This window comes from Geodermatophilus sp. URMC 62 (assembly GCF_052931475.1).
In genome coordinates this window covers 4859618-4974960 of the sequence record NZ_JBRFHY010000001.1, presented here as the reverse complement: position 1 = coordinate 4974960, position 115343 = coordinate 4859618, and the positions used below count along the sequence as shown (strand labels likewise).

The 115343-nt window shown below is 72.6% G+C and carries 110 protein-coding genes and 1 pseudogene (1 of these 111 cut by a window edge); 75 read left to right on the top strand and 36 right to left on the bottom strand.

What is annotated here, in order from left to right:
- The 3 genes in view from ACU616_RS23870 to ACU616_RS23860 are tightly spaced (at most 30 nt apart) and all read left to right on the top strand, a layout consistent with a single transcriptional unit that may run on beyond the window.
- Positions 1–511, top strand: partial view of a fumarylacetoacetate hydrolase family protein gene (locus ACU616_RS23870; protein WP_446760892.1) — the 3' portion only. It extends 464 nt beyond the left edge of the window; the window shows 511 of its 975 coding nt (coding positions 465–975); its start codon lies beyond the left edge, outside the window; it ends in the stop codon at positions 509–511.
- 14 nt (positions 512–525) lie between these two features.
- Entirely contained in the window at positions 526–1464 is a 939-nt protein-coding gene (locus tag ACU616_RS23865) for a VOC family protein (protein WP_446760891.1), read from the top strand.
- Between the two features lie 30 nt (positions 1465–1494).
- Positions 1495–2625, top strand: coding sequence for an FAD-dependent monooxygenase (locus ACU616_RS23860; protein ID WP_446760890.1), 1131 nt, complete (start codon positions 1495–1497; stop codon positions 2623–2625).
- Between the two features lie 75 nt (positions 2626–2700).
- Here ACU616_RS23860 and ACU616_RS23855 read toward each other — a convergent pair whose 3' ends face one another.
- The 6 genes from ACU616_RS23855 to ACU616_RS23830 form a co-directional block, all read right to left on the bottom strand.
- Entirely contained in the window at positions 2701–3876 is a 1176-nt protein-coding gene (locus ACU616_RS23855; RefSeq protein ID WP_446760889.1) for an FAD-dependent monooxygenase, read from the bottom strand.
- A 138-nt stretch (positions 3877–4014) separates the two neighbouring features.
- Positions 4015–5244 (bottom strand): ABC transporter substrate-binding protein, encoded by a 1230-nt coding sequence (locus tag ACU616_RS23850; protein ID WP_446760888.1) that lies wholly within the window; start codon positions 5242–5244, stop codon positions 4015–4017.
- Between the two features lie 89 nt (positions 5245–5333).
- A complete protein-coding gene (locus ACU616_RS23845; RefSeq protein WP_446760887.1) occupies positions 5334–6407 on the bottom strand; it encodes a branched-chain amino acid ABC transporter permease in 1074 nt (357 codons plus the stop codon).
- Positions 6407–7288 carry a branched-chain amino acid ABC transporter permease gene (locus ACU616_RS23840; RefSeq protein ID WP_446760886.1) on the bottom strand — a complete coding sequence of 294 codons (882 nt, stop codon included), beginning with the start codon at positions 7286–7288 and terminating at the stop codon, positions 6407–6409. The genes ACU616_RS23845 and ACU616_RS23840 overlap by 1 nt, the downstream gene beginning before the upstream one ends.
- A complete protein-coding gene (locus ACU616_RS23835; protein WP_446760885.1) occupies positions 7285–8034 on the bottom strand; it encodes an ABC transporter ATP-binding protein in 750 nt (249 codons plus the stop codon). Before ACU616_RS23835 ends, ACU616_RS23840 begins: the two co-directional genes overlap by 4 nt.
- Entirely contained in the window at positions 8031–8894 is an 864-nt protein-coding gene (locus tag ACU616_RS23830) for an ABC transporter ATP-binding protein (RefSeq protein WP_446760884.1), read from the bottom strand. Before ACU616_RS23830 ends, ACU616_RS23835 begins: the two co-directional genes overlap by 4 nt.
- 137 nt (positions 8895–9031) lie before the next feature.
- On the opposite strand from ACU616_RS23830, the gene ACU616_RS23825 reads away from it, so the two are divergent.
- The 5 genes from ACU616_RS23825 (at position 9032) to ACU616_RS23805 (ending at position 13189) form a co-directional block, all read left to right on the top strand.
- The gene (locus tag ACU616_RS23825; RefSeq protein WP_446760883.1) at positions 9032–9949 is read left to right on the top strand and encodes a LysR family transcriptional regulator; all 918 of its coding nucleotides are present in this window, start codon (positions 9032–9034) and stop codon (positions 9947–9949) included.
- Between the two features lie 61 nt (positions 9950–10010).
- Positions 10011–11024, top strand: a complete 1014-nt coding sequence (locus ACU616_RS23820; RefSeq protein WP_446760882.1) for an amidohydrolase family protein — start codon at positions 10011–10013, stop codon at positions 11022–11024.
- Positions 11021–12019: a cyclase family protein gene (locus ACU616_RS23815; RefSeq protein ID WP_446760881.1), complete on the top strand. Its 999-nt coding sequence runs from the start codon at positions 11021–11023 to the stop codon at positions 12017–12019. Before ACU616_RS23820 ends, ACU616_RS23815 begins: the two co-directional genes overlap by 4 nt.
- Position 12020: 1 nt before the next feature.
- A complete protein-coding gene (locus ACU616_RS23810) occupies positions 12021–12974 on the top strand; it encodes a fumarylacetoacetate hydrolase family protein (RefSeq protein WP_446760880.1) in 954 nt (317 codons plus the stop codon).
- Between the two features lie 2 nt (positions 12975–12976).
- Positions 12977–13189: a hypothetical protein gene (locus ACU616_RS23805; protein WP_446760879.1), complete on the top strand. Its 213-nt coding sequence runs from the start codon at positions 12977–12979 to the stop codon at positions 13187–13189.
- On the opposite strand, the gene ACU616_RS23800 is transcribed toward ACU616_RS23805, so the two are convergent.
- The 8 genes and pseudogenes from ACU616_RS23800 to ACU616_RS23765 all read right to left on the bottom strand — a co-directional run bounded on the left by ACU616_RS23800 (position 13179) and on the right by ACU616_RS23765 (position 18305).
- The gene (locus ACU616_RS23800) at positions 13179–13868 is read right to left on the bottom strand and encodes an alpha/beta fold hydrolase (protein WP_446760878.1); all 690 of its coding nucleotides are present in this window, start codon (positions 13866–13868) and stop codon (positions 13179–13181) included. The two genes, ACU616_RS23805 and ACU616_RS23800, sit on opposite strands and share 11 nt — an antisense overlap.
- Positions 13865–14629 (bottom strand): enoyl-CoA hydratase/isomerase family protein, encoded by a 765-nt coding sequence (locus ACU616_RS23795; RefSeq protein ID WP_446760877.1) that lies wholly within the window; start codon positions 14627–14629, stop codon positions 13865–13867. The genes ACU616_RS23800 and ACU616_RS23795 overlap by 4 nt, the downstream gene beginning before the upstream one ends.
- On the bottom strand, positions 14626–15117 hold the full coding sequence (locus ACU616_RS23790; protein WP_446760876.1) for a nuclear transport factor 2 family protein: 492 nt from the start codon (positions 15115–15117) through the stop codon (positions 14626–14628). The genes ACU616_RS23795 and ACU616_RS23790 overlap by 4 nt, the downstream gene beginning before the upstream one ends.
- Before the next feature lie 10 nt (positions 15118–15127).
- On the bottom strand, positions 15128–16249 hold the full coding sequence (locus tag ACU616_RS23785) for a 3-hydroxyacyl-CoA dehydrogenase NAD-binding domain-containing protein (RefSeq protein ID WP_446760875.1): 1122 nt from the start codon (positions 16247–16249) through the stop codon (positions 15128–15130).
- Positions 16250–16388: 139 nt separating this feature from the next.
- Positions 16389–16514, bottom strand: a complete 126-nt coding sequence (locus tag ACU616_RS23780; protein ID WP_446760874.1) for a hypothetical protein — start codon at positions 16512–16514, stop codon at positions 16389–16391.
- Between the two features lie 56 nt (positions 16515–16570).
- Positions 16571–16702, bottom strand: a pseudogene (locus ACU616_RS23775) (alpha/beta hydrolase fold domain-containing protein); the annotation flags it as partial.
- A 259-nt stretch (positions 16703–16961) separates the two neighbouring features.
- Entirely contained in the window at positions 16962–17531 is a 570-nt protein-coding gene (locus tag ACU616_RS23770; protein ID WP_446760873.1) for a MarR family winged helix-turn-helix transcriptional regulator, read from the bottom strand.
- A gap of 390 nt (positions 17532–17921) precedes the next feature.
- Positions 17922–18305 (bottom strand): TetR/AcrR family transcriptional regulator, encoded by a 384-nt coding sequence (locus tag ACU616_RS23765; protein WP_446760872.1) that lies wholly within the window; start codon positions 18303–18305, stop codon positions 17922–17924.
- A gap of 207 nt (positions 18306–18512) precedes the next feature.
- Here ACU616_RS23765 and ACU616_RS23760 point away from each other — a divergent pair, with 207 nt between their 5' ends.
- The 4 genes from ACU616_RS23760 to ACU616_RS23745 all read left to right on the top strand — a co-directional run bounded on the left by ACU616_RS23760 (position 18513) and on the right by ACU616_RS23745 (position 21784).
- Positions 18513–18755: a hypothetical protein gene (locus ACU616_RS23760; protein ID WP_446760871.1), complete on the top strand. Its 243-nt coding sequence runs from the start codon at positions 18513–18515 to the stop codon at positions 18753–18755.
- Positions 18756–19150: 395 nt separating this feature from the next.
- Complete coding sequence (locus ACU616_RS23755; protein ID WP_446760870.1) at positions 19151–20275, top strand: cytochrome P450; 1125 nt, start codon at positions 19151–19153, stop codon at positions 20273–20275.
- Positions 20276–20786: 511 nt separating this feature from the next.
- The gene (locus ACU616_RS23750; RefSeq protein WP_446759286.1) at positions 20787–21194 is read left to right on the top strand and encodes an IS630 transposase-related protein; all 408 of its coding nucleotides are present in this window, start codon (positions 20787–20789) and stop codon (positions 21192–21194) included.
- A complete protein-coding gene (locus ACU616_RS23745) occupies positions 21170–21784 on the top strand; it encodes an IS630 family transposase (protein WP_446761522.1) in 615 nt (204 codons plus the stop codon). The genes ACU616_RS23750 and ACU616_RS23745 overlap by 25 nt, the downstream gene beginning before the upstream one ends.
- 402 nt (positions 21785–22186) lie before the next feature.
- Here ACU616_RS23745 and ACU616_RS23740 read toward each other — a convergent pair whose 3' ends face one another.
- The 5 genes from ACU616_RS23740 to ACU616_RS23720 all read right to left on the bottom strand — a co-directional run bounded on the left by ACU616_RS23740 (position 22187) and on the right by ACU616_RS23720 (position 33378).
- Positions 22187–27043: an NAD-glutamate dehydrogenase gene (locus tag ACU616_RS23740; protein ID WP_446760869.1), complete on the bottom strand. Its 4857-nt coding sequence runs from the start codon at positions 27041–27043 to the stop codon at positions 22187–22189.
- 435 nt (positions 27044–27478) lie between these two features.
- Positions 27479–28684 carry an acetyl-CoA C-acetyltransferase gene (locus tag ACU616_RS23735; protein ID WP_446760868.1) on the bottom strand — a complete coding sequence of 402 codons (1206 nt, stop codon included), beginning with the start codon at positions 28682–28684 and terminating at the stop codon, positions 27479–27481.
- 72 nt (positions 28685–28756) lie between these two features.
- Positions 28757–30538, bottom strand: coding sequence for a 3-hydroxyacyl-CoA dehydrogenase family protein (locus ACU616_RS23730; protein ID WP_446760867.1), 1782 nt, complete (start codon positions 30536–30538; stop codon positions 28757–28759).
- A gap of 193 nt (positions 30539–30731) precedes the next feature.
- A complete protein-coding gene (locus ACU616_RS23725; protein WP_446760866.1) occupies positions 30732–31190 on the bottom strand; it encodes a YbhB/YbcL family Raf kinase inhibitor-like protein in 459 nt (152 codons plus the stop codon).
- Between the two features lie 55 nt (positions 31191–31245).
- On the bottom strand, positions 31246–33378 hold the full coding sequence (locus ACU616_RS23720) for an acetate--CoA ligase family protein (RefSeq protein WP_446760865.1): 2133 nt from the start codon (positions 33376–33378) through the stop codon (positions 31246–31248).
- A 203-nt stretch (positions 33379–33581) separates the two neighbouring features.
- On the opposite strand from ACU616_RS23720, the gene ACU616_RS23715 reads away from it, so the two are divergent.
- From ACU616_RS23715 to ACU616_RS23630, 18 genes are all read left to right on the top strand, one after another.
- Positions 33582–35111 carry an acyl-CoA synthetase gene (locus ACU616_RS23715; RefSeq protein WP_446760864.1) on the top strand — a complete coding sequence of 510 codons (1530 nt, stop codon included), beginning with the start codon at positions 33582–33584 and terminating at the stop codon, positions 35109–35111.
- On the top strand, positions 35108–35878 hold the full coding sequence (locus ACU616_RS23710; RefSeq protein ID WP_446760863.1) for an SDR family NAD(P)-dependent oxidoreductase: 771 nt from the start codon (positions 35108–35110) through the stop codon (positions 35876–35878). The genes ACU616_RS23715 and ACU616_RS23710 overlap by 4 nt, the downstream gene beginning before the upstream one ends.
- Positions 35875–37875, top strand: coding sequence for an alpha-ketoacid dehydrogenase subunit alpha/beta (locus ACU616_RS23705; RefSeq protein ID WP_446760862.1), 2001 nt, complete (start codon positions 35875–35877; stop codon positions 37873–37875). Before ACU616_RS23710 ends, ACU616_RS23705 begins: the two co-directional genes overlap by 4 nt.
- Entirely contained in the window at positions 37875–38642 is a 768-nt protein-coding gene (locus ACU616_RS23700) for an enoyl-CoA hydratase/isomerase family protein (protein WP_446760861.1), read from the top strand. The genes ACU616_RS23705 and ACU616_RS23700 overlap by 1 nt, the downstream gene beginning before the upstream one ends.
- 50 nt (positions 38643–38692) lie before the next feature.
- The gene (locus tag ACU616_RS23695; RefSeq protein ID WP_446760860.1) at positions 38693–39367 is read left to right on the top strand and encodes a TetR/AcrR family transcriptional regulator; all 675 of its coding nucleotides are present in this window, start codon (positions 38693–38695) and stop codon (positions 39365–39367) included.
- 313 nt (positions 39368–39680) lie between these two features.
- The gene (locus ACU616_RS23690) at positions 39681–40739 is read left to right on the top strand and encodes an alcohol dehydrogenase catalytic domain-containing protein (RefSeq protein WP_446760859.1); all 1059 of its coding nucleotides are present in this window, start codon (positions 39681–39683) and stop codon (positions 40737–40739) included.
- 1 nt (position 40740) lies between these two features.
- Positions 40741–41901: an acyl-CoA dehydrogenase family protein gene (locus tag ACU616_RS23685; RefSeq protein ID WP_446760858.1), complete on the top strand. Its 1161-nt coding sequence runs from the start codon at positions 40741–40743 to the stop codon at positions 41899–41901.
- Between the two features lie 22 nt (positions 41902–41923).
- Positions 41924–43081, top strand: a complete 1158-nt coding sequence (locus tag ACU616_RS23680; RefSeq protein WP_446760857.1) for a thiolase C-terminal domain-containing protein — start codon at positions 41924–41926, stop codon at positions 43079–43081.
- 13 nt (positions 43082–43094) lie between these two features.
- Complete coding sequence (locus ACU616_RS23675) at positions 43095–43496, top strand: Zn-ribbon domain-containing OB-fold protein (protein WP_446760856.1); 402 nt, start codon at positions 43095–43097, stop codon at positions 43494–43496.
- Positions 43493–43987 (top strand): FAS1-like dehydratase domain-containing protein, encoded by a 495-nt coding sequence (locus tag ACU616_RS23670; RefSeq protein ID WP_446760855.1) that lies wholly within the window; start codon positions 43493–43495, stop codon positions 43985–43987. Before ACU616_RS23675 ends, ACU616_RS23670 begins: the two co-directional genes overlap by 4 nt.
- Positions 43984–44463: a hypothetical protein gene (locus tag ACU616_RS23665; protein WP_446760854.1), complete on the top strand. Its 480-nt coding sequence runs from the start codon at positions 43984–43986 to the stop codon at positions 44461–44463. Before ACU616_RS23670 ends, ACU616_RS23665 begins: the two co-directional genes overlap by 4 nt.
- A complete protein-coding gene (locus tag ACU616_RS23660; protein WP_446760853.1) occupies positions 44460–45581 on the top strand; it encodes a nitronate monooxygenase in 1122 nt (373 codons plus the stop codon). Before ACU616_RS23665 ends, ACU616_RS23660 begins: the two co-directional genes overlap by 4 nt.
- Positions 45582–45834: 253 nt before the next feature.
- The gene (locus ACU616_RS23655) at positions 45835–46236 is read left to right on the top strand and encodes a hypothetical protein (RefSeq protein WP_446760852.1); all 402 of its coding nucleotides are present in this window, start codon (positions 45835–45837) and stop codon (positions 46234–46236) included.
- Positions 46157–47278 carry an alpha/beta fold hydrolase gene (locus tag ACU616_RS23650; RefSeq protein WP_446760851.1) on the top strand — a complete coding sequence of 374 codons (1122 nt, stop codon included), beginning with the start codon at positions 46157–46159 and terminating at the stop codon, positions 47276–47278. Before ACU616_RS23655 ends, ACU616_RS23650 begins: the two co-directional genes overlap by 80 nt.
- Positions 47275–47820: an N-acetyltransferase family protein gene (locus tag ACU616_RS23645; RefSeq protein WP_446760850.1), complete on the top strand. Its 546-nt coding sequence runs from the start codon at positions 47275–47277 to the stop codon at positions 47818–47820. The genes ACU616_RS23650 and ACU616_RS23645 overlap by 4 nt, the downstream gene beginning before the upstream one ends.
- A gap of 248 nt (positions 47821–48068) precedes the next feature.
- Positions 48069–49625, top strand: coding sequence for an AMP-binding protein (locus ACU616_RS23640; RefSeq protein WP_446760849.1), 1557 nt, complete (start codon positions 48069–48071; stop codon positions 49623–49625).
- Positions 49622–50695, top strand: a complete 1074-nt coding sequence (locus tag ACU616_RS23635; RefSeq protein ID WP_446760848.1) for an alpha/beta fold hydrolase — start codon at positions 49622–49624, stop codon at positions 50693–50695. The genes ACU616_RS23640 and ACU616_RS23635 overlap by 4 nt, the downstream gene beginning before the upstream one ends.
- Before the next feature lie 1336 nt (positions 50696–52031).
- Positions 52032–53651, top strand: a complete 1620-nt coding sequence (locus ACU616_RS23630; RefSeq protein ID WP_446760847.1) for a thiamine pyrophosphate-binding protein — start codon at positions 52032–52034, stop codon at positions 53649–53651.
- 146 nt (positions 53652–53797) lie between these two features.
- Here the strand turns inward: ACU616_RS23630 and ACU616_RS23625 are convergent, their stop codons facing one another.
- Positions 53798–54457, bottom strand: a complete 660-nt coding sequence (locus tag ACU616_RS23625) for a TetR/AcrR family transcriptional regulator (protein ID WP_446760846.1) — start codon at positions 54455–54457, stop codon at positions 53798–53800.
- 700 nt (positions 54458–55157) lie between these two features.
- Here ACU616_RS23625 and ACU616_RS23620 point away from each other — a divergent pair.
- The 14 genes from ACU616_RS23620 to ACU616_RS23555 all read left to right on the top strand — a co-directional run bounded on the left by ACU616_RS23620 (position 55158) and on the right by ACU616_RS23555 (position 67886).
- The gene (locus ACU616_RS23620) at positions 55158–55940 is read left to right on the top strand and encodes a hypothetical protein (RefSeq protein WP_446760845.1); all 783 of its coding nucleotides are present in this window, start codon (positions 55158–55160) and stop codon (positions 55938–55940) included.
- The gene (locus ACU616_RS23615; protein ID WP_446760844.1) at positions 55933–56742 is read left to right on the top strand and encodes an alpha/beta fold hydrolase; all 810 of its coding nucleotides are present in this window, start codon (positions 55933–55935) and stop codon (positions 56740–56742) included. The genes ACU616_RS23620 and ACU616_RS23615 overlap by 8 nt, the downstream gene beginning before the upstream one ends.
- Positions 56742–57896 (top strand): CaiB/BaiF CoA transferase family protein, encoded by a 1155-nt coding sequence (locus ACU616_RS23610; protein ID WP_446760843.1) that lies wholly within the window; start codon positions 56742–56744, stop codon positions 57894–57896. The genes ACU616_RS23615 and ACU616_RS23610 overlap by 1 nt, the downstream gene beginning before the upstream one ends.
- Complete coding sequence (locus ACU616_RS23605; protein ID WP_446760842.1) at positions 57889–58653, top strand: enoyl-CoA hydratase/isomerase family protein; 765 nt, start codon at positions 57889–57891, stop codon at positions 58651–58653. Before ACU616_RS23610 ends, ACU616_RS23605 begins: the two co-directional genes overlap by 8 nt.
- Positions 58650–59810 carry a thiolase domain-containing protein gene (locus ACU616_RS23600; RefSeq protein WP_446760841.1) on the top strand — a complete coding sequence of 387 codons (1161 nt, stop codon included), beginning with the start codon at positions 58650–58652 and terminating at the stop codon, positions 59808–59810. Before ACU616_RS23605 ends, ACU616_RS23600 begins: the two co-directional genes overlap by 4 nt.
- Positions 59807–60232: a Zn-ribbon domain-containing OB-fold protein gene (locus ACU616_RS23595; RefSeq protein WP_446760840.1), complete on the top strand. Its 426-nt coding sequence runs from the start codon at positions 59807–59809 to the stop codon at positions 60230–60232. Before ACU616_RS23600 ends, ACU616_RS23595 begins: the two co-directional genes overlap by 4 nt.
- Before the next feature lie 381 nt (positions 60233–60613).
- Positions 60614–61852: an acyl-CoA dehydrogenase family protein gene (locus ACU616_RS23590; protein WP_446760839.1), complete on the top strand. Its 1239-nt coding sequence runs from the start codon at positions 60614–60616 to the stop codon at positions 61850–61852.
- A 4-nt stretch (positions 61853–61856) separates the two neighbouring features.
- Positions 61857–62384 carry an FAS1-like dehydratase domain-containing protein gene (locus ACU616_RS23585; protein ID WP_446760838.1) on the top strand — a complete coding sequence of 176 codons (528 nt, stop codon included), beginning with the start codon at positions 61857–61859 and terminating at the stop codon, positions 62382–62384.
- An 11-nt stretch (positions 62385–62395) separates the two neighbouring features.
- Positions 62396–62872 carry a hypothetical protein gene (locus ACU616_RS23580; protein WP_446760837.1) on the top strand — a complete coding sequence of 159 codons (477 nt, stop codon included), beginning with the start codon at positions 62396–62398 and terminating at the stop codon, positions 62870–62872.
- On the top strand, positions 62869–64041 hold the full coding sequence (locus tag ACU616_RS23575; RefSeq protein ID WP_446760836.1) for a CaiB/BaiF CoA transferase family protein: 1173 nt from the start codon (positions 62869–62871) through the stop codon (positions 64039–64041). The genes ACU616_RS23580 and ACU616_RS23575 overlap by 4 nt, the downstream gene beginning before the upstream one ends.
- A complete protein-coding gene (locus ACU616_RS23570) occupies positions 64038–65390 on the top strand; it encodes a CaiB/BaiF CoA transferase family protein (protein WP_446760835.1) in 1353 nt (450 codons plus the stop codon). Before ACU616_RS23575 ends, ACU616_RS23570 begins: the two co-directional genes overlap by 4 nt.
- Positions 65391–65422: 32 nt before the next feature.
- Positions 65423–66526, top strand: a complete 1104-nt coding sequence (locus ACU616_RS23565) for a hypothetical protein (protein ID WP_446760834.1) — start codon at positions 65423–65425, stop codon at positions 66524–66526.
- A complete protein-coding gene (locus ACU616_RS23560) occupies positions 66523–67065 on the top strand; it encodes a nuclear transport factor 2 family protein (RefSeq protein WP_446760833.1) in 543 nt (180 codons plus the stop codon). The genes ACU616_RS23565 and ACU616_RS23560 overlap by 4 nt, the downstream gene beginning before the upstream one ends.
- Before the next feature lie 50 nt (positions 67066–67115).
- Positions 67116–67886 carry an alpha/beta fold hydrolase gene (locus ACU616_RS23555; protein ID WP_446760832.1) on the top strand — a complete coding sequence of 257 codons (771 nt, stop codon included), beginning with the start codon at positions 67116–67118 and terminating at the stop codon, positions 67884–67886.
- A gap of 35 nt (positions 67887–67921) precedes the next feature.
- Here ACU616_RS23555 and ACU616_RS23550 read toward each other — a convergent pair whose 3' ends face one another.
- Genes ACU616_RS23550 through ACU616_RS23540 form a run of 3 tightly spaced genes read right to left on the bottom strand, consistent with a single transcriptional unit; the run spans position 67922 to position 70714 of the window.
- Positions 67922–69133: a cytochrome P450 gene (locus tag ACU616_RS23550; RefSeq protein ID WP_446760831.1), complete on the bottom strand. Its 1212-nt coding sequence runs from the start codon at positions 69131–69133 to the stop codon at positions 67922–67924.
- 13 nt (positions 69134–69146) lie between these two features.
- Positions 69147–70394, bottom strand: a complete 1248-nt coding sequence (locus tag ACU616_RS23545) for an NAD(P)/FAD-dependent oxidoreductase (RefSeq protein WP_446760830.1) — start codon at positions 70392–70394, stop codon at positions 69147–69149.
- A complete protein-coding gene (locus ACU616_RS23540; RefSeq protein WP_446760829.1) occupies positions 70391–70714 on the bottom strand; it encodes a 2Fe-2S iron-sulfur cluster-binding protein in 324 nt (107 codons plus the stop codon). Before ACU616_RS23540 ends, ACU616_RS23545 begins: the two co-directional genes overlap by 4 nt.
- A 116-nt stretch (positions 70715–70830) precedes the next feature.
- On the opposite strand from ACU616_RS23540, the gene ACU616_RS23535 reads away from it, so the two are divergent.
- Positions 70831–71748: a LysR family transcriptional regulator gene (locus ACU616_RS23535; protein ID WP_446760828.1), complete on the top strand. Its 918-nt coding sequence runs from the start codon at positions 70831–70833 to the stop codon at positions 71746–71748.
- Positions 71749–71820: 72 nt separating this feature from the next.
- On the opposite strand, the gene ACU616_RS23530 is transcribed toward ACU616_RS23535, so the two are convergent.
- Positions 71821–73464 carry a class I adenylate-forming enzyme family protein gene (locus tag ACU616_RS23530; protein WP_446760827.1) on the bottom strand — a complete coding sequence of 548 codons (1644 nt, stop codon included), beginning with the start codon at positions 73462–73464 and terminating at the stop codon, positions 71821–71823.
- Positions 73464–74258 carry a citryl-CoA lyase gene (locus tag ACU616_RS23525; RefSeq protein ID WP_446760826.1) on the bottom strand — a complete coding sequence of 265 codons (795 nt, stop codon included), beginning with the start codon at positions 74256–74258 and terminating at the stop codon, positions 73464–73466. The genes ACU616_RS23530 and ACU616_RS23525 overlap by 1 nt, the downstream gene beginning before the upstream one ends.
- A 394-nt stretch (positions 74259–74652) precedes the next feature.
- On the opposite strand from ACU616_RS23525, the gene ACU616_RS23520 reads away from it, so the two are divergent.
- From ACU616_RS23520 to ACU616_RS23495, 6 genes are all read left to right on the top strand, one after another.
- On the top strand, positions 74653–75594 hold the full coding sequence (locus tag ACU616_RS23520; RefSeq protein WP_446760825.1) for a dioxygenase family protein: 942 nt from the start codon (positions 74653–74655) through the stop codon (positions 75592–75594).
- A gap of 135 nt (positions 75595–75729) precedes the next feature.
- Positions 75730–76122, top strand: coding sequence for a DoxX family protein (locus tag ACU616_RS23515; protein WP_446760824.1), 393 nt, complete (start codon positions 75730–75732; stop codon positions 76120–76122).
- A 553-nt stretch (positions 76123–76675) separates the two neighbouring features.
- Positions 76676–78190 carry an ABC transporter substrate-binding protein gene (locus ACU616_RS23510; RefSeq protein WP_446760823.1) on the top strand — a complete coding sequence of 505 codons (1515 nt, stop codon included), beginning with the start codon at positions 76676–76678 and terminating at the stop codon, positions 78188–78190.
- 114 nt (positions 78191–78304) lie between these two features.
- Positions 78305–79246: an ABC transporter permease gene (locus ACU616_RS23505; protein WP_446760822.1), complete on the top strand. Its 942-nt coding sequence runs from the start codon at positions 78305–78307 to the stop codon at positions 79244–79246.
- Positions 79243–81039 (top strand): dipeptide/oligopeptide/nickel ABC transporter permease/ATP-binding protein, encoded by a 1797-nt coding sequence (locus ACU616_RS23500; protein WP_446760821.1) that lies wholly within the window; start codon positions 79243–79245, stop codon positions 81037–81039. Before ACU616_RS23505 ends, ACU616_RS23500 begins: the two co-directional genes overlap by 4 nt.
- Positions 81036–81923: an ATP-binding cassette domain-containing protein gene (locus ACU616_RS23495; RefSeq protein ID WP_446760820.1), complete on the top strand. Its 888-nt coding sequence runs from the start codon at positions 81036–81038 to the stop codon at positions 81921–81923. Before ACU616_RS23500 ends, ACU616_RS23495 begins: the two co-directional genes overlap by 4 nt.
- Here ACU616_RS23495 and ACU616_RS23490 read toward each other — a convergent pair.
- The 3 genes from ACU616_RS23490 to ACU616_RS23480 all read right to left on the bottom strand — a co-directional run bounded on the left by ACU616_RS23490 (position 81915) and on the right by ACU616_RS23480 (position 83925).
- Entirely contained in the window at positions 81915–82583 is a 669-nt protein-coding gene (locus ACU616_RS23490; RefSeq protein WP_446761521.1) for an alpha/beta fold hydrolase, read from the bottom strand. The genes ACU616_RS23495 and ACU616_RS23490 overlap by 9 nt on opposite strands.
- A gap of 99 nt (positions 82584–82682) precedes the next feature.
- Entirely contained in the window at positions 82683–83228 is a 546-nt protein-coding gene (locus tag ACU616_RS23485) for a hypothetical protein (protein WP_446760819.1), read from the bottom strand.
- A gap of 1 nt (position 83229) precedes the next feature.
- The gene (locus ACU616_RS23480) at positions 83230–83925 is read right to left on the bottom strand and encodes a dioxygenase family protein (RefSeq protein ID WP_446760818.1); all 696 of its coding nucleotides are present in this window, start codon (positions 83923–83925) and stop codon (positions 83230–83232) included.
- Between the two features lie 648 nt (positions 83926–84573).
- Between ACU616_RS23480 and ccrA the strand changes: the two genes are divergently transcribed.
- From ccrA to ACU616_RS23435, 9 genes are all read left to right on the top strand, one after another.
- Positions 84574–85905, top strand: a complete 1332-nt coding sequence (gene ccrA, locus ACU616_RS23475) for a crotonyl-CoA carboxylase/reductase (protein WP_446760817.1) — start codon at positions 84574–84576, stop codon at positions 85903–85905.
- Complete coding sequence (locus ACU616_RS23470; RefSeq protein WP_446760816.1) at positions 85902–87083, top strand: helix-turn-helix domain-containing protein; 1182 nt, start codon at positions 85902–85904, stop codon at positions 87081–87083. The genes ccrA and ACU616_RS23470 overlap by 4 nt, the downstream gene beginning before the upstream one ends.
- A gap of 1059 nt (positions 87084–88142) precedes the next feature.
- A complete protein-coding gene (locus ACU616_RS23465; RefSeq protein WP_446760815.1) occupies positions 88143–88922 on the top strand; it encodes a GtrA family protein in 780 nt (259 codons plus the stop codon).
- On the top strand, positions 88919–89293 hold the full coding sequence (locus ACU616_RS23460; protein WP_446760799.1) for a DoxX family protein: 375 nt from the start codon (positions 88919–88921) through the stop codon (positions 89291–89293). The genes ACU616_RS23465 and ACU616_RS23460 overlap by 4 nt, the downstream gene beginning before the upstream one ends.
- 142 nt (positions 89294–89435) lie before the next feature.
- A complete protein-coding gene (locus ACU616_RS23455) occupies positions 89436–90386 on the top strand; it encodes an NADP-dependent oxidoreductase (RefSeq protein WP_446760798.1) in 951 nt (316 codons plus the stop codon).
- A gap of 118 nt (positions 90387–90504) precedes the next feature.
- Positions 90505–90897, top strand: a complete 393-nt coding sequence (locus tag ACU616_RS23450; protein ID WP_446760814.1) for a nuclear transport factor 2 family protein — start codon at positions 90505–90507, stop codon at positions 90895–90897.
- A 165-nt stretch (positions 90898–91062) separates the two neighbouring features.
- Positions 91063–91941 carry a DODA-type extradiol aromatic ring-opening family dioxygenase gene (locus ACU616_RS23445; RefSeq protein ID WP_446760813.1) on the top strand — a complete coding sequence of 293 codons (879 nt, stop codon included), beginning with the start codon at positions 91063–91065 and terminating at the stop codon, positions 91939–91941.
- Positions 91942–92140: 199 nt separating this feature from the next.
- On the top strand, positions 92141–92290 hold the full coding sequence (locus ACU616_RS23440; RefSeq protein ID WP_446761520.1) for a DUF2218 domain-containing protein: 150 nt from the start codon (positions 92141–92143) through the stop codon (positions 92288–92290).
- A gap of 93 nt (positions 92291–92383) precedes the next feature.
- Positions 92384–92764: a VOC family protein gene (locus ACU616_RS23435; RefSeq protein WP_446760812.1), complete on the top strand. Its 381-nt coding sequence runs from the start codon at positions 92384–92386 to the stop codon at positions 92762–92764.
- Positions 92765–92832: 68 nt separating this feature from the next.
- Here ACU616_RS23435 and ACU616_RS23430 read toward each other — a convergent pair whose 3' ends face one another.
- Positions 92833–94674: a glycoside hydrolase family 15 protein gene (locus ACU616_RS23430; protein WP_446760811.1), complete on the bottom strand. Its 1842-nt coding sequence runs from the start codon at positions 94672–94674 to the stop codon at positions 92833–92835.
- Positions 94675–94878: 204 nt separating this feature from the next.
- Between ACU616_RS23430 and ACU616_RS23425 the strand changes: the two genes are divergently transcribed.
- Both ACU616_RS23425 and ACU616_RS23420 read left to right on the top strand, forming a co-directional pair.
- Positions 94879–95781: a dioxygenase family protein gene (locus ACU616_RS23425; protein WP_446760797.1), complete on the top strand. Its 903-nt coding sequence runs from the start codon at positions 94879–94881 to the stop codon at positions 95779–95781.
- Between the two features lie 84 nt (positions 95782–95865).
- On the top strand, positions 95866–96729 hold the full coding sequence (locus ACU616_RS23420) for an SDR family oxidoreductase (RefSeq protein ID WP_446760810.1): 864 nt from the start codon (positions 95866–95868) through the stop codon (positions 96727–96729).
- A 150-nt stretch (positions 96730–96879) separates the two neighbouring features.
- Here the strand turns inward: ACU616_RS23420 and ACU616_RS23415 are convergent, their stop codons facing one another.
- A complete protein-coding gene (locus tag ACU616_RS23415; RefSeq protein ID WP_446760809.1) occupies positions 96880–97275 on the bottom strand; it encodes a nuclear transport factor 2 family protein in 396 nt (131 codons plus the stop codon).
- Between ACU616_RS23415 and ACU616_RS23410 the strand changes: the two genes are divergently transcribed.
- From ACU616_RS23410 to ACU616_RS23375, 8 genes are all read left to right on the top strand, one after another.
- Positions 97244–98728, top strand: a complete 1485-nt coding sequence (locus ACU616_RS23410) for a sensor histidine kinase (RefSeq protein WP_446760808.1) — start codon at positions 97244–97246, stop codon at positions 98726–98728. The two genes, ACU616_RS23415 and ACU616_RS23410, sit on opposite strands and share 32 nt — an antisense overlap.
- Positions 98725–99408, top strand: a complete 684-nt coding sequence (locus ACU616_RS23405) for a response regulator (RefSeq protein WP_446760807.1) — start codon at positions 98725–98727, stop codon at positions 99406–99408. Before ACU616_RS23410 ends, ACU616_RS23405 begins: the two co-directional genes overlap by 4 nt.
- Before the next feature lie 131 nt (positions 99409–99539).
- Entirely contained in the window at positions 99540–100481 is a 942-nt protein-coding gene (locus ACU616_RS23400; RefSeq protein ID WP_446760806.1) for an ABC transporter ATP-binding protein, read from the top strand.
- Positions 100482–100540: 59 nt separating this feature from the next.
- Complete coding sequence (locus ACU616_RS23395) at positions 100541–101407, top strand: ABC transporter permease subunit (RefSeq protein WP_446760805.1); 867 nt, start codon at positions 100541–100543, stop codon at positions 101405–101407.
- Positions 101408–101650: 243 nt separating this feature from the next.
- On the top strand, positions 101651–102082 hold the full coding sequence (locus tag ACU616_RS23390; protein ID WP_446760804.1) for a DUF6069 family protein: 432 nt from the start codon (positions 101651–101653) through the stop codon (positions 102080–102082).
- Positions 102083–102780: 698 nt separating this feature from the next.
- On the top strand, positions 102781–103884 hold the full coding sequence (locus tag ACU616_RS23385; RefSeq protein ID WP_446760803.1) for a diacylglycerol/lipid kinase family protein: 1104 nt from the start codon (positions 102781–102783) through the stop codon (positions 103882–103884).
- A 334-nt stretch (positions 103885–104218) separates the two neighbouring features.
- Positions 104219–104794, top strand: coding sequence for a DoxX family protein (locus tag ACU616_RS23380; RefSeq protein WP_446760802.1), 576 nt, complete (start codon positions 104219–104221; stop codon positions 104792–104794).
- Positions 104795–104858: 64 nt separating this feature from the next.
- Positions 104859–105398: a hypothetical protein gene (locus ACU616_RS23375; protein ID WP_446760801.1), complete on the top strand. Its 540-nt coding sequence runs from the start codon at positions 104859–104861 to the stop codon at positions 105396–105398.
- Between the two features lie 91 nt (positions 105399–105489).
- On the opposite strand, the gene ACU616_RS23370 is transcribed toward ACU616_RS23375, so the two are convergent.
- Positions 105490–105993 carry a MarR family winged helix-turn-helix transcriptional regulator gene (locus ACU616_RS23370; RefSeq protein ID WP_446760800.1) on the bottom strand — a complete coding sequence of 168 codons (504 nt, stop codon included), beginning with the start codon at positions 105991–105993 and terminating at the stop codon, positions 105490–105492.
- 115 nt (positions 105994–106108) lie between these two features.
- Here ACU616_RS23370 and ACU616_RS23365 point away from each other — a divergent pair, with 115 nt between their 5' ends.
- From ACU616_RS23365 to ACU616_RS23345, 5 genes are all read left to right on the top strand, one after another.
- Positions 106109–106483 (top strand): DoxX family protein, encoded by a 375-nt coding sequence (locus tag ACU616_RS23365; RefSeq protein ID WP_446760799.1) that lies wholly within the window; start codon positions 106109–106111, stop codon positions 106481–106483.
- Between the two features lie 142 nt (positions 106484–106625).
- The gene (locus tag ACU616_RS23360) at positions 106626–107576 is read left to right on the top strand and encodes an NADP-dependent oxidoreductase (protein WP_446760798.1); all 951 of its coding nucleotides are present in this window, start codon (positions 106626–106628) and stop codon (positions 107574–107576) included.
- Positions 107577–108207: 631 nt separating this feature from the next.
- Entirely contained in the window at positions 108208–109110 is a 903-nt protein-coding gene (locus tag ACU616_RS23355) for a dioxygenase family protein (RefSeq protein ID WP_446760797.1), read from the top strand.
- 24 nt (positions 109111–109134) lie between these two features.
- On the top strand, positions 109135–109434 hold the full coding sequence (locus ACU616_RS23350) for a DUF2218 domain-containing protein (protein ID WP_446760796.1): 300 nt from the start codon (positions 109135–109137) through the stop codon (positions 109432–109434).
- A 671-nt stretch (positions 109435–110105) separates the two neighbouring features.
- Positions 110106–110663 (top strand): hypothetical protein, encoded by a 558-nt coding sequence (locus tag ACU616_RS23345; protein WP_446760795.1) that lies wholly within the window; start codon positions 110106–110108, stop codon positions 110661–110663.
- A gap of 66 nt (positions 110664–110729) precedes the next feature.
- Here ACU616_RS23345 and ACU616_RS23340 read toward each other — a convergent pair whose 3' ends face one another.
- From ACU616_RS23340 to ACU616_RS23320, 5 genes are all read right to left on the bottom strand, one after another.
- Positions 110730–111125: a VOC family protein gene (locus tag ACU616_RS23340; protein WP_446761519.1), complete on the bottom strand. Its 396-nt coding sequence runs from the start codon at positions 111123–111125 to the stop codon at positions 110730–110732.
- A gap of 2 nt (positions 111126–111127) precedes the next feature.
- On the bottom strand, positions 111128–112330 hold the full coding sequence (locus ACU616_RS23335; protein WP_446760794.1) for an alpha/beta hydrolase family protein: 1203 nt from the start codon (positions 112328–112330) through the stop codon (positions 111128–111130).
- A gap of 15 nt (positions 112331–112345) precedes the next feature.
- Entirely contained in the window at positions 112346–113329 is a 984-nt protein-coding gene (locus ACU616_RS23330; protein WP_446760793.1) for a fumarylacetoacetate hydrolase family protein, read from the bottom strand.
- A complete protein-coding gene (locus ACU616_RS23325; RefSeq protein ID WP_446760792.1) occupies positions 113329–114267 on the bottom strand; it encodes a VOC family protein in 939 nt (312 codons plus the stop codon). The genes ACU616_RS23330 and ACU616_RS23325 overlap by 1 nt, the downstream gene beginning before the upstream one ends.
- Before the next feature lie 86 nt (positions 114268–114353).
- Complete coding sequence (locus ACU616_RS23320) at positions 114354–115328, bottom strand: FAD-dependent monooxygenase (protein WP_446761518.1); 975 nt, start codon at positions 115326–115328, stop codon at positions 114354–114356.
- Positions 115329–115343 lie beyond the last annotated feature (15 nt).

The following is a 115343-nucleotide window of genomic DNA, read 5'->3' as shown; positions in this document are numbered from 1 at the left end:
CGACGGGCAGCAGCCGGACTGGGAGCTCGAGCTCGCCGCCGTCGTCGGCCGCCGCGCCCGCCGGGTGACGCCGGCCGACGCGCTCGACGTCGTCGCCGGCTGGACCATCGTCAACGACCTGACGCTGCGCGAGCGGATCTTCCGCCGGGACGCCCCGGCCCTGGGTGCCGACTGGCTGGCGGCCAAGAACTCGCCGACCTTCCTGCCCACCGGCCCGGTCCTCGTCCCGCGCGCCGCCGTGCCCGACCCGTCCGACCTGCGCCTGACGCTGCGGCTCAACGGCGAGGTCATGCAGGACGAGTCGACGAAGGACATGCTCTTCGACGTCGCCCGGGTCGTGGCCCACTGCTCGACCGTGGCGACCCTCCTGCCCGGCGACCTCGTGCTCACCGGGAGCCCGGCCGGCAACGGCCTCCCGCGCGGCCGGCTGCTGCGTGCCGGCGACCGCATGGACTCGACCATCACCGGCCTGGGCGCCCAGGCCAACCACTGCATCCCCGAGCAGGACTGACAGGAGCACCCACGATGACCGACCGGCTGATCACCCACCTGCGGCACGTCGACCTGGCGGTGCCGGACTTCGACACGCAGCGCGAGTTCTACACGACGCTGTGGGGCCTGACCCCGGTCGCGGAGGAGAACGGGATCGTCTTCCTCGCCGCCGAGGGCTCGCCCGAGCAGTACGTCGTCCGGCTGCGCAAGGACACCGAGAAGCGCCTCGACCTCATCTCCTACGGCGCCGGCTCCGCGGCCGACGTCGACGCCCTGGCCCAGCGCCTCGGCACCGCCGGCGTGCAGCTGGTCAGCGAGCCCGACGTCCTGCAGACCGCCGGCGGCGGCTACGGCTTCCGCTTCTTCGACGTCGACGGCCGCACCATCGAGGTCTCCGCCGACGTCGCCACCCGGCAGCACCGGAAGATCGAGGAGCGCGAGTCCATCCCGGTCCGCCTCTCGCACGTGGTCATCAACTCCCCGGACCCCAACCGCACCCAGGCCTTCTACGAGCAGCACCTGGACTTCGCGCTCTCGGACTCGCTCATCCACCCCTACGCCGGCGAGCTGATGAAGTTCATGCGCTGCAACCCGCAGCACCACAGCATGGCCATCGCCAAGGGCCCGCACGTCTCGCTGCACCACGTCTCCTTCGAGATGCGCGGCCTCGACGAGTACATGCGCGGCACCGGCCGGCTGCTGCGCGCCGGCACGCGGATGGTGTGGGGCCCCGGCCGGCACATGGCCGGGGACAACACCTTCAGCTACTTCCTCGACCCGCACGGCAACACCATCGAGTACACGACCGAGCTGGAGAAGCTCGACGAGGACGCCTGGCACCCCAGCGTCTACGACGTCTCGAAGCCCGAGAACCAGGACCAGTGGGGGACGGCGAACCCGTTCGAGGAGCTCGTCGCCAAGGAGAGCTTCAACGACGTCGACCGCGGCCTGTTCGTCGCGCCGCCCGTCTGACCCCCGCCGCACCGGACGAAGGAGTCCCCCATGTCAGCCGTGCAGAACGTCCTCGTGGTCGGCGGCGGTGTCGCCGGCGCCGCCACCGCCACCCTGCTCGCCGACGCGGGCGTGGGCGTCGACCTAGTCGAGATCACGCCCGACGTCACGGCGCTGGGCTCGGGGATCACGCTGCAGGGCAACGCCCTGCGGGTGCTCCGGCAGCTCGGCGTGCTCGACGAGTGCCTCGCGCTGGGCTACGCCGCCGACCAGCTGGTGATCCGGGCGCCGGACCCGGCGGCCACGGTGGTGGCCCGTGTCGCCGAGCACCGCTCCGGCGGCCCCGACCTGCCGGCCAGCATGGGCATGTACCGCCCCGACCTCGCGCGCGTCCTCGTGGGCCGGGCCGAGCGGGCCGGCGTCAAGGTCCGCTTCTCCACGACGCTGCAGGAGCTGGCGCAGGACGAGTCCGGCGTCGACGTCCGGTTCACCGACGGCTCCACCGGCCGCTACGACCTCGTGGTCGGCGCCGACGGGCTGCGCTCGTGGACCCGCCGCCTGCTCGGCGTGCCGCTGGAGACGCGCTCGGTCGGCATGGGCATCTGGCGGGTGTTCGCCCCGCGGCCGGCCGAGGTGGTCAGCTCCGAGGCGGTCTACGGCGGCCCCTGCTACATCGCCGGCTACACGCCGACCTCGGAGACGTCGCTCTACGCCTTCCTCGTGGAGGACGCGCAGGACCGCACCACCGTCACCGACGAGGAGAAGCTGGCCGTCGTGCGCGGGCTGGCCGGCGCCTACGGCGGCCCGTGGCGGGAGATCCTCGCCTCGATCGACGACCCCTCGGCGATCCACTACACGTGGTTCGAGGAGCACCTGCTCGACACCCCGTGGCACCGCGGCCGGGTCGTGCTGGTCGGCGACGCCGTGCACACCTGCCCGCCGACCCTGGCCCAGGGCGCGGCGCTCGGCCTCGAGGACGCCTCGGTCCTCGCCGAGGTCCTCACCGGCGCGGACGCCCTCGACGACGACCTGCTGGCAGGCTTCGCCGCGCGCCGGCTGCCGCGGGTGCGCGAGGTCGTCGAGGCATCGCTGCAGCTCGCCCGCTGGCAGCTGGCCCGCGAGCAGGGCGACGTGCCGGCACTCATGGGGCGGATCGCGCAGCTCACCAGCGCACCCGCCTGATCCCGCACGGCGAGGAGCCCCGTCCCGGCACCCGCCGGGACGGGGCTCCTCGCCGTCGGGTCCAGGACGGCCGCGTCAGTAGGCCTCCTGGGCGATCCGGGCCTGTGCACCGGGGATGCCCAGCTGCACCAGCGCCGCCTCCTGGTCGGTCAGCTCGGCGCCGGACTCCTGCTTGAGCAGGGCCAGCGACATGTCGGCGACGAACAGCGCGCGGTCGCGACGCCGGCGGTACCAGGCGTCGAGCGCCTCCGGCAGCGACGGGTGCTCGTCGAGGGCGGCGGCGAGGGTGACGGCGTCCTCGACGGCCATCGCCGCGCCCTGGGCCAGGTGCGGCGTGCTGGTGTGGGCCGCGTCGCCGGCGATCGCGATCCGCCCGCGGAACCAGGGCTCGCGGACGACGACCTGCTCCAGCGGCGTGTAGGTGATGGCGGCGTCGTCGGTGACGGCGTCGCGCAGCTCGCCCAGCCGCCCGGAGAACCCCGCCATCCGCTCCCGCACCAGCCGGGGGAAGTCCGCCCGGTCGTGGCGCGGGTTGCCCGGCTCGGGCGTGACGAGCGCGATGTACATCTGCTCGGGACTGATCGGGGTGAGCACGGCCTTGACCGGGCCGGCGAGGGCGAAGGCGATGGCGGTCAGGTCGTCGGGGCGCGGCAGGGTGATCCGCCAGTTGGCCGACCCGGTGAACTCCGGCACGTACCGGTCGCCGAAGAGGTGCCCGCGGATCCGCGACCGGACGCCGTCGAACCCGACGACGAGGTCGTAGCGTGCGCGGCTGGCCGCCTCGTCCCGCACGGGCGGCGTCCGCTTGCCGGTCCAGGTGGCCAGTTGCACCTCGACGCCGTCGGCGTCCTCGGCCATCTCCCAGACGGTGGCACCGGTCCGGATGCGGACACCGGCCTCCTCGGCGGCGGCGCGCAGGATGCCGTTGTACAGGGGCCGGCTGATCGCGTTGTTCGACGGTCTGCCGTAGCGGCCCTCCGGCGGCGGGATCGCCGCCACCTGCACGCCGGCCGGGTTCCAGATGACCAGCGGCTCGAAGGGGAAGCCGACGGCCAGGCACTGCTCCCGCACGCCGATCTCGTCGAGCGCGGCCAGGGCGTTGTTGGGCTGGTTGAGGCCCACGCCGAGCACGGCGTCGGGGCCGGAGGCCTCGACGACGTCGACCTCGACGCCGCGCCGGCCGAGGGCGGCGGCGAGGGTCAGGCCGCCGACCCCGCCGCCCTGCACGAGGACCCTGCGGACGACGGGCATCAGGGGACGGTCCCGGGCACGGGCGGGCGGGCGTCGGTCACGGGGCGCTCCTCGGGGTGGGTCGGGAGCGCCCGCCCACCCGGCCGGGGTCGGGTGGGCGGGCGCCGGGGGAGTGGGCGCCGGGGGAGTGGGCCGGGGTCAGCCCTGCTCGAGGTCGTCCGCGTCGACGACGTCACCGGCGTCCTGCCAGCTGGTGCCGTCGAACTCGAGCACCCGGTACTGGTGGACCAGCCGGCTGCCGGGGCCGGCGGACAGCTCCATGTCGGGCAGGACGGCGGGGTTGTCGGCGCCGTCGACGGCGTCCCACGCGTCGGTGAAGGCGGTGCCGCCCTCGCCACCGGACTCCTCGAGCACCGACACGACGGCGGCCGCCGCCCCGTAGCCCTCGATGGCCAGGTAGGAGTCGGCGTTGGCGGCGTCGCCGTACTCCTCGACGTCGGCACGGAAGGCCTGCACGCCCTCGTCGTCGGCCCAGCGCGGGTCGGCGGGGTCCTTGAAGTACTGCGCCGTCCGGGCGCCGGTCACGTTCTCCAGGCCGGCCGGGCCGATGCTGGTCGCGAAGTCGGCCGCGGCGCTGTAGAGGTAGGTGGTCGGCCGGTAGCCGATCTCGGCCATGGTGCGCAGCGTCGCCGACTGGGCGGGACCGACGACGGCGAGGAACAGCGTGTCCACGCCGGCACCGCGCAGCTGGTTGAGCTGGCTGGTCAGGTCCACGACACCGGGGGCGACGGTGAGCACCTGGTCCGGCGTGACCCCGGCCGCGGTCAGGCCGTCGACCTGGCTGGTGGTGAGGTCGTTGTTGATGCCGAGGACGCCGACCGTGGCGTCGGGGTTCTCCGCCTGGATGTCCTGGGCCACGACCTGGCCCTCCCAGTTGCCGTCGGGGAACCAGGCCCGGGTGAACGGGGTGGCGTCGGTGTCGGAGAAGGTCGCCTGGGTGCCGAAGGCGATCTGCGGCACCTCCTGGGCGTTGAGGTACGGCGCGGTGGCGGCGGCGATGCCACCGAAGGTCATGACCACGTCGGCGTCGTCCTGCTCGACGAGCTGCCGGGCGTTGTCGGCCTGGCGGGCCGGGTCGTAGGCGTCGTCGAGGAGTTCGTACTGGATCTCGCGGCCGTCGATGCCGCCGTCGGCGTTGACCCGCTCGAAGTAGGCGGCCGCGCCGTCGGCCACGGCGCTGGCGCCGGCCAGCGGACCGCTGAGCGGGAAGCTCATGCCGACGACGATCGGGCTGTCGTCGGCACCGGAGGAGGAGGCGGAGCCGGCGGAGTCCTCGCCGCGGCCGCTGCAGGCGGCGGTCAACAGCACGCTGCCGACGGCCAGGGCCGCCAGCCCGCGGCGGGACACCCGGGCAGGGGTGGGGGACATGGCTGACCTCGTTTCCCACTGCGACGGCGCAGTGCGGGGCGGGGGGACCGGCGGTCGCCGGTCCCTGGTCTGGGGAAGCGGTGCGGGGGTCAGGGAGCGGGGTGCCGGCGGGCGCGGGCGGTCAACCGCGCCAGGAGCCGGCCGGCACCGCCGGCCACCCCCGAGGGGAGGAAGAACAGGACCAGCAGCAGGGCCGCCGCGTAGGCCAGCTGCGACCACTGGCCGGCCACGGTGGCACCGATCTGCTGGCTGATCAGGTCGGGCAGGTAGACGATGAACGCCGCCCCGATCAGCGAGCCGGCCCAGGTCCGCGACCCGCCGACGACGCAGGCCGACAGCAGCGTGAGCGAGAAGAACATCGAGTAGCTGTCGGGCACGGTCGAGGCGAGGACGAGTCCGCCCAGTGCGCCGCCGAGGCCGGCGACGGCGCTGCTGATGCCGAAGACGGTGAGCGTCAGCCGGTTGACGTCCACGCCCTCCGACCGCGCCATCAGCGGGTTGACGCGGAGGGCCTCGATGGCCCGGCCCAGCGGCCCGGTGGTCAGGTTGCGCAGCAGCACCAGGACGACGGCGAGCACGAGGAGCGCCACCAGGAACTGGAACTGCTCCGGCGTCAGGGCCAGACCGCCGGGTGCGGTGATCGGCGACCCGGGGAGCTGCAGGCCGATGGTGCCGCCGGTGAGCTCGTCGAAGCGAGCGAGCAGCAGCGGGAAGATCGCGGCGATCGCGATGGTGAGCAGGCCGAGGTTCATCCCGCGCACCCGCAGCGCGGGCAGGCCGATCAGCCAGCCGGCGACGCCGGAGACGACGACGGCGGCCAGCACGGCGAGGGGCCAGGCCCAGCCGGCCTCCTTCACCAGGATCATCGCGGTGTACGCGCCGAGGCCGTAGAGCGCGCCGTGGCCGGCGCTGATCTGCCCGGCCCGGCCGATGAGCAGGTTGAGGCTGGCCACGGCGATCGCCACGGTCAGCACCCGGGTGGCCTTGAACAGGTCGTAGTCGCTGACCAGGAACGGGACGACCAGGCCGACGGCGAGCACCGCGGTCCAGGCCCAGGTCGCCGGACGCCGCCACATCGGGCGGAGCTCGGGCAACGACGCGGCGGGGGCGGCCGGCCCGGCCGGTGCGCTGGAGCGCGGCGACCCGGAGACGACGGTGGCCATCAGGCGCGCACCGTCGAGGCCCGGCCGAACAGACCCTGCGGACGGACCAGCAGGACCACGAAGATCACGGCGAAGGGCACCACGAGCTGCAGGTCACCTCCGATGCCGGGGACGTACCGGCTGGCGAGGTTGGACAGGACGCCGATCAGCAGGCCGCCGACGACGGCACCGATCCGGCTGGAGAAGCCGCCGAGTGTCGCCGCGGCGAGGGCGAGCAGCAGCGGGCTGGTCATGAGCTCGGGCGACAGGCCCAGCGTGGGGGCGGCGACCAGCCCGGCGACGGCGCCGACCGCCGCGGCCATGCCCCAGCCGACGGCGAGCATCAGCCCGGTGGAGATCCCCAGGAGCTGGGCGGAGCCGGGGTTGTCGGCCACGGCGCGCAGCCGCAGGCCCAGCGGCGTGGCCCGGAACACCAGGCCGCACACCAGCATGGCGACGAGCACCAGGGCCCCGCCGCCGAGGGCCTGGGCGGTGAAGGTGAGCGGGCCGAGGTGGTACACCGCGCCGCCGAAGGGGCTGGGCGCCGCCCGCACGTCGGTACCCCAGACCAGCGCCACCACGGCGTTGGTGCCCAGCAGCAGGGCCGCCGTCACCGTGAGGAGCGCCAGCGGGCTGCTGCCCTCGACCGGGCGGACGAGCAGCCGCTCGACGCCCGCTCCGAAGAGGAAGGCCAGGACGACGAGCAGCGGCACGACCAGCCACCAGGACAGGCCGGCGCTCGACAGCGCGAAGGCCACGAAGGCGGCCAGGGTGGCGAACTCGCCCTGGGCGAAGTTCAGCGTGCCGGTGCCCTGGAACACCAGGGCGATCGCCAGCGCCAGGGCGGCGTACACCAGGCCGGTGGTCAGGCCGGAGACGGTCTGCTGCAGGAACTCGGTCACGAGGCGATCCCCTCGATGCCCTCGGGCGACTCGCCGAGGTAGGCGGCACGGAGGCCGGCGTCGGCCGCCAGGTCCGCCGCCGGTGCGGAGGCGACGACCCTGCCCCGGGCGAGCACGACGCCGCGGTCGGCGACCTTGAGCGAGGCCCGCGCGTTCTGCTCGGCCAGCAGCACCGACAGCGACCACTCCTCGCGGAGCGAGCCGAGGACGGCGAACATGTCCGCCGACGTCAGCGGGGCCAGGCCGAGGGACGGCTCGTCGATGAGCAGCAGCCGGGGCCGGGCCAGCAGTGCCCGGGCGAGCGCCAGCATCTGCTGCTGGCCGCCGGACAGGGCGCCCGCGGGCCGGCGGCGCATCTCGCGCAGCACCGGGAAGGTCGCGTAGATGCGCTCGAGGTCGTCGGCCGTGCGGTCCCTGGTCGCGGCGGCCCGGGAGACGACGCCGAGGCGGATGTTCTCCTCCACCGTCAGCCCGCTGAAGGTGCCCCGGCCCTGGGGGACGTGGCCGAGGCCGGCCCGCGCGATCCGCGCGGCGCCCGTGCGGGTGAGGTCCTGGCCCCCGAGCGTGACGCGGCCGGTGGCCTTCACGGTGCCGGACAGCGCCCGCAGCAGCGTCGTCTTCCCGGCGCCGTTGGCTCCGAGGACGGCGACGATCTCGTTGTCGCCGACGGTCAGGTCGATGCCGTGCAGCACCCGGACCCCGCCGTAGCCGGCGGTCAGCCCGCTCACCTCGAGCAGCGCGCTCATGCCGGATCCCCGGTGGTGGCGTGCAGCCGCTCCGGTGCGGGGGTGTCGTCGACGTGTTCCGCGCCGAGGTAGGCCTCGACCACGCGCGGGTCGGCGCGGACCTCGTCGGGGGTGCCGACGGCGAGCAGCCGGCCCGAGTCGAGGACGACGACGCGGCGGGCGACCGACATGACGAGTGCGACGTCGTGCTCGACCAGCAGCACGGTGGCGTCCGGGCCGGCGTGCGCCTCGACCTCGGCGAGCAGGTCCCGCGCCTCCCCGTCGCCCAGTCCGGCGGCGGGCTCGTCGAGCATCAGCAGGCGCGGTGAGCCCATGAGCGCGCGGGCCACCTCGACCCGGCGCCGGTCGCCGTGCGCCAGGCCCGCCACCGCACGCCCGGCCAGCGACGCGATGCCGAAGCGCTGCAGCAGGTCGAAGGCCAGCCCGAGCGCCTCGCGCTCCTCGCGGCGGCGACGCGGCGTCACCAGCATGGCGTCGAGGACGCCGACCCGGCTGTGCGCGACGGCGCCGAGCGCCACGTTCTGCAGGGCGGACTCCGTGTCGAGCAGCGCCGGCGTCTGGAAGGTGCGGGCGATGCCCAGACGTGCCCGCTGGTGCGGACGCAGGCGGCCGAGGGAGCGCCCGTGGAGAGACAGCTCGCCCTCGTACCGGTACAGCCCACTGACGCAGTTGAACAGCGTGGTCTTGCCGGCGCCGTTGGGCCCGATCACCGCCGACGTGCCGCCGGCGGGGACCTCGAAGTCGACGGCGTCCAGGGCCCGCAGGCCGGCGAAGGACAGCCCGACCCCGCGCGCCGCGAGGGCCGGTGGGGCGGTGGACGGGCCCGTGACGGGCGGTCCGGCCGACATGGCAGAGGTCACAGTGCGGCAAGCTATGCGGTGGCCCAGGCCATACGGAAATGATTCTCCCTGATGTGGTCCATCCGGGGGATGGATGACTCGCGCTAGGGTCGATCGGCTGCCCGCGACGGGGCCGGCGGTCGGAGGAGGCGCGCGTCGTGAACCTCGCCGGGGTGGACCTGAACCTCCTGGTCGCGCTGCGTGCGCTGCTGCAGGAGCAGAACGTCACGCGTGCCGCGCAGGTCGTGGGCCTGAGCCAGCCGGCGATGAGCAACGCGCTCGCCCGGCTGCGCCGCCAGTTCGGCGACGAGCTGCTGGTGCGCGAGGGCCGGCGGCTGACCCTGACCCCGGTCGCCCGCGAGCTGCAGCACGCGGTCGAGCCCGCACTCGGCATGGTCGAGCGGGTGCTGCGCCTGCAGGCGTCCTTCGACCCGGCCACCGCCGCGCAGACGTTCCGGATCGCGGCGAGCGACTACGGGATGACGTTGCTGGGCGGGCCGTTGCGCGATCTGGACCGGGTCGCCCCCGGCGTCGTCGTGGACCTGGTGCAGGTCGACCACGGCTTCGTGCGCGACACGGAGACGGTCATGCGCCGCACCGACCTGCTCCTCGCCCCGCGGGCGTTCCTCAGCGGCCACCCCGCCGAGCCGCTGTCGAGCGAGCCGTGGGTGGCGGTCGTGGACGCGCACGCCGGCCCTCGGGGGGACGTCCTCGAGGAGACCGACCTCGCCGGGCGGTCCCTCGTCGGGCTCTTCCACGACCTCGGCTCGGGGGCGCACATCGAGCGGCTGCTCACCGTCCGGGGGATCAGCGCCACCGGCACCGTGAACGCCGAGTCCTTCTCCGTCGTGCCGGCCCTCGTCGAGGGGACCGACCGGATCGGGTTCCTGCCGGAGGGGCTGGCGCGCCGGCTGCAGCGGGGGTTCGGGGTGCGCGTCCTGACGGTGCCCTTCCTGCCGGAGCCGCTCGTGGAGTGCCTCTACTGGCACCGCTCGGCGCAGCGGGACCCCGCCCACTCGTGGTTGCGCCGGTTCCTCCTCGACGCCCGGCGTCCGGGAGATCCATCCGTGGGGTGAATGGCCGGGCATGCGGAATCCGCGGTTCCGGTCAGCCCGTCGAGGACCGATGCTGACTGCCGTGCCACCGCCGTCACACGTGCCCGCCATCGACGTCCACGCGCACGTCGCCGTCCCCGCCGTCGACGCCCTGCTGGAGGGCCGGCCCGGCCTGGCCCAGCAGCGCGCGGTCGACGCCGCCACGCTGGGGCCGGAGTCGCTGGCCCACAACCTGCGGCACATCGCCGACCTGGCTCCCCGGCTGACCGATCCGGACCTGCGGCTGGCCGCGATGGGCGCCGCCCGGGTGGACCTGCAGGCCGTGTCCGCCACCCCGCTACCGCACGCCTGGGCCGACCGTGACCTCGCCGAGCGGATCGTGGCCGCCACCAACGAGGGCGTGGCCGAGGCCTGCGCGAAGGCACCGGACAGGCTGCTGCCGATCGGGACGGTGTCGCTGCAGCACCCCGACCTCGCCGTGGCGCAGCTGCAGACGGCGGTGCGCGACCTCGGCGTGCGCGGGGTGCAGATCTCCACCGCGGCCGGTCCGGGGCGCGAGCTCGACGATCCCTCGCTGGCCGACTTCTGGGCCGCCGCCGAGGAGCTCGACACCGCCGTGCTCATCCACCCCTGGGGCTGCACGCTGGGCGAGCGCCTGAACGCCTACTACCTGTTCAACTCCGTGGGCAACCCGACCGAGACGGCGCTGGCGCTGTCGCGGGTCGTCTTCTCCGGCCTGCTCGAGCGGCACCCGGGCCTGCGGATCTGGTCGGCGCACGGCGGCGGCTACCTGCCCAGCTACGTGACCCGCGCCGACCACGCCTGGGCCGCCCGCGCCGACGCGCGCACGACCGAGGCGCCGCCGTCGGCGCTGCTGCGCCGCACCTGGGTGGACTCCCTCGTCTACACCCGCGAGCAGCTGCGCCACCTGGTCTCGGTCATGGGCGCGGGCCAGGTGACCCTCGGCAGCGACTACCCCTTCGACATGGGCGTCGAGGACCCCGTCGACCGCCTCGAGGCGGCCGGCTTCGACGCCGCCACCACCGACGCCATCCGCGGCGGCAACGCCGCCCGACTCCTGGGACTGGACACGTGAACGGCTACGACATCACCGCCGAGTTCGGCGAGGACCCGGAGGCCGCGATCGCCGACTCGGCGAAGCGCTTCGGCAACTGGAACCGGTGGGGTGCCGACGACGCGCTCGGCACGGTCAACCACCTCGACGCCGCCACCCGTGCCGCCGCCGCCGCGCTGGTCCGTCGTGGCGACTCCTTCAGCCTCTCGCTGCCCTTCGACACCGACGGTCCCCAGTTCGGCTGGAAGCGCCGGGTCAACCCGGTGCACACGATGACCTCCACCGGCATGGAGACCGCCGCGCAGATGGGGCTGCCGCACGGCCTCTCCGTCGCCGACGACGTCGTCTTCATGCCGCTGCAGTGCTCGACGCAGTGGGACGGCCTCGGGCACGTCTTCGACCACGGCGTGGCGTGGAACGGCCGGGTCGCCCGCGAGGTGGTGACGGGTGAGGGCGACCAGGTCACCGGCATCGAGAACCTGGCCGCTCCGGTCGTCGGCCGCGGCGTGCTGCTCGACGTCGGCCGGGCCCTCGGCGAGGACGGCGAGCTGCCCGACGGCTGCCCCATCACCAGCGCCGACCTGCAGGACACGATCCGCCGGCAGGGCGAGAGCTCGCAGGTCCGCCGCGGCGACATCGTCCTCGTGCGCACCGGTCAGCTCACCCGCGTCCGCCGACGGCTGGCCGCCGGCGAGGGCTGGGGCGGCTACGCCGGCGGGCCGGCGCCCGGCCTGTCGTTCGAGACGGCCGGCTGGCTGCACGCCACCGAGATCGCCGCCGTCGCCACCGACACCTGGGGCGTGGAGGTCCGGCCCAACGAGTGGCCCGGCGCCATGCAGCCGCTGCACCAGGTCGCCCTGCCGCACATCGGCCTGCTGCTCGGGGAGATGTGGGACCTCGACGCCCTGGCCGCCGACTGCGCCACCGACGGGGTCTACGAGTTCTTCCTCTCCGCGCAGCCGCTGCCCTTCACCCACGCCGTGGGCTCCCCGGTCAACCCCGTGGCGGTGAAGTGACGTGCGGCTGACCACCCTGCTCACCGCGGACGGGCCGCGCGTCGGCGTGCTGGACGGCGCCATGACCGACGGCGTCGTCCGGCTGCTCGACGCCGGCCCGACGCTGCTCGACGTCGTCCGCGGCGGCGAGGAGGCGCTGGCCGCCGCCGCCCGGCAGGCCGCCCGCTCCGCCGAGGCCGTCGAGGTCGGGCGGGCCTCCTTCGGCCCGCTCCTCGACCCGCCGAGCGTGCGCGACTTCCTCACCTACGAGGCCCACCTCGCCGAGCTCACCGGGGCGCCGCCGCCCGACGAGTGGTACGAGATGCCGCTGTTCTACTTCTCCAACCCGGCCTCGATCGTCGCCCCCTACGGTGACGTGCGGATGCCGCCGTACGTCACCCAGTACGACTACGAGCTCGAGGTGGGCGTCGTCGTCGGGCGGGCCGGGTCGGACCTGACGCCGGAGCAGGCCGCCGGGCACATCCTGGGCTACACGCTGTTCAACGACTGGTCGGCCCGCGACCTGCAGGTGCACGAGTTCCGGTTCCCGATGGGCCCGTCGAAGTCCAAGGACGCCGCCACCACCCTCGGGCCCTGGCTGGTGACCGCCGACGAGGTCGCCGACCGCGTCGAGGACGGCCGGCTGGCGCTGCGCACCGAGGTCCGGCTCAACGGCGAGCGCGTCGGCGGCGACGTCACCTCCCACATGGCCTGGTCCTTCGCCGAGCTCGTCGCGCACGCCTCCCGGGGCACCGTCGTGCGGCCCGGCGACGTCCTTGGGTCGGGCACCTGCGGCACCGGCTGCCTCGCCGAGATCAGGCGGACGCGACCGGACACCGCCCCGGACTGGTTGCGGGTCGGCGACGTCGTCCGCATGGAGGTCGAGGAGCTCGGGGTCATCGAGAACCGCATCGTCCCGGGCCCCGACCCGCTGCCGGTCCCGCGCGGCCGGCGCCGGATCGGGGCAGGGACCTGAGCGTGCAGCTCCAGGACGCCGTCACCGTGGTCACCGGTGGCGGCATCGGCGCTGCGCTCGCCGCGCAGCGGGTCGCTGACGAGATCGGCGGCACCACTGCCGTCGTCCACGAGGCCGCCGTCGCTGCCCTCGTGGACCGGATGCTGACCGAGCCGGTGCTCCCGATCGCGGGAGACCTCCGGGAGATCCCGGTGCCGGAGGCGGTCAGCCCGTAGCCAGGGCGCGCACCCGGCCGACGACGAGGTCCGCGACCTCGGCCGGCCGGGTGGCCTGCGGGCTGTGGCCGCACGGCCACTCCACCACCCGGGTCGCGCGGGCGGCCATCGCCCGCTGCCGGTCGGGGTGCACGACCTCGTCCTCGGTGCAGACGGCGTACGTCGAGGGCACCGTCCGCCAGGCGATCGCGTCCGGCACGCCGCGCAGGACAGCCCGGTGGACAGGCCGCAGCCGGGCGGTCGCCGCGACGGCGACGTCCACCGGCGCGTCGCCGTAGAGCAGGCGCGGACCGAGCACCGGGTCGAGGTCCACCGCGTCCCCGGACACCAGCAGGGCCTCACCCAGCCGGGTGTCGGGCAGGTCGCCGACCCGCGTCCGGCTCACCGACTCGCCCTCCTCCAGTTGGAACGCGGCGATGTACAGCAGCTCGCGGACCAGCGGATGGATGCCGGCGGCCGTGATCACGGCGCCGCCGTAGGAGTGTGCGACCAGCACGGCCGGCCGGCCGAGGGCGTCCAGGGCGTCGCGCGTCGCCGCGACGTCGGCGGCGAGGTCGGTGAGCGGCAGCTCGACGGCGACGCTGTCCACGCCGCGCCCGGTGAGTTCCCCGCGCACGGCGTCCCAGCACCACGCGCCGTGCCAGAGGCCGTGCACGAGCACGACCGCCGGGGCGGTCACCTCCACCGGGGCGCGCGCTTCTCGGCGAACGCCGTCCGTCCCTCGACGTGGTCGGGGTGTGCGGCCGCCTCGCCCTGGTGGCGGGCCTCGATCGCCAGCGCCGCCTCGAAGGACACCTCACCCACCGCCCGGAACTGGCGCTTGGTGAGCGCGAGCGCGAGGGCGGGGCCGGAGGCGAGCTCGCGGGCGAGCTCGTGCGCCCGGTCGGCGAGCGCGTCGGCCGGGAGGACCTCGTCGAGCAGCCCGAGTTCCAGCGCCTCGGCCGCGCGGACCGTGCGGCCGGTGGCCGCCAGCCGGAACGCCCGGGTGTAGCCCAGCTCGCGGACGAGGTACCAGGAGGCGGCGGTGTCGGGCACGAGACCGACCTTCGAGAACGCGCACGAGAAGGACGCGGTGTCCGACGCCAGCCGCTGGTCGCAGGCCAGCCCGAGCCCGAACCCGGCGCCGACGGCGAGACCGTTGACCGCCGCGACGACCGGCTTCGGCATGCCGGCGATCGCCTGCGCGATCGGGTTGTAGGAGCCGGCGACGGTCTCGTCGGCGTGCTCGAGCTCCTCGACGGCGGCGAGGTCCTGCCCCACGCAGAAGGCCCGCCCGGTGCCGGTGAGCACCACGGCGCGGACACCCGTGTCGGCGGCGACCTCGCGCAGCGCGCCGACCAGCTCCCAGCGGGTGGCCCAGTCCAGGGCGTTCAGCTTGTCCGGCCGGGCGAGCGTGACGGTCGCGACCGCGCCGTCCCGGGTGGTCTCGACGGCGCTCACGCGGTGCCTCCTGGTCCGTGCTGCTCGGCGTCGGGGTGGATCGTGCTGCGCTCGGCGCCGGGCAGCGAGTAGCCGCGGTCGGCGTAGGGGAAGCCGTCGAGCTCCGTGGTCTCCGGGCGCAACTGGTAGTAGCTGCGGATCTCCCGGATCAGCCCGTCCTGGCCGGTGAACCACTCGGCGCCGCGGGTGGCGACGCGCTCGGTCGCGCCCTCGGGCAGCCACCACATCGTCCACTCGATGACCGCCTGCTCCGGGGTGGCGCAGATGCTGTCGACCACCCAGCGCGCCTGCAGCATGCGCGCCACCTTCCGCCAGTAGCGGGCCAGGTGCTCGGCGCCCTCGACCGGCGCCGACCCCGTGTTGGGGGCGAGGAACCAGTGCACCACCTCGGGGTGCAGCGTCTGCAGCATCAGGTCGACGTCGCCGGCGCTGCAGCCGTCGTAGTAGCGGCTGATCAGTGCGGTCCAGGTCGCGGTGGGGTCGCTCACGCCCGTCCTCTCAGTAGCTGTGGAAGCCGGCGCCGGTCTTGCGGCCGAGCCGCCCGGCGGCGAGCAGGTCGGTCAGGGCGGCGGCGGGGCGGATGCGCGGGTCGTCCTCGACGGCGGCCATCGACGCCAGCGCGGCCACCGTGACGTCGACGCCGATGAGGTCGACCAGCGCCAGCGGCCCCATGGGGTGCCCGGCGCCGGTGCGCAGGAGCTCGTCGACCTCCTCGGCGGGCGTGCCCTGCTCGTGCAGCCGCACCGCGTCGTTGAGGAACGGGATCAGCAGCCGGTTGACGACGAACCCACGGGAGTCCGCGCACGTGACCGGCGTCTTGCCGAGGTCGCGGACCCAGGCGCTCGCCGTGGTCCACAGCCCTGCGGCGTCCGGCACGTCGTCGGGGACGACGACCTCCACGAGCCTCATCACCTGGGCGGGGTTGAAGAAGTGCAGGGCCAGCAACGGCCGGCCGGAGGTCACCGACGGGCGCAGGTCGCCGACGCGGAAGGACGAGGTGTTGGTCGCCAGCGGCAGCGACGGCGGCAGGGCGGCGTCGACCGCCCCGAGGACGGCGGCCTTGACGGCGAGGTCCTCGGCGACCGCCTCGACGACGACGTCGGAGCCGGCCAGGCCGGCCGCGTCGTGCGTCACCGACACCCGGCCGAACACCTCGGCGCGGGCGGCCTCGTCGAGCCGGCCGCGGGAGACGGCGCGGTCGAGGCTCCTCCCCAGCGCGCCGAGCAGCCGGGCGCCCGACGCCTCCGAGCGGGACAGCACCCGGACCGGCCGGCCGCTGCGGGCGACCGCCTCGACGATGCCGCCCGCCATGTGCCCGGTGCCCAGGACACCGACCGGGCCGGTCCAGCCGCCGCCGGCAGGCGCGGCCGTCGGGTCGGACGCCGGCGCCTCCGGGAACAGCTCCGGCAGGCCGAGGCTGCTGCGCCGGCCGGGACCGAGGGACGCCAGGACCTCGAACGGGCCGGCGGGGTGCCCGGCGCCCAGGCGCATCGCGGTGTCGATGTCGGCCGGTGAGGCGGTTCCCCGCCCCGCGAGCAGGACGGCGTCCCGCAGGAGGCCGGAGAGCACCTCGAGCGCGGCCGCGGACGGGGGAGCGGCCACGGCGGCGGGCGACGTCACGCAGGACCTCCGGAGAACGGCGCGCCGGGTCCCTGGTGACCGGCGCCACTGCGGTGCCGAGTCTGGTCAGGACGCGGGAGGAGCGGAAATGGCTCCTGCCCATGCGCAGCCATCCGTGACGCCGATGACCGCGGGCCCCTCACGCGAGGTGCTCGGTCAGGTGACCGTGCACGAGTTCCGCGGGCTCCCGCACCGCGGCCTCGTCCTGCTCCTTCGAGCTCTGGGGGAAGCCGTGGTCGACCCCGGCGGTGCAGTGGTAGGACACCGGGACGCCCTGCTCCGCGCCTTCTCGACGAAGCGCTCGTCCTGGGGGCGGATGGAGTCCTGCTCGGCGGTCACCACGAGCAGGGGCGGGAGGGCTGCAATCTCCTCCTCGCCCAGCAGCGGGGACGCCAGCGGTTCCGCGCGGCGCGCGGCGTCGGTGACGTAGTGCCCGTGGAGGAGCCGGACCAGGCGGGGACGGGTCGGGACCAGGACGGCCTCCGCTGCGGCGACGTCCCGGCCGGGAGCGACAGGGACGGCGGCCTGACCAGGCGGGTGGCGACCGTGGAGGGGAACCGGGCGAACAGGGCGTCGGCGAGCCGGGTCGGGACGGAGGTCGTGGCGGTGTGCCTCTCTGCGGGAGTCGTGGCGGGTCGCTTCGGTGGACGCGCCGTCGGGGGCGTCCCCGTGGAGCCTCGACGGCTCCCACGCAGGACCTGGAGGTCCCCCCTCACATCACGGTCGACCGCTCGTCTCGCGGTGCACCAGCCTGTCCGGGCAGTACGACCAGCGGGTCTGCGGGTGCGGACTCCTCGTCGTAGCGGTTGTAGGTCGCGGCCATGACCCCCGAGGGGTCCAGCCTGGCCAGGAGGGCGTCCCCGATCGCCGCGAGCTGGTCGAGCTGTTCGTCGGTGAGGGCGTCGACGACGTGGTGGCGCACCGTGGCGACGTGGCCGGGCGCCGCCTGCTGCACCTTCGCCCATCCCGCCTCGGTGAGCCGGGCGTTGGTGGCCCGACGGTCCTCGGGACAGGCGGAGCGCTCCACGAGGCCGCGGCCCTCGAGGCGGGTCACCACGTGCGAGAGCCGCGGGAGCGTGGCGGCGGTCCGCCGTGCCACCTCGGTCATGCGGAGGGTTCGACCGGGTGTCTCGGACAGCATCGCCAGGACGTGGTACTCGAACTCGTTGACGTCGGCGTCGCGACGGATCTGCGCGTCCAACGTGGTGGGGAGCAGCTCGAGCACCGCCCGGAGGCGGGTCCAGGCACGCAGCTGCCGCCGGTCCAGCCAGGGAGCGTCCACGGCCACCTCCTCGGGCGAGGAACGTGCGACAGCGACCACTCTGACACAGAAGTGGTTGTCGCTACAACGTCCTCGCGGGCGCTGGCCCGGCCGCCGGGTACCCCGACGCCGAGGGTGACGACCTGGAGGAGATCGTCGAGCGGGCCTGCTGTCGCTGACGGACACCGTCGCCCCGGCCCACGCCCCGCCGCACGGCTGACATCCCGTTACGCCGCGTCCCGTGGCGGAAGCGGCCGGCCGGTCCCGCCCTGTGCCCCTCGCCCCCCTCCCGCCGGAGGCGGGGGCCGTGCTCGGGTCACGTGGCCCTCGGTGCGCACCACCGCCGTGGGGTGCACCGGTGGCGCTGCAGCAGCTCGGCGGGCCCCAGCCCGATGCGACGCCGGGGGAGTGTCATCGTGAGGGCTGCCCCGGGCGGTCGTCGGGCGCGGCGATGCAGGCCAGGTCCTGTGCGGTCGGCGCCGGCGCCGGCATCGGCGTGGGGGAGTCCCGGTGCGCGGACAGTCCGTCCCGGAGGAGCGTCGCGTGGCGCTCGCGGGCCCCGGGGTTGCCGGGTGCACCGATCCGGCTGGTCAGGGCGTGGCCCGCTGCGGTGAGGACCTGGGTCGGGCCGCGGTCGTTCGCCATCCGGTGGACGCTCCACAGGACGAGGTCGCACAGGCCCGTCCAGGGGTCGGGAACGGCGAGCGCCTCCTCCAGGCGTGCGCCGACCAGGGCGATCCCCTCCTCGAAGAGGGCGTCGACCAGGTCCGACCGCTCGGGGAACCGGCGGTACACCCGTGGCCACGCCGACGCCGGCCACCCGGGCGATCTCCTCAGAAGCCGGCGCTGCCTTCGTCGCCGTCGAGCTCCGGGTCGCCCACCCGCTGCTGCCGATGCGGGTGGTCACCGACCGCACCCGCGGTAGGGGCCTCCCTCGCGATCGGTCCGGTCGGTGCCGGCCTCTTCGGCGTCTTCCTCTTCCTGACCTACTCCACGTCCACCGTGCTCGGCTTCGAGCCGCTGCCCACCGGCCTGGCGTTCCTGCTGACGATCTTCTCGCTGACGGTGTCCGCGCAGGTCGCGCCGAGCGTCGTCGGCCGGATCGGCGTGGAGGTGCCCGTCACCCTCGGCTTCGCCGTGGCGGCGGCCGGACTGCTGCTGTTCACCCGGCTCGACGTCGACAGCGGCTGCTGGACGGGGTGGTGCCGGGTCTGGTGGTCGTCGGCCTCGGGATCGGCTTCGTGATGGCGCCGGCGTATTCCGCCGCCACGCTCGGCGTCCGCGCCGAGGATGCCGGCGTCGCCTCGGCCTCGCGCACTGACGCGGCCGCGGACGGGGGCGCTCACCGGCCGGTGGGCGCCCGTCGTCGTCGCGGCGATCGGGAGCGTCGGGACACGGTGCGGAACGGAACGGCGTCCGCGTGTCAGAAGCCGGCCGCACCGCGCCGGACTCCGTCAGCGGGCCTGCAGCGGCTCGGCCACCTCGACGGGCGGTCCAGGGGACGGGGTCCGGCACCGTAAACAAACGGTTGCCTTTTCCGTCATCCTGGCTAGCCTCGCGACATGACGGAGCACGCGGATCCCAGCGCTCGAAGCCGGCCCACCGACTGGAGCCCGAAGGAAGCCGGTGGAGGCCGCTCCGTGCGGCGTCTCGCCGAGTACCAGCGCCTGCGCGAGGAGTGTCCGGTCGCCTGGTCCGACGAGCACGGCGGCTACTGGTCGCTGACCCGCTATGCCGACGTCCGCGAGGCGGCCCGCCAGCCGCGCACCTTCGCCTCCGGGGCGCCGATCATCGCGTGGCCCGACTTCGACAACCAGATCCCCATCTCGCTCAACCCGCCCGAGCACGCCACGTACCGTCGGCTGCTCAACCGGTACGTCTCGAAGGACGCCATGGCGCGCCTGGAGCCGACGATCCGGGGATTCGTCGTCGAGGACCTCGGTCCCCTGCTCGAAGCGGGCGAGGGCGACATCGTCACCGGTCTGTGCCAGCCGTTGCCGGCACGGGCCCTCGCCGCCCTGCTCAACCTGCCCGACTCCACCCACGTCGAGTTCGTCGAGCAGTTCCGCGGCTTCGAGCGCGTGGGCTGGGACCCGGAGAAGATCAACGCCGTGATCGGGCAGATGTTCGAGTCCGCCGTGTCGGAGGTCGTCGCGGAGCGGCGGGCCCGGCCACTGGACCCGGAGACCGACATGCTCAGCGGTGTCCTGGCGGCGGAGATCGACGGTCAGCCGCTGAGCGAGGAGAAGGTCGTCCACATCGGCGTCCAGATGTTCGTGGCGGGACACGCCACAACCGCCGACGCCCTCGCCACGACGATGTACCGGCTGGCGACCAACCCGGACATCCAGGCGGAGCTACGTCGACACCCGGAGAAGATCCCGACCGCGGTCGAGGAGTTCCTCCGCATCGAGACCCCGCTGCAGTCGATCGCCCGCACGGCCGTGCACGACGTCGAACTGCACGATCGCACGATCCGGGCCGGCGACCGCGTGGCGCTCCACTACGCGGCGGCCGACCTCGATCCCGAGGCCTTCGAGCACCCGAGCGCCTGCATCATCGACAGGTCACCGAACCCCCACATGGCGTTCGGCGCCGGCGCCCACCTGTGCTACGGAGCACCCCTGGCCCGCCTGGAGATGCGGCTGGCGATGGAGGAGATCCTGGCCCGGACCTCGGAGATCCGCCTCGCGGGAGCGGGCACGGAGACCTCCGGGCTCATGCGCGGGTTCACCAGTCTGCCCCTGCGGTTCTCGGCGCCCTGAGTCACTCGCCGGGCTGTCGGCGGCCCGAGACGGGAGTCGTTCCGGATCTGGCACGCGGGACGCCCCTCCTGCGGAGTCGGACGGAGTCGGGTCAACGCGTCCCTCGGGTGCAACGCCGACAGGGCAGGTCGCCGTGATCTGGGGAGGACTGCGCACGCCAGTGTCGGCGTCCTGTAGGCGCGGGCTCGACGATGGAGTCCCGCTTGCTGACCCTGCGGAGCTCGAGGTCGGTGACGTGACCGTTTCGACAGGCGGTGAAGCGGCGGATCTGGGCGGCTGCCGGCGGTGGCAGGCATGGTCCGTGCGTCGAGGATCAGACAGCGCAGCTCGGCGAACAGGGGCTCGATCCGATTGAGCCAGCAGCCGCGGTGGGGGAGATCGATCTCGACGTGGTACGCCGCTACCCGTGCGCCGACCGCGAGTGGGTACGGAGGCCAGGGGCGGGCGTCCTTCTCACAGCGGTGTGCTGATTGGTTGACGGTGCGTCGGCAAGGGAGTAGCCCGGATCGGCATGCGGGCGTACTCGATGGATCTGCGTGAGCGGGTGGTAGCCGCGGTTGACGGCGGGATGACGCAGGAACAGGCCGCGGTGGTGTTCGGGCTGTCGGTGCGCAGCGTGGAGCGGTATCTGGCCCGCCGGCGGGCCACTGGCAGCCTGGCGCCGGATCAGCAGCGGCATGGACCGGTGCCGGAGAAGAAGGCGCGGCTGCAGGCGTGGCTACCCGATCGCCTGCAGGTCGTGGCCGATGCCACGCTGGCCGAGCACGCCGCGGCATTCAACGCCGCCACCGGGATGACCGTGTCGCTGGCGACGATGTCGCGGGCCATCGCCGACCTGCCCGCTGACGATCCGGCGCAGGCAGTGACCCCCTCGGGGCGTCGGCGGCGGCCGGGCTGGCCGCTGAAGTCAAAAGTCTGAGCGCCACCGAGCGCGACGAGACCGCGCGCACCCGGTGGCGCACCGACCTGGCCACGATCGACCCGACCCAGTTGGTGTTCGTCGATGAGTGCGGCACGCACACCTCGATGACCCGCCGTCGCGCCCGCGCGCCCCGCGGCAGCCGCGTCCGCGGCGCAGTGCCTCGCAACCGCGGGTCGGTGACCACGCTGATCGCTGGGCTGTCATGGGCCGGGATGACTGCGGCGATGACGGTGGAGGGCGGCACCGACACCGCGGTGTTCGCCACCTACCTGCAGCACTTCCTGCTGCCCGCGCTGCACCCGGGCCAGGTCGTGGTGGTGGACAACGTCGGGGCGCACAAGCCCGACCGGATCCGCGCGCTGGTCGAGGCCGCCGGCTGCCGGCTGGTGTTCCTACCCGCCTACTCACCGGACCTGTCCCCGGTTGAGGAAGCGTTCAGCAAACTCAAAATCCTCATCCGGGCGGCCGCCGCCCGCACCCGGGCGGCGCTGGACGCCGCGATCGCCACCGCGCTGGAGGCGATCACGGCCGCCGATGCCGCCGGCTGGTTCGCCCACGCCGGCTACCCCATCCGACAAGCCACCTGAAAACCGCTGTCACGCGTGATCGCGATCCGCACCTCGGCGTGGTGGCGCGAGGCCGGGTAGCGGCAGGAGGCCGGGAACCGGGTGCGGCCCTTGCGGCGGGTGACGTGGGCACGGAAGTTCTCCAGGTACGGCGCCCAGAGACGTTGTTGACGCCCGGCGCGGCGGCTTGATCACGTCCGCAGCGGCAGTCTGCGAACCGTGCGGACGGCCGATGCGTCTCGACGGTGGTGTTCGCGAGCCCCATCCCTCGGCACACCCGTGACCGGCTCCCGATCGTCCGCGAGGAGTCCGCCAGGAGGATGGGTGTCGACCTCCTCGAGGTCGTGGAGTCCGACCGATCCTCGCCCATCCGCGGATACCCGAGGTCTCTGACGCAGCATGTCCGGGCCGGCAGCGGGACGCTCAGGGCTCAGCCGCTTCGGACCGACCCGACACCAGTCCGCGTACCTCGCGCAGCGCCACGCAGAGCGTGGCGAGGTCCGCGCGGTCGTCGGCGGCGATGTCACGGAGGATCCCGAGAAAGCGGCCGACCGCCGGTTGATGGTGGAGGAACCCCGACTGGATCAGTTCGTCGCAGTTCCGCCCTGGGCTACCGGCCCGCAACACCTCGGCGGTCAGCGAGGCACGGACGGCGTCGAGATCGTCGCGCAGCCCGAGACGAGCCAGCGCCTGCCAGCGGTCATCTCGCGGCAGCTTCATGATCCGCTCGCGCAGCCAGTCGAGTCGCAGGTGGTACCCGAGAGCGAGGTGGACAGTGGCCACCTGCTCCCAGTCGTGACCGGTCGCGTGCGCCAGGTCGATGACGTCCAGAGCGGAGAAGAGCGCCGGCAGCGCCGCCACGCGCGCGGCGAGCGCCTCCGGAACCCCGTCCGCGGCGAACCGTGTGACCGCGCGGCTGTACGCCTCGTTCGCCTCCGCCGAGGCGGCGAGCAGACGCGGCATCTCACCGACCAGCAGCGGGACCGCCGGCCCGAAATGGTCGACGGCGCCCCGGACGTCCAACGGTTGACGACGACTGCGCAGCAGCCAGCGACTCGCGCGTTCGGCGAGCGTCTGCACCTCGAGTGTGAGCCGGGTCCGGACGTCCATGGAGACGTCGGCCAGTGACTCGATCCGGGCCTGGAGCTCCGTCAGCCCGAAGATCTCCCAGGCGGCGATGTGCGCGCGGGCGATGTGAGGGACCAGGAGCCCGCCCCCCTCGGCCAGGCGGAACGCATACGTACTACCGGCGCGGTTGACCAGCGCGTTCGTCACGCAGGTCGCGATGATCTCACGACGCAGGGGGTGCGTCGGCAGCCGGTCGGCGTACCGCTGCCGGATGGCGCTCGGGAAGTAGTTCACCAGCTCGGCGGACAGGAAGGGGTCGTCCGGGAGATCGGAGGCGAGCACCTCGTCATAGATCCAGAGCTTCGAATAGGCCTGCAGGACCGCTAGCTCGGGCAGGACCAAGCCGCCGCTTGCCGAGGTGCGCTCGGCCAGTTCTTCGTCCGTCGGCAGGAATTCGAGCGCCCGGTTGAGCCGCCCACCCCGCTCGAGCGCGCCCAGGTAGCGGACGTGCACGTCGAGCATGGCGTTCGCCTGCGCTCGGGCGTGGTCCAGCGCGCGCGTCTGTGCGGCGTTGTCGGAGAGCACGAGCTCGGCCACCTCGTCGGTCATCTCCACGAGGAGGGCGTCGCGCTGTTTGCCCGTGAGGTCGCCGTCGGCGGACACGCGGTCGAGGAGGACCTTGATGTTGACCTCGTGGTCGGAGCAGTCCACGCCGGCGGAGTTGTCGATGGCGTCGGTGTTGATCCGGCCGCCCCTGAGTGCGAACTCGACCCGGCCCCGCTGCGTGAAGCCGAGGTTGCCGCCCTCACCGACGACCCGGCAGCGCAGCTGGCCGGCGTCGATGCGGACTGGGTCGTTCCCCTTGTCCCCCACCTCGGCGTGGGTCTCCGCCGTCGCCTTGACGTAGGTGCCGACGCCGCCGTTCCACAGCAGGTCGACCGGGGCCCTGAGGACGGCGCGGATCAGCTCGTCCGGGGTGAGGATCTCCTCCGGGACGTCCAGCCGGGCCCGGATCTCCGGGGTGAGCGTGATCGTCTTCGCCGTGCGTGGGAACACCCCGCCCCCGGCCGAGACGAGCGAGGCGTCGTAGTCAGCCCAGCTGGAACCAGGGAGGCCGAACAGCCGGGTGCGCTCGGCGTAGCTCGCTGCCGGGTCCGGATCGGGGTCGAGGAAGACGTGCCGGTGGTCGAAAGCGGCCACCAGGCGGATGTGCTCGGAGAGCAGCATCCCGTTGCCGAAGACGTCGCCCGACATGTCCCCGATGCCGGCGACCGTGATGTCCTCGTCCTGCACGTCGACGCCGAGGTCGCGGAAGTGGCGCTGGACGGAGATCCAGGCTCCGCGCGCCGTAATGCCCATGGCCTTGTGGTCATATCCGGCCGAGCCGCCCGACGCGAAGGCGTCGCCCAGCCAGAACCCGTACTCGTGGGAGATGGCGTTGGCGATGTCGGAGAACGTCGCGGTGCCCTTGTCGGCAGCTACGACCAGGTAGGCGTCGTCCCCGTCGTGACGCACGACGCGCTCAGGTGGGACGACCCGGCTGCCCGCGAGGTTGTCGGTCACGTCGAGGAGTCCCCGGATGAACGCCGAGTAGCAGGCGACCACCTCGGCCGGCAGCGCGCCCCGGTCCGTGGGCGGGTTCTTCACGACGAAGCCCCCCTTGGCGCCGACCGGCACGATGACGGCGTTCTTCACCATCTGGGCCTTCATCAGCCCGAGCACCTCGGTCCGGAAGTCCTCCGGCCGGTCAGACCAGCGGAGGCCGCCGCGGGCGACCGAGCCGCCGCGCAGGTGGACGCCCTCGACGCGGGGCGAGTAGACGAAGACCTCGAACGCCGGCCGCGGCAGGGGCAGGTCGGGGATCTGCCCCGAGGCGAGCTTGATCGCGAGCCACGGTTTGGCCTCCCCGTCCGGCGCCAGCTGGAAGTAGTTGGTCCGCAGCGTCGCCTGCACGACCCGCAGCAGGGCGCGCAGGATCCGGTCCTCGTTGAGGCTGGTGACGGCATCGAGCCCGGCCTCGAAGTCCTTGAGGACCTGCTGGGCCCCCAGATCGCGGTCCTCTGCCAGATCGGGGTCCAGCCGGACGCGGAAGAGCTCGTAGAGGCGGTGGGCCAGCTCAGGATTGTTGGCGAGCGTCGCCACGGTGTAGTCCAGGGCGAACGCGGCTCCGACCTGCCTGAGGTACTTCGCGTAGGCGCGTACGACGGCCACCTCGCGCCCCCGCAGCCCGGCGCGGAGCACCAGCCGGTTGAGCCCGTCGTCTTCCAGTTCGCCGTGCCACACCATGGCGAACGCCTCCTGGAAGCGCTCGCGCATCCCGTCGGCGTCGAGGTCGGGAAGGTGCTCGTGGCGCAGCCCGAAGTCGTAGATCCATACCGGGTCGGTACCGGTCGGCCGCACCTCGTACGGATGCTCGTCGACGACGTGGACACCCATGTTCTCCAGGAGCGGCAGGACATCGGAGAGCGTGACGGACTGGCCGTGGCGGAAGAGCTTGAACCGCAGCGTGCCCGGCGCGGCCTCCAGCGGCCGGTGCAGGTGCATCACGAGGTCGTCGCCACCCCCCAGCCCCTCGATCCGCCCGATGTCGACGACGGCCGCGGCAGCGGAGGTGTCGTGCTGATAGGCCAAGGGGAACGCGTCGGCGTAGCGGTCGCGTAGGGCGACCCCACGTTCCTCGCCGACCTGGTCGACCAGTGCGTCGTACAGGTCGTCGGTCCACGAGCGCATCGCCGCCACGAGGCGGGCTTCGATCTCACCGACGTCGTACTCCGGCACCGCGCCGGGCCTGGTCTGGACGGTGATGTGCAGCCGCGCCAGGACCGATTCGCTCACCTGTATCGCGTACTGCGTGCTCTCCCCGTGGAAGGCCCCCCGCAGGATGCCTTCGATACGGGTGCGGAGCGCGGTGGTGAGCCGGTCGCGTGGCAGGTACACGAGACAGGAGATGAAGCGGCCGAACACGTCACGCCGGACGAGGAGACGCAGCCGCTGACGGTCCTGGATGTCGAGGATGGCCGTAGCCGCCTCGTACAGCTCCTCGGCGTCGACCTGGAACAACTCCTCGCGGGGGTGGTTCTCGAGGATGTTGAGCAGCATGCGCGCGTCGTAACGGTCGAGCGGGTGTCCGGCACGTTCGAGGACCGCCTGCACCTTGCGGCGGAGGACGGGAATGTCCCGTGGTGACTGCCGGTAGACCGAGCTCGCCATGAGGCCGAGGAACCGCCGTTCACCGACGACGTCACCTTCTGGCCCGAGCGACTTGACGCCGATGTAGTCCAGGTGGTCGGGCTTGTGGACGGTCGACCGCGAGTTCGCCTTGGTGAGGTTGAGCAACCGAGGCTCGCGTGCCTTCTGCCGGACCTCGGGCGGCAGCTTCGCGAAGCTGTGCGAGACCGATCGGCTCCGGCTGTCGCGCAGCAGCCCGAGCCCCGTCTCCGGGACGGCGTGCAGCGCGTCCTCGTCGCCCTCTCGACCCAGCTCGTACTCCCGGTAACCGAGGAATGTGAAGTGGTCGTCGGCGAGCCACCGCAGCAAAGCGGCCGCCTCCTTCCGGTCCTGCTCGTGGAAGATCGACGCTCCGCTCTCCACGGCCTCGGCCACGGCCAGCGCCTGCGCCCGCATGGCCGACCAGTCCTCGACCGCGGCACGCACGTCGCCGAGGACACGGAGGAGGTCCCGGCCCAGTTCGTCCAGCACTCTGGCGTCGGTCTGCCGGTCGACCTCCAGGTGTACGAACGCCTCGGCCGTCGCCACCGACGCCACCGACCCCGCATCGTGTCGGTCGAGGATGTCGACGAGCCGCCCGTCGTCGTGGCGCACCCAGAGGACGGGGCGCACGGTGAGATGCAGGCCGAGGCCGCGCCGGAGGACCTCCGCCGTCACCGAGTCGACGACGAAGGGCATGTCGTCGGTCACGATGTCGACGACAGTGTGCGGCGAGCCGAATCCGTGCTCCTCGAGATCCGGCGAGTACACCCGCACCGCGGGCACACCGGGCGACCGGTCCAGGGCGATGGCCAGGTGCGACATCGCGACGCCGTACAGGTCGTGCACGCGCCGGGCCGCGAGATCGTCGCGGGAGACGTGCCGGTAGTACTGCTCGACGAACGTCCGGAACAGCCGCTCCTGCTCCGGGGTCAGCCGCTCCTGGGCGTACCGCCGGATCTCGTCGATGCTCTCGGCCGGGTCGCGGGACGGGATGGTGGGCAAGGCAACCCCCTCGTGGCCACGCCCCAGCTTGCTCTTCCCGGAGGCGCGCGCCAAGGCGAACGGAGCCCGCCGACCTCGGCGAACCTGCCCGGATCACGGGGACGCGCACCACGGACGGTGCGAGTCGAGCTCGTCGGAGGCCGAGGGCACCACCAGGTGCACGCTGCCGCGATGGGCCGGCCCCCGCTGTGTCCGTCGGCCGTTCCGCCGCGGAGCCGGCCGGCTGGTGAGCTCCACGCCACCGGGATGCTGGGCGGGTGACGACCTCGAGATCGCCTCATGGAGCGCATGAACGGTGAGGCCGAGGACGGTTGCCGGGTCCGGTGACAGCCCACGCAGGGGCGGACACCGAGCGGTCCCGGCACACTGCCCCACCCGACGGCGGACGGGGCAGTGCCAGGGACCCGTGAGGATGAGCCAGCTGGATCGGACGAGTCACGCACTCGCGGGGACGTGCAGGACCAGCGCGTCGCCCTGCCCGCCGCCGCCGCACAGCGCGGCGGCACCGACGCCGCCGCCGCGACGGCGGAGCTCCAGGGCGACGTCGAGCACGACGCGGGCGCCGCTCATGCCGATCGGGTGGCCCAGGGCGATGGCGCCGCCGTTGGGGTTGACCTTCTCCGGGTCGATGCCGAGCTCGCGGGTGGAGACGATCGCGACGGCGGCGAAGGCCTCGTTGAACTCGACCACGTCGAGCTCGGCCGGGTCGATGCCCTCCCGCTCGCACGCCCGCTGGACCGCCCGTGACGGCTGGGTCTGCAGGGTCGCGTCCGGTCCGGCGACCACGCCGTGGGCGCCGATCTCGGCGATCGGGGTGATGCCCAGCTCGGCGGCCTTCTCCGCGGACATGACCACGACCGCGCAGGCGCCGTCGGAGATCTGCGAGGCGGTGCCGGCGGTGATCGTCCCGTCCTTCGCGAAGGCGGGCTTGAGCCGGGCCAGGGTCTCGGCCGTGGTGTCGGGGCGGACGCCCTCGTCGTCGCGGAACTCGATGGGGTCGCCCTTGCGCTGCGGGATGAGGACGGGGGTGATCGCCTCGTCGAAGACGCCGTTCTTCCCCGCGCGGGCGGCCTTCTGGTGGCTCTCCGCGGCGAAGGCGTCCTGCTCCTCGCGGGTCAGGTCGTAGCGGCTGTTGGCCTGCTCGGTCAGCGCGCCCATGGCGACCTGGTCGAAGGTGTCCGACAGCCCGTCGTGCGCCATCGCGTCGACCAGCGTCGTGTCGCCGTACTTGGTGCCGGTGCGCGACCCGGGCAGCAGGTGCGGCGCCTGTGTCATGGACTCCTGACCGCCGGCCACGACGACGTCGAACTCACCGGCGCGGATGAGCTGGTCGGCCATCGCGATGGCGCTGAGGCCGGACAGGCACACCTTGTTCACGGTGATGGCCGGCACCGTCATGGGGATGCCGGCGGCGACGGCCGCGGGACGGGCCGGGTTCTGACCGGCGCCGGCCTGCAGCACCTGCCCCATGATCACGTACTCGACCTGGTCGCCGGAGATCCCGGCGCGCTCGAGCGCGGCCCTGATCGCGACGGCGCCGAGGTCGGCGGCGGAGAAGTCCTTCAGCGAGCCGAGCAGCCGGCCCATGGGGGTCCGGGCGCCGCTGACGATGACCGAGCGGGACGTGGGGCTGGGACTCATCGCGATCTCCTGGGAGTGGTGGGTCGGTGGACGTCTTCGGGGGGCTCTGGGAACGGGTGGCTGGAGCGGCAGTCAGAGGGCCCCGTAGTCGCGGAACCCGTGGCCGGTCTTGCGGCCGAGGTAGCCGGCGGTGACCAGGTGCTCCAGCAGCGGCGCCGGCGCGAAGCCCGGCTCGCGGAACTCGGTGTAGAGCTCCCGCTCGATCGCCAGCGACACGTCCAGGCCCACGACGTCGAGCAGCTCGAAGGGGCCCATCGGATAGCCGCAGCCGACCTTCATCGCCGCGTCGATGTCATCGGCGGTGGCGTAGTGCGCCTCCAGCATCTTCACCGCGTCGTTGAGATAGGGAAACAGCAGCGCGTTGACGATGAACCCGGCCCGGTCGGTGCAGGACACCGCGTGCTTGCCCAGCCGCGCGCACACCGCGTGCGCGGTGGCCGCGACCTCGGGCGCGGTGGCGATCGTGCTGACCACCTCCACCAGCTTCATCACCGGCGCGGGGTTGAAGAAGTGCAGGCCCACGACGTCGCCGGGCCGCTCGCTGGCCTGGGCGCACTCGATCACCGGCAGGCTCGACGTCGTCGTCGCCAGCACCGCACCGGGCCGGGCGATCTCCCCGAGGGCGGCGAACAGCGCCTGCTTGACCGCCAACGACTCCACCACGGCCTCGATCACCAGGTCTGAGTCGGCGAACTCCTCCAGCGACGTGGTCCCGCGCACCCGGCCCAGCACCTCATCGCGGCCGGCCTCCGCCAGCCGGCCGCGGGCGACCTGCTTGTCCAGCGACTTGCGCAGCGCGGTCTGCACCGCGGCGACCTTCTCCGCCGAGCGGGCCTGGAACAGCACGTCGTAGCCGCCCTTGGCGACCACCTCGATGATGCCGGTGGCCATCGTCCCCGACCCCACCACCCCGACGGCCGACACCGGGCGGGCCCCGGCGGCGGCACCGCCGGGCACCGGCGTGCTCTCATCGGCCACGACCTCGGCGGAGTCGCGGCCGGCGTAGGTGTAGAAGCCGCGGCCGGACTTCCGGCCCAGCAGCCCGGCGGTCATCATCTGCTTGATGATCGGGCTGGGCGCGTGCAGCCGGTCACGCGACTGCTTGTACATCGTGTCGAGGATCTCATAGGCGGTGTCGATGCCGATGAGGTCCATCAGCGCCAGCGGCCCCATCGGCAGGCCGCAGCCCCACCGCATGGCCGCGTCGATGTCCTCGCGGCTGGCGTAGCGGTTCTCATACATCGACACCGCGTGGTTGAGATAGCCGAACAGCAGGGCGTTGGCGATGAACCCGGCCTTGTCCCCGATGGTCACATCGACCTTGCCCAGCCGCGCGGCCAGCGCCTCGACGTCGGCGACGACCGCAGGCTCGGTGACCACGGTGCGCACCACCTCGACCAGCTTCATCACCGGCGCCGGGTTGAAGAAGTGCATCCCGATGACCTTGCTCGGCCGCCCGGTGGCCACCGACAACTCGGTCACCGACAGGCTGGAGGTGTTCGTCGCCAGGATCGTGTCCGGCGGGCAGACCTTGTCCAGCTGGGCGAACAGCTCGGTCTTGAGCTCCATCCGCTCCGGAACGGCCTCGATGACCAACTCGGCGGCGGCCAGGTCCTCCAGGCAGGTCGAGTACCGGATCCGCCCCAGGATCTCGTCCCGCTCGGCGGTCTCCAGCTTCCCGCGGGCCACCGCGCGCTCGGTGGACTGCTCGACGTGCGCCCGGCCGCGGGCCAGCGCCTCCTCACCGATCTCCACCGCGGTCACCGACAGGCCCGCCCGGGCCATGACCTCGGTGATGCCCGCACCCATGGTGCCCAGCCCCACCACCCCGACCTCGGTCAGGTCCCTGGACATGTCCACTCTCCTGTCCGCCGTGTGCTGCCACGGCCTGGTCACGCACTGGATGGCTGGACGGCGTGCCCGAGCCACGGTCCGACCGCCCACCGGTCAGGCCGGAGACCTGCTCCGGGAGCACTCCCGGACACGCCCGGCCGACCGTTCCCGCGTCCGTGCCGGACCTCGACCGCGCACGGCGAGGAGGACGCTGCTACCGGGAGTAGAGCCCCACCGTGCGTGCCTGCTCGATGACGTCCTTCCCGTACCGGTCGATGAACTCCCGACGGGTCAGCGCCTCGTCGACCGGGACGGACAGGGCGTAGACCCAGAAGTAGTACCGGTGGTCGCCGTGCCCGGGCGGAGGCATGGGACCGCGGTAGCCCGTGCCGCCCCACCCGTTGCTGCCCTGGTGGTACTCGCTCCCGCCCCCCTCGGGGATCCCCGTGACATCGGCGGGTATGCCGGTGAGGACCCAGTGCACGAAGCCGTCCGGGAGCGGCGCGTCCGGATCGTGGCAGATGACCGCGATCGACCTCGTGCCCTCGGGAACGCCCGACCACCTCAGCTCGGGCGACGTGTCCTCACCCTCCCCGGTGTGGCGCTCGGGGATGCGGCCCCCGTCGGGGAACGCCGGGCTCTCGATCTTCAGGTCCTTGAGGCTGAGTGCCATGGATACCGTTCCTGTCGGTCAGTGGTCGGTCGGGGGGATCGTCTCGTCGGCCAGGTCACCGCAGGACGACGAGTGCGTCGACCGCGGTCACGCCGGACTCCCGGGCGAGCAGCGGGTTGATGTCGATCTCGGCGATCTCCTCGGCCAGGTCCGCGATCAGCCAGGACAGACGCTCCGCAGCCTGCGCGGCGGCGGCCACGTCGAGCGGCGGGCGCCCGCGCACACCGTGGAGCAGCGCGGCTCCCTGGAGCGAGTCGAAGAGGTGCCGTGCGTGTTCGACGTCGGTGGGGGCCGAGGCGATGCGGGTGTCGGCGAGCACCTCCACGAAGATCCCGCCGAGGCCGACCACGACCACCGGCCCGAAGGAGGGGTCCACCCGGGCGCCGAGCATGAGCTCGGCGTCTCCGGAGACCATCTGCTGGACGAGCACCCGGGGGGACTCCTCGCCGTGCCGGCGGCCGATGTCGAGGATCTCGGCGGCTGCCTCGGCCACCTGCTCCGGGGACGTCAGGCCGAGCCGGACGCCCCCCACGTCGCTCTTGTGCGTGATGGTGCTGCTCAGCAGCTTCACCACGACACGGTCGCCGGGAGCGACGCCGGCCGATGCCTCCTCCGGGCTGGTGGCGACGACCGCGCGCGCCGTGGGGATCCCGTAGGCGCTGACCAGCGCGGTCGCCTCGGCCTCGTCGAGCGTGGTGCGGCCCGCCGCGCGGGTGGCGGCGATCACCGCGCGCGCACCGTCGACGTCGACGTCGGCCGGCCGCTCGGGCCGGGGGAGCGGGCGGCGCAGGGCGAAGTCCGCGAGCGCCCCCAGGGCGGCCACCGCCCGGGTGGGGTCGGTGTAGCAGGGGACGCCCAGCTCGCGCAGTCGCCGGCGCGGCTGCCCGGTGCCTCCGGTCCAGGAGACGGCGATCGGCCGGTCGGTCGTGGTGTAGAGCTCGGAGACCGCCTCGATGAGCGGGTCGGCGAAGCTGTCGGCGTTGCCGACGACGATGACCACCATGTCGGTGCCGGGGTTCTCGAGCGCCGTCGCCAGGGCGCTGCGCATGAGGGAGGGGTCGGTGATCATCGACCCGGTGAGGTCGACCGGGTTGCGCGGTGAGGCGAACGCCGGGATGACCGCGGCCAGTCGCTCCTGCCACTCGGGCTGCCACGGTGCCACCTCGAGTCCGGAGTCGCTGGCGGTGTCGGCGGCCATGACCGCACCGCCGCCGGACATGGAGAGCACCGTCAGCCGGCGGCCGCGGGGCCGCCGTCGCGCGTCGAAGACCTGCGCCGCGTCCACCAGCGCCTCCTGGCTGAAGACCCGGGTGACGCCCACCTCGCGCATGAGCTGGTCGAAGACCGTGTCGTCGCCCGTGAGGGACGCGGTGTGCGAGGCGGCCGCCCGCGCGCCGGCCTCGGAGCGTCCGCTCTTGACCGCCACGATCGGCTTGTCCTCCCGGTGCGCCTCACGCGCGGCCTGGAGCAGGCGCCGGCCGCCGGAGACGCCCTCGAAGTAGGCCAGCAGCACGTGGATGTCGTCCTCGCGGACCAGACCCTCGAGCACCTCGGCCACGGTGACGTCGAGTTCGTTCCCGGTGTTGATGTAGTGCGACATCCCCACGGCCAGGGCATCGAGGTCGCCCAGCAGGAAGGTCCCGAAGGCCCCGCTCTGGCTGACGAAGGCGACGTTGCCGGTCCGCAGGGGCTCGCCGCTCTCGAACACCCCGGCGAAGGTCGCGACCGCGGCGTCGCGCAGGCCGACCAGGCCGAGGCAGTTGGGACCGATCACCCGCAGCGGACTCCCGGCGATGATCTCCCGGAGCTCCTGCTCGAGTGCGGCTCCGTCCGCACCCGCCTCCGCGAAGCCGGACGCGGTGATCAGGGCGAACCTCACGCCCTTCTCCGCACAGCTCCGGACCGCCCCCGGCACGAGGGCGGCCGGGGCGACGACGACGGCCACGTCCACGTCGCCCTCGATGTCCCGGACGTCGCGGTAGGCCGGGAGGCCCTGCACCGTGCTCCGGGTCGGGTTCACCGGGTAGATCCGGCCGGCGTAGCCGTACTTCTTCATGTTGCCGATCGGCCGGCCCGACAGCTTGGCCGGGTCGTCGGAGGCCCCGATCACCGCGATGGAGCGCGGGGTGATCAGTGGTCTGAAGTCCGTGTCCACGTCGTGGACCGACATCGGGGCCTCCGCGGTCATGTGGCTCCTCGAGGACGCGCGCGCCGCGCCGGCGGGCGGGCGTTCTTTCATGGACTGACCGTTACACCGGATACCCGGGGGAGCGTCGTTGTCAAGCGCGGGTTCCACACACGTGGTTGGCACGGGTTCGCCACTACCGTAGGGTTTCCGTGACCGGTCGGTCCACGGAACCCGGCGTCGACCAGAGGTGGCGGCAACCGCAGATGGAGAACTTCGCGAGCACGCTCGACCACCAGGCGGAGCGGCGGCCGGACAAGGTCGTCCTCACCTGCGGCGACCGGAGCCTGACCAACGTCCAGCTCCACGAGCGGGTCAACGCCCTGGCTCAGTCGCTCCGGGACCTGGGCGTGGAGCGCGGCGACATCGTGGCGATCCTGCTCTACAACTGCACGGAGTTCCTCGAGCTCGTGTACGCCGTGAACCGGCTGGGCGCGGCGTTCCTGCCGCTCAACTACCGCCTCGCGCCGGCCGAGTGGCAGTACATCCTCGGACACGCCGAGGCGAAGGTGGTCGTCGCGGACCCCGAGTTCACGCCGGCCGTCACCGAGGTCGCCGCGGAGCTGCCGGCCCTCGAGCACACGGTGGTGCTGGGCGAGGCGGAGGGCTGGACCTCCTACGAGGAGCTCGTCGGCCGCAACACGGGCGCGCGGGTCCCGGTCGTCGACGTCGACGGCGGAGAGCTGTCGCGCCTGATGTACACGTCGGGCACCACCGCGCGGCCGAAGGGTGTCTGCATCAGCCACCGCAACGTCGTGTGGAAGAACCTCGGCTACCTGATCCAGTTCGGGTTCACCGACACCGAGGTCACGGCGGTCACGGGCCCGCTCTACCACGTGGGTGCCATGGACATGGGCGGAGTGGCCACGCTGCACGCGGGCGGCAGCCTCGTGATCCAGCGCAAGTTCGAGCCGCTCGGTCTCATCGACCTCATCGCCCGGCACCGCGCGACCAGCGTCTGGATGGCGCCGGCCATGGTGAACGGCGTGCTCCAGCAGCAGGACGCCCTGGCCGCGGCCGACCTGAGCTCGCTGCGGCTGATCATGTCCGGCGGCGAGAAGATGCCGGAGTCCCGGCTCGCCACCGTGCTGGACCTCTTCCCGGGCCTGTGGTTCGCCGACGCCTACGGGCTGACCGAGACCACCTCGAGCGACACGTTCATGCCCTACGACCGGATGCGCGAGAAGCTGGGCTCGGTCGGTCGGCCCCTGCCGCACAACCAGGTGCGGGTCGGCGACGACGACGGGCACTCGGTGCCGGCGGGGCAGGTGGGCGAGGTGCTCGTCCGCGGCCCGAAGGTCTTCTCCGCCTACTGGCGGGACCCGGGCGCGACCGAGCGGTCCTTCGTCGACGGGTGGTTCCGCACCGGCGACGTGGGCCGCATGGACGAGGACGGCTTCCTCTACATCGAGGACCGGAAGAAGGACATGATCGTGTCCGGCGGCGAGAACATCGCCACCCCGGAGGTGGAGCGCGTCCTCTGGGAGCACCCCGACGTCGTCGAGGCCGCGGTCATCGGCCACCCGGACGAGCGGTGGGGCGAGGTGCCGCACGCCTGCGTGGTGCTGCGGGACGGCGCCACGGTGACCGACGAGGAGCTGCGCGCGTTCTGCCAGGAGCGGCTCGCCAAGTTCAAGGTGCCCCGGTACTACACCAGGGTGTCGACGCTGCCCCGCAACCCCTCCGGCAAGGTCCTCAAGAAGGACCTGCGCACGAGCGTCACGGCCGAGGCGTGACCGTGGGGCAGGGACTCCTCGACCTGGCCGGCAAGGTGGTCTGGGTCACCGGTGCGGGCAAGGGGCTGGGCCGGGCGATGGCGCAGGCGCTGAGCGGCGCCGGCGCCACCGTCGTGCTGTCCGCGCGCAGCGGCAGCGACCTCGACGAGCTCGCCGGCACGCTGCGCGCGGAGGGCCGGGAGGCCCACGTGCAGCCGCTGGACGTCACCGACGCCGCGGCGGTGCGCGCCGCGACGGAGCGCGTGGCCGAGGCGGCCGGACGCATCGACGGGCTGGTCAACTGTGCCGGGATCAGCCCGTCGTTCACCCGGAGCGAGGACCTCGACGACGCCTCGTGGACGCAGGTCATCGGGGTCAACCTCACCGGCACCTTCCACTGCTGCCGGGAGGTGGGCCGGCTCATGCTGCAGGCGGGCGGGGGCAGCATCGCCAACGTCAGTTCCGTGCACGCGCGGTCCGGTGCCGCCCGGATCGCGGCGTACACCGCCAGCAAGGGCGGCGTCGAAGCCCTGACGCGGACGCTCGCCGTCGAATGGGCGGCTCGTGGCGTGCGGGTGAACACGATCGCCCCGGGCTACTTCGAGACCGACCTGAGCGCGCCGCTGCTGGGCAGTCGGCACGCGGAGGGCATCCTCTCGAAGATCCCACTCGGCCGGGTGGGCGATGCCGCGGAGCTGGGCGGCGCCGCGGTGTTCCTGATGAGTGACGCGTCCCGGTACACGACCGGTTCCACGCTGACGGTCGACGGAGGGTGGACGGCATGGTGAGCCCGACGACGGAGCTGGACGGTCCCGCCGCCCTGTTCCCGGCGGAGGACCTGCGCGAGATGTACCGCCGCATGGCGCGCATCCGCCAGTTCGAGCAGGCGGCCTCGATGCTCTACAAGGCCACCGAGATCCCCGGCTTCCTGCACCTCTCGATCGGCCAGGAGGCCTCCGCCGTGGGGGCGTGCTGGCCGCTGCGCGCGGACGACGTCATCACCTCGACCCACCGCGGCCACGGCCACTGCCTGGCCAAGGGGCTCGAGCTCGCGCCGATGTTCGCCGAGCTGATGGGACGCGATGCGGGCGCCTGCCGGGGCCGGGGCGGGTCGATGCACATCGCGGACCCCCGCCTGGGCATCTTCGGCGCCAACGGCATCGTCGGCGCCGGTCTGCCGATCGCCGCCGGTGCGGCCACCGCGGCCAAGCTCCGCGGGAACGGCTCCGTCGTCGTCGCCTTCTTCGGTGACGGCGCGGTCGCGACGGGCGCGTTCCACGAGGCGGTCAACCTCGCCGCGGTGTGGGACCTGCCGGTGGTCTTCCTGTGCGAGAACAACCACTACTCGGAGTTCTCCCCGGAGGCCGAGCAGCACCGCGCCAAGCTCGACGCCCGGGCCGCCGGGTACGGGATCGCCTACGAGTGGGTCGACGGCAACGACGTCGTGGCGGTCGCCGACACGGTCGCGCGCATCACGGCGGACCTGCGGGCCGGTGCGGGCCCCGTCCTGCTGGAGGCGGAGACCTACCGGTGGCACGGTCACTACGAGGGGGACCCGGAGCGCTACCGCCTCGTCGAGGAGGTGGAGTCGTGGAAGCAGCGCGACCCGCTGCTCGCCCTCCGGGAGCGGATGCGTGCGGCCGGCCTGGACGACGACGTCGCGGACGGGATCGACCGCGAGGTCGCCGCCGACGTCGAGGCCGCCGTCGACAGTGCCCGCTCGGCGCCCTTCCCGGCCGAGGAGAGCCTGCGCGACTTCGTCGGGAGCCCCCGCGCCGACCGCCCGGAGCCACCCGCAGCGCAGGGCGAGGTGTTCCGGATGATGGACGCCGTCAGCGAGGCCGTCGAGCACGAGATGACCGAGGACCCCTCGGTCTTCGTCGCCGGTATCGACGTGGCGGCGGGCGGCAACGTCTACGGCCTCTTCCGGGGGCTGGCCGACCGGTTCCCCGGGCGCGTGCGCAACACGCCGATCTCCGAGTCGGCGATCGTCGGGTGCGGGGTGGGTGCGGCGATGGCGGGCATGCGACCGATCGTCGAGATCATGTACATGGACTTCATCGGCACCTGCCTCGACCAGCTGATGAACCAGGCCGCGAAGCTCCGGTTCATGACGGGCGGCGCGGTCGCGATGCCGCTGGTCGTCCGCACCCAGTTCGGAGCGGGGCGCTCGTCCGGCAGCCAGCACTCGCAGAGCCTCGAGGCGCTGCTGGCGCACATCCCCGGCCTGACCGTGGTGATGCCGTCCTCCCCGGCCGAGGCCTACGGGCTACTGCGGGCCGCGATCCGCGACGACAACCCGGTGGTGTTCGTCGAGCACCGGCTCCAGTACGGGCTCAAGGGCCCGCGGCCCGAGCGCGGGCACGTCATCCCCCTCGGCAAGGCGCGGATCGTCCGACCGGGCAGCGACCTGACCGTCGTGACCTACTCCCGGATGGTGCAGGAGGCGGCGGCTGCCGCCGAGGTGCTCGCCGCCGAGGGCGTCGACGCCGAGGTGATCGACCTGCGCACGATCTCCCCGCTCGACCGGGCCACCGTGCTGGACTCGCTCCGGCGCACGAACCGGCTGCTCATCGCCCACGAGGCGGTCCAGGACTTCGGGGTCGGCGCCGAGCTCGCCGCGCTGGCCGTGGACGAGGGCTTCTGGCACCTGGATGCCCCGGTGGTGCGGGTCGCCCCACCGGCCATGCCGGTTCCCTACAGCCCCGGCCTCGAGCAGGCCTGGCTGCCCGGACGGGACGAGATCGCCGCCGCGGCCCGGCGCCTGGTCTCCGAGCAGCCCTGATGGGACAGCTCGTCTCCGTCGACCGCCAGGGAGCCGTCGCCACGCTCCTGCTGGACGCCCCGCCGCTCAACGCCTTCGACACCGCGATGCGCGACGCGCTCGCGGCGGCGGTCCGGGACCTCGACGCGGACCCGGAGGTCCGCGCGGTCGTGCTCACCGGCGGGGAGGAGGTCTTCGCCGCCGGTGCCGACATCGGAGCGCTGCTGGCGATGGACTTCGTCGACATCGTGGACTGGAACGCCCGTCTGCAGCGGACCTTCACCGCGGTGGCCGAGTTGCCGGTGCCCGTCGTCGCCGCGATCAACGGCTTCGCGCTGGGCGGCGGACTGGAACTGGCGCTGTGCGCGGACTACCGCGTCGCAGGGGAGCGGGCCGCGCTGGGGCTGCCCGAGGTGACGCTCGGCATCATGCCGGGGTCGGGAGGCACCCAGCGGCTGACCGAGATCGTCGGGCGCAGCCGTGCGAAGGAACTGATCATGACCGGTCGCCGGGTGCGGGCGGCGGAGGCCCACGGTCTCGGCATCGTCGACGAGGTCGTGTCCGGCAGCTCCACCGAACGGGCCCACGAGCTGGCGGCCCGGCTCGCCGCCGGTCCCCGGCTCGCGATCCGCGCGATCAAGCAGGCGGTCGACCAGGCGGCAGGTGCGCGTGACGCCGGGCTCGCACTGGAGAGGTCGCTCATCGCCGGCCTCTTCGCCACGCCCGACCGCACGACGGGGATGCGGTCGTTCCTGGCGGACGGTCCGGGGCGCGCGCGCTTCGAGTGACGGTCAGTAGGCTGGATGCGTCCCGGCGCACGTACCCCAGAGGAGCACCCGTGGCACGACCTCCCGGCCACGGCCCCGGCTACGAGACCCGGCGTCAGGAGATCATCGACGCAGCGGCGACCCTGTTCGCGGAGAAGGGATACGCCGCGACGGGCATCACCGAGCTCTGCGAGGCGGTGGGGTTGGGCAAGGGTGCCCTCTACCACTACATCGGTTCCAAGGAGAACCTCCTCGTCGAGATCCAGGACCGGGTCCTGGTCCCGCTGCTCGCCAGAGCGCGCTGCATCGCGGCCCTGTCGGACGAGGAGCCACTGGTCCGGCTGCGCCTGCTCTCCCAGGCGCTGCTCGAGATCATCTTCGCCCGCCTCGACCACATCTGGGTCTACGAGCACGACTACCGTCACGTCACGGGCCTCAACCGCAAACGGTTGGTCGGACAGCGGCGCGAGTTCGAGGACCTCGTGCGTGACCTCGTCAGCGAGGCGATGGACGACGGCGTCCTCCGGACCGTGGACCTGAGGCTCGCCGTGCTGCAGTTCCTCAACCTGCACAACCACACCTACCAGTGGGCGCACACCGCCGCGGCGGGATGGACGCCCGCGCGGCTCGCCGCCGAGTACTGCGCGACGATGTTCCGAGGCCTCGCGTCGCACCCGTTCTCCACGGCCGACCTGGAGGAGAAGGTCCGGCGCGCCCACGAGCGGGTGGACGCGCTCGCGAGCTGAGCACCCCGCGTGTCCGGCCCGTCCCGGTGCTGGTCCCGGGCACCACTTCCTCCCGGTCCCGGGACCGGTGGCGCAGCGGCGTCACGGTCGACCTGTGGCGGGCCGGTCGGTCCCCGCGAGGGCCGCGGCGTCCTGCGTGGCCTCACGGGGCCGCAGCCAGGGCTCGTCCCGGCCGCGGGTGAGCCGGGGCGCGAGGACGCCTGCTGCCGTCTGCCCAGCGCCGCTCCGCACGTCGGCACGCCGCGCTTGACAGGGCGCGGGATGTGCGATTTCTTTGGACCGACCGGTTCACCAAACCTCGGAGGTGGGTGTCTTGCTCGCCTTGCGCTGGCACGGTCGGGAGGACGTCCGGCTCGACGACGTGGACGCACCGGGGACGCCCCCGGACGGCTCGGCCATCGTCGAGGTGGCCTTCAACGGCCTGTGCGGAACCGATCTGCACGAGTACGGGCACGGGCCGAACATGATCCGGCTCGACCCGCACCCGCTCACCGGAGCCCGCCCGCCGATCACCATGGGGCACGAGTTCTCCGGCAGGGTGGTGGCGATGTCCCGGCCGTGGCTGGGCGTGTCCGAGGGGTCGCGGGTCGCGATCGACCCATGCCTGACCTGTGGCGAGTGCGCCTGGTGCCTGCGCGGCGACTACCACATCTGCGCCCGCGGCGGATCGCTCGGGCTGGCGGCCGACGGCGCACTGGCCCGGTTCGTCACCGTTCCGCTCCGCTCGCTGTGTCCGGTCCCGGACGCGGTCTCCGACGAGATGGCGGCGCTGGCCGAGCCGCTCGCGGTGGGGCTGCACGCGGCCACCCGTGCCGGGGTGCGACCGGGCGACAGCGTCCTGGTGCTGGGGGCCGGTCCCATCGGCCTGGCCGCCGTCCTGGGCGCGCGGGCAGCGGGGGCTGCCGCGGTGTACGTGAGCGAGCCGGTCCGCGCCCGGCACGCCGCCGCGTCCGTGGCCGGTGCCACCGAGGTGTTCGACCCGACGGGCGTCGACGTGCGCCGCGAGGTGTTCCTCCGCACGAGCCGGCTGGGTCCGCGGGTGGCGATCGACGCGACCGGGCGACCCGAGGTCGTGGACCTCGGCATCCGGAGCCTGCAGCGGGGCGGGACGATCGCGATCGCCGGCATCACCGACAGCGTCCTGACGACCGATCTGCGCCAGGTCGTCCTCTACGAGCGCACGGTGTGCGGGTCGCTCGGCTACAACTTCGACATCCCCCGCGTGCTCGGGTTGATCGCTGCGGGGCAGCTGGACCCCTCGTGCCTGCTCACCGACGTCCGACCGCTCACCGACGCGGTCGACACCTTCGCCGAGCTGGCCGCCGGCGGCCATCACCACCTCAAGATCCTGCTCCGACCTGAGGAGAACTGACATGGACTTCGACCTCGGTGAGGACGCCCTCACGCTGAAGAAGCTGGCCAGGGACTTCGCCACCCGCGAGATCACCCCGCACGCGGCGGAGTGGTCCGAGCGCGAGGAGTTCCCTGCTCCGGTGTTCCGCAAGCTCGGCGAGCTGGGCCTGATGGGCATGCTGGTCGAGGAGCAGTACGGCGGCATCGACGTCGGGTTGGTCTCCTACGTCGCCGTCATGGAGGAGCTCGGGCGGGCCGACCAGTCCGTGGCCGCCGCCTGGAACGCCCACAGCACCATCGCCTCCCTGCCGCTGGCCCGCTTCGGGACGCCCGAGCAGAAGGAGCGCTGGCTGCGGCCGCTGGCCGAGGGCACCCACATCGGCGCCTTCGCGCTCACCGAGCCGGGCGCCGGCTCGGACGCCGCCTCCATCCGGACCCGGGCCGAGCGACGCGACGGCGGCTGGTCGATCAGCGGCAACAAGATCTTCATCAGCAACCCCGGCACGGAGATGAGCCTCGGCGTCACCCTCCTGGCCGCGACGGGCCAGAACGACGACGGCTCCAAGCGGTTCGGCGTCTTCTTCCTGCCCAAGGACACCGACGGTTTCACCCAGGGCCGGCCCATGCGCAAGCTCGGATGGCACGCGATGGACACCCGCGAGCTGTCCTTCGACGACTGTTGGGTGCCGGAGGGGAACCTGATCGGCGAGGAGGGCGCCGGCCTGCACCAGTTCCTCTCCGTCCTGGACCCGGGGCGGATCAGCGTCGCCGCCCTCGCGCTCTCCCTCGCCGACGCCGCGCTCGGCCTCGCCCTCGACTACGTCGTCGAGCGCCGCCAGTTCGGCCGCAGGATCAGTGAGTTCCAGGTCACCCAGCACCGCCTCGCGGAGATGGCCACCGAGGTCGAGACGGCCCGGTGGCTGGTCTACCGCGCTGCCTGGCTCGCCGACAGCGGCCAGGACTTCTCGCAGGCCGCGGCGATGGCGAAGCTGCACGCCTCGGAGGTCGCCAACCGGGTGGCCAGCGCCAGCCTCCAGCTCCACGGCGGATACGGTTACGTCCGGGAGACGCCGATCTCGCGGTTCTACGCCGACGCCAAGATCCTGGAGATCGGCGAGGGCACGAGCGAGATCCAGAAGAACGTGATCGCGCGGCGGCTGCTGCGCGACGCGGGCCGCTGAACCGGATCCGAGGACGGACGTGATGGGCGCCGACGGAGGCAAGGCCTGCATCGTCGGGATCGGGCAGACCGAGCTGTCCCGCAACAGCGGCCGGAGCATCACGCGGCTGGCGCTGGAGGCGCTGCTGGCCGCCGCTGACGACGCCGGCATCGATCCGGTGGCGATCGACGGCGTCGTCCCCTATCCCGACTCCGTGTCCGCCGAGGACGTCATCCCGGTCCTCGGCAGCCCCGACGTCCGGTTCACCGCGGTCGCGCACATGGGCGGAGCCAGCAGCCTGGCCGGTCTCCGGCTGGCTGCGCTCGCCGTCGAGAGCGGGCAGGCCGACCACGTCGCGGTCTTCCTCGCCCGCAACGCGAGTTCGGTCGCCCGCGTGGACACGCGCGTCCGGCAGCTCGCCGGCCAGGCCTACCGGCGTGAGCTCGAGTACCCGCACGGGATGAACACGCCGGCCCAGTGGTACGCCCTGGCGTGCCGTCGGCACATGCACGAGTTCGGCACCACGCGTGAGGCGCTCGGCACCGTCGCCCTGACCATGCGGGCCAACGCCCAGCGCAATCCGGGCGCTCAGATGTACGGCCGCGAGCTCACCATGGAGCAGTACCTGAGCGCGCCGGTGATCGCCGACCCGTACCTGAAGTTCGACTGCTGCCTGGAGACCGACGGTGCCGCGGCGGTCATCGTCGCCCGCGAGGACCGGGCGCGCGACGCATCCGGTCCCGTCGTGCGGATCGAGGGGATCGCCGAGGGGCATCCCGACTCCGCCGACGACATGGCCAGCCGGTGGGACATCTTCAACACCGGACTCACCAAGGCGGCGCCACGGGCCTTCGGCCAGGCCGGCATCGCGCCGTCCGACGTCGACATCGCCTTCATCTACGACTGCTTCACCTTCGAGGTGATCCAGCAGCTGGAGGAGGCCGGGTTCTGCGGTCGCGGCGAGGGCGGCCCGTTCGTGCTCGACGGGAACATCGCCCCGGACGGCAGCCTGCCGGTGAACCCGCACGGCGGTCTTCTGTCGGAGGGGCATCTCACCGGGATGAACCACGTCGTGGAAGCCGTCCGGCAGCTGCGACGCCAGGTCCCCGACGACCGACAGGTGCCCGGGGCCGAGACGGCAGCGATCACCGGCTGGGGCGACATGGGCGACGGCGCGCTCGCGCTGCTGGCCCGGGCCTGAGGAGGGCCGTGGGGTGACACAGATCGAGGACCTCCAGGGTTACCGCGACGGGCTCGCCCGTGGCGAGCTGTGCTGCCAGCTGTGCGAGGCGTGCGGGGAGCACCAGTGGCCGCCGAGGCCGGCCTGCGTGCACTGCCGCTCGTTCGACCTGCGGTGGGTGCCTCTGCCGGACTCGGCCGACCTCTTCACCTGGACCGTCGTGGCGCGCACGCGACTCGCGGGGTACGAGGAGAGAGTGCCCTACGCGGTCGGCGTGCTCGAGTACCCGGAGCGGAGGCTGCGCCTGGTCGGGCGGCTCGACGCCGATCCTGACCAGCTCGAGGTCGGCGACCGCTTCAGCTGGACGGTGGAGCCCTCGGTCGACGGCAGCCCCCAGCCGGTGTGGCGCCCGACAGCGGCAGGAGGAGCGGCGTGACGAGCCTGTTGACCGACGAGGCGCGCGGCTGGCTCGGGGCCGAGCAGACGTTCGAGCCGTGGCTCGTCACGCGCATGCAGATCGCGCAGTACGCCCACACCGTGGGCATCACCGACCGCGTCCACCTCGACGTCGGGGAGGCGCGCCGGGCGGGACACCGGGACGTCGTCGCGCCGCTCGGCTTCCATCTCGTCATCCGCCACGCGGCCCCCAACCTGATCCCCATCACCGAACTCGCCGAGGACGGTGGCAGCGACGACATGACGCCGCCGACCGCGGCCCAGCGCCGGATGGCGGGGGAGACGACCACGACCTTCCACCAGCCGATCGTCGCCGGCGACGAGATCCGCCTGACGAAGCGGATCGGCTCCATGGAGGAGAAGCAGGGCAGGTCGGGTCCACTGGTGTTCGTCGGGTACGACCTGGAGTACCGGCGCGAGGGGTCGGGGGACCTGGTCATCGCCGAGCGCTACGTGAGGATCCTGCGATGAGTGCGTCGACCGCCGGGACGACGACGATCAGCGCCGGGGACGAGCTCCCGGCCTTCGACGTCCACCCCGATCCCGTCCAGCTCTTCTGCTACTCCGCGATCACCTGGAACCCCCACCGGATCCACTACGACGCGCCCTACGCCCGCGACGTCGAGGGCTACGAGGACGTCCTCGTCCACGGCCCCCTGATGGGCAGCTGGCTGATGCGGCTGTGCGAGACCTGGGTCAGGCCCTGGGGCCGCGTGACCTCGATGACCTACCGCACGACCACGTCCGTCCACCCCGGGACTCCGCTCACCGTCGGTGGAGTGGTCACCCGCGGCGGGGACGCGCCCGAGGCGGAGATCTGGGTGGCGCTGCCCGACGGCACCCGGGCGACCCAGGGCAGTGTCAGCGCCGTCCGCACGGGTGGCGCGGACGTGGCAGGACACACCGATGTGACCGACGACCGACCGGATGGTGGACAGCAGAGATGAAGACAGCGATCACCGAACTCGTGGGGGCCGAGCTCCCGATCTTCGCGTTCAGCCACACCCGCGACGTCGTCGCCGCGGTGACCAACGCCGGAGGCGTCGGGGTGTTCGGCGGGACCCGCTTCTCGCCGGAGGAGCTCGAGAAGGAGCTCGCCTGGATCGACCAGCAGGTCGGGGGCAAGCCCTACGGCGTCGACCTGCTCATGCCGTACAAGCAGTCGGGCCTGGAGCACTCGCCGGAGGAGCTCCGTGCACAGATCCCGGAGACCCACGTCGGGTTCGTCGACGACATGCTGCACCGCTACGAGGTGATCGGCGAGGGGTCCTCCGGCTACGACCTCACCGACTGGCGGGGTACCGCCACCCGTCCGGAGAAGGTGGCCGCCCTCATCGACGTCGCGCTCCAGCACCCGATCCGGCTGCTCGTCAGCGCGCTGGGACCGCCGGCCCCCGACGTGGTCGAGCGCTGCCGCGCCCAGGGCATCGTCATCGGTGCCCTCGCCGGGACGGTGCGGCACGCCCAGCGCAACATCGCGGGCGGCGCGGACTTCGTCGTGGCCACGGGCTACGAGGCCGGCGGCCACACCGGCGAGGTCGGCACCATGGTGCTCACCGCGGAGGTGGCCAAGGCCGTGGCGCCGGTTCCGGTGCTCGCGGCAGGTGGCATCGCGACGGGACGGCAGATCGTGGCGGCGCTCGCGCTCGGTGCTGCCGGTGTCTGGATGGGATCGGTCTGGCTCAGCACCGTGGAGAGCGAGGTCGACGAGACCGTGAAGGCGAAGATGGCCCAGGCCAGCTCGTCCGACACCGTCCGCTCGAAGACCCGCACCGGCAAGCCCGCGCGCCAGCTGCGGAGCGCATGGCACGACGAGTGGGACGCGCACCCCGAGGTCGCGCCGCTGCCGATGCCGTTCCAGGGGATGCTCAGCGAGAACGCCTTCGAGCAGATCTCCCGTGCCGCCGACGCCGGGAACCCCCGGGCCAAGGAGCTCGACTCCTACTACGTGGGGCAGGCCGTCGGTCTGATGCCCGGGGTGCACCGGGTCGCCGACGTCATGAACGACCTGCTGTCGGACATGGTCGACGCGTTCGAGACCGTCAACGAGGTCGTCGGCGACTGAGGCACCCGGCGGGTCGGCACCACCGACCCGCCGGGCCCGGCCGGGCGGGGAGCCCCCCGACGGGTGGTGGACGAGCCGGCGCGGGTTGTCCGTAGTGACTGGTCGGTCTAACGTTCGCCGCGTCGTACGCCGGCCACCGTCCTCGCCCTCGGGCGAGGATCCGCACGCGTCACGGGGCCCGGGTCCCGGGAAGGGGCGAGATGTCCTCCGGAGAACTGCTCGGGTCGAGGACCCGGCGCGGGAGCGGGACGCCGTGAGCGGCAGTCCCCGGTGGCGGCAGGCGTACGACGCCGTCGAGGCGGCCGTCAGTCCGCGGGCGGAGTCCGTCGTCCGCAGCGAGGGGTTCGCGACCGGCGTCCTCCTGGTGCAGCGGGCCCAGGGGCTGGCGCGGTCCAGCGCGCGCGGGCTCAGCGCCCGTGCCTGGCACCTGCTCAACCTGCCCGCCGGCAGCGACGTCAGGCGACTGCGCACGCAGATCGGTGCGCTGGACCGGGAGGTCCGCCGGCTGACGCTGCAGCTCGAGGGTGAACGGCGCCGGACCACCGACGCCGTCCCGAGGACCGAGGAGGAGACCCGTGCCGACGGTGCCGACGCCGCAGACCATCCTCGAGCGCGTTCGGCGGGACGTCGAGCGCAACGCGCTGCGGGCTCGTAACGGGATCAAGATGGCGGCCGGCGTGGACCGGCCGCGTGTGGGGTGCACCGCCAAGGACGTCGTCTGGCAGCACGGCCGCTGTCAGCTGTGGCGCTACCGCAACGACCCCGAGGTCCACGGCGGCGTCCGGTACGGGCCGCCGTTGCTCCTCGTCTTCAGCCTGGTCAGCCGCAGCTACATCCTCGACCTCACCCCCGGAAACAGCTTCGTCGAGCAGCTGCTCGAGGCCGGCTTCGACGTGTACCTGGTCGACTGGGGGGAGCCCGACCAGAGCGATGCGTACAACCGGATCGAGGACTACGTCGACGACTACCTCCCCGCCGCCGTCGACCGGGTGCTCGAGCTCTCCGGCAGCACCGAGCTCAACCTGTTGGGCTACTGCTTCGGCGGGGACCTGACGCTCCTCTACGCGGCGCACCATCCCGACGCGCCGCTGCGCAGCCTCACCGTGCTGGCCACCCCGGTCGACTTCCGGCACATGGGGCCGCTGGCCGACCTGTTCGGACCGGGCAAGATGGAGGTCGACGAGGTGCTCGACGACGACGGCAACGTGCCACCGTCGGTGCTCGCCCAGGCCTTCCGCGCGCTCACCCCGACCTACGAGGTCACGCGCTACGTCACCCTCTGGGAACGCCTGTGGAGCGACGAGTACGTCGCGTCGTACCAGGCGCTCACGGGCTGGTCCGACGACCACGTGCCCTTCCCCGGGGCCACGGCACGGCAGCTGGTGCAGATGCTGATCCGGGACAACGGACTGGCCACCGACCGCCTGACCCTCGGCGGCGACCGGGTGCACCTGCGCGACATCACCGCACCGTTCCTGAGCGTCCGGGCCAACCGCGACCACATCGTCCCGCCCGAGGCGACCGCCCCGCTCATCGACCTGGTGGGCTCGGAGGACAAGCGCGAGCTGCGCCTCGATGCCGGCCACATGGGGCTGGTCGTCGGGCGGACGGCCGCGAAGACGACGGTGCCGGCCATCATCGACTTCATCCGGGCGCACAGCGAGCCGGTGGACGCAGCGATCGGAGCAGTCCCGTGACCACCGTCGTCCCCCTGCAGTCGGAGCACACCGACGCCGTGCTGCAGTTCTTCCGCGAGCTCCCCCAGGGCGACCTGACCTTCATCAAGGAGGACGTCACCGAAGCCGAGGTCATCCGTGCGTGGACCGCCGGCAGCGACCGCGGCGAACGCTGGATCGTCCTGGACGGCGCGCAGGTCCTCGCGTATGCGGCGGTGCTCCGGCTGCCCGGCTGGTCGGACCACGTGGGTGAGGTGCGCCTCGTCGTCGCGCCGGCCGCACGCGGCAGCGGCCTCGGGCGCGACCTCGCCCGGCACGCCCTCGTGCGCGCCGTGGAGGCCGGCATGACCAAGCTGGTGGTCGAGGTCGTGGCCGAGCAGGGCTCCGCCCTGGGGCTGTTCACCGCGCTCGGCTTCAGCGGCGAGGCGCTGTTGCGCGACCAGATCCGCGACCGGGACGGCCGGCTCCGTGACCTCATGGTGCTCGCCCACCACGTGGGGGACGTCGCCACGGCCATGGACACCGTCGGTCTCCCGGAGGCGCTCGGACCTCCGCCCGGCTGAGCGGGAGCGACACGGCGGTACGCCCCGGGGAGACCGCGCTCGGTGCCCCCCGGATGCGTTGGACCGACCAGTCGGTATATTGACGTCGTGGCAGCGACGACGCTGTTCCCCGAACGGTGCCGGCCCGGGCCGTGCGGCCCTGGTCGGGGACGGTCCGTCGTCGTCCGCGAGCAGTGCGCCCTCCCCGGCGCCCCACTCCCCACCGTTCCGCACCGGGAACGGCGACGACCTCCTCAAGGGAGCGACAGGTGTCCATCCCCTCCCGGCTGCGAGCCAGCGCGATCCTGACGCGGGCGAACATCGGTCTCCACCATCCCGAGCAGGTACCGCTGGCGCTGACCGCGGTGGCGGTGTGGGGCCCGGGTATCGCCGGCGCGGTCGCGTCCTCGGCGGCGCGCCATCCCTGGGCCCCCGCCGTCATCGACCCCCACGGTGTCCTGACCTACGGCGACCTGTGGCGCCGGTCCGGTCACCTGGCGCGCGGCCTCGCCTCCGAGGGGGTCGGCCGCGGCACGCGGATCGGGATCCTCGCCCGCAACTCCCGGGCCTTCGTGCAGGTCCTGGTGGGCGCCGCGCGGACCGGAGCCGACCTGGTCTTCCTCAACACCGAGTTCGCCGCTCCCCAGCTCGCCGACGTCGTCGCCGCGGAGGGGATCGACGTCCTGCTCCACGACGACGAGTTCGCCGGCATCGTGTCCGGCTGCGGTGTCCGCCGCGCGTTCGGGGAGGCCGCGCAGTCGGCGATGGCGCTGGGCCGGGGCACGCTGGCGCCGCGCCGGCAGGGCCGGCTGGTCGTGCTCACCTCCGGGACGACCGGACGGCCGAAGGGAGCGGCGCGGGAGTCCGACGCCGACCCCTCCGAGGGCCTGGCGGGGATCCTGAGCCGGATCCCCTACCGGCCGCGGGACACCCAGGTCGTCGCCGCTCCGCTGTTCCACGGCTGGGGCCTGACGAACCTCCTGATGGGTCTGGCCCGGGCCTCGACGACGGTGCTCGACCGCCACTTCGACCCGAGCGACACGCTCCGGTCCCTCGCGGGCCACCGCGCGCACGTCCTGGTGGTCGTGCCGGTCATGCTCCAGCGGATCCTGGCGCTGGGGCCGTCCGCCCTGCTGGCCGCCGACACGACCCGCCTCCGGGCGATCGCGGCGAGCGGATCCGCCCTCGGACCCGCCCTGGCGACGGAGACCCTGGACCGGTTCGGTCCCGTCCTCTACAACGTGTACGGCTCCACGGAGGTCGCCCTCGCGACGATCGCCACGCCCGGCGAGCTCCGGCGACACCCCGGGACGGCCGGCCGCCGTGTGCTCGGCGCGCGTGTCGAGATCCTCGACGACCAGGGGCAGCCGGTTCCCGACGGTTCCACGGGGCGCGTCTTCGTCGGCAACTCGATGCGGTTCGAGGGGTACACGACCGGCGGTGGCAAGGAGCAGCAGCGGGGCCTGCTCTCCACGGGGGACATCGGCCACTTCACCGGAGAGCTGCTGTTCGTCGAGGGCCGAGAGGACGACATGATCGTCTCGGGCGGTGAGAACGTCTACCCGCAGGAGGTGGAGGAACTCCTCGCCGAGCACCCGGAGGTCGCCGAGGTCGCCGTGGTCGGCAGGCCCGACCCGCAGTTCGGTCAGGCCCTGTGCGCGTTCGTGGTGACGACGCCGGGGTCGGCCCTGGACGAGGACGCCGTGCGGCTGCACGTGCGCGAGCGGCTCGCCCGCTTCAAGGTGCCGCGGAGTGTGCGGTTCCTCGACCAACTACCCCGCAACGCCACGGGCAAGGTCCTCCGGCGGGAGCTGATGTCGGCATGAGCAACCCCATCACGCGACTGGTCCCGGCCGAGGCCATGGAGGTCGTCGCGCGCCGGTCGCGCCGGTACATGGAGCCGCTGGCCCGCAACGAGGCCTTCGCCGCGTGGGTGGAGATGGCGACGCGCACCCAGGCGGTGCTCGGAGCCACCACCGACGGGCCGCAGCGGCTGGCGGCACGGCTGGTGGGCCGCCGCACCGCCGCCCAGCGCCGCGAGTGGCGCGAGCAGCAGGAGAGGGAGCGCCGGTCCGCCGGTACGCCGGGACGTCGGAGCGCCGAGGGCCCCTCGCACGCCGATCGACGGGACCCCGTCTACTGGGAGCAGCGGGGTGAGGGCAGCCCGCTGCTGCTGCTCAACGGGTGGACCGCCGGCGGGAGCGTGTGGCCCTCGGCATGGCTCCGGGAGCTCGAACGCAGCTTCCGCGTGATCCGCATGGACACCCGCGGCAGCGGGTTGTCCCGGACGGCGCCTGCCCCGTTCACGATCGCCGACCTGGCCGACGACGCCGCCCGTGTCCTGCGCGCCGCCGGTGCGGAGCGGGCCCGCGTGCTCGGCCTCTCGATGGGCGGGATGATCGCGCAGGAGCTCGGTCTCCGGCATCCCGAGCTCGTCGAGGAGCTGTTCCTCGTCGCGACCCGACCCCCGACGCCGGCCCAGGTCGCCGGCGCCCCGGAGATCGCCGAACGGGCCTTCGACCGGCCGCAGCCGGGGGAGTCCCCCGAGGACTTCCTCAGGTCGCTGTGGGCCGGATACGCCGCTCCCGGCTTCGCCCGACGCGAGCCGGCGTTGCTCGACGAGCTGGTCGAGCAGTTGCGCGAGCGACGGACGCCGCGTGTCGGGGTGACGAACCAGGCGCTGGCCGTCCTCGGCTGGCACGGTCCCCGGCGGCTGGCGGCCCTGACCGTTCCCACGACCGTGGTGCACGGTGCCGTCGACCGGCTCACGCCGGTGGGCAACGGCATGCGCCTGGCCGGACTCATCCCGGGGGCCCGGTACGTCGAGCTCCCCGACGTGGGGCACCTGGTGCCCCTCGAGGCCGGTGACGTCCTCGTCGACCTGGTCCGCGGCTGACCCGAGTCCCGACGAGCGGACTCCCGCCGTCGGGGGCACCGGCCGGGCGCGCAGGTCGCCGCGGGAAGGGCGCCGACCGCGGAGGCCCGACGCGGAGGCCTGGTGCGGAGGGCGCCGCGACCAGGGCACGCGCCCCGTGACCGGGGGGCGTGGCGCGGGACGTCCACGGCGCGTCGATCCGAGCGGTTGTCTGTACCGACCAGTCGAACTATCGTCCGGGAGGGCGCCGGTGACGCGATCGGACGGCGAGTGGAGGGGTCGGGGCCAGGATCCGTGGTCCCCCCTGGCCGGTCCCGCCGGAGGAGATCCCCCGGAGCAGGCGTCCGTGAGGAGCGACGGCAGGAGGGACGATGAGCGCCGACATCCTCGACGCGGTCCGTCAGGCCCTCGGCCACGACCCCGGCAGGGTCCTGAGCGTCCGGATGGACCCCCGTCTCGCGGTGGTCACGACCATCGACCCGGCGGAGCACCGGTGCACCGTCACCTGCGCACCGTCCGACGCGGGCTCGTGCGCGCCGCCCGCCGGAGACGGCGCACCCTCCCCGGACGCCGGGAGCGGGTCCTCCGGCGCCGGGGTGCGTCCGGGGCCGACGTGACCGGCCGGGCCGCCGGTGTCATCGAGAGGAGGCACGACAGATGTCGACCGCCAGCGCGAGCACGAGGACCCGCAGGACGTACGCGGCGCGGCTGTGTTGCGGCACGGTCCTGACGTACGAGGCGGCGAACTTCGTCCCGGACGTCGGAGAGTCGGTCCCGTGCCGTCGTCATGGCTTCTGCACCGTCCACTCCCGGGACGAGAGCGACGGCCGAGGCGTCGGCGGCGCTCACCGGGCAGGGCACCGACGGTCCCAGGGGGAACTCGTGGCCTTCCTCAGGACACGGCCGGTCACCTCGATCCACACACTGCGGCAACACCGGTTCACGTTGCGGGTCGTCGCCGCGGCCCACCAGGAGGGCCTCGTGCACCTCGACCTCGTGGCCGGCCGGGTCGTCCTCGGTGGTCAGGACCCGCAGGTGGCACCCGTCGTCGACCGGGACCGGTGAGACCCGTGCCCCGTGAGGTCATCGCCGCGGCGCCCGAGGCCGGCGATGCTGCCTGTGGGTGGGACCCGGTCGTCCCCGCGACGGGGCTCGACCACGTCGGTGACCGGACGGCGTTGCGGAGCGGCGCGGGAGGCCACCGCAGCCAGGCGGGGGCCCCGGGCAGTGCGGTCTGCCGGCGGCTGCCGGCTGTCCGTGGCCGTCGCAGACGGCTCCTTGCCAGGGGTCAACCATCCGGTTACCGTCGGGTGCCAGCGGAGTTGCGGCGATCACATCCATGCAGAGGAGCTGTCGGGTGAAGACCTATCAGGCACTGGCTCGGCGGTTGTCCCAGCGCGGCGCGGAGCCTCTCTTCGGGCTCATGGGCGACGCCAACATGCAGTACATCGCCAGCTTCATCGACGAACACGGTGGGCGGTACATCGGGAGCACCCACGAGGCCGGTGCGGTGGGCATGGCCGACGGGTTCGCCCGCGCGAGCGGGTCCGTCGGCGTCGCCACGGTGACGCACGGGCCGGGGACCACGAACACCATCACGGCGCTCACCGAGGCGGTTCGTTCCGGCACGGCTCTCGTTCTCCTGACGTCGAGCACACCGAGTACGAGTCCGCACCACCTGCAGAACATCGACCTGCGGCGTCTGATCGAACCGACCGGGGCCGCCTTCCGCCGGGCGGCACGAGCGCAGGACGTCCCCGACGAGCTGGGACGCGCTCTGGCGCAGGCCCGCGCCGAGTCGCGCCCCGTGGCGCTCGACGTCCCCGTGGAGTTCCTCGACGTGGAGATCGAGGACACCGGCGCGGCTCCGCCGGAGACGCCCCTCGAGCCTCCGGCGGACCTCAATCCGGACCTGCTGGACTCCGCCCTCGGCATGATCGCGTCAGCGCGCCGCCCCCTCGTCCTCGCCGGGCGTGGCGCCGTGGAGTCGGACGCGCACGAGGCCATCACCGCGTTCGCGGACCTGATCGGGGCGGCGGTGGCGACGACGGTGCCGGCCCGCGGCTTCTTCGCCGGCCACGACCTCGACCTGGGCGTCTGCGGGACGCTGGCCCATCCCGTCGGGCTCACCGCGATCCTCGACTCCGACTGCGTCATCGTCTTCGGCGCCAGCCTGAACGACTACACCACGGACTCGGGTGCGCTCCTCGACGGCAGGCCGGTCGTGCACGTCGACCGGTTCGACCACCACCTCAACAGGTACTACGAGGCGAACGTCGCGTTGTGCGGGGACGCCGCCACCGTCGCGACGACGATGACCGAACTCCTCCGCTCGGAGGACATCGCGTTCGCCTCGAGCCGCGCCGGGCTGGCCGAGGAGCTGCGGAAGCGGGTGCCCTCGGACGAGTTCGTCGAGGCACGAGGGAGCGACGCCGTCGACATGCGGACGGCGATGCTCCGGCTCGGTCCCCGACTCCCCGAGAACCGCGCGGTCGTGACGGATGCCGGTCGCTTCCTGCGCTCGGTGTGGCGCTACATCGACGTGCCCCACCCCCGGTACACCGCGGGCACGGTCAGCTTCGGGTCCATCGGCCTGGGGATCGGGTGCGCGACAGGGGTGTCGGTGGCGACACCTGACCTGGTGACCGTCGTCTTCGTGGGAGACGGCGGGGGGATGATGAGTCTGACCGAGTTCAACACCGCCGTGCGGTACCGCCTGCCGCTCGTCGCCGTGGTCATCAACGACGGCTCCTACGGTGCCGAGTACTCGAAGCTCCAGGGCTTCAACGCCGACCCCCGGCACTCCCTGATGGAGTGGCCCGAGTTCGCGGACCTGGGGATCGCCCTGGGCGGGAAGGCCGTGACGGTCCGGTCCCTGCAGGAGATCGACGAGCTGGACGAGTCCCTCTGGGCCCCGGAGAACCTCCCGCTGCTCATCGACGTCAAGGTGGACCCTGCCGTCGACTACTACGCGTGAGGCGAGCCGGCAGGGACGCCACCGGGGAGTCATCCCCGTCGTGACCGGTCCCCGCGGCGGGACGAGGGCGGTGGCGAGGACGGCGTCCGTCGGAGACGAGCGACGCGGTCCCCGCGGGCCTCAGCGGAGCGGGTTGACGGGGATCGTCAGGCCCTCGGGGGACTGAGGGCCCGCGCGAGGTGCTCGACGAACGCCTGCTGGCCCTTCCTGAACTCCGGGTCGTCGGGCTCCAGGCCGGTGATGAGGGACGCGATCTGGGGCGCCATGTGCGGGAAGCTGGCGAGAGCCACCACTGCCAGGTGCAGGAACCGCGCATCGAGGTCGGGGTCGATCTCTCCGTTGCGCTGCGCCTTGTGGATCTGGGCCACCTTCTGCGCGTAGTGGGCCCGCCGCTCGTCGTGGCGCGCGACGTCCGTCAGGTCGGAGCCCTCCACGGCCTCCCACAGCCAGTACCGGTACAGACGATTCCTGATCCGCGAGAAACTGGCGGCGGTGACATTCAGGACGTAATCCAGGTATGGCTGGTCGACATCGTCCCTGGCCACTTCGAGTGCGCGTGCGGTGACGTGTTCCATGACGGCGGAGTGCAGGACGCGCTTGCTGCCGAAGTAATGGTAGATGAGCTGTTTGTTGACATTGGAACGGCGCGCGATCTCGTCGATCCGTGCTCCGGCGAATCCCTTTGCCTCGAATTCCTCCGCGGCGACGGCGAGGATCCTGTCGCGATTGTTCTCGATCAGACCGGTCAGGCTGACGTCGGCGTCCACCGTCCAGCGCTGCTCGCGGTCCGCCTCGGGGAGCGTCATGGATGTCCTTTCTGCCGCATCGGTCATCCTGCGGGGGCCCACGATGCCCGTCCTGTGGTGACCGATGATAACAGTCGCCCGACTCGGAACGTGTTCACAACAATTGTCGCCGATCCGACACGACCCGTTCGGGTGGTGTGATCCCTTTCCCCCGGGCTCGCTCGCGGCCACTCCGGCTCTGAAAGCTCGTGCCCGAGGCCCTGTGACGGGCTGCTCGAATGACGACGGTCACGAGTGACCGGCGTCGGCGAGTCCCGGCACAGGGGCCAGCAGCAGTAGTCTGCCGCCTCCCGGACGGCTCGTCGTCCGTTCTCGCTCGACGGGTCCGGCCACCGCGACCGCGGGGCCGGCCGGAGGGCCCTCCCGGGCCGGCCCCCGGGAGCGCCGCGGCGTGCCGCGGCCGGAACGACCCTGCGGCCGACCCATTGACGAGCGGCCAACCAGATGGTTGGTTGGGGATAGTGGTCCTCGCCACACCGCGCGGAAGCCGCCCAGCGGCCTTAGGAAGCTCATGCCGAACGAAGAGAGGACGCAGCGTGGATGAGTCGCAGAGAAGGCCGTCGGCACCGACACGGATGACCCGCGGTGGCCGCGGGCTCCGGCCGGCGTCGCGCGCGAGGCGTGCGGTGAGCCACGGAGCGGCGCCCGTGTGGTCCGCGACCGGTGCCGTGCCGAACCAGTCCGGGCGGGGGTGGCGTCGGTGAGCGCGCTCGACGAGAGGGCCGCCACCTCGGCGGTGCCGGAGGCCGCCGACTTCGACGGGATCCGGGTGGGCATGGTGTCCGACACCGGCGTCGCACCGGCACCCGCCGCGGGCGCGCCCCAGCTGCCGGTGGCCGTCATCCAGGCGCCTCCCGTCCGTGACGCGCAGGTGACCGGCATCGACTGGGAGGCGGGAGCCCGGCCGAGATCGGTCGGTGTCCGCCTCGAGGGGATCGTCACGCGCTGGAAGCCGGCCCGGCGGCGTGGGCGCGGCAGGGTGCACCAGGACGTGCGTCTGGTGGACGCCGACGGTCAGGTGGTCGAGCGTGCCCGCGTCACCTGGGACGTCCCGGCCGCGAGCGACGTCCAGGACGACGAGTCGGCTCCGCGCGTCGCCTGGGACGTCGGCACGGTGGCGTGGGGCAAGCACCTCGCCGCACGTCTGGCGGCCGACGAGGACTTCGTCTCGGCGGTGGAGACCTTCGACGGGTCCGTCGGGATTCGGGCCGGCGACGAGCAGGTGGAGTTCCGCATCTACCGCGGCAGGGTGATCGAGGTCGCCAGGAAGACGCCGGAGGGCCCGACCTTCACGATCACCGGCAGCGAGCGCGCGTGGGTGGACCTGCTCGCCGCCGGCAAGAACGACCTCGTCGCCCGGCTGGGCCGCAACGAGTTCCGGTCCACCGGGAACAACTACCAGTACCTGCGGATCTTCCGCGCGATCATGCTGATGGTCGACGCGGCCCGGCTGGCTGCCGTCAAGGAGAAGCCCAGTGCATAACGCGGACTACCTGGAGATCGACGGGCGACTGGGGTACGTGGAGGTCGTCGGCGACGGCGACGACACGCTCCTGTGCGTCCACACGGCCGGCCAGAGCGGTGTCCAGTACCGGAACAACGCCAAGGGCCTGGCGGCGCTCGGCTTCCGGGTGATCGTCGTGGACCTGCCGGGGCACGGCCGGTCCGAGCCCGCCGTCGACGGCCCGATCACGTCCATCCCGTACTACGCGGACTGGTGCATGAAGGTCCTGGACCGGCTCGCGGTCGGGCGGAAGTACCTGCTGGGGTGCTCCATCGGCGGCCGCATCGTCCTGGAGATGGCGTCCCGGTTCTCCGACCAGCTGGAGGCCGTGGTGGCCATGGAGTGCCCCGTCGCTCCTACCCCCGCGAAGACGTGGCGCAAGCCGGAGGACTCGAGCACACCGAGCGTGCGGGACCAGACGTACTACTCCAACCTCTCGCTCATCGGCAGCGACGTGCCGGCCGAGACGGCCGAGATGATCGCCACGATGCACTGCCGCGAGGACTGGCACGTCACCCGCTCCGACCTCGTCGCCTGGGGCCGGCACGACCTGTGGTCGCGCCTTCCGAACATCAGCTGCCCCACCTACGTGATCTCCGGGGGCGACTCGTTCGGGGAGGCCATGCGGCCGACCGCCGAGCAGATCCCGGGAGCCCTGTTCCAGAGCGTCACGGGCATCGCGCACTACCCGAACCAGGAGATGCCCGACTTCGCCGATGCGTTCAAGGGCTGGCTCGAGGAGCTGCGTCAGGCGCCCGTCGCAGCGCGAGGTGGCAACTGATGTCCCAGCAGAACGCCAGCATGTCCGGCCTGCGCGTGGTCGCCGTCGAGCACTTCATCGCGGGACCCTTCTGCACGCAGCTCATGGCCGACCAGGGCGCCGACGTCATCAAGGTGGAGAGCCCGGGCGCGTCGCACAGCGGCTACTTCCCGACGCTGAACCGGAACAAGCGCAGCATCGTCCTCGACCTCAAGTCCGAGCAGGGGATCGAGGCGCTCCTCGCGCTGGTCGAGACCGCCGACGTCTTCGTCACGAACATGGCGGCCGGCGTGCCCGCGCGGCTGGGGTTCGACCACGAGCGCCTGTCGCAGGTCAACCCGCGTCTGGTCTACGTCCACATCACCGGCTTCGGGCAGAACAGCCCCTACCGGTCCCTGCCCGCCTTCGACGGCGTCATCCAGGCGATGTCCGGCGTGATGGACCTGACGGGCGAGCCCGACGGCGCGCCCATGCTCTCCGGCGTCTTCATCCCCGACCACCTCACCGGACTGTGGGCCGCCCTGGCGGTCAACAACGGACTGCTGAGGCGGCAGGCGACCGGTCAGGGCTCGTACGTCGACCTGAGCATGCTCGACTGCATGATGTCCTTCCACGGGTCGGGCTTCATGGAGGTCCTGCAGCTCGGCAGCAAGTTGTCCCGGATCGGCAGCCGGGTGCGTGGGTCCTACGCCAGCACGTACCGGGCCAGCGACGGCTACGTCTACCTGGCACCGCTCACCGGCCGCATGTGGCAGGGCGTGTCCCGGGTGATCGGCAAGCCGGAGCTGCTGCTCTACATGGGGGAGGGGACCGAGAGCGACACCCGGCTGGAGCACCGGGACACCCTGGACGCCCTCATCGAGGGGTGGACCTCCGAGCACACGGTCGCCGAGGTCGTCGAGCAGATGCGGGCCGCCGGTGTCGCCGGCAGCGCGGTCCACACGATGGACGAGGTCGTGGCCGATCCGCACCTCGAGGCGCGGAACATGCTCCGCACCGTGCCGGACGAGTCCGGGGACGGCATCTTCTACGTCCCGGGCTCACCCGTCCCGGCCGTGGACGACAGCTTCTCGGTGGCGCCTCCCCGCGTGGGACAGCACACCGACGAGATCCTCGCGGAGCTCGGCCTGACCCCTGCCGGCGCGGCGGGTGCCTCCGCGCGGCGCGATGGCTGAGGACCGGGTCTCGATCACCCGGCTCGGCGCCGTCGGGGTGATCAGGATCGAGCGCCCGGCCCAGCGCAACGCCATCGACGCGAGCATGGCCGCCGCGATCACCGCGGCGGTCCACGACCTCGATGCCGATCCCGCCTGCACGGGCATCGTGCTGACCGGCAGCGGCGGCAACTTCTGCGCCGGCGCCGACACCAGCAGGCCCGGCCCCACCCCGGGTCCGGGGTGGACCTACGCGGAGAACGCGTCCGAGATCATGGTCCGGACGGTCAAGACGTGCGGCACGCTGGTCGCGGCGGCGGTCGAGGGGTGGGCCGTGGGCCTGGGCCTCGGCCTGGTCGGCGCGGCGACGTACGCCGTCGGTGCCACCGGCTCGCGGTACCGCCTGCCCGAGGCCGGCCTCGGGTTCTTCCCGTTCGGTGTCGCGCCGTTCCTGGTGGACCGGGTGTCACCGACGGCCGTCGTCGACCTGGCGCTCTCCGGGCGGCGGGCGTCCCTGGACGAGGCGCTCGCCTCGGGACTGGTGACGCACACGGCCGCCGAGGGCGAGGCCGAGGACACGGCCGTGGCGCTCCTCCAGGAACTCGCCGAGGTCCCCGCGCAGGTGCTCGCGGACGCGCGCGCCTTCCTGCGGACGTGCTCCTCGACCAGCGGGAGCGAGGCCGTCGTCGACTGGTCCGAGCAGCAGATGACGCGAGTGGTCCTGTCCATGAACGCCTCGCCCGCCACGGCGCCGCAGGAAGGGACCGCCCGTCGATGAGCATCCGCGGCCAGGCTTTCATCGCGGGCGCCTACGAGCACCCCAGACGCAAGATCCCCGACCGGTCGGTGGCGCAGATCCACGCCGAGGTCGCCGTCGGAGCGCTCGCCGATGCCGGGCTGTCGCTCGGCGACGTCGACGCGTACTTCACCGTCGACCAGACCGGGCTCGGCGCCATCACGCTCGCCGAGTACCTGGGGCTGAAGGTCTCCTACATCGACTCCACGCTCACGGGCGGGTCCTCCTACCTCGTCCACGTGGGGCACGCCGCCGCGGCGATCGCCGCCGGCAAGTGCAACGTCGCGCTCATCACGCTCGGGGGCCACGTCCGGCCGGCCCCGGGCGTCGGTCGCGCGCCGGGGGTGGGGACGCCGCACGGCCCCTTCGAAGAGGTGTACGGCGTCACGACGGTCAACAACTACGCGCTGGCCGCCCGTCGTCACATGTACGAGTTCGGGACCACGAGCGAGCAGCTGGCCGAGGTCAAGGTGGCGGCGTCCCACCACGCGCAGTACAACCCGAACGCACTCCTGCCGAACGTGGTCACCGTCGACGAGGTCCTCGCGTCCCCGCTGGTGTCCGATCCGCTCCACCGGCTGGACTCCTGCGTCATGACCGACGGCGGGGGAGCGCTCGTGGTCGTGAGCCCCGCGGTCGCGAAGACCCTGGACCGGACCTGCGTCAAGGTCCTCGGACAGGGGGAGGCGCCCAAGCACACGATGAACGGGCGCGTGGACGTCACCTACACCGGAGCGGTGTGGTCCGGTCCGATGGCGTTCGCCGAGGCAGGGGTCACCGTCGCGGACATCGACTACGCGTCGATCTACGACTCCTTCACGATCACGGTGATCGAGACCATCGAGGACCTCGGCTTCTGCGAGAAGGGCAAGGGCGGGCACTTCGTCATGGACGGCGGCCTGATCTCGCCCACCGGCCGGCTGCCCTTCAACACCGACGGCGGCGGGCTCTGCAACAACCACCCGGTGAACCAGGGCGGGATGACGAAGGTGATCGAGGCCGTGCGCCAGCTGCGTGGCGAGGCAGCCCCCGAGGTGCAGGTGCCGAACTGCCAGATCGCGCTGGCTCACGGCTCCGGCGGGCGCATCTCCTCGCGCATGGGCAGCTCCACGCTGATCCTCGGGCAGGAGGACGCGTGACCGAGGGCGGCAACCTGGAGCTCCCGCGCCCCGCGCCGGCAGTCGTCCCCGAGACCGAGCCGTTCTGGACGGCGACCGCGGAGGGCAGGCTCCTGCTGCCGAAGTGCGCCGCCTGCGCGACGCTCATCTGGTACCCCAAGGGGATCTGCCCGGAGTGCGGATCGCTCGACATCGGCTGGGTCGAGGCCTCCGGGGAGGGTGAGGTCTACACCTTCACCGTCAGCAGGCGCGGTGAGGGCGCCTACCGCGACGCGGGCCCGTTCGTCCTCGCCTACGTGGAACTGGACGAGGGGCCGCGCGTGATGACGAACATCGTCGGCTGCAGTCCCGAGTCGGTGCGGATCGGCCTGCGGGTCCGCGCCGTCTTCGACGACACCGGCCAGGGGAGCGCGCTGGTCCGCTTCGCTCCCGTGGAGCGCTGAGCGGTGACAGCGATCCCTGCCCGGTGCACGACGTCGCGGAAACCGGGCTCCGCCGCGCCTCGCGGGCCGGCCGCGGCCGGCGCATTTGACGCAGTCGACCGATCGGTCCAGGATTCGGGGACGCCCCAGGAGGACGTGGGCCCAGGCACCTGCCCGGTGTCCCCGGCAGCCTCGCGGCGCAGACCCCGGACTGCCGGCCGGGGAGACCGACCGGTGTCCGGACGTCGCGTCGTCCCCCGGCTCGTCCGAGTCGGGGCCTCGACCGAGGACGCGCACGTCGTCGTCCGCGGTGTGCGCACAGTCCCAGGCCCTCGCCGTCGACCCGGTGACGCCGCCACGCAGTGACCACTCCATCGCCCGCTCGCCCCTCCTGGAGGAACCATGGCAGTCAAGTACTCCGCTCCGACGACGGCCTTCGCCCTACCGCCCGAGCTGATCGAGCTCAAGGAGCACGCCAAGAACATCGTCGAGCGGGAGTGTTTCCCGCTCGAGGCGAAGTTCCTCTCCAACCAGTGGCTGGACGAGGGACCCAAGCCAGGGGCCACCGAGGGCCAGGTCGACGGCTCCCTGCCCGCCGAGGACTGGGCCCGCCTCAAGCAGATCTCGCAGGACGCGGGTCTCTACGCGGTCGGACTCCCCGAGGAGTACGGCGGTGAGGGATACGGCGCCCTGGGCGAGGTCGTGGTGGCCGAGCAGCTCAACCGCAGCCTGGTCAAGCTCCCCCGGTCGGGCGCGATGATGCCGCTGTTGCACGGCACGGACGCGCAGAAGGAGGAGTTCCTCATGCCGTCCATCCGGGGTGAGAAGCGCTTCGTCTTCGCGCAGTCGGAGCCGGGCGCCGGCTCCGACCCGGGCAACTCCATGCGCACCACCGCCAAGCGGGACGGCGACGGGTGGCGCATCAACGGCCAGAAGATGTGGATCAGCGGGGTCGAGGACGCCGACTACATGCTGGTGCTGACCGTGACCGACCCGGAGAAGCGGCAGCGCGGCGGCATGACGATGTTCATCGTGGACCGGGACTCGCCGGGCATCTCCTGGAGCCCCATCGAGACCTGGCTGGTCCGCAAGGCCCACCAGTACCTCGTCACCTTCGACGACGTCTTCGTGCCGGGCGACCGCGTCCTCGGCAGGGAGGGGTACGGGTTCGGGCTCGGCCAGGAGTGGCTCGCCATCCAGGACCGTCTCACCCGCGGCACCCTGGCCTGCGGCCGGCTCGCGCGCGGGCTCGAGATCGCCACCGAGTGGGCCAAGTCGCGCGAGACCTTCGGTGCACCGCTGGCCGAGCGGCAGGCCATCCAGTGGATGCTGGTCGACGTCTTCATGGACCTCAAGACCATCCGGGCGATCGCCTACGAGACCGCCGCCCGCTACGACGCCGGCGAAGAGGTCCGGCACCTCGCCGCCATGGCCAAGTACATGGGTGGCAACTACGGCCACCGGTCCATGGACAAGATCATGCAGATCCTGGGCGGGATGGGCGAGACCCTGGAGATGCCGATCTCGACGTTCTACCGCGAGCTCCGCCACGGCCGCATCGGCGGTGGCACCGACGAGATCCAGCGGATCCTCATGGCGCGCGCGATCCTCAAGCAGGGCAAGAAGGTCTGGGAGGCCTGAGCAGATGACAGTCCTCACCGACGAGCACCGCGCGCTCATCGGCGTCGAGTCCGAGCCGCGCACGTCAGCGCTGCCGGTGTCGGAGGAGCTGCTCCGGCGCTTCGTGCACGGGGTCATGGAGCCCGACCCCGTGCACTGGGACCACGAGGTGGCAGCCGCGTCGAAGTACGGCGAGGTGGTGGCGCCTCCGCTGTTCCCCATGAACAGCGTGCGACGTGCCCCGGGTGGGCCCGACCCCATGGACCGCCTCAAGGACGACCCGGAGGACGACGGCCGACTGGGCGGCAGCCAGAACGGCCTCCCGCCGCTGGACCTCCCGTTCAAGCGACTGCTGAACGGAGGCACGGAGGCCGAGTTCTTCCAGCTCGCGAAGATCGGCGACGTCATCACCGTGCGCTCCAAGTACCTCGACATCTCCGAGCGCCAGTCGCGGGACGGCAACCCCATGGTGATCGTCCGTGTGCAGACCACCTACACGAACCAGGACGGCGACGTCCTGGCCGTGACGACGAGCTCGCTGATCCACCGATGACCGGAGGAACGATGACGAAGCCGGCACCGCTGGTGTTCGAGGACCTCAGCGTCGGCGACGAGATCCCGGAGCTGGTGCGGGGGCCGCTGCTCGAGCCGCACCTGATGCGCTGGTCCGCCTCGATCGAGAACTGGCACCGCATCCACTACGACCAGCGGTTCACCGTCGAGCACGACAAGCTCCCGGCCCTGCTGGTCAACGGCAGCTGGAAGCAGCACTTCATGGTGCAGGTCGTGCGGCAGTGGGCCGAGCCGGAGGGGTGGCTGCGGAGCATCGGCTTCCAGTTCCGCGCCATGGACCAGGTCGGGTCGACCCTGACCGCCTGGGGCCGGATCACCGAGCTCACCGAGGAGGGCGGCTACGGCATCGTGCAGCTGGAGATCGGCATCCGGAACCAGGAGGGCAAGCAGAGCACCCCCGGCACGGCCACCGTGGTCCTGCCGCTGCGCGGTGGACCGGCCGTCCCGTACCCGTACCCCGCGTCATGACCGGCGGCGAGGCCCCGCTGGACGGTGTGCGGGTCGTCGAGCTGGGTGTCGGTCTCGCCACCCCGTTGGCGGCGAGGATGCTCGGTGACCTCGGCGCGGACGTGATCAAGGTGGAGACCCCCGAAGGCGACCGGACCCGCTCGGTGGCCCCGTTCTACCGCGCCGGCGAGGACGACGAGCGCAGCGCCCTGTTCGAGTACCTGAACTACAACAAGCGAGGGGTCTCGCTGCAGCCCGGTACCGATCGCGACGCCCTCGACGAGCTCGTGTCCACGGCCGACGTGCTCCTGGTCGGTGACGACTTCGCGCAGCTGGCCACGTGGGGGATCGACGTGGGCGAGCTGCACACGGCCCACCCGGGACTGGTGATCGAGACGATCACGCCCTACGGGACCACCGGGCCGAAGGCCGCCTGGAAGGCGACCGACCTCACCATGCAGGCCGCGAGCGGCCTGTTGTCCTTCGGTGGCGCTGCGGAGCGCTACCCGCTCAAGCGCGGGCTCCGGCAGAGCACCTACGAAGCGGGGCTCACCGGTGCCTACGTCGCCGAGGCCGCGCTGCTGGGTGCGCGCGAGCACGGCGGGACCGTCATCGACATCTCCATCGTCGAGTGCATCGCCTCGGAGCTGGTGCTGACCATCCCGGAGTACGCCTTCACCGGCGCGGTCTCCACCCGGCGCCCCACCGTCATCGACCCGCTCTCCGGCGATCCCCTGCCCGCGGGATCGGGCTACGTCAGTGCCCAGATCACCATCCTCACCCCCATCAGCAACCTCGCGGACTTCATCGCCGACCAGCGCCTGGCCGAGCCGCAGTACGCGACGCCCGAGGCGCGCGCGACCCATGCCGCGGAGATCGCGGAGATCTTCCGGACCGCACTGGCCGACGTGCAGCCCCGCGACTTCTTCGAGGGGGCCTCGGCCCGGGGGATCCTCGCCGGCTTCGTCCAGACGGCCGAGCAGCTCCTCGAGTGCCCGCACCTCAACGCCCGGGAGGTGTTCCGGACCATGCCCGGCACGCTCGACGGCCGGCCGTGGCGCATGCCTGCCGTCACCGCTTCGCTGTCCCGCACGGGGGTGACCGTCCGGCGCGCGGCGCCCCTGCTGGGTGAGCACGATGCGGACCTCCTCTCCCGCGTCGCCGCCGGCACCGAGGCGGGTGCGCGGTGAGTCGCCAGGCAGCGGGCGCCGACGTCCCCGGACCGCTCGCGGGGCTCAAGGTCGTCGACCTGTCGACGGTCTTCGCCGCGCCCTACATGTGCTCGCTCCTCAGCGACCTGGGCGCCGAGGTCGTCAAGGTCGAGCCGCCGTCGAAGCTGGACCAGACCCGGGGAGGGGCTCTCGCCCCGGCCCTGGGGAACGAGGGCGGCGGCGACGGCTGGAACTGGTCCGGCTCGTTCCACAGCCTCAACCGCGGCAAGCGCTCCCTCGTCCTGGACCTCAAGCAGGAGGCCGGCAGGTCGGTGCTGCGCCGCCTGGTGGACGCAGCCGACCTCGTCGTCGAGAACTTCACCCCCCGGGTGCTGCGCGGCTGGGGCATGACCCACGCAGACCTCGTGACGACCAACCCGGGCCTGATCATGCTGTCCAACACCGGCTACGGCGCCACCGGCCCCTGGTCGGGGTTCAAGGCACAGGGCACCTCGCTGGAGTCCACCATGGGCCTCGTCGAGTACTCGGGGTACCCGGGGGACAAGCCGCGGAAGGTCGGGCAGTCCTATCCCGACTTCCTCGCCGCGTGGACCGGGCTCTACGCGATCCTGGCGGCGCTGGAGGAGCGGCACCGCTCGGGCCGGGGGCAGTGGATCGACCTGGGCATGTACCAGCTCGGGCCGGTCGTCATCCCCGAGGCGCTCATCGCGGCGCAGGCCGGCGCCCAGCAGCCGTCGCGCCGGGGCAACGCCGAGGACGACACCCTCCTGTCCGACGTGTTCGCCTGCCAGGGCGTCGAGGCGTGGGTGGCCGTCGCCATCGAGGACGACGCGGCACGGGAGCGAGTGGTCGAGCTCGTCCGGGAGCACCTGTCCGGCGACGCCCCCGACCTCGACGAGCTGGCCCGGGGCCTGGGGGAGTGGACGTCGTCCCGGACACCGGAGGAGGCCGCGGAGACGCTGCAGGGCCACGGCGTCGCGGCCGCGGCGGTGGCCGAGGTCCGCGACATGCTGCTGGACCCGCAGATGCAGCACCGGCAGTTCTTCGACTGGGTCGACATCAAGGGTGTGACCCGCCCGATCCCGGGGACGCCGTTCGTCTGGACCGGTTCCACGGCGGTCACCAGCCGCGCCCGGGGGCCGCTGTTCGGTGAGGACAACGACGCGGTGCTCGGCTCGCTGGGCCTGTCCGCGGAGGAGACCGAGACGCTGCGGCGCGACGCCGTCGTGGTCGACACGCCCCTGAACATCGCGCCGCCACGGGCCAAGGACCTCGACGCGCTGGTCCGAGCGGGTGTGTACCGGGAGATCGCGAAGGACGTGGACGAGGTCCTCGCCCAGGTGCGGCCGCCTGTCGACGAAGGATGACGCAGGTCGATCAGTCCGAGGAGGACGAGAACATGGGATATCCACGCGTACTGCTCCGCGAAGAGGTCATGCGCGAAGGCATGCAGATCGAGTCGGTCGACATCCCGGTGGAGGTCAAGGCCGACCTGCTGCAGGAGCTCGCCGAGTGCGGTCTGCCGGAGATCAACGTGGGCTCCTTCGTGAGTCCCCGCTACACGCCGCAGATGGCGAAGATCGGCGAGGTCCTGGAGCGGTTCAAGCCGGTGGAGGGCCCCCGGTACTACTGCCTCGCGATGAACCAGAAGGGGATCGAGCGCGCGTCGGAGTTCCCCTGGCTGCAGGTCCCCGGCCGGGACGGCTTCTCCACCGGCGCCCACCTGTGCGACACGTTCATCCGCCGCAACGCCAACCGGAGCCAGGCCGACGAGATCGCCAACTGGAGCCGGACGATCCAGCGCGCCGTCGACGCAGGCGCCACGGAGGCCCGGATCATGGTCGGGGCCGCGTGGGGCTCCAACTTCGAGGGCCCGTTCAGCACCGAGCAGCGGATGGACATGCTGCGGCGGCAGCACGACGCCTGGGCCGACGCCGGCATCACGGTGACGACGGTGTCCTTCGCCGACCCGATGGGCTGGTGCATGCCGCACTGGGTCGAGGAGACGATCGCCGCGGTCCGGCAGGAGTGGCCCGAGGTGCGGCGCATCGCCCAGCACCTCCACGACTCCCGCGGCATGGCGCTGGCGAGCACGTACGCGACGATCAAGGCCCTGGACGAGAGCTTCGACGTCAGCTTCGACGTGACGGCCGGCGGCATCGGCGGCTGCCCCTACTGCGGCAACGGCCGGGCGACCGGCATGGCGGCGACCGAGGACGTCGTCAACATGTGCAACGCGATGGGCATCCCGACGGGGGTGGACCTCGACCGGCTCATCGGCTTCGTCGCCAAGCTCGACGGCGTGCTCGGCCGCGCGACGCCCGGGCGCACGTCGAAGACCGGTCCGCTGCCGCTGTCCCCGGAGGACTACTACGACCCCAACCTCCCGCTGGTCGAGACGTACGAGGAGGCCCAGCACTTCCGCCTGGGTCCGGCCGTCGTCGAGCACCAGATCCGGCCGTGGAAGGAGCCGATCCCCTCCCCGAAGGACCGCTCGGCGTGAGTCCGTCGCCCGGGGGCGAGGGTCGCCCGGGCCAGGCGTGGTCGCACCGGAGCGGGAAGGTCGACCTGCGTCCGCTCGCTCCGGGCGACTGGAGCCCCGGGGCGCTTGCCGCCCGGGCGCAGATCGCCGAGGCGTTCTCCCGCTTCGGCACCGCGTTCGACGAGGCGCGGGTCGACGTCCTCTGCTCCTGCTTCACCGAGGACGCGCTGTTCGAGGTCGGCCTGGGCAGCGCCGAACCCCGGACCCGGTTCGGCTCCCGGCAGGAGATCGCGGAGCAGCTGCCCGGGCGGATCGAGGCGCAGGCCGACCAGCGTCGCCACGTCATGGGCAACGTCCTGGTGGAGGAGCTCGACCTCGAGGGCGGGACCGCGAAGGCCCTGGCGTACAGCGTCGTGACGGTCGCCAGCGACGGGCTGTCGCTCGGTGCCAGCGTGATCTACACCAGCGAGCTGCGCCGCGAGGACGACGGGTGCTGGCGGTTCAGCTCGTTCTTCATCGGGATGGACGAGTACCTGCCGACGAGCCGGGGCACCCCCTGACCGGGACCGCTGACCTCGTCGGACTGCCGGCGGCGCCGTCGTTCGTCGAGGTGGACGGGGCACGGATCGCGGTCTGGTCGGCGGGCGACCCGGCCAAGGACACCCTCGTCCTCGTCCACGGGTTCGGGGCGAACCACGCGTGGTGGGCGGGCATGGTGCCGCTGCTCGCGGCGGAGCACCACGTGGCCATGATCGAGCTCTCGGGGAACGGTCGCAGCGACCACCGGAGCTCCTACGACTGGCAGATCTGGGCGGCCGAGGTGGCGGCGGTGATCGACCGGCTCGGCGCCCCCGCCACCGTCGTGGGGCACAGCATGGGGGGAGTGGTCGCAGTCGTGGCGGCTGCCTCCTACCCGGCGCTCGTGGAGCGCCTCGTGGTGTTCGACGCCTACCCCCGGCCGCGGCCGGGGCTGCGCCGGCACCCACGACCGCAGCCGCGCCGGTACTACCGGAACCGCGAGGAGCTGGCCGAGCGGTTCCGGCTGCTCCCGGCCCAGGAGCTGCCCGCGCCGGAGCTCACCCGGCTCCTGATCGACGCCAACGTGGAGGAGACCCCGAGGGGCTGGACCTGGCGCCGCGACGAGGCCGCGCGGGGCGACTACGCCGATCCGGCGCTCGACCGTCTGGTGTCGCAGATCGACTGCCCCACCACGTGGGTCTTCAGCCAGCACAGCGAGCACCTGCACGCCATGGCCGCCCCGCGGATCACCGAACACTCGGCGGGGCCGTACGTGATGATGTCGGTCCCCGGGACGCACCACCACCTCATCCTGGAGGAGCCGGCGGTGTGCTCAGCGCTCCTGGCCGTCGACCCCGGCTGATCGGTGCGGGACCGCTGACCGCCGGGCGGGCCTCATCAGGCGGCGTCCCAGGTGACCGGTGCGTTCTCCACGCCGCGGAACACCCACCCGGACCAGTTCGCGGGACGGCGGCTGTCGATCCGCAGGCCGGGCAGCTCGCGGTACAGCATCGGCACCGCGATCTCCCCGATCCCGATGCGGGCCGCCCAGTGGCCGGCGCACTGGTGGACGCCGCTGCCGAAGCCGAGGTGGGACACGCGGGGCCGCGCGAGGTCGAACTCGTCCGGCCGCTCGAAGACCTCGGGGTCGTGGTTCGCCGCGCCGATGACCGGGCAGACGACCGCGCCGACCGGCAGGTCCACGCCCTCGAACGTGGTGGGCCGCGTGACGATGCGCGGCAGGATGGCGATCGGCGACACCCACCGGACCGCCTCGTCGAAGGCCTCGGCCCACCGCTCGGGTGCGGCGAACAGCAGCTCGAGCTGATCGGGGTGGTCGGTCAGCGCCCACACCATGGTCGACACCGCGTGCTTCGGTTCGTTGAGCCCGCCGGCGATGGTGAGCTTGATGTTGGCGTACACGTCCTCAAGGGGTATCCCCGAGTTGGCCCACGCGGAGGCCAGCGACGAATCCGGGTGCTCGCGGTAGTACGGGATGAGCTCGTCCAGGAGCTCGTCGACCTCGCGTCGAGCCCTCTGCGCGTCTTCCCGGATCGCGGGGACGTCCTGGATGTTCGCCTGCTCGGAGGTGAACGCGTGCGACCAGCGGACCATGTCGGTGGGTCGAGCCCCCTTGAGCCCGACCATGTCGGTCAGGTTCCGGGCGGACAGCGGCCCGGCGAAGTCCCGGTTCAGATCGGCCTCCTCCGGGCCCACGGCGATGAGCTCGTCCAGGCCCATCCGGGCATTGCGCTCGAAGAGCGGCGCCCAGAACTCCCGGATGTTCTTCGGCCGCATCGACCGGTTGATCGGTGCCCGCTCCACCGCGTGCTCGGGGTCGTCCTTGCCCAGCATCGCCGGCCCGCCCAGGGCGCGCGTCGACGCGAGGGCCGAGGCAGTGGAGGTGAACGTCTCCTGGTCCGCTTCGAGGGCGCGGCACCCGGAGTACGAGGTGCACAGGTAGCGGTTCAGGACGGGAACCCAGACGACCGGGCCCATCTCACGCAGGCGCCGGTACGTGTCATACGGGTCGCGCGACAGTTCGCCCATGTCGACCCAGTCGGCGGTCGGGGCGCCACCGGCACTGAGCGGCTGGTCGATGGTGGTCATCGGAACTCCTTCGTCAGTCGGACACCGGGGTGAGCCCGGCCGCGAACTTCTTCAGCTGGAAGTCAGGTGCCGCGACGTCGCCGGGTGTGGGCAGGCGGTCGCCGGCGAGGAGGCGTCGAGCGGCGAGGTGGTCGGCGGGCCGGTTCAGCGACTCGACGCAGGTCAACCGGCCCCCGCGGAAGGACAGCACGGAGAACTTCCCGGCATCGACGTCGCCGATCGTCACCGTGGCGTCATCCGGGCCCCGGACACCGGCGATCTGCAGGCGCAGAGCCCCCTGGTAGCTCCAGAACCACGGAACGGCCCCGAAGGGTTCGACTCCCCCGAGGATCAGTTCGGCTGCATGCCGCGCCTGATCGGTGGCGTTCTGCACCGATTCCAGGCGTCCGGGCGAGCCCGCAGCGGGACTCGACAGCCGCGCGCAGTCCCCGATCGCCAGGATCGCCGGATCGGAGGTGCGCAGGTGGGCGTCCACCAGGATGCCGTCCGCGACCTCCAGGCCCGCCTCCCGCGCCAGCTCGTCCCGCGGGTTCGCTCCGACGGCGAGGAGCACCAGATCGGCTTTGTACACCGCACCGCTCGCCCCGATGACGGCGTCGACCTCGTGGTCGCGGTACGTGATGGAGGACAGGCCCTCACCGAGACGGAGGGTGATGCCGGTCGCCTCGTGCGCGGTCGCGATGTGCGCCGACATCTCCGGGGAGACCGACCTGCCCAGCACCCGCGGCCCGCCCTCCAGCACCGTGACGTCGAGCCCCTTCTTCCGCGCCACGGCAGCGAACTCCAGACCGAGAAAACCAGCTCCGACGACGACGGCCCGAGTAGCCGTCGTGAGCGCGGCCCGGAGCTTCTCCGCGTCCCCCAGCGTGCGGATCTGGTGCAGACCGGGGTGGTCCTCCTGCACCCCCGGCAGCCAGCGGGCCCGGGCGCCGGTCGCGAGCACCAGCGCCGTGTAGGGCACCGCCCGGCCATCGCTCAGCGCGACCTCGCGGCGGTCCCGGTCGATCCGGGTGGCGGTGAGCCCGCTGAGCAACTCGACCGCGTTGTCCCCGTAGAACGTCTCCCCCCGCAGCGGCAGCGGCGTCGGCGCCTCACCGAGGTGGTCCTTGGACAGCGGCGGTCGCTGGTAGGGGAGGTGCTCCTCCTCGGCCACCATGGTGATCGCGCCCGCGAACCCGCCCTCGCGCAGGGACGCCGCGCACTGGACTCCCGCGTGCCCGGCGCCGATGACGACGACGTGCTCCACCGGACGCTCGCTCACACCTGGGTCGGTGGGACGTCGACGTGGATCTCCGGCAGCGCGTCGTCGAGCGCTACCTGGCAGCCGAGGCGGCTGCGGTCCAGGCGGGGCGCAGCGGTGTCCTCGAGCATCTCCTCCTCGTCCTCGCCGATGGGCTCGAGCTCGTCGAGGTACTCGGGATGCACGTAGACGTGGCAGGTGGCGCACATGGCCTGGCCACCGCACTCGCCGACGATCCCGCGGACGTTGTTCTCGACCGCGGCGCGCATCAGGCTCGTCCCGGCCTTGCCCTCGACGACGTCCGGCGGGGTGTCGGGGTGGTGGAAGACAACGGTCGGCATGCTCGCCCTCTCGTGCGTGTGCGGGCCTTCAGCGTGCCGCGCGTCACAGGATCTGCAAAGCGGATCTTACTGGCCGACAACATGAGATCTACTCATCTCAACGGTACGGTCCGTGCATGAGCACGTCCCTGTCCCGGGCCACCCTGCGTCAGCTGGAGTACGCGCTGGCGGTCGCCGACGACGGGACGATGGCCGGCGCGGCCGCGCGCCTCAACGTGTCGCAGTCGGCGGTGTCGCTGGCGATCTCGGACCTGGAGCGGGCCCTGGGGGTGCAGCTGTTCATGCGGCGCAAGGCGAGGGGGGTGGCGCCGACCGGTGCCGGACTCGCGATCCTGCCCGAGATCCGCAACCTCCTCGCTCAGGCGGGTGACCTGCACTCCATGGCACGCAGCCTGGGGCAGGGAGTCGACGGCACCCTGGTGCTCGGCTGCTACACGACGCTCACTCCGTACCTCGTCCCGCGGGTCCTGAGCGGCTTCCCCCGCCGCCACCCCTCCGTCGTCATCGACCTGTTCGAGGGTTCGGTGGAGCAGGTGCACGAGCGGCTGCTCGACGGGCGCTGCGAGGTCGCCCTCATGTACGAGACCGGCATCCTCCCCGAGGTCGCGACGACACCCCTCCACACCCTCCGGCCGTGCGTGATCGTGCCGGCGGACCACCGGCTCGCGGGCAGCGACGACCCGATCCGGCTCGTCGAGCTGCGGGACGAGCCGATGGTCATGCCCGACATGCCGCCGAGCGAGGACCTCTTCCGCGAGATCCTCGGCAGCGCCGGTGTCCAGCCCCGGGTGGCGATGACGACGACCGCCGCGGAATCGGTGCGCTCGCTCGTCGCGTGCGGGGTCGGCTATTCCATGGTGCTGCACCGGCCCGGGCCCACGACGTACGCCGGACTGCCCTTGGCCTACCTGGAGATCGCGGACGACGTCCGCGGGGTCGACATCGTGCTGGCCCACGCCCGGTCGGCCCGTCTGACCCGTCGGGCCCATGCCTTCGCCGACTTCTGCCGCGAGGAGCTCACCCCGTCCGCCTGAGGTGCTGCTCCGCCCGCGGCGGGGGGACCTCCTGCCGCACTGCCGTCGCCGTCCCGAGCGGGCGCCGGACCCTCAGAGCCGGCGCGAAGCGCTCGTGCGACCGAGGTCGGTGGCGGTCTCCAGCACCCGCGGGTCCGCCCGGAGCACGTGCTTGGCGACCTTGTCCGGACCCGTACGCGGCAGGTCGTCCATGAACGCGACGAACCGTGGCACCTTGACCGGGGCGAGGTGCTCCGCACAGAAGCCCGCGATCTCGCTCGCGGTGGCCTCGTGCCCGGGGATCAGTACGGTCACCGCGCAGAGCTCCTCGTCCCCGAGCTCGCCGGGAACGGGGATCACCGCCACGTCCAGCACCGCGGGATGCCTCAGGATGACCTTCTCCACCTCGACCGGGGAGATGTTCTCGCCGCGCCGTTTGACGATGTCCCGGTTGCGCGCGACGAAGAAGAAGACGCCGTCGGCATCGCGGCGGACGAGGTCCTCCGTGCAGAACCACCCGCCCTCGCGGAAGGCCGCCCGTGTCCGCTCCTCGTCGCGGAAGTACTCCTTCATGACGTTCGGCGTCCGCACCCACAGTTCGCCGACCTCGCCGACCGGCACGTCCGCGCCGTCCCCGTCGACGACGCGGCACTCCGCCCAGGGCCGGGAGCGGTCCGGGTGGCTGCCGACGACTCCCATGCTGCCGGGCACGCGCGGCCCGTCGAAGGGGGTCGAGAGCACTCCCGGGATCTCCGTCATCCCGTAGCCGGCGATGATGGTGGGGATGCCGCAGTCCTCGCGCAGGAACTGCTCGGTGTGCGGGGGTCCGCCACCGGAGATGGCCCGGAGCCGGTGGTCCGCGCGGTACTCGGCGCGGGGGCGCGACACGAGGATGTTCAGCACGGTGTTGGTCGCGTTGACGACCGTCGCGCCCAGATCCGCTGCGGTGTGCCAGAACCGGCCGGCCGAGAACCGGGGGACCACGATGCACGACGCACCCGCCGCGAGGGTTCCGCAGAGCGAGTAGAACATCGCGTTGATGTGGAACAGCGGCAGGATGATCAGCACCCGGTCGCCGGGCTGCAGGCGGACCCGTTCCACGTAGGCCTCGCCCGACAGGATCAGGCTGCGCTGGGTGTGCACCACGCCCTTGGGGCGGCCGGAGCTGCCGGACGTGAAGATGATGATCGCGGCGTCATCGGCGGACACGCCCTCGGTGGCGGCTGGCTCGAGCGGCCCGGCTGTCCGAGGATCCGACAGGTCCTCGAAGCACGGCTCGCCCTCGACCCTGCCGGTGGTGCACAGCCAGGGCTGCTCGGCCAGTCGGCCGCGCGCCGCACGGACGGTGTCCAGGAGGTCCGGCGAGACGACGATGCCGGTGGGGCCGGCGTGCTCGAACAGGCCGGCGACCTCCTCCACCCCCAGCTCGGAGTTCACCGGGACCATGACGGCGCCGAGGCGCGCGGCCGCCAGCAGGAGGAGGACGTGCGCGACGTCGTTGCGCGACATGATCGCCACCCGGTCGCCGCGACGGACCCCTCGACCGTGCAACGACGCCGCCAGCGCCTCGGCACGGGCGACGACCTCACGCCAGGACAGCGCGTTCCCGACCTCGTCGAGCACCAGTGCCCGGTCCGGGTCAGGAGCCGATCGGCTGGCCACCAGGCCGGCCAGCGTGTAGTCGTGCTCGGCGTACGAGCGCAGCACCTCGATCGGTGACAGCGAGGGCGCGTCCATCAGCGCTGCTCGCTCGCGCGGATGGCGGCCTCGCTGGTCTCGCGACCGACACGGGCGGTGATCTCGCGAGCGATCGGGTTGGTGAGTTCCTCGCGGACGTGTCCCACGAGCCCGATGCACCGCGAGATCACGCCGATGCCCCGGATCACCGTCCAGGAGATCCCCATCTCCGACGCGATGGAGCCGATCGCACCAGTGGCGTTGATCGGCAGCTCCTTGCCCGCCCGTTCGCCGGCGACGGCGGCGATGCGCTTCATCAGGGCGACGTAGGGCCCCGAGAACCCCGTCTCCTCCGCGAGCTCGAACAGGCGGACCGCCCGGGGGTCGGCCGGCTTGTGCACGGGGTGACCGATGCCGGGGACCTGCGCCTTCCGGGAGCGCAGTGCTGCGACCACCTCGCCGGCGAGGGCGTCGACGTCGACGGGCGCGGCCGGGTCCGGGACGGCCTCCTGGAGCAGACGCGCGGCGGTCTCCATGCTGCCGACGAAGACGCTGCCCAGCCCGGCGAGGCCGGCGGCGATGGCGGCCTGCATCGCTTCGGGGGCACCGGTCAGCGTCATGCGGGTCGCGATGGCGCTGGGCGTCATCCCGTGCTCGATCAGCGTCACCGCCAGGGCGTTGAACATGATCGACTCGTGCTCGTCGGGGAGACGGTCGGTCATGATCAGGAAGGCGACGTCACCCAGGGACTGCTTGCCCAACAGGTCCCCGCACAGGTCCTGTCCCTTCACCACGATCCGGTCGGGCGTGCTCCAGGCGATGTCCGAGGTGAGCTTCTCGACTCGTGCTGCCATCGGTGGGTGCTCCAAGGGTGGAGGGAGGCCGGCCTCGGTCCCCGAGGCGGATCGGCAGAGGGGGGATCCTGAGGGCCGCGGTCCGCCCCGGTCAAGCGACACCCGGGCGACCCGGTCGACGCATGACGGAACCGGCAACCAGACGGTTGCCGCGCAGGGTACCCGTCGCATACGGTGCCTCCGTCTCCGGCAGGACCGGCCGGGGTGGCCGGCACGGTGAGCGGCCGGAACGGCGTCCGCGCGATGGACGGCGCCGGGAGATGGACGGCGCCGGGAAGATGGACGGCGCCGGGAAGATGGACGGCGCCGGGAACGAGCACGAGGCCGGTGCGCCACGTCCGTGGCGGTGCGCCGGTGGCGCTCCCGTAACCGAGGCTCCTGATTGAGGGTTCCGATGACTGACTCCCAGGCTCACGAACAGGTCGACGGCCACTCGGACTTCGTCGAGGACCTCGCGTCGCTCACGCCCACGGTGCTGGCCTCGTACTCGCGCATCGAGGACGAACGCCTCCGCGAGCTGGTCACGGCCGCGATCTCGCACCTGCACGCGTTCGTGCGGGAGGTCGGCCTGACCAACCAGGAGTGGCGGCAGGCGCTCGAGTTCGTCAACGCGCTCGGCCGGGGGGCCGGGCCCGGGTCCAACCGCGCGATGGCGCTGTCGGACCTGCTCGGTGTGTCGACGCTGGTCTGCCTGCTCGAGGACACCGCCGTCACCGGCGGCGCGCACCACACGGCGAGCTCGGTCCTCGGGCCGGTGTGGCGGCAGGGTGCCCCCTTCGTCGAGAGCGGCGGTTCGTTGCTCCGCTCCGAGACACCGGGGGCGCCGCTGTTCTTCACCGGGCGCGTCCTCGACACGTCGGGGAACCCGCTGCCCGGCGTCACCGTCCACGTGTGGCAGGCGACACCGGACGGGTTGTACGAGAACCAGGACGCGGAGCAGGAGGAGATGAACCTCCGCGCTCGCTTCACGACGGGTGCCGACGGCACGTTCCAGTTCCGGTCCGTGCTCCCGGGCGGGTACCCGATCCCGACCGTGGAGCCCCTCGGGACGATGCTGCGGCTCGCGAAGCGCCCGGCGTGGAGGCCGGCGCACATCCACTTCCTGCTGCACCGCGAGGGCCTGCGGACCCTCGTGACGCAGATCTTCCACCCGCTCGACCCGCACCTCCACCAGGACGCGGCGTTCGGCGCCACCAAGGACCTCATGATGGGCGGCTTCGAGGAGCACACGGGGCCCGCGCCGGAACCGGGCATCGAGGGCACCTGGTACACGGCCGAGGAGACGTTCGTGATGGTGCCTGGCGAGTCGGTGGTGCCGGCGGCTCCGATCGAGTAGTCGCCCGTCGCGATCCGCGTCTCGCGGGCCCCCCCAGCGCAGCCCGCACGGAGCTGTTGCCGGGGCCGTCGCCGAACACGCGGCCGGAGCCGCCGCACGTCCGTTCGACCCTCGCTGATCCCAGGAGCTGACCCGATGGCATCCCCGATCCGCCCGCTCGCCCGCCTCCTGACCGCGTCGACGTACGTCCTGCTCGGCGTCGACGCCCTGCTCACCCCGGGTTTCCGCGTCGCCCAGGCCGGACCCACGCTCGCGGCGATCCGGCGGGCCGTGCCGCTGCCCGAGGACGAGGCGGTGGTCCGGGGCAACGCCGCCGTCCAGGTCGCGGGTGGCGCGATGCTGGGCCTCGGCGTGCTGCCCCGGCTCTCGGCCCTGGCGTTGGTCGGCTCCATGGTGCCCACCACGTTGGCCGGCCACGCCTACTGGGCGGCGGAGGACCCGGTGGTCCGCAAGCAGCAGCGGATCCAGTTCCACAAGAACCTCGCGATGATCGGCGGGCTGCTGTTCGCCGTCCTCGACCGGCCCTGAGGGCGGAGGTCCGGGACGCCGGTCGGGCGATCGGCCGGGCCTTCCGGCACCGACCGCGGCAGCGGTCGAGGTGCGCCTCTCGACGGTGCGGTGTTCCCCGGCGCGGCGGAGGAGCTCCCCCCGCGTGTCGGTCGCGGATCGCATCGGACTGCCTGGTCGCGGCCGCTGGTGCGCCGACACCGGAGGCCCGCTCGAGCGGTCGGCCCGCCGGGATGCGGGCCGTGGTCGTCGGCGGCGGTCTCGCGCCCGATCGTCGCCACCGCCCCGGCCGGGTGCTCGAGCTCCGGCGGCAGGTCGTCGCGCTGCCGCCGGCGTGGCCGCCGCGGAGGCCCGGCTCCGGGCTCCCGGGGCCACGTCGAGGCACCGTGTGGGATCGACGGAACGGCCCGAGCAGACGTGTTGGTCTCCATTGACGGTGTGACCAACCATATGGTTGGCTCCGCCTCGATAGTGAGGAGCACCACACGCTCTCACTGCGACTCATGGAGGTGGGCACGTGCTCCGAAACCGACGGGCTACAGCACGCGGTAGGCGTGGGGCAGTCGGGCTGATCGTGACCGGGACGCTCGTGCTCAGCGCATGTGGCGGCACCAGCGGTGGCGGATCCGGCTCCGGATCAGGGTCCGGATCCGGCGACACGGGCGACGGCGTCCTGACGCTGGGACTCGAGAACACGCTCCCCGGCTGGGACTGGCGGAAGCAGATCACCGCCGGGCACGTCGGCCTCGAGTGGCGCCCGGTCTACGACACCCTGCTGCGGACCAACCCCGACGGCACCGTCGAGCCCAACGCCGCGGAGGAGTTCTCGTACAACGAGGACAAGACGGTGCTCACGATGAAGCTGCGCGACGGCATGACGTTCACCGACGGGAAGCCGGTCAACGCCGAAGCCGCCAAGTTCAGCCTGGAGGGGTTCCGCGACGGGGGCGGGGTCGACTCGGGCCGCCTGCGGGACGTCACCGTGGACGTGGTGGACGACATGACCATCACCCTCACGTTGCCGGCTCCCAACCCGGGCCTGATCTCCCAGCTCGGGGCCTCGGCGGGCCAGCTGGTGAGCCCCGCGACACTCGACAACCCGGCGACCCTGGACACGCAGCCGATCGGCAGCGGCCCGTACACGTACAACACCGCGGAGTCCGTCGTCGGGAGCAAGTTCGTCTTCGACCGGAACCCCGACTACTGGAACCCCGACGACTTCGCCTACGACAAGATCGAGTTCCTCGTCATGCCCGACGAGACCGCCCAGCTCAACGCGCTGGCGTCCGGGCAGATCGACGGCGCTGAGCTCTCACTCGCCAGCGTCCAGCAGGCGGAGTCGTCGGGTAGCCACGTCGAGACCTTCCCCAACGTGTGGAGCGGGATCTACTTCACGGACCGAGCCGGGACGAAGATCCCCGCGCTCGCGGACGTGCGGGTGCGGCAGGCGATCAACATGGTGTTCGACAGGGACGCCATCGTCCAGGCCATCTGGAACGGCCACGGCAGCGCCAACGACTCCATCTTCGGCCCGGGGACCAGCGGGTACGACGAGGACCTCTCGAACCAGTACGAGTACGACGTCGACGCCGCGAAGAAGCTGATGGAGGACGCCGGCTACGCCGACGGGTTCGACGTGACGATCCCCGAGGTGGAGAACTACAACCAGGAGTACACCGCCATCACGGTGCAGCAGCTGGCCGAGCTGAACATCCGGGCCACCCCGGTCTCCATCCCGCGCCAGGAGTCGATCCCGCGCATCGTCGGCGGCGAGTTCCCCATGTTCGTCTACAAGCTGCCCGTGAACCCCGAGGTCGAGCAGGTGACGAACTACGTCCGGCCGCAGGGGAGCTTCAACCCCCTGCACAACGAGGACCCCGCGCTGAACGACCTGCTGGCGCAGTGGGCGGTCGCCGACCCGGACGAGGCGGGGGACATCTACCAGAAGATCAACGAGTTCCTCGTCGACAACGCCTGGTTCGCACCGTTCGGCAACCCGGACGTGACCTGGGCCTTCAACGACACCGTCACCATCTCCGGGACGATCGGCACCACGCCCCCGCTCTACGCCTTCGGGCCCATGGAGTAAGAGGGCCGGCTCGCCGGCCGGTGGGACTGGAGGTCCCACCGGCCGGCCACCACGCTCCACCTCACCGGGTGACCCCATCCGTACCGCTCGTCCGAAGACTGCCGTGAGGTCGCAATGCTGATGTTCGTCGGGCGCAAACTCGCCGCTGGCCTGGTCCTGTTCATCACGGTCACCTTCGTGACCTTCCTGCTCCTCTTCTCGAACGGCGAGGAGTCCGTGCGCAACAACCTCGGTGAGCTGGCCACCGAGGACCAGATCGCCCAGCGGGTGAACGAGCTGAACCTCGATCAGCCGGTCGTCGTCCAGTACGTCAAGTGGCTCGGCAGTCTCCTGACCGGGAGCCTCGGCCGCAGCTTCAACTCCGGCGAGACCGTGACGAGCATCCTCGCGACGCGCATCCCCGTCACCCTCTCGATCATCTTCCTCGCCCTGCTGGTCACGTCCGTGGTCAGCATCGCCGTGGGGGTCGTCTCGGCCGTCAAGGGAGGCTGGGTCGACCGCTCGCTGCAGTTCCTGGCCGGCGGCGCGGCGGCGCTGCCGAGCTTCCTCGTGGCCATCGCGCTCACGTTCCTGTTCGCCATCGCACTACCGATCTTCCCGGCGACGGGCTACGTGCCCTTCGGCGAGGACCCCGGACGCTGGGCGACGTCGCTGGTGCTGCCGATCGCCGCCCTGGTGATCCACATGGTGGCCAACTCGGCCCAGCAGTTCCGTGGCGCGATGGTGGACGCCCTGAAACAGGACTACATCCGGACCCTGCGCTCGCGCGGCCTGTCCGAGCGCGCGGTCGTTCTCCGCCATGCGCTGCGCAACGCCGCGGCACCGGGCCTGACGATCCTGTCCGTGCAGACCATCGGCCTCGTCGGAGGAGCGGTGCTCATCGAGCAGATCTTCGCCCTACCCGGCGTCGGCCAGTTCACCATCAGAGCGGCGATCGCCGGCGACCTGCCGTCCGTCATGGGCGTCGTCGTCTTCGGGACCCTGCTGGTCCTCGTCGTCAACATCCTGGCCGACGTCGTCAACGCGTGGATCAACCCGAGGGTGAGGCTGTCATGAGCGAGGTCACGTCCAACCTGGCCGGCCCGCAGCTGGACGCCCCCGTAGCCGGGCGCAGGCTGTGGCGCCGAGTGCTGGGCAACCCCGTGGGGCTCGTGACGGTCCTGCTCCTGACCCTGATCGTGGCGTTCGGGGTCCTCGCGCCCTGGCTGGCGCCCAACGACCCCAACCTCGCGCGGCTGGAGCTGACGAACGCCGGGCCGTTCAGCACCGACTTCTGGCTCGGCGGCGACAACACCGGGCGGGACATCCTGAGCCGCCTCATGTTCGCCACCCGAGGCACCCTCGTGGCGATCCTCGTGGTGCTCGTCGTCAGTTCACTGCTGGGCGGGACCGCCGGTCTGATCGCCGGCTACTTCGGCGGCCGCCTCGACGACGCCGCCGACTGGATCTCGAACGTGCTGCTGGCGCTGCCCGGCATCGTCCTGCTGATCGTGCTCTACACCGTCATCGGACCGAACATCCTGCTCGCCATGGCGGTGTACGGGGTGCTGATCTCGCCGTCGTACTTCCGGCTGGTGCGGTCGTTGGTCCAGTCGATCCGCCACGAGCTCTACATCGACGCGGCCAAGGTCGCCGGCCTGTCCGACCGGCGCATCGTCTCCCGGCACGTCCTCCGGGCGGTCCGCGGGCCCATCATCGTGCACAGCGCCTTCGTCCTGGCCTCGGCCATCGCCGTCCAGGCGGCACTGGAGTTCCTCGGCCTGGGTGACCCCACCGATCCCTCCTGGGGGCGCATGCTCCAGGACGCCTTCACCAACATCTTCGTCAATCGGGTCGCGGTGGTCTGGCCGGTGCTGCTGATCGGCACGACCACGCTGTCCCTCGTCCTGCTGGGGAACGTCATCCGCGACGCCCTGCAGTCGTCCGCGAGCAGGCCCACGGCCCTCTCCCCGGCGGTGGTCCGGCGGCTGCGGGCGGAGCAGGTCAGCGAGGCGGAGCCACGGGGTGAGGCGGGGCAGTCCGACCGACCCCCACTCCTGGGGGTGTACGACCTGGCCATCGGCTACCCCGACTCGACGACCACGGTGAAGCCCGTCGTCCACGGCGTCGACCTGGTGGTCGAACGCGGAGAGATCCACGGGCTGGTGGGAGAGTCCGGCTCCGGGAAGTCGCAGGTCGCCCTCTCCATCCTCGGCATCCTCCCGCCGGAGGCGGTCATCCTCCGCGGCGCGATCGAGTTCCACGGCGAGGACCTCCTGGCCGACCCGAGGCTCATGCGCGAGGTCCGCGGGCGCCGCATCGCCTACGTGCCGCAGGAGCCGATGAGCAACCTCGATCCGACCTTCACGATCGGCCAGCAGCTCACCTACGGCCTCCGGGCCGTCAAGGACGTGTCCCGGCGCGAGGCCAAGCAGCAGCTGCTCGGGCTCCTGGACAGCGTGGGGATCAAGAACCCCGCCCGTGTCTTCGACCTCTATCCCCACCAGGTGTCGGGCGGGATGGCGCAGCGGGTGTTGATCGCCGGCGCACTGGCCGGTGACCCCGAGCTCATCATCGCGGACGAGCCGACGACAGCGCTCGACGTGACGGTGCAGGCCGACGTCCTCGAGCTGCTGCGGAACCTCCAGCAGGAACGAGAACTCGGCATGGTGATCGTGACGCACAACTTCGGCGTCGTGGCGGACCTCTGTGACAGGGTCAGCGTGATGCAGTCGGGACGGATCGTGGAGAGCCGCAGCGCCCGCGACCTGTTCGCCTCCCCGGAGCACGAGTACACGCGCATGCTGTTGAACTCCTCGCTCGACGGCGCCGAGCTGCGGACGCCGCTCGCGGTCGGGAGCGGCGCGTGAACGCCTCCGCCGGAGGTGCCGCCTCCGGTACGCCGCTCCTGTCCTTGCAGGACGTCCAGGTCAGCTATCCCACCCGAGGGTTCCGGTCACCCCCGCTGACGGTCCTCGACGGCATCTCCCTCGACATCTGCGAGCACGAGACGGTGGGCCTGGTCGGGGAGTCCGGGTCCGGCAAGACCACCCTGGGGCGGGCTCTGCTCGGCCTCGCACCCGTGACCGGTGGTCGGGTGGTCTTCGAAGGACGCGACATCTCGAAGCTCTCCCGCGCCGAGCGACGCCGCACCGCGAAGGACCTCCAGGTGGTGTTCCAGGATCCCTACTCGTCGCTGAACCCGGCGATGACCATCGAGGACATCCTGACGGAGCCGCTGCTGGCGAGGGGGGAGAAGGGCGGGCGCGACGTCGTCCGGCGTCTGCTCGACCAGGTCCACCTGCCGCAGGACGCTGGCCGGCGCCTCGCCCGCGAGTTCTCCGGCGGCCAACGCCAGCGGATCGCGATCGCCCGGGCCCTGGTGCTGGATCCCAAGCTGGTCGTCTGTGACGAGCCGACGAGCGCGCTCGACATGTCCACCCAGGCGAGGATCCTGACGCTGTTCAAGGAGATCCAGGAGACGACGGGGGTCGCCTACCTCTTCATCACCCACGATCTCGCCGTGGTGCGCGCCATCAGTCACCGGATCGCGGTGCTGCTGCAGGGGAAGATCGTCGAACTCGGCTCGGCGGCCCAGGTGACCGGAGATCCGCAGCACCCGTACACGCAGCGGCTCCTGATGGCCGCGCCCGTGGCCGATCCGGTCGCCCAGCAGGAGCGACGTGTCGAGCGGCAGCGTCTGCTCGAGCGCCAGGGCGAACGGCCCAGCGAGGTCGTCGACACCTCACGGTGATCGGTGCGGTGGGGCATCCGCGGCACCCGACGCCACGTCGCTGCACGGGGGTGGGCGGTCCGGCGTCCACGCGGCGCGGAGGAACTCGAGGAGGGCGGCGTTGACCGGGCCGGGCCGTTCCCACGCGATGGCGTGGCCGGCGTCCGGCCCGCTCACGTACCGGGCGCGCGGCAACCGGGATGCTGCCAGCTCCATGAACGGGGCCGGCACCGGGCGCGCCGAGTCCGCGATCCGTCGCCAGGTCTCGACGCCGTCGGGGTTCTCGGCGCGGTAGCTCGGCCCGAGCTCGAGGAACTCCGGCGGGAGCTCGGCCGCATGGGGCAGCTCGACGCGGTCCAGCGCCGCACGCCACGACTCGTCGGAGATGCCGAGCATGCTGCCGGCCACGCTCAGCGAGCGGAGCAGGTCGGGGAACGCCAGCGCGAAGTCGACGGCGTAGAAGCCGCCCAGGGCGGCGCCGACGAGGTGGACGGGGCCGAGCCCCAGGGCGCCGATCAGCGCCCTCAGGTCCTCGGCCGCCGGCACGGGGTGGTCGGGGTCCACGGCGGTCGACCCCAGGTGGCCGCGCCTGGTGTAGGCGATGACGCGGAACCCGGCGGCGGTCAGGGGCTCACGCCGGGGTGACCAGGTCGCCGCCGTCCCGGTCGCGGGATGCAGCAGGACGACGGCCGGTCCCGGTCCGCCGGTGTCCCACAGGCGAGTTCGCCGTCCGGGACCGCGACGACGTCGTCCGTGCCGGTCGCCACGGATGCCCGCGGCTCACTCCTCGTCGTCGAGCAGACCGGGCCAGCCGAGGAAGGTGGTCTCGGAGTCGCCGGCGAGGTGGATGTCGAACTCGTAACCGACGTCCGTGCGGCGGGCGAGCATCGTGGCCCGCTGCTCCGGCGTGAGTTGCTGCAGCAGCTCGTCGGTGTCGTTGTCCTCGTCCGGGAAGTAGAGGCAGGTCACGGCCGGACGGATCATGAAGTTGCCGCTCATGATCAGCAGCATCAGGTGCGGTGACCGACCGGGCGTCGCCTGCGGCTTCACGGTGGTGATCTCGTACGCGCCGTCCAGGCCCGTGAAGTACCGCGTCCAACCCTCCGGCTGGCTGGTCTCGACCATCGTCATGATGACCGGCTCGCCCTGCGCGTTGAGCACGCGTCCGCTGACGGTGATGGGGACCTGGTGACCCGCGGGCTGCAGGGTCGGGCGCACGTGCATGCCGAGCGTGAAGTACGGGCCGAGGATGGTGCGCGGGGTGGGGACCAGTTGGTCGGGCGAGGCGGTCGCGGCGCCGTCGCGGTCGTCTGCCGTCGTGGTCACCTCAGTGCTCCGCGGGGGTGGCGTGCACGCCGCCGAGGACGATGTCAAACCGGTAGCCGACCGTGATCCCCGGGATGGCGGCCTCCCAGTCGAGCTTGGCGACGAGCCGTTCGCGCGCCTTGGCGTCGGGGATGGTGCTGACGACCGGGTCGCGGGAGAGGAGGGGGTCGCCGGGGAACTGCATCTGCGTGACGTAGCGCTCGGTCAGGCCGCGGCCGGTGAGGCCGAAGTGGATGTGCTGCGCGCGCCACGCCTCCGGGTCCCGCCACCAGGGGTAGGCGCCCGGCTTGATGGTCTTGAAGGTGTACTCGCCGTGGGCGTTGGTGAGCGTGCGGCCGGCCCCCGTGAAGTGGGGGTCGTGCGGCTTGGGGGTGGGGTCGTGGTCGTGCACGTACTTGCCTGCGGCGTTGGCCTGCCAGATCTCGACGAGCATGTCGCGCACCGGACGTCCCCAGCTGTCGGTGACCCGGCCGTGCACGGTGATGTGCTCACCCATCGGCACGCCGTCGTGCTGGGACAGCAGGTCGTTGTCGGTCGGACCGGGCGTCCCGTATCCGTAGACCGGCGCCGAGGAGTCGATGAGCCGGGACGGGACGATGACCAGCGGCTTGCTGGGCGCCCAGATCTTGGTGTCGAACTTCGGCGTCGAGAACCCCTCCGGCAGTTGGACCCACCAGGGCTCGGTGTACGCACGCATTCGGGTTCCTCCCTGCTCCGCCACGTCGCTGACGGAAGGTCGCCCACGATGAAGACCGGCGACCGAGTATGGGGAGCGCCGCTGTGCTGTGTCAAAAAGTTGGTTGGCAGAAGTGTGCGGAGACGCGGACGCTGCTGACGACCGACAGCGCGGCCGGCCGGCCGCGCTGTCGGCTCGTGTGCCCGCAGGGCCACGGGCGGCTCGGCGTCACCCGCGCAGGATCGTCGCGGTGCCGTTGACATCAGCCAACCATTTGGTTATGCATGTGTCGGGCAGCGAGGCTCCGCTCACGAACGGAGATCCTCGGTCGTCCGGACACGACCTGTCCGGCCGAGACGTTCTCCGTGTCCGCACCTCAGCTGTCGCGGTCACCGGGCTACGACCGAACTCCCGAGCGGAGGTCGTCGGGATGCACCCACCCGTCCTGATGCGTTGCCGGGCCACCTGGCCACCCCGGGTGTCCGGGTCGCAGGACCTGGCCGTCGCACCGGTGCCCGTGTCCTCCTCCGCCGCCTCGATCCAGGCGACGCCGCACGGTCAGCCACCCCGGGAGGGGTCCTCCGGTCCCCGCGCGCTGGTCCCTGCCCCCAGCCATCGCTCGCGTACCGGTCCCACGCCAGACACGTCATCGCCGACGGGAGAACAACCGTGAAAGAGATCAGGGACGCCATCCTCACCGACCAGCTGGCCGACATCGGCGGCCTGCCGGTGCCGGAGTCCTACCGGGCCGTGCTGGTCCGCAAGGACGAGCAGGACATGTTCGCCGGCCTGCCGACCAAGGACAAGGACCCGCGCACGTCGCTGCACGTGGAGGAGGTGCCCACCCCCGAGCTGGGCCCGGGGGAGGCGATCGTGGCCGTGATGGCCTCCTCGGTGAACTACAACACCGTCTGGACGTCGATCTTCGAGCCGGTGAGCACCTTCGGGTTCCTGGAGCGCTACGGCCGGCAGAACGCCCTCACCCGCCGGCACGACCTCCCCTACCACGTGGTGGGCTCCGACCTGGCCGGTGTGGTGCTGCGGGTGGGTCCGGGGGTGAACCGGTGGTCTCCCGGTGATGAGGTGGTGGCGCACTGCCTGTCGGTGGAGCTGGAGGACCCCGCCGGCCACGACGACACGATGCTCGACCCGCAGCAGCGGATCTGGGGCTTCGAGACCAACTTCGGTGGCCTGGCCGAGCTCGCGCTGGTCAAGTCCAACCAGCTGATGCCCAAGCCCGCCCACCTGACCTGGGAGGAGGCCGCCGCACCCGGGCTGGTGAACTCCACCGCCTACCGGCAGCTGGTCTCCCGCAACGGGGCGGCGATGAAGCAGGGCGACGTGGTGCTCATCTGGGGCGCCTCGGGCGGGTTGGGCTCCTACGCCACGCAGATGGCGCTGGGCGGCGGCGCCATCCCCGTCTGCGTCGTCTCCAGCCCCGAGAAGGCCGACATCGTCCGGTCGATGGGCGCGGAGCTGGTCATCGACCGCACGGCCGAGGGCTACCGGTTCTGGCGTGATGAGGAGACCCAGGACCCCAAGGAGTGGCAGCGCTTCGGCAAGCGGATCCGGGAGCTGACCGGCGGCGACGACGTCGACATCGTCTTCGAGCACCCCGGCCGGGAGACCTTCGGCGCCAGCGTCTACGTGGCCAAGAAGGGCGGCACGATCGTCACCTGCGCCTCCACCAGCGGCTACATGCACTCCTACGACAACCGCTACCTGTGGATGAACCTCAAGCGGATCGTGGGGTCGCACTTCGCCAACTACAAGGAGGCGTGGGAGGCCAACCGGCTCATCGACAAGGGCCTGATCCACCCGACGCTGTCGAAGGTGTACGCGATGGAGGAGGTCGGGCAGGCCGCCTGGGACGTGAAGAACAACGCCCACCAGGGCAAGGTCGGCGTGCTGACCCTGGCCCCCCAGGAGGGCCTGGGCGTCAAGGACACCGAGAAGCGCGAGCAGCACCTAACCGCGATCAACCGCTTCCGCAACCGATGACCGCGCCGCCGGCGCAGGCGCTCGGACACCGCCTCTCCGCGTGGCGCGGCGGGCAGCGCATGTCCCTCAGCGCGGCGGCCCGGCGCCTCGGCGTCCACCCGACCACGTTCCAGCGGTGGGAGGAGGGTCGGCGTCCGTACCCCCGCCACCTGGAGGCCATCGCCGACGCCCTGGGCGCCGACCTCGCCACGGTGACCGCCCTGGCCGGTCCGGCTCCGCGGCGGCCGCGTCGACCGGCGCCCGCGGATGCGCCGGTCCTCGTCAGGGCACGGCTGGAGGCCGGCCTCGATCGCGTGGAGCTCGGGCGGGCGCTGCACGTCGGTCCGGCGACCGTCTACCAGTGGGAGCGGGGCACCACCCGTCCTCCCGAGGACCTGCTCCCGTGCCTGGCGAGACAGCTCGGACTCGACCGCGAGGAGCTCGACCTCGCCCTGGCCGGCCATCCGCCGTGCCGGTACGACGGCGAGGTGCTGCCGGGCCTCGGGGCGGTCCTCCGGGAGCGCGGATGGACGCGCGCGCAGGTCCGGGACCTCCTGGAGGTCGCGTCGTCGACCGTGTTCGCGTGGGAGACGGGGCGGACGAGGGTGCCCTCCTGGGCCCTGCGGCGGTTGGCGACCGCATGCGGCACGGAGGTCGAGGAGCTGACCGCATGCGGGCGGCGCCGGTTCGGCCGTCCGGCGTCGGGGCTGGCAGCCCTGCGCCGCCGGATCCGGATGACCCAGAGGGAGGCCGCCGCCGTCCTGGGCGTGAGTGTCTCGAGTCTGGGCCGCTACGAGACCGGACGGCGTCCCGTCACCCTGCCGTTGGCCCGCGCCATGGCGCGGGTCTACCGGGTCCCGCTCGCTCGGGTGCTCGCGGCGGCCGGGCTGGCGCCACCCCTGCTGCTGACGCAGCAGTGGACGGAGGCGCAACTGCCGGCCGTCCTGGCCGACCTCCGCCAGGCCGCCGGCGCGTCGATGAGTGAGGTGGCACGGCACACCGGCGTCAGCCACCCGACGGTGCGCCGGTGGGAGACGGGCGAGTCGCTGCCGAGCGCCGGGGCCCTGGCCACGCTGGAGCTGCAGTACCGGCTCGGCCGCGGGCGATTGACGGCCCTCGCGAGATCCGGGCAGGAGAGAGCCGGCAGCCGATCGCGGAGCCGGCTCAGCAGCGCCGCGGGGTCGGCTTCGCCCGCATAGCTGCGGGCGTGCCCGCCATGACAGACGCCGGTTCCGCCCACGGGTCGACGCCGACGGTCCGTACCGGCCGGCGTCGTGCGGCCGACCGGCTGCGGGGTCGGCGTGGCGCGCATCGCTTCCTGGATGACCGAACACGTCGATCCGACTCGGGTGACTTGCGCCATCGAGTTCCTGCCCGAGAGCTCGCGTTCCTGCTGTCAGATGCCGCCGCCTTCGTCACGGGAGCGCAGTACACCGTCGACGGCGGCTGCACCGCGCAGTAGCAGCCGGACCACACCGCCGGCACCGCCCCCACCGAGGGGCGTGCAGGCGGGCGGTGGGGGAGGGTCGCGTCACTCGAGGCAGACGCGAGTGCATCCGCGCGGCGCCGCCAGGGGCGGCGGAGCGCATCAGGTCCCACGGTCAGTTCCCGGGTGAACTCGCTTGGGGTGCGCGAGGGGCTGGCTGCATCTGCGGACGGCCACGGCGCAGCCGTCCCGGCGGCTTCCGCGGTGCCTGCACCCGGCGCCACGGGTGCAGGTGGCTCCGGCGTGGCCGACGCCCCGAGCGGGGCGGTAGCGGCGACCTCGTCCCAGCCGGCGTCGGTGAGGACGGCGAGGGTGGCGCGGCCGTCCTCCGGGTCCGGCCGGCGGGTGACCCGGCCGCGCCTGCCCAGCCGGTCGACGGTCCGGGAGAGCCGGGTCGGCGAGCCGTCGGCCAGTGCGGCGACCTCGCTCATCCGCCGGGTCCGCTGCGGGGACATCGACAGCATCGCCGTCACCTGGTGCTCGAGGTGGCTGATCCCTGCGTCGCGCTGCAGCTGGGCCTCGACCGCGTCGAGGAGCCGGGTGACCGTCGCGATGACCGCCGGCCAGGTCTGCTGCTCCTCCGCGGTGAGCCACCGCGGCTCCTCGACCGCATCCACAGCGCTCCTCCTCAGGCCGTAGGGCTCACAGGCCACGAGTTCAGTTGACGTGACAAGCAATCCCGGCTAGCGTTAGTTGTATCGTCAAGTAAATACGCAACGGGGCGGACCGTGATCCGCTTCGTCCTCCCACCCCCCACAGAGGTGCACAGAAGATGATCGCCCGGCTGCTGAACCGGCTCCGCCGGGATGACGGGCGGGCGCAGTTCGTCCGCTTCGTGGCCGTCGGCGCGGTCGCCAATCTCCTGTACGGGGCGCTGTTCGTCCTGCTGGCCGATCTCGGCAGTCAGCCCGCGAATCTCGCCGGCTCGATCGCCTCCTCCGCACTGGCCAACGAACTCCACCGCCGGCTCACCTTCCACGCCGGTGGCCGGGTGTCCTGGCTGCGGGCGCAGTGGGAGGGTGGCGGGCTGGCGCTCGCGGGAATGGTGGCGACCACTGCGGCCCTGGGGTGGTTCGACGCACTGGTGCCGGGCAGCGGTGCGGGAGCCCAGCTGGTCGTGGTCGCCGTCGTCACGGGAGCGGTCGGGTTGATCCGCTTCGCCGTCCTGCGCTGGATGTTCGGCGGCGCAGCCGCGCAGACGGGCCCGTCGCCTCACGACCCGTCCGCGGTCGCCGTCGGGGCGCCGGCAGGGCGCGACACCACCGCCTCGTCGCAGTTCCCGCACGCCGGTGCCCCAGCCGCGCTCACCCAGCCGGTCGACGGTGCGGGCAGCCGGGTGCGGGAGTCGTCGGTCGGCGTGGCGGTCTCGCTCGTCCGCCCGGCCGGCTCTCCTTGCGCGGTCGGCCGCCGACGCTCCTCGAACGCTCCGCCGCGCTCGCCGTCACGTCCTCCGCGCGAGGGCAACCCGACGCGGAGGTACTTGACGCAGCAAGCAATACCCTCCTACAGTCACTTGCGTCGTCAAGTAAAGCATGCGAGGAGCGGAACGTGAACGTCGTCTTGTGGATCGTGGCCGGGGTGCTGGCCGTCGCCTTCCTGGCGTCTGGGCTGATGAAGCTCACCCAGCCGCGGAAGAAGATCATCGACTCGGGCATGGGCTGGGCGGGGGACTTCAGCGACGGCGCGGTGAAGGGCATCGGCGCGCTGGAGGTGCTCGGGGCGCTGGGGCTGATCCTGCCCGCGGTGTTCGACGTCGCCACGATCCTGGTGCCGCTCGCGGCCACCGGCCTGGCGCTGGTGATGCTGGGCGCCGCGGTGACCCACGCCCGCCGCCGCGAGAACCAGATGATCGTGGCCAACGTCGTGCTGTTCGCCCTCGCCGTCTTCGTGGCCTGGGGCCGGTTCGGTCCCTACGCCTTCTGAGTTCCCGGCGGCCCGCCCACCCCGGGGGAGCCGCCGACCACCCCCTGCGTTTCGGCCGCCGTGGCCGCAGTGCCATCTCGTCCCCACCACCGTCCCCGTCACCGTCCCCGTCACCGCCCCCTCACCTCCAGGAGTTCCTGTCATGCGCGCACTGCACGTCCCCGCCGCCGGTGAGCAGCCCCAGCTCGGTGAGCTGCCCACTCCCCAGCCCGCCGAGGGCACGGTGCTGATCCGGGTGAAGGCCGCCGGTCTCAACCCCATCGACAACGCCGTCGCCGCCGGTTTCCTCACCCAGATGGGCCTGCCGCACGAGTACCCGGTGGTCATCGGCCGTGACGCCGCCGGCGTCGTGGAGGCCGTCGGCGCCGGGGTCGAGCACGTCGCCGTCGGTGACGAGGTGCTCGGCCACGTGCTGCTCGCGCCGCCGATCTCGGCCGGCACGCTGGCTGAGTACGCGGTCCTGCCGGCCGCGACGGTCACGCCCAAGCCCGCCGGGCTGGACTTCACCACCGCCGCGGCGATCCCGCTGGCCGGCGCGGCCGCGGTGCAGTCCATCGAGGCGATCGACCCGCAGCCCGGGCAGACGGTGCTGGTCAACGGCGCCTCCGGCGGTGTGGGTTCCTTCGCCGTGCAGCTGCTGGCCGCCCGCGGGGTCACCGTGGTGGCCACCGGCAGGCCCGCCGACACCGAGCGGCTGACCGCCCTGGGCGCCTCCCGGGTGATCGACCACACCGCCGGCCCGGTGGCCGAGCAGGTCCGCGCCGCCTATCCCGACGGCGTCGACGCCCTGGTCAGCCTGCACGGCATGGACCCCTCGGGCACTCCGATCGCGGCCGTGCGTGCCGGCGGCAAGGTCGCCGGTGTGGCGGCGGTGCCCGACGAGGCCACGCTGTCCGCCGCCGGGCTCACCGGCACCTCGGTGATGGCCACCCCCCTCAAGGAGGTCGTCGGCCCGCTGGCCGAGCAGGCCGCGGCCGGGGACCTGAAGGTCGCCGTCTCCGACGTGCTCTCCCTGCAGCAGGCCACCGAGGGCCTCGGCCGGCTGGCCACCGGCGGCGCCGGCGGCAAGCTCGTCGTCACCGTCGACAACTGAACACCCTCCCCGCCCGGGCGGGGTCGACGCGCCACGCCCCGACCCCGCCCGGCGGCGGCCCACACCGCCTCCGGCCGACCAACCCTCGGCCGGGCGCACGACCCCGAGAGGTCCGCAGATGAACACCGACCAGCAGGAGGCCGACGCCAAGCGCGTCGTTCTCGACTTCTTCGACCTCGCCTTCGTCAGGCGTGAACCCGCGCGAGCTGCCGAGCGCTTCCTCGGAGCCGCGTACACGCAGCACAATCCCACGGCCCCGGACGGCCCGGCCGCCTTCCCCGACCTCATCGGCGGCCTGTTCGCACAGGCGCCGGATGCGTCGTTCCACCTCAAGCGGGCCATCGCCGAGGACGACCTGGTGGTCCTGCACTACAACCTGAAGTTCTTCTCGGATGACCTGGGGCAGGCCGTCGTCGACATCTTCCGCGTCCAGGACGGGCGGATCGTCGGACACTGGGACGTGATGCAGCCGGTCCCCGCCGAATCGGCCAACAGCAACGGGATGTTCTGACCCCCGTGTAGCCGGCGCGTCCGACGACGCAGGGCGGGGAACGCTTGTCGTTACAAGTAAGTTGCACAGTCTGCGCGTCCAGCGACGAGCACCTGACCGGCGACCGGTCCGACAGCCACACCCGGGACCAGCCGCCCACCCACTGCGAGGGAGCAGAGCACCGCGATGAACCAGCAGCTGCACGACATCCTCAACCCGGCCACCCCCGCCGGCGCCTACGACGAGCTGCTCGCGCGGGTGCTGCCGCAGGCGCGCGCCCAGCGGGCCTGGACACCCGACGACGGACCGCTGCCGGCGCTGTTCGTCAGCCACGGCGCCCCGCCCACCCTCGACGACCCGGAGTGGCTGGACTCGCTCTTCACCTGGTCGCAGAGCATGCTCAAGCCCCGGGCCATCGTCGTGGTCTCCGCGCACTGGGAGAACTCGCCGCTCGCCATCTCGGGCGCCGCCGCGGGGACGCCGCTGTACTACGACTTCGGCGGCTTCCACCCGCGCTACTACACGTTGCAGTACGCCACTCCGGACGCCACCGGGCTGGCCCACCGCATCGCGGCGACCCTGAGCGACACCACCCCGCTGCACCACCACGTCGACCGGGGCCTGGACCACGGCGCCTTCATCCCGCTGATGGCCATGTACCCGGCCGCCGACGTGCCGGTCGTGCAGGTGAGCATGCCGGGCCTGGACCCCGCGGCCCTGCTGGCCCTGGGGGAGCGCCTGCGCTCCCTGCGCGAGGAGGGCATCCTCGTCATGGGCTCCGGTTACATGACCCACAGCTTCGCCGTCTTCCGCCGGCCGGAACTGGCCGGCCACACCGAGGCCTTCGACGAGTGGGCCACCGACGCCCTCGCGCGCAACGACGTCGACGCCCTGATCGACTACCGCACCAAGGGCCCGGGCGCCGACATCGCCCACCCGACCGCCGACCACTTCGTCCCCCTGCTGCTCACCCTCGGGGCGGGCACCACGCCCGGGCGGTCGGTGACGACCGCCTTCGACGGCATGCGGCACGGCAACTCGATCCGCTCCGTCCAGGCGGCCTGACCGGACCCCCGGCCGCCCGACCCCGACCGGGAGGCACCGTGACCACCCTGTCCTCCCACGCCGACGTGTGCACCGACCCCCCGCCCGCTACGCCGAGCAGCCGGTCCCACACCTGGACCGCAAGGCCTCGTCCACCGAGGACACCGACGGCGCCTGAGCCGCGCCTGGCCGACGACCGTCGGGAACGCCCGCGGGCCGGATCGTCGTCGGCGACGACGTGCTCACGCCGCGCGCAGAGGCGCCCGACGTCGAGACCCTGAGCCGCATCGAGCACGCGCTCGGCAACCACCTCGAGCGCTCCGGCGCGCGGGCCGGCCTGACGGTCGCCTGGCGACGCGACGCCGGCTGACAGGAACTGCCAGGTCAGGGGGCAGAGAGCCAGGCGCGCCCGCGGGTCGCGTCCGGACGTACCGCACCACCCACACCGAGAAGAGGACAACCCATGAACGTCCAGGCCATCACCTGGCACGCCATCACCGTCGAGCCCGAGCAGCTCGAGGCGCAGAAGAAGTTCGTCACCGAGACCCTCGGCCTGACCCTGGCCATGGAGATGTACGGCGTCTTCGTCTATGCGCTGCCGGACGGGGGCATGCTGGAGCTCTACACGCCGCAGACCGCACCGGACTTCGGCTACAACGGCGCCATCGCCTTCGGTTTCCGGGTCGACGACGTCGAGGCGGCCAGCGCCGAGATCGCCGCAGCGGGCGGGGAACTGCTCGGCGAGATCAACCGGGTCCCCGACGCGGACTACGCCTACCGGCACTTCCGCGGTCCGGACGGCCGCGTCTACGGCCTCAACGAGAGCAAGCCGCAGCCCCGCTGACGCTGGGCCCTGCCGTCCGCCCCACCCGCGGCGGACGGCAGGGCCGGCGGGCCGCTCGGGAGGTGCCCTCAGCCCAGGGCCCGGTCGAGGTTCACGGCGGCGCTGATGAGCGCCAGGTGGGTGAACGCCTGGGGGAAGTTGCCCTGCTGCTCCCCGGCGCGACCGATCTGCTCGGCGTAGAGGCCCAGGTGGTTGGCGTACGTCAACATCTTCTCGAACGCCATCCGGGCGTCGTCGAGCCGTCCCGCGCGGGTCAGTGCCTCGACGTACCAGAAGGAGCAGATGGAGAAGGTGCCCTCCTCGCCGCTCAGGCCGTCCGGGCTGGCCTCGGGGTCGTACCGGTAGACCAGGGAGTCGGACACCAGCTCCGCGCCGAGCGCGTCCAGGGTGGCGAGCCACTTGGGATCGGTCGGTGCGATGAACTTCGCCAGCGGCATCATCAGGACGGCGGCGTCCAGGACGTCGTCATCCTCCTGCTGCACGAACGCCCCACGTCGCACCGACCAGCCCCGCTGCATGATCCGCCGGTAGATGTCGTCGCGGGTCCGCTCCCACCTGGCCCGGTCGGCGGGCAGGCCGCGACGGTTCGCCATGCGGATCGCCCGCTCGACGGCCACCCAGCACATCAGCCGCGAGTACAGGAACTTCTTGCGCCCGCCGCGGGTCTCCCAGATGCCCTCGTCGGGCTGGTCCCAGTGGTCGCAGACCCAGTCGACGAGGCTGCAAAGGCCCTCCCACGCATCACTGGAGATGGGCTCCGCCCACTTGTCGTACAGGTACACGGAGTCGATCAGCTCGCCGTAGATGTCCAGTTGGAGCTGCTCGGCCGCGCCGTTGCCGATCCGGACGGGGAACGCGCCCTCGTACCCCTCGAGGTGCGGGAGCTCCTCCTCGGTCAGGTCGGTGCGGCCGTCGATGCCGTACATGATCTGCAGCGGCCCAGAGGGGTGGTCGCCTGCCGGTGATACGTGCTGCGCGAGGAAGTCCATGAACGCGGCTGCCTCGCTGGTGAAGCCCAGCCGCAGGAGGGCGTAGACGCAGAAGGCGGCGTCGCGGATCCACACGAAGCGGTAGTCCCAGTTCCGCTCGCCACCGGGTTGTTCGGGCAGGCTGGTCGTGGGCGCGGCCACGATCGCGCCCGTCGGTGCGTAGGTCAGCAGCTTCAGCGTCAGCGCCGAGCGGTGGACCATCTCGCGCCAGCGGCCGCGGTAGCGCGACGCCGACAGCCAGCGCCGCCAGTACGTGACCGTGGCGTCGAAGAGCTCCTCCGCCTCGGTGCCGGAGCAACCGGGCGGCGCGGCATCCCCGTCGACGCGGTCCAGGGCGAACACCGCCGAGTCGCCCTCCACCAGGGTGAACTCCGCCTCGACATCGCGCCCGTCGCAGCGGAGGGGAACCGTGGCGGTCAGTGACAGCGACAGCTCCGTCGAGCCGAAGAGGACGCCACCGTCGCGCTCGTCGACGGTGTGCGTCCGGCGGCCGTAGTCGAAGCGGGGGGACACCCGCGCGCGGAACGTCATGGTCCCGCGGACGCAGAGCACCCGCCGGACCAACCGGTGGTCAGCCGTCTCCGTGGCCGTGCCGACGGGCATGAAGTCCTGGACCTCTCCGACGGCGTCGCCGGTGTAGAAGCGGGTCAGGAGGACGTTGGTGTCCGGGACGTAGAACTGCCGGGTGTGCGCGGGCGAGGTGGCGGCCAGCTCGAAGGAGCCTCCGCGGTCGGCGTCGAGGATGGCCCCGAACACGCTCGGCGAGTCGAAGGACGGGCAGCAGTACCAGTCGATGGTGCCGTTGGTGCCGACCAGCGCCACGGTGTGCAGGTCGCCGATCAGTCCGTGCTCGGCGATGGGGAGGTACCGCGGCTGGGGGCCGGGCTCCGCTCGATCACCCTCCGCCGGGTCGCTGGTCACGGGTGCCCTCCTCGGCGGTCGGGCCGGTGCGGTCGGCGAGCTGACCTGAGGCGAGCACTATCGCAGGGTCGTGGCCGACCGGCCCGGTGACAGCCTCGGCGTCGAGCCGGAGTGCGCACGCTCACATCCCCAGGGAAATACTTGCCCCAGCAAGTGATGTTGGGCAGAGTGTCAGTTGCTTCGACAACCAACGGGGAGTTCGCGATGACCGTGCTCGGTCCTGCTACGACCGCTGCTGCGGATGCCCGCATCCCGGCCGACCACCTCTTCGCCCAGCACCTGCGCCGGGTGGCGGCGTCTGAGCCGCACCGGGTGTGGACGCCGGCGGACGGCGCGCTGCCCAGCCTCTACCTGTCCCACGGTGGTGGGCCGATGCCGTTCTGGCGTCAGGACTGGGTGGACCCGCTGTACGGGTGGGCGCGGTCCCTGCCCAGGCCCACGGCGATCCTGGTGGTCTCGGCGCACTGGGAGTCCGCGCCGCTGTCGGTCAGCGCGACCCGGCCGGCCGAGCTGGTCTATGACTTCGGTGGCTTCGACCCGCTGTACTACACGTTCCGCTACGACACCCCCGACGCCGGTGAGCTCGCCCGCGACGTGGTCGGCCTGCTGCCCGACACCGAGCACGTGCACCAGCACGCCAGCCGCGGCCTGGACCACGGCTCCTGGGTGCCGTTGAAGATCATGTACCCGGAGGCCGACGTCCCGGTGCTGCAGCTGTCGCTGCCCACCGAGGACCCCGACCGGCTGCTGGCGCTCGGTGCGCGGCTGCGGCCGCTGCGCGAGCAGGGCGTGCTGGTCATCGGCTCGGGCCACATGACCCACGGCCTGCCGTTCCTCACCCGCGAGATGCTCACCGAGGACAAGGTGCCCGGCTGGTCGTCGGACTTCGACGGCTGGGCGGCCGACGCACTCGCCCGCGGCGACGTCGCCGAGCTGGCCCGCTACCGCTCGGTGGCGCCGGGCCTGCCCTACGCCCACCCCACCGTGGAGCACTTCACGCCGCTGTTCGTCGCCCTGGGGGCGGCCACCGACCCCACCGCGCCGGTGGTCACCGCCTTCGACGGCTACAGCTTCGGCCTCTCCAAGCGGTCCTTCCAGGCCGCCTGACCGGCCGGCCCATCGCACCCCAGCCGTACGGCACCACCCACCTCCTCGACCTCCTGTCGAGGTGCAACGAAGGGAACCACCCGCATGTCCATCGTCGTCACCGGTGCCACCGGCCAGCTCGGCCGCCTGGCCGTGGAAGCCCTCCTGAAGCGCGGCGTGCCCGCCGAGCAGATCGTCGCCACCGGCCGCCGCGTCGAGACCCTCTCCGACCTGCAGGAGCGCGGCGTCATCGTCCGTCGCGCCGACTACACCGACCCCGAGTCCCTGCGTGCCGCGTTCGCCGGCGCGGAGAAGGTGCTGCTGGTGTCCAGCAGCGAGGTGGGCCAGCGACTGGTGCAGCACGGCAACGTCATCGCCGCGGCGAAGGACGCCGGCGTGCGCCTGATCGCCTACACCAGCATCCCCAAGGCCGACACCTCGACGCTGCTCCTGGCCGCCGAGCACCAGGCCACCGAGCAGCTCCTCGCCGAGTCCGGCGTGCCGTACGTGGTGCTGCGCAACGGCTGGTACACCGAGAACTACACCGGCCAGCTCGCCACCTACCTGCAGCACGGCATCGTCGGCTCGGCCGGCACCGGCCGGGTGAGCGCCGCGACCCGGGCCGACTTCGCCGAGGCGGCCGCCACCGTCGTGGCCGGGGACGGGCACGAGGGCAGGGTCTACGAGCTCGGCGGCGAGGCGTTCACCATGGCCGAGCTCGCCGCGACCGTCTCCTCGGTCACCGGGCAGGACGTCACCTACACCGATGTGCCCGTCGAGCAGTACACCCAGATCCTGGTCGGCGCGGGCCTGCCCGAGCCGGTCGCAGCGGTCTTCGCCGACGGTGACCGCGGAGTGGCCGACGGCGAGCTCTTCGTCCCGACCGACGACCTCGTCGCGCTCATCGGCCGTGCGCCGACACCGCTGACGGAGGCCGTCTCCGCGGCTGCCGCCGGCTCACAGGCCTGATCCGACGCGTGCCGGGCTCCCGGCCCCTCGGGTCCTGACACCGGGCGGTGACGACGGGCTCCTCACCTCCTCGGGAGGCGAGGAGCCCGTGGCCTCGACCGGCTGCGGGCGGGACGGCCCGGAGCGTCGCTGGAGCGGTGGCCGGAACCCTCAGAACATCGTGTTCTCGTTGGCTGCCTCGGCGGGGACCTCCTGCAGCACGTCCCAGTGCTCGACGACCCGTCCGCCCTCGACGCGGAAGATGTCGACGACCGCCCGCCCGAGGTCCTCCGGGGTCATCTTGAGGTGGTAGTGCAGCGCGACGAGGTCACCGTCGGCGATCACCCGCTTGATGTCGAACGTCATGTCCGGCGCCATCGCCTGGAACTGACCGATGAACTCGACGAAGAGCTCCGGGCCGTCCGGAGCCATCGGATTGTGCTGGATGTAGACCTCACCGATGTAGCGCTCGGCAGCCTCGGCGGCCTTGCGCTGCACGAAGGCGAGGTCGAAGAAGTCGAGCACGAGGCGCTTGGTGTCCTGCTCGGTCGGCACATCGGATCCCACGGAGGCTCCTCCCGTTGGCTCTCGGGACCGGGAGCGCCACCGCGGACGCTCGCGGACGGTGCCGGCGCTCGGGACGTCGGTGCGCGGACGCCGGGCACCAGGTACCCCGGGGACGCTATCGCGGCGGCTCCCGGGTCGCGGCCCGGCCGGGCTCGGACGGTGCCGGCGGCGCCGCGTGCCCGCCCGGGTCCCGAGCGGCGGGCACGTCGGGGCCGGCGGGTGCCCTAGAGTCGCCGCCGGTGGGGGACTGCGACCGGTGGGGACACCCGGGAGGACCGTGAGAGGGGCCCTGGCAGGACGACGGCGGTGGGTCGCGGCGCATCCGCGGATCGCGGACGCAGGCCTGGCGGGGCTGCTCGTCCTCGTCGTGTCCCCGGCCCTCCTGGTCCGGAACCCGGAGTTCCCCGGGACCCCGGACGGCTGGACCGCCGTCCTGTTCGCCCTCAGCGCGGCCGTCCTGGTCGTCCGGCGCGAGCAGCCGCTGCGGGTCTGGGCCATCGGATTGGTCGCCGGGGTCGCCGGTGTGCTGCAGAGCGACGGGAGCATCGCCCTGGTGGCCGCCACCTGCGTCGCGCTCTACACGATCGGCAGCCGGCTCCCGCTGCGCAGCACGATCCTCGCGAGCCTGGTCTCCGGTGTCGCCTACACGCTCGCCGCCGTGGGGGCCGAGGGGAACTGGCTCGACGACCGCGGCGTCCCAGGGCTGCAGACCTTCGCGTGGGGGGCCGCGGCTTCGGCGATCGGGGTCGCGGTGCGCAGTTCCCGGGCCGCACTGGCGGCGGCGGAGGCTCGTGCCGTGCAGGCGGAGCTCACGCGTGAGGAGGAGGCCCAGCGGCGCGTCGGGGACGAACGGCTGCGCATCGCCCGCGAGCTCCACGACGTGGTGGCCCACCACATCTCGGTCGTCAACGTGCAGGCGGGGGTGGCGCGCCACCTCCTGAACGCGGACCCGGAGCGGGCACGTGCGGCACTCGACCTGGTCCGTGACGCCAGCAAGACCGTGCTGGCGGAGATGTCCACGGTCGTGGGTCTGCTCCGCGCCGCGGGGGAGGACGCGCCGACCGAGCCGGCGCCGGGCATGGTCCGAGTGGGTGAGCTGGTGGACTCCATCCGCCAGGCCGGGCTGGACGTGACGTGGACCGTCAGGGGGGAGCTGGACGGGCTCCCGGCGATCAACGACCTGACCGCGTACCGGGTCGTCCAGGAGGCGCTGACCAACGCCCTGAAGTACGGGACGGGCGCGGCCACGATGGTCCTGGAGGACCGACCGGAGGGCGTGAGCATCGAGGTGCGCAACGCGGTGGGGACGAACGGACGGCAACCGTCCGGGAGCGGTCACGGCCTGATCGGTATGCGCGAGCGCGTCGACGCCGCCGGCGGCCGGCTGGTCACCGGATCGGCACCGGACGGCGGCTACCGGGTCTCGGCCCTCATCCCGCGGGGCCCGGCATGACGGTCCGCGTGCTCCTCGCCGACGACCAGGTGCTCATCCGGTCCGGCTTCGCGGCCCTCATCAACAGCGCCGCGGACCTCGAGGTCGTCGGCGAGGCCGGCGACGGCGCCGAGGCCGTGCGGCAGGCCGTCGCGCTGCGCCCCGACGTCGTCCTCATGGACATCCGCATGCCCGGGGTCGACGGCCTGACGGCGGCCAGGCGGATGACCGCCGCCCCCGACCTCTCCGACGTCCGCGTCATCGTGCTGACCACGTTCGAGGCCGACGAGTACGTCGTCGAGGCGCTGCGGTCCGGAGCGAGCGGGTTCCTGGGCAAGAGCGTCGAGCCGGACGACCTCCTGGACGCCATCCGGGTGGTCGCGGCCGGCGAGGCGCTGCTGTCCCCGCGGGCCACCCGCGGCCTGATCGCCCGCTTCCTGGCCCAGCCCAGCCAGGACGGGCCGGACCCCCACGACGGCACGCTCGACGTCCTGACCGACCGGGAGCGCGAGATGGTCGCGCTGGTCGCCCAGGGGTTGGGCAACGAGGACATCGCGGCGCGCCTGCACCTGTCGCCGCTGACGGTCAAGACGCACATCAACCGGGCCATGAGCAAGCTGCGGGCCAGGGACCGGGCCCAGCTGGTCGTCCTCGCCTACCAGACCGGGCTGGTCCGAGCCGGCGGAGTCGACCAGCCCTGACGGGGCGCCGGGGCCGAGCCGTACTGCATCGGCAGTAGGCGAAGGGCGCGCAAGAGCCTGCGTACGGATGACGACGCGGTCGCGCCATCCCGAGATACTTGCTGCATCAACCAAGTACGGGGGAGCGACCGATGCTCGAACTGCACCATCTCACCAAGCGCTACGGCGACGTCGTCGCCGTCGACGACCTCACCTTCGACGTCCGTCCCGGGATCGTCACCGGCTTCCTGGGGCCGAACGGGGCCGGCAAGTCCACCACGATGCGGATGATCCTCGGCCTGGACCGGCCGACCTCCGGATCGGTCACCGTCAACGGGCGCGACTACCGGACGTCGACGGCGCCGCTGCACGAGATCGGCGCGCTGCTCGACGGCAAGGCGGTCGACAAGGGGCGCTCGGCGCGCAACCACCTGCTGGCCCTGGGGGCCACGGTGGGCGTCGGAGCCCGCCGCGTGGACGAGCTGCTGGACACCGTCGGGCTGACCGAGGTCGCGCACAAGGCGGCCGGATCCTTCTCCCTGGGCATGGGTCAGCGGCTGGGCATCGCCTCGGCGCTGCTGGCCGACCCGTCCATCGTGATGCTCGACGAGCCGGTGAACGGCCTGGACCCCGACGGCATCCTGTGGGTGCGGAGCTTCCTGCGGTCCCTGGCCGCCGAGGGGCGCACGGTGTTCCTCTCCTCGCACCTGATGAGCGAGATGGAGCAGACCGCCGACCACCTGATCGTCGTCGGCAGGGGCCGGCTGATCCGGGACGTGTCGATGGCGGAGTTCATCGCCTCGGCGTGGAGCGACAAGGTCCGGGTCGTCTCCCCGGACGCCACCGCACTGGCCGGCCTGGTCGCTGCGCCCGGGGTGACCGTGACGTCGTCCTCGCCGACCGAGCTGGAAATCGAGGGCGTGCCGGCAGCCGACATCGGGAACCTCGCCGCCCGCCACGGACTGCCGCTGCACGCCCTGGTCCCGCTGCACCCCTCCCTGGAGGAGGCCTTCATGGAGCTCACCAAGGAGTCCGTGCAGTACCACGGCCGCACCGACAGCACCCTGCTCGCGACCGCGTCGGCGGTCCGATGACCGCCACCGTGCCCGATGACGTCCCACCCGCCACGACCCGCGAGAAGGCGGACCCGACGATGACCACCACGTCCCCCGACACGACCACCGCCTCGCCGGCGTCCTCGGCCCACCGGCACCGGGCGACCGCACCGCCCGCGCACCGGATCACCCTGGCGCGTGTCATCCGCGCCGAGTGGATCAAGCTCCGCACCCTGCGCTCGACCTGGGTCATGCTGGCCGCGGTACTCCTGACGGTGGTCGGGCTCGGTGCCATCGCCGCCGCGAGCACGACCGGCGCCGTCGAGGGCCCTCCCGACGGCGGCGGACCAGGCGGGGGCGATCCGCTCTCCACCGTGCTCAGCGGCTCGATGCTCGCCGTCGTCCTCGTCGGCGTCCTGGGTGTCCTGATCGGCGCCCGAGAGTACTCCTCCGGTGTCATCCGCAGCTATCTCGCTGCGGTGCCGGCGCGCCTGCCCGTGCTCTGGGCCAAGGTGATCGCGTTCCTGGCGGCCGTCCTCCCGGTCGTCCTCGCGGGCGTCCTGGTGGCCTTCACGGTGGGGATGGCCGTGCTCGACGCGGGCGGCGTCCCGACCGTCTCCTGGACCGATCCGGGGACCGCGCGGGTCGTGCTGGGCACCGCCGGGTACGTCGTGGGCATGGGTCTCATCGGCCTGGCTCTCGGGATGATCCTGCGGAGCACCGCAGGCGCCATCAGCGCCCTCCTCGCCGGCGTCCTCGTCCTGCCGACGCTCGCCGGTGCCCTGCTGCCCGACAGCTGGGACGGGATGCTGAAGTACCTGCCGTCCAACGCCGCCTCGGCGTTCACGTCCACCGTTCCGACCGACTCGCTGCTCGGCACCGGAGCGGGGGCAGCGGTGTTCGCCCTGTGGGTCGTCGTGGCTCTCGCCGGCGCCGCCGTCGCCCTGACGCGTCGCGACGCCTGACCGGTCCGCGGTCGGTGTCGCCCGTCAGCCCCGGGCGACACCGATCCGTCGACGACGGGCGAGGACAGGGCGGACGGATGGATCCGGTCACTTGACGAAGCAAGTTCCACCCTTTAGGGTTACTTGCGTCGTCAAGCAACCTGTGCGTCCCCGAAGCGCTCACCCAGGCCGCTGCCGCCCTCACGCGCCCGGTCCGACCGACCGCCCTGCACCCGTTCCGCAACCCGAATCCGGAGATCCCTCATGACCACCTCGACCCTCGACTCCCGCCGGGTGTCCTGGAAGAACACCGCCGCCGCTGCCGCCATCGGCGCGGTCGGGGCGCTGGTGATCAACAGCGTGATCGCCCTGCTCGCCAAGGCGATCTTCGACATCCCGGACGAGTTCCAGCCGCTCACCCTGCCCGTGTACGGGTTCCTGACCGTCCTCGGCGCGGTCGTCGGCGCGGTCGTCTGGCACCTGATCGCCACGCGCAGCCGCAACGCGTCCGGCGTGCTGCGTGTGCTCGTTCCCACGGTCCTCGTGCTCTCGCTCATCCCGGACGTCATGCTGCTGGTCAACCAGTCGCAGCCGGGAACCACGCCCGCCGGCGTCATCGCGCTGATGCTCATGCACGTCGGCGTCGCCGTTGCTGCCGTGCCTGCCTACCGTCGGTTCATCCCGCCGCGCTCCTGACCCACCCTGGCCCGTCGTCTCGGCGGGCCTCACCACCGGCGCCCCGGTCCCGCCTCGAGCGGGCCGGGGCGTCGGTCGTACGAGGGGGCGTCCCGGCCTCTCGACCGCCTCCTCCGGGCCGGTGGGCGAGAGGCCGGTCGGCTGGCGCAACCGGGCACCGGGTACTAGGCAGAGGAGGGACGGGGCCTCGTCGCATCGCGTCAGTGGGGCGTGCCCGGTCCGATCGGGTGCACTGATCAGTCAGGCAGGCAGGCGGAAGGGGTGTGGTCGGCGACGATGGAACCGGTCGAGCGCACGGGTGGTCCGCGGAACTGCGCACTCGTGGAAACCGCGGCCGTCCGTACCGCTGGGCACGGCAGAGGCGTGCGTCCGGGGATCACGCTCACCCTCCCGGGAGCACCGTGACACGGTGGGCGGCGGAGGCAGCCCCTCGACCTCTGGCGGCGGTCCTCCCTGACGGGCTCGGGCCCTCGTCTCCATGGTGGTTGGTCGCGGCCGTGCTGGTGGCCACCGGGAGGCGCCGGGGCCGCCGAGCGGCGGTGCGCGGCCTGGCCTCGGTGGTGGCCACGGACGCGCTGCTCCGGCGGTCCGGCTCGGGCGCCGCGCGCCGGCCGCGGCGGTCCGGTACCGCGCCACCCCTGTACTCGGGGACCGCCTCCGCTGCTCCGTCCCGGCAGGCTGCCGCGGCTGCTGCCTTCGTGGTCGGAGCCGGGACGACCGAGCCGGTGCTGGGGCTGCCCATGGCCGGCCTGGCGGTGACCCTCCTGCGGCGCCGGCTGCGCGCGGGCGACGTGGGCGACGTTCTCGCGGGTGGCGCACTGGGTGGTGCGGTCGCCGTGACCGGCAGCCGGCTCTTCCCCTCCCGGACACCCAGTCCCGTCCGCACGGTCCGACCCCGCGCGGTGCCGCAACCGCCCCGTCCGGACGGCGCGGGTGTCGTCGTCCTCGTCAACGCCCGTTCCGGCAGCGGGCGTGGCGGCCGGCTGGGCACGGCCCTGCGCGGCCAGTTGCCCGCTGCCGACATCGTGACGCTGCAGCCGGGTGCCGACGTGCCCGGCGAGTTCCGCGCAGCCGCTCGACGAGCCGAGGTGCTCGGTGTCTGCGGCGGGGACGGCACCGTGGGCGCGGCGGCGCAGGTCGCCATCGAGGCGGGGCTGCCGCTTCTGGTGTTCCCCGGCGGCACGTTCAACCACTTCGCCGCCGATCTGGGCATCGAGCGGGTGGCCGACGCGCTGTCAGCGCTGCGTCGGGGCACCGCCGTCCGGATCGACGTCGGCCTGGCTGGTGAGCGGCTGTTCCTCAACACCTCGAGCCTGGGCAGCTATCCGGCGTTCGTCGCCATCCGGGAACGCTGGGAGGGCCGGGTCGGCAAGCCCGCGGCCGCGGTCATCGCACTGTGGTCCGCCGTTCGGCAGCAACGACCGCTGCGGCTGGTGGTCGACGGGCACGAGCACGACGTGGCCATGATGTTCATCGGCAACGGCCGGTACCAGCCGCAGGGGTTCGCGCCCAGTTGGCGTCCTCGGCTCGACGACGGGCGGCTGGACCTGCGCATGGTCACCGTGGCCGGCCGCGCGCCGCTGCTGCGGCTGGCCCTGTCGATCCTCACCGGCCGACTCGGCTACAGCCGCCTCTACATCGAGGACGACCCGGTCGACGTCCACATCACCCGACCGGACGGCCCCGGCCTGCTGGCCAGTGACGGCGAGATCGCCCTCGGCCCCGCGGAGATGGACTACAAGAAGCTGGCCCGGAGCCTGGTCGTCTACCAACCGTCGGTCGGCGCACTCCTCGAGCGGTGAGCCGCCCGGCACACGGGGTCCCGGACGCCGGACAGGTGGGGGACCAGGCTGGGCCGCCGGCCCGGTTCGCCCGCTTCGTCGTGGTCGGCCGCCCCGGAGGCGGTCGCCGCCCTGTCGCGCGCGCTCGGCGGTGCGCCCGACCCGGCGCGGGAGCTGTCGCCGGCCCAGCTCGGCATGCAGGAGGCGGACATCTCGCGCATCGTGGGGCTCGCGGTCGCCAACCCCTACGCCAACCCCCCCGGCCGGTGACGGAGGAGGGCGTGACCGCACTGCTCGAGGCGGCCTGGTCCGGCAGACCGCCGGGTAACCGCACGTCGAACCCGTAGGAGGAGACATGAGCGTCGGACGTCTGGGAGCACGGCTCCTCATCGGCGGGCTGTTCATCGGCCACGGCACGCAGAAGCTGTTCGGCTGGTTCGGTGGCCCGGGGCGGGCCGGCACCGAGGGCATGATGGAGGCGCTGGAGATGCGGCCGGCGAAGGTGCACGCCACGCTGGCCGGGGTCACCGAGACCGCCGGCGGCGCGTTGCTGGCCGCCGGGCTGGCCACGCCACTGGCCGCGTCTGCGCTCACCGGGGTGATGACGACGGCCATCCGCAAGGTGCACCTGCCCAACGGTCCCTGGGCGGCCAATGGCGGGTGGGAGTACAACGCCGTCCTCATCGGTGCGGTGACGGCGCTGGCCGAGACCGGACCGGGTGAGCTCTCCCTGGACAGTGTGCTGGGCATCGAGCGAAGGGGGCCGGCCGTGGCGCTCGGCGCGCTGGCCACCGGGGTGGCCACGTCCTTCCTCACCATGGCGGTCGCGCGCCGTGGGCGCCCGGGCGTCACCTCCGGTGGTGCCGGCACGGCCGCACTGCCGGAGGACACCGCCGGGGACCCCACCACGGCGGGGACGCAGCCGTCCTGACCGTCGGGGACGTCGGTCGGCCGGATCTCGCCGGCGCGCGTCGTCGATGAGCCGGGCCGATCGGATGAGCAGGGCCTGGGTGCCGCGGCGTGCCGGTCGACGCCGTGGCGCCGGCCACCTGCCGCGCGAGAATGTCGCGAGCCGCGTCTCCGCCTACGTGTACGGCAACGTCCTGGTGATGGCGGCGTTGATCGCGCTGGACCCCGACGAGCTGCAGGGACCCACGGGCGTTCTCTACGTGCTGGGAGTGGGGGTCTCGACCTACGTCGCGCACACGATGGGTGAGGCGGTCGGGCTGCGGGTGCGCCAGGGCCGGTCGCTGGACGCGACGGCACTCCGGCACGAGATCCGGGATGCGCTGCCCATCGTGACGACCGCCGCTGCGCCCGCCGCGCTGCTGGTGCTGGCGTGGGCGGAGCTGGTCGACGCAGCCGTGGTGCTCGTCCTGGCGCTCACGCTGGTCGATCTGCGGCTGGCTCTGCTCGGGTCGGTGGTGGCGCGGATCTCGGGGGAGCGCAGTTCGGCTCGGGTGTTCCTGGGCGGCGTCGTCCTCGCAGTCGTCGCCGCGGCGGCGGCCGCGCTCAAGTGGCAGCTGACGCACTGAGCAGCGGCCCGTGACGGCGGGCCGGCGGTCACCCGGACCCGGTTCCTGACGGCATCGGTGGGCCGGGCGCCGAGCGCCGTCGCCCGGCCGGTCAGGGGCTGTCCGGGGCGGCCAGGGTCGGGCGGCAGTCGTCGGGCCGCAGGACCTGCCGGATCCGGGTGGCGATCTCGTGCAGCTGGCGGAGCTGGGTCCGGGTGAGGGGGTCGAGGACGAGGCGGCGCACCTCGGTGACGTGGCCGGGTGCGGTGGCGGTGACCTTCTGCCAGCCGGCGTCGGTGAGGACGGCGAGGGTGGCGCGGCCGTCGTCGGGGTCGGGGCGACGGGTCACCCAGCCGCGCTTCTCCAGGCGGTCGACCGTCCGGGACAGCCGGGTCAGCGACCCGTTGGCCAGGGCGGCGACCTCGCTCATCCGCCGCGTGTGCTGCGGGGACATGGAGAGCATCGCCATCACCTGGTACTCGAAGTGGCTGATGCCCGCGTCACGCTGCAGCTGCGCGTCCACGGCGTCGGGCAGCCAGGTGACCACCCCGAGCAGTTCGAGCCAGGTCTGCTGCTCCTCCGCGGTGAGCCACCGCGTCTCCTCGACCGCTTCCACAGCACTCCTCCTCGCATGGCGGCCCGTAGGACACGCCGGACGAAACACTTGACGGAACAAGCATCGAGTAGTTACGTTGCTTGCGTCGTCAAGTAAAGCATGCGAGGAGCGGAACGTGAACGTCGTCTTGTGGATCGTGGCCGGGGTGCTGGCCGTCGCCTTCCTGGCGTCTGGGCTGATGAAGCTCACCCAGCCGCGGAAGAAGATCATCGACTCGGGCATGGGCTGGGCGGGGGACTTCAGCGACGGCGCGGTGAAGGGCATCGGCGCGCTGGAGGTGCTCGGGGCGCTGGGGCTGATCCTGCCCGCGGTGTTCGACGTCGCCACGATCCTGGTGCCGCTCGCGGCCACCGGCCTGGCGCTGGTGATGCTGGGCGCCGCGGTGACCCACGCCCGCCGCCGCGAGAACCAGATGATCGTGGCCAACGTCGTGCTGTTCGCCCTCGCCGTCTTCGTGGCCTGGGGCCGGTTCGGTCCCTACGCCTTCTGAGTTCCCGGCGGCCCGCCCACCCCGGGGGAGCCGCCGACCACCCCCTGCGTTTCGGCCGCCGTGGCCGCAGTGCCATCTCGTCCCCACCACCGTCCCCGTCACCGTCCCCGTCACCGCCCCCTCACCTCCAGGAGTTCCTGTCATGCGCGCACTGCACGTCCCCGCCGCCGGTGAGCAGCCCCAGCTCGGTGAGCTGCCCACTCCCCAGCCCGCCGAGGGCACGGTGCTGATCCGGGTGAAGGCCGCCGGTCTCAACCCCATCGACAACGCCGTCGCCGCCGGTTTCCTCACCCAGATGGGCCTGCCGCACGAGTACCCGGTGGTCATCGGCCGTGACGCCGCCGGCGTCGTGGAGGCCGTCGGCGCCGGGGTCGAGCACGTCGCCGTCGGTGACGAGGTGCTCGGCCACGTGCTGCTCGCGCCGCCGATCTCGGCCGGCACGCTGGCTGAGTACGCGGTCCTGCCGGCCGCGACGGTCACGCCCAAGCCCGCCGGGCTGGACTTCACCACCGCCGCGGCGATCCCGCTGGCCGGCGCGGCCGCGGTGCAGTCCATCGAGGCGATCGACCCGCAGCCCGGGCAGACGGTGCTGGTCAACGGCGCCTCCGGCGGTGTGGGTTCCTTCGCCGTGCAGCTGCTGGCCGCCCGCGGGGTCACCGTGGTGGCCACCGGCAGGCCCGCCGACACCGAGCGGCTGACCGCCCTGGGCGCCTCCCGGGTGATCGACCACACCGCCGGCCCGGTGGCCGAGCAGGTCCGCGCCGCCTATCCCGACGGCGTCGACGCCCTGGTCAGCCTGCACGGCATGGACCCCTCGGGCACTCCGATCGCGGCCGTGCGTGCCGGCGGCAAGGTCGCCGGTGTGGCGGCGGTGCCCGACGAGGCCACGCTGTCCGCCGCCGGGCTCACCGGCACCTCGGTGATGGCCACCCCCCTCAAGGAGGTCGTCGGCCCGCTGGCCGAGCAGGCCGCGGCCGGGGACCTGAAGGTCGCCGTCTCCGACGTGCTCTCCCTGCAGCAGGCCACCGAGGGCCTCGGCCGGCTGGCCACCGGCGGCGCCGGCGGCAAGCTCGTCGTCACCGTCGACAACTGAACACCCTCCCCGCCCGGGCGGGGTCGACGCGCCACGCCCCGACCCCGCCCGGCGGCGGCCCACACCGCCTCCGGCCGACCAACCCTCGGCCGCCCGTCTCTGACTCCGCCCGGCGCTGTCCATCACACGGCGCCCCGCCCACCCTCGAGGACGCCTCCGTGGCCGCGGTTCCCCGGTCGCAGGGACGTGCCCAAGCCCCGCGCCACTGTGGTGTCCGCACGGTGAGAACGCCCCGCTCGCCGTCTCCAGCGCCGTGGTCGGCGCGCCGCTCCCCTGCGACCGGGCGTCGACCGCGGCGTTGACCACGGCGCCTTCATCCCGCTCATGGCCACCGGGGCGCGCTGCCCATGGGAACGGCTGCCTCGGCCCCGACGGCACTGGTGGGGTCCGCGTGATCGGAGCTCTCGGCTGCCGGCCTTCTCCGGGGAGCGGCGTGCGACCGGTGTGTTCGCTTCCCCCGGTGTCGTCCTCGCGGTGGTCGCGGCAGCGGCGGCCGGGATGGAGTGGCAGCTGACGCGTGGGGACGGGGAGACCCGGGAGGCGGACACCGGCTCGCTGTTTCACTTGACGCAGCAAGTTATGTGCCGTACAGTTCCTTGCGAAGTCAAGCAAACGTCGTGAGGAGCCCCCCGTGACCGTGCTCGGTCCTGCTACGACCGCTGCTGCGGATGCCCGCATCCCGGCCGACCACCTCTTCGCCCAGCACCTGCGCCGGGTGGCGGCGTCTGAGCCGCACCGGGTGTGGACGCCGGCGGACGGCGCGCTGCCCAGCCTCTACCTGTCCCACGGTGGTGGGCCGATGCCGTTCTGGCGTCAGGACTGGGTGGACCCGCTGTACGGGTGGGCGCGGTCCCTGCCCAGGCCCACGGCGATCCTGGTGGTCTCGGCGCACTGGGAGTCCGCGCCGCTGTCGGTCAGCGCGACCCGGCCGGCCGAGCTGGTCTATGACTTCGGTGGCTTCGACCCGCTGTACTACACGTTCCGCTACGACACCCCCGACGCCGGTGAGCTCGCCCGCGACGTGGTCGGCCTGCTGCCCGACACCGAGCACGTGCACCAGCACGCCAGCCGCGGCCTGGACCACGGCTCCTGGGTGCCGTTGAAGATCATGTACCCGGAGGCCGACGTCCCGGTGCTGCAGCTGTCGCTGCCCACCGAGGACCCCGACCGGCTGCTGGCGCTCGGTGCGCGGCTGCGGCCGCTGCGCGAGCAGGGCGTGCTGGTCATCGGCTCGGGCCACATGACCCACGGCCTGCCGTTCCTCACCCGCGAGATGCTCACCGAGGACAAGGTGCCCGGCTGGTCGTCGGACTTCGACGGCTGGGCGGCCGACGCACTCGCCCGCGGCGACGTCGCCGAGCTGGCCCGCTACCGCTCGGTGGCGCCGGGCCTGCCCTACGCCCACCCCACCGTGGAGCACTTCACGCCGCTGTTCGTCGCCCTGGGGGCGGCCACCGACCCCACCGCGCCGGTGGTCACCGCCTTCGACGGCTACAGCTTCGGCCTCTCCAAGCGGTCCTTCCAGGCCGCCTGATCCCGCTGCACCCAGGAGAATGCGATGACCACCCTCACCTCGCGCGCCGACGTGCGCACCGACGCCCCGGCCCGCTACGCCAAGCAGCTGGTCTCCCACCTCGGCCGCAAGGCCACCTTCACCCAGGACGCCGACGGCGCGTGGGTCACGGTGGTGGGGGAGGCCCGCGGCCGGATCGTCGTCGGCGACGGCGTCCTCACCCTGCTCGTCGAGGCGCCTGACACCGAGACGCTGACACGGCTGGAGCAGGCGTTCGGCGGTCACCTCGAGCGGTTCGGCACGCGGGCCGAGCTGGCGGTCAGCTGGGAGCGCGTTCCCGCCTGAGGGAACAGCTGCACCGTCGTGGGCCGCCGGCCGGCGGCCCACCGCACCCTCGCCGAGAACTGATACCCGTTGTGAGCACCCGCGGCACCACCTGGCACGCCACCACCGTCGAGCCCGAGGTCTTCGACGCCCGGACGGCGTTCACCACCGACACGCTCGGCGCCACCCTGACCATGGAGTAGCTCCGCACGGCCGGGTCCTCGCCGCGGCGCCGCGGCGCCACCCTCATCGACAGCACCTCGACCGAGCGCGCCGCCTGCCTGCGTGAGTGGACCACGCCGGGCGACCCCGCCGAACAGCCCGGCCGGAGGTCGCTCGGCGTCCGGGCACGGCAGTCGCGACCGTGCGGCCTCGGCGACAGTCACGCTGAGCGACGTCCGTCGCGGTTCAGCGCCGTCCGGCTACTGGTCGAAGGCGTCACCGAGCATCTCGATGGCCTCGCGCGCGACGTCGGGGGAGACGTGGCCGGAGATGTCGCCGGTGACGGCGATCGAGGAGTGCCCGAGTACGTCCGACAGCGGTGCGCGGCTTGCTCGTCGGAGTGGGCCTGGTGCACGCGGGCGTGCTCGATGGATCTGCGCGATCGAGTGGTGGCCGCGGTCGATGCGGGGACGAAGCCTTCGCAGGCGGCGGCCCGATCCGGTGTCTCGGTGCGGACCGTGGAGCGGTGTGTGGCCCGCCGGCGAGCCACCGGCAGCCTGGCGACCGAGCAGCGGCACGGGTCGGTGCCGGAGAAGAAGGACCGTGTGCAGGCCCGGCTGCCGGGCCGCCTGCGGCAGGCCGCAGATGCGACCCTGGCTGAGCACGCCTTCACCGCCGAGGTCGGCGGTGAGGTGTCCCTGGCGACGATGTCGCGGGCGATCGCCACCCTGCCGGCCGATGACCCGGCGCAGGCGGTGACCCCGTCGGGGCGGCCGGGCCGGCCGTTGAAGGGAAGAGCCTGCTGCACCCGGGCCAGACGGTGGTGGTGGACGACGCCGGCGCACAAGCCCGACCGGATCCGCGCGCCGGTCGAGGCCGCCGGCTGCCTGCTGGTGTTCCTGCCGGCCTACTCGCTGGCCTCTTCGCCGGTCGAGGAGGCCGCCAGCTTGCTCGAGACCCTCATCCGGGCGGCCGCCGCCCGCAGCCGGGCGGCCCTCGACGCGGCGATCGCCGTCGCACTGGCGGCGGTCACCGCCGCCGACGCCGCTGATTGCTTCGCCGGCTACCCGATCCGACGAGCAGCCTGATCACCGCTGTGAGACCGGCGGAGCCGACCACCGTGGCGGGTCGTCCAGCACCGGGACGGGGTCCGGTCAGTTGATGACGTGCAGCTGGTCCATCCACAGGACCTCCCAGGCGTTGCCGTCGGGGTCGGTGAAGCCGCCGGTGTAGCGCGCGTCTCCCTCTCGTGGGGGCAGCCCTGGCCGTCCGCCGGCGGCGACGGCCTTCGCGACGAGGTCGTCGACCGCTGCGCGGCTGTCCACGGTCAGGCAGTGCACGGCCGTCGCCCCGCGCGAGGGGTCCCCCGCTCCGCTGGGCACGAGGTCGGCGAAGCGGTCCCGGGTGTGCAGGACGAGTGCGACGTCGTCGTCCAGGACGATCGAGGCGGTCTCCTCGTCGGAGGAGTGCTCCTCGATCCGGAAGCCGAGTGCCTCGTAGAACGCCCGCCCCGTCGGCAGGTCGCGCACCGGGAGCTTGATGAACAGCATGCTCACGACGACGCCCCCGTCCGGGAGGACCGGCTCGCCAGCTCGGCGAAGGTGTCGGCCACCCAGTCGGCGATGAAGGTGCTCACGAGGGGCAGGTGGTCCAGGCCGATGTGCTCGGTGGCCCCCTCCGCGGGCGTGAACACCCGCAGCTCCCGCTTGGGGGAGTTCACGGCCTGGTCGTGGGAGCGGTGGGCCATCTCCACCGGGATCTGCCGGTCGTTGGCGCCGTGCGCGACGAGGAACGGCACGGTGATCCGCTCGACGACGCCCTCGAGGGTCACCTGGTCGGCGAAGTCGAGGAAGGCGTCGAAGTCGTTCTCGTCACCCTCCTGCCCCCACACCCACAGCACGTGCTCCCAGTAGTGCGGCACCGGCCGCTCGCCCTCGCGCTGCCGGCGACGGCGCTGCACCGCACCCCAGTCGTGGTTGGCGCCCCACGCCACGCACAGCGCGAACCGCTTCTCGAACGCCGCCGCCCGCGGGGCGTAGTAGCCGCCCAGCGACCAGCCGACGATGCCGATCCGGTCGCCGTCGACGTCGGGGCGCGCCTGCAGGAAGTCGACGGCCGCCGCACCCCACGCCTCGGAGTCGATGCGCGCGGTCAGCCCCTGCAGCCGCAGCGCCTCGCCTGTGCCGGGCTGGTCGAGCATCAGGCAGGAGATGCCGCGTGCGGCGAGCTCCTCCCAGTGGTTCGAGCTGTACATGTGCTCCTTGGTGGAGTCCAGCCCGTTGACCAGCACCATCACCGGCACCGGGCCGTCGTCGGCGGCCGGGGCCTGGGAGAAGTAGGCCGGCAGCGTCGTCCCCTCGTAGGGGACCTCCACCCGCGACACGCGCGGGCTGTGCGTCTCGAACGCCTTCTGCGCGATCTCCAGCATCCGCCGGTAGGTGGGCACCCGGTCGGGGTCGGAGGAGGCGAGCATCCGCTCGGCCTGGGCCAGGTAGTTCGACGCGCGGAACCACAGCTGCCCGGCGGTGCGCCCGTGCCCGGCCTTCTCCGCCGCCTCGGCCTGGCCGACGAGCTGGTCGGTCAGCGCGGTCCAGGCGCGCAGGAAGTCCGGCGTCCCGGCGTCCTCGCCGGCGTTCGCGGCGTCCTTGATCGGCCGGCAGGCGCGGTCGACCTCGTCGATGAGGCCGCCGGAGTTCAGCGTGGCGACCACGCTGAGGTTCCAGGTGTAGGGGCCGGTGGGGAAGTACTCGAACAACGGGGTTCCTCTCGATCAGGCGGTGCGCGTGCGGGTGCGCGGACGCGGGCGCGCGGCGCGGACCGGGGGCAGCTCGGCACCCTCGACGACGCGGTTGCGGATGGTGCCGATGCCCTCGACGGTCATCTCGACGACGTCGCCGGGCCGCAGGGGCGGGGGAGCGGCCTCGCCCCGGCGGCCCCACAGCTCGGCCAGGCAGCCGCCGTTGCCGCAGGTGCCCGAGCCGAGCACGTCCCCGGCGCGGACCTCGGTGCCGCGGGAGGCGTAGGCGATCAGCTCCTCGAACGGCCAGCCCATGTTGCTCAGCAGGTCCTGGCCGATCTGGGTGCCGTTGACGCCGACCCGCATGTCGAGGGCCAGGAAGCCCTCGGCGTCGCGGTAGGGCTCCAGCTCGTCGGCGGTCACCAGCCACGGTCCCAGCGTGGTGGCGGAGTCCTTGCCCTTGGCCGGGCCGAGGCTGACCCGCATCTCGCGGGCCTGCAGGTCGCGCGCCGACCAGTCGTTGAGCACCGTGTAGCCGAAGACGTGCTCGCGGGCCTGTTCCGGCGTCAGCGAGGCGCCGTCCCGCCCGACCACGACGGCGACCTCGAGCTCGAAGTCGAACCGCTGGGAGCCCGGCGGCACCGGGACGTCGTCGTGCGCGCCGACGAGGGCGTAGGGGTTGGTGAAGTAGAACGTCGGCGCCTGGTACCACTCCTCGACCACGCCGGCGACGCCGTCGATCGCCTTGCGCACGCCCTCGACGTGCTCCTCGAAGGCGACGAAGTCGCGCACGGTGGGCGCCTGCAGCGGCGGCAGCAGCCGCACGGACTCCACCGGCACGGCCGGGCCGCGCAGCGCCGCCTCCCCGGCCTCCCGTGCGGCCGGCAGCCCGGCGCGCACCAGGTCGAGCACCGTCGTCCCCGCCGGGAGCGCGTGCAGCCCGGCAGCGCCGTCGGGGAGATCGCTCACGACACCGGCGGAGACGACCCCGCCGGTCTCCCAGGTGGCGAACCGCATCAGACCGGAGGGGCCACGAACAGGCCCGTGTCGGGGTCGTTGAACGACTTCTTGGCCACGAACTCGTTCATCTGGTTCGCGGTGCCCCACTGGTCGGAGACCTCGGGGTCGGTGAAGTCGTAGAGGTGGGGGTGCCAGGTGTCCTCGTCGATCTGCTCCAGTTCGGTCGTGTACTCCATCGTGTTGCCGTTGGGGTCGAGGAAGTAGCTGAAGGTGTTGTTGCCGGCCTTGTGGCGGCCCGGGCCCCAGATCTTCTCCACGCCGGCGCGCAGCAGCCGGCCGGTGCCGCGCATGTACTCGTCGATGCCGCGCAGCTCGAAGCTGGCGTGGTGCAGCGAGGGGTGCGGGCAGCGGGCGATGGCCATGCTGTGGTGCCACGAGTTCACCCGCATGAACCACATCATCTCGCCCATGTGCGGGTGCACCAGGGTGTCGGACAGGGCGAAGGCCAGGTGCTTCTCGTAGAACGCGCGGGTGCCCTCGGGGTCGGCGGAGTTGATCACCACGTGCGACAGGCGCACCGGGATCGACTCGCCCTCCTCGATCGGGCGGTGCTGCCGGACGGCGACGTCGGCGCTGATCTCCACGGTGCGGCCCTCGTTGTCGAAGAACCGGAAGCCGTAGCCGCCGCCTGGGGTCTGCAGGTCGGTGGGCTCGTGCACCAGCGTCACGCCGTCGGCGGCGACCTGCTGGGCCAGCGTGTCGACGTCAGCCGGCGTCGCGACACCGAACGAGATGAGGTCGATCCGCTTGTCGGCCGACTCGCGCAGCCGGACGACGTACTGCTCCGGGCTGCCCTCGGCGGCCAGGAACGTCAGGCCGGTGTCACTGTGCTCGGCCGTCAGCCCCCAGGTGTTGGTGTAGAAGTCGAGCTGGCCCTCGTAGTCGGGCACGGCCAGGTCGACGTGCCGCAGGTGGGTGATCAGTCGCTGGGTCACGGTCTCTCCAGTGGTGGGGTGCGGGACGGCCCTCCTGCAGGGGCCCGGCGCGAGCTCGCGAGCGTCGGGGAGCAGGAGGGTCCTTCTCAGGCCGGGTCGCTGACGAGGACGGCGACGCTGCGCATCAGGCCGGGGACGTCACCCTGCTCGTGGTCGAGCAGCCACCGGCCGAGCTGGTTGGAGGCCTCGACGACGGCCCGGGCGCGGTCGACGCGGCGGGCGTGGAAGGCGTCCCACAGGTCGTCGTCGAGCGCGTCGCGGGTGAGCAGCAGGTCGCTCAGGACGGCGGCGTCCTCCAGGGCCTGCGCGCCGCCCTGGGCGATGGTGGGCGGGCAGGAGTGCGACGCGTCGCCGATCAGCACCACGCGACCGCGGTTCCACGGCGCGGGCAGCAGGTGGGTCTCGAACCAGGTGTAGTTCACCCGGGACGGGTCGGTGAGCTGCTCGCGGATCTCGTCCCACGGCCCGTGGTAGGCGGTGGCGAGCTCCTTCATCGTCGCCAGCCGCTCCGCCGGCGTCATCGCGAACCGGTCCTGCGCGTCCTCGACGATGTAGGCGTAGAGGGAGTCCTCACCGGTCGGGCAGTAGCCGGCGATGTAGGAGGGTCCGCCGTAGTACAGGTCGGTGCGGGTGACGCTCGCCGGCCGAGGGCCGGAGCAGCGCCAGATGCCCATCCCGGTCGGTCGGGTCTCGAGGTCGATCCCGAGGGCCTGCCGGACGGCGGACCGCACGCCGTCGGCGCCCACCACCAGGTCGTGACGGCCGGTCGAGCCGTCGGTGAACGTGACGTCGACGCCTGCGTCGTCCTGGCGCAGATCGGTGAAGGTGACGCCGTATCGCAGCTTGACGCCGACCTCGGCGGCGCGGTCGTGCAGGATCCCGGCCAGCTCCGGCCGCGACATGCCCATGACCGCGGGGTAGTCCGGGCCACCCGTCCTGGCGTCGGGGACCTCGAAGACGACCGTCCCGTGCGGGTCCGGCGCCCGGATGCCGGTGACGTCGAAGGAGTACCCGCGCTGCCGCGCCTCGTCCCAGACGCCGAGCCGGTCGAGCTCGCGCAGGGCGTTGCCCTGCAG

Excerpts from the sequence above, each read along its gene's own strand:
- ACU616_RS23340 (WP_446761519.1), bottom strand. The coding sequence starts at position 111,125 with ATGCTGTTCATCAAGCTCCCGGTGCGCGACCTGCCGACGGGGCGGGCG.
- ACU616_RS23330 (WP_446760793.1), bottom strand. The coding sequence starts at position 113,329 with ATGCGGTTCGCCACCTGGGAGACCGGCGGGGTCGTCTCCGCCGGTGTC.
- ACU616_RS23720 (WP_446760865.1), bottom strand. The coding sequence starts at position 33,378 with ATGACCGCGGAGGCCCCGATGTCGGTCCACGACGTGGACACGGACTTC.
- ACU616_RS23565 (WP_446760834.1), top strand. The coding sequence starts at position 65,423 with ATGGGATATCCACGCGTACTGCTCCGCGAAGAGGTCATGCGCGAAGGC.
- ACU616_RS23515 (WP_446760824.1), top strand. The coding sequence starts at position 75,730 with ATGGCATCCCCGATCCGCCCGCTCGCCCGCCTCCTGACCGCGTCGACG.
- ACU616_RS23465 (WP_446760815.1), top strand. The coding sequence starts at position 88,143 with ATGATCGCCCGGCTGCTGAACCGGCTCCGCCGGGATGACGGGCGGGCG.
- ACU616_RS23625 (WP_446760846.1), bottom strand. The coding sequence starts at position 54,457 with ATGACGCTCCCCGAGGCGGACCGCGAGCAGCGCTGGACGGTGGACGCC.
- ACU616_RS23725 (WP_446760866.1), bottom strand. The coding sequence starts at position 31,190 with ATGGCACTCAGCCTCAAGGACCTGAAGATCGAGAGCCCGGCGTTCCCC.
- ACU616_RS23665 (WP_446760854.1), top strand. The coding sequence starts at position 43,984 with ATGAGTGCGTCGACCGCCGGGACGACGACGATCAGCGCCGGGGACGAG.
- ACU616_RS23600 (WP_446760841.1), top strand. The coding sequence starts at position 58,650 with ATGAGCATCCGCGGCCAGGCTTTCATCGCGGGCGCCTACGAGCACCCC.
- ACU616_RS23700 (WP_446760861.1), top strand. The coding sequence starts at position 37,875 with ATGGGACAGCTCGTCTCCGTCGACCGCCAGGGAGCCGTCGCCACGCTC.
- ACU616_RS23735 (WP_446760868.1), bottom strand. The coding sequence starts at position 28,684 with ATGAGTCCCAGCCCCACGTCCCGCTCGGTCATCGTCAGCGGCGCCCGG.
- ACU616_RS23580 (WP_446760837.1), top strand. The coding sequence starts at position 62,396 with ATGACGAAGCCGGCACCGCTGGTGTTCGAGGACCTCAGCGTCGGCGAC.
- ACU616_RS23635 (WP_446760848.1), top strand. The coding sequence starts at position 49,622 with ATGAGCAACCCCATCACGCGACTGGTCCCGGCCGAGGCCATGGAGGTC.
- ACU616_RS23435 (WP_446760812.1), top strand. The coding sequence starts at position 92,384 with ATGAACGTCCAGGCCATCACCTGGCACGCCATCACCGTCGAGCCCGAG.
- ACU616_RS23390 (WP_446760804.1), top strand. The coding sequence starts at position 101,651 with ATGACCACCTCGACCCTCGACTCCCGCCGGGTGTCCTGGAAGAACACC.
- ACU616_RS23540 (WP_446760829.1), bottom strand. The coding sequence starts at position 70,714 with ATGCCGACCGTTGTCTTCCACCACCCCGACACCCCGCCGGACGTCGTC.
- ACU616_RS23360 (WP_446760798.1), top strand. The coding sequence starts at position 106,626 with ATGCGCGCACTGCACGTCCCCGCCGCCGGTGAGCAGCCCCAGCTCGGT.
- ACU616_RS23865 (WP_446760891.1), top strand. The coding sequence starts at position 526 with ATGACCGACCGGCTGATCACCCACCTGCGGCACGTCGACCTGGCGGTG.
- ACU616_RS23505 (WP_446760822.1), top strand. The coding sequence starts at position 78,305 with ATGCTGATGTTCGTCGGGCGCAAACTCGCCGCTGGCCTGGTCCTGTTC.
- ACU616_RS23605 (WP_446760842.1), top strand. The coding sequence starts at position 57,889 with ATGGCTGAGGACCGGGTCTCGATCACCCGGCTCGGCGCCGTCGGGGTG.
- ACU616_RS23405 (WP_446760807.1), top strand. The coding sequence starts at position 98,725 with ATGACGGTCCGCGTGCTCCTCGCCGACGACCAGGTGCTCATCCGGTCC.
- ACU616_RS23535 (WP_446760828.1), top strand. The coding sequence starts at position 70,831 with ATGAGCACGTCCCTGTCCCGGGCCACCCTGCGTCAGCTGGAGTACGCG.
- ACU616_RS23525 (WP_446760826.1), bottom strand. The coding sequence starts at position 74,258 with ATGGCAGCACGAGTCGAGAAGCTCACCTCGGACATCGCCTGGAGCACG.
- ACU616_RS23375 (WP_446760801.1), top strand. The coding sequence starts at position 104,859 with ATGAGCAGGGCCTGGGTGCCGCGGCGTGCCGGTCGACGCCGTGGCGCC.
- ACU616_RS23575 (WP_446760836.1), top strand. The coding sequence starts at position 62,869 with ATGACCGGCGGCGAGGCCCCGCTGGACGGTGTGCGGGTCGTCGAGCTG.
- ACU616_RS23855 (WP_446760889.1), bottom strand. The coding sequence starts at position 3,876 with ATGCCCGTCGTCCGCAGGGTCCTCGTGCAGGGCGGCGGGGTCGGCGGC.
- ACU616_RS23500 (WP_446760821.1), top strand. The coding sequence starts at position 79,243 with ATGAGCGAGGTCACGTCCAACCTGGCCGGCCCGCAGCTGGACGCCCCC.
- ACU616_RS23425 (WP_446760797.1), top strand. The coding sequence starts at position 94,879 with ATGACCGTGCTCGGTCCTGCTACGACCGCTGCTGCGGATGCCCGCATC.
- ACU616_RS23350 (WP_446760796.1), top strand. The coding sequence starts at position 109,135 with ATGACCACCCTCACCTCGCGCGCCGACGTGCGCACCGACGCCCCGGCC.
- ACU616_RS23395 (WP_446760805.1), top strand. The coding sequence starts at position 100,541 with ATGACCACCACGTCCCCCGACACGACCACCGCCTCGCCGGCGTCCTCG.
- ACU616_RS23480 (WP_446760818.1), bottom strand. The coding sequence starts at position 83,925 with ATGCGTGCGTACACCGAGCCCTGGTGGGTCCAACTGCCGGAGGGGTTC.
- ACU616_RS23845 (WP_446760887.1), bottom strand. The coding sequence starts at position 6,407 with ATGGCCACCGTCGTCTCCGGGTCGCCGCGCTCCAGCGCACCGGCCGGG.
- ACU616_RS23715 (WP_446760864.1), top strand. The coding sequence starts at position 33,582 with ATGGAGAACTTCGCGAGCACGCTCGACCACCAGGCGGAGCGGCGGCCG.
- ACU616_RS23455 (WP_446760798.1), top strand. The coding sequence starts at position 89,436 with ATGCGCGCACTGCACGTCCCCGCCGCCGGTGAGCAGCCCCAGCTCGGT.
- ACU616_RS23445 (WP_446760813.1), top strand. The coding sequence starts at position 91,063 with ATGAACCAGCAGCTGCACGACATCCTCAACCCGGCCACCCCCGCCGGC.
- ACU616_RS23835 (WP_446760885.1), bottom strand. The coding sequence starts at position 8,034 with ATGAGCGCGCTGCTCGAGGTGAGCGGGCTGACCGCCGGCTACGGCGGG.
- ACU616_RS23550 (WP_446760831.1), bottom strand. The coding sequence starts at position 69,133 with ATGACCACCATCGACCAGCCGCTCAGTGCCGGTGGCGCCCCGACCGCC.
- ACU616_RS23730 (WP_446760867.1), bottom strand. The coding sequence starts at position 30,538 with ATGTCCAGGGACCTGACCGAGGTCGGGGTGGTGGGGCTGGGCACCATG.
- ACU616_RS23590 (WP_446760839.1), top strand. The coding sequence starts at position 60,614 with ATGGCAGTCAAGTACTCCGCTCCGACGACGGCCTTCGCCCTACCGCCC.
- ACU616_RS23380 (WP_446760802.1), top strand. The coding sequence starts at position 104,219 with ATGAGCGTCGGACGTCTGGGAGCACGGCTCCTCATCGGCGGGCTGTTC.
- ACU616_RS23470 (WP_446760816.1), top strand. The coding sequence starts at position 85,902 with ATGACCGCGCCGCCGGCGCAGGCGCTCGGACACCGCCTCTCCGCGTGG.
- ACU616_RS23530 (WP_446760827.1), bottom strand. The coding sequence starts at position 73,464 with ATGGACGCGCCCTCGCTGTCACCGATCGAGGTGCTGCGCTCGTACGCC.
- ACU616_RS23750 (WP_446759286.1), top strand. The coding sequence starts at position 20,787 with ATGCGGGCGTACTCGATGGATCTGCGTGAGCGGGTGGTAGCCGCGGTT.
- ACU616_RS23680 (WP_446760857.1), top strand. The coding sequence starts at position 41,924 with ATGGGCGCCGACGGAGGCAAGGCCTGCATCGTCGGGATCGGGCAGACC.
- ACU616_RS23450 (WP_446760814.1), top strand. The coding sequence starts at position 90,505 with ATGAACACCGACCAGCAGGAGGCCGACGCCAAGCGCGTCGTTCTCGAC.
- ACU616_RS23420 (WP_446760810.1), top strand. The coding sequence starts at position 95,866 with ATGTCCATCGTCGTCACCGGTGCCACCGGCCAGCTCGGCCGCCTGGCC.
- ACU616_RS23660 (WP_446760853.1), top strand. The coding sequence starts at position 44,460 with ATGAAGACAGCGATCACCGAACTCGTGGGGGCCGAGCTCCCGATCTTC.
- ACU616_RS23520 (WP_446760825.1), top strand. The coding sequence starts at position 74,653 with ATGACTGACTCCCAGGCTCACGAACAGGTCGACGGCCACTCGGACTTC.
- ACU616_RS23610 (WP_446760843.1), top strand. The coding sequence starts at position 56,742 with ATGTCCCAGCAGAACGCCAGCATGTCCGGCCTGCGCGTGGTCGCCGTC.
- ACU616_RS23400 (WP_446760806.1), top strand. The coding sequence starts at position 99,540 with ATGCTCGAACTGCACCATCTCACCAAGCGCTACGGCGACGTCGTCGCC.
- ACU616_RS23685 (WP_446760858.1), top strand. The coding sequence starts at position 40,741 with ATGGACTTCGACCTCGGTGAGGACGCCCTCACGCTGAAGAAGCTGGCC.
- ACU616_RS23850 (WP_446760888.1), bottom strand. The coding sequence starts at position 5,244 with ATGTCCCCCACCCCTGCCCGGGTGTCCCGCCGCGGGCTGGCGGCCCTG.
- ACU616_RS23860 (WP_446760890.1), top strand. The coding sequence starts at position 1,495 with ATGTCAGCCGTGCAGAACGTCCTCGTGGTCGGCGGCGGTGTCGCCGGC.
- ACU616_RS23585 (WP_446760838.1), top strand. The coding sequence starts at position 61,857 with ATGACAGTCCTCACCGACGAGCACCGCGCGCTCATCGGCGTCGAGTCC.